Here is a 114,212-nt window from a genome sequence, read left to right as displayed (position 1 = left end):
TCGGCGCCCGCATGGACAAGGCGTACGCGCGCTTCGGCATCGCGCGCGGCGAGTTCGACGTCCTGGGGACCCTGCGGCGGTCGGGCGAGCCGTACACGCTGTCGCCGCGGGAGCTGTCCGCGACGCTGATGCTGACGACCGGCGGGATGACCGGCCGGCTGGACAAGCTGGAGCGGGCGGGGCTCCTCTCCCGCAGCCCCGATCCGCACGACCGGCGCGCCCTGCGGGTGACGCTCAGCGACCGCGGCCGCGAGCTGGTGGACGAGGCCGTGGCGGCCGGGCTCGCGGTCCAGCGGGAGGCCCTGGAGTCCGCCCTGGACGACGAGGAGGCGGAGCTGCTGAGCGGCCTGCTGCGCAAGCTGATGACGGCGACCGGCGCCTGACGGCGGGGCGGCCCCGGAGAACGCCGAAGGCCCGGACGGTACGGGGTACCACCCGGGCAGGGGCGTGAGCCGGCGGTGTCCTCCGGGGCGCCCCCGGAGGCGGACGGACCTCTCAGGAGGTCCCGCCCGCCGGCCCGCGGGTCAGACCTTCTTGGACTTGTCCAGCACCATCACGAGGCCCGCGATCACGGCGAAGAGCACGATCGGGGCGGCGACGTACAGACCGAGGGTCTCGGCCAGGCTCAGGCCGGAACCCGGGTCGTCACCGTCGTCGCGGGTGAGCGCGAGCGCGGGGGACGACATGAGCAGCATCATCAGCGTCGTACCGGCCGCGACGGCGCCGGCGCGCAGGGCGTTCTTCTTGTCCACGGTGCAAACGTAGCGAACGCCTAAAGACCCCGCGCGCCCGGGGGTGCCGTCGACGGCCGCAGCACCTCCATCAGGGCGTGCAGGCGCGGCGAGACGGCCAGCTCCTCCAGGGTGACGGGCCTGCCCTCGGCGTCGGCCACGGGCAGCCGCCAGTTCGGGTACTGGTCCCAGGTGCCGGGCAGGTTCTGCGGGCGGCGGTCGCCCACCGCGTCCGGCAGCCACACCCCGGCCATCCGGGCGGGGGTGCGGCGCAGGAACCGGTAGACCGCGCGGATCTCGGCCTCCTCGTCGCGCGGCCCCTCCTCCAGCAGTCCCAGCCCGCGCAGGTACGCCAGCCACTCGGCGACCTCCTCGGCGTCCTCCGCCCGCTCCTCCTCCAGGGGGCGGGCGAGCAGCCCGAGCCGGTGGCGCAGCTCGACGTGCTCGCCGGTGAGCCGGGCCGCGGTGGACGGCAGGTCGTGCGTCGTGGCGGTCGCCACGCAGTCCGCCCGCCACGTGCCGGGCGCCAGCGGCCGCCGCGTGCCCTCCCAGTCCCGCTCGAACCAGAGCACCGACGTGCCGAGGACACCGCGCCGCTGGAGCGACTCCCGTACGCCCGGTTCGACCGTGCCGAGGTCCTCGCCGATCACGACGGCGCCCGCGCGGTGGGCCTCCAGGACGAGGACGGCGAGCATGGCCTCGGCGTCGTAGCGGATGTACGTCCCCTCCGTGGGCCGGCGCCCCGCGGGCACCCACCACAGCCGGAACAGCCCCATGACGTGGTCGATGCGCAGCGCGCCCGCGTGCCGCAGCAGGCCGCGCAGCAGGTCCCGGTAGGGGGCGTAGCCGGAGGCGGCCAGCGCGTCGGGGCGCCAGGGCGGCAGGCCCCAGTCCTGGCCGTGGGCGTTGAACGCGTCCGGCGGGGCGCCCACCGACATGCCGGGGGCGAACGCGTCCGCCTGCGCCCACGCGTCGGCGCCGTCCGGGTGCACGCCGACCGCCAGGTCGTGGACGATCCCGACCGGCATTCCGGCCTCCCGGGCGGCCCGCGCGGCGGCGCCCAGCTGCTCGTCGGTGAGCCAGGCGAGGCGGCAGTGGAAGTCGACGCGGTCGGCCAGCTCGTCGCGCTCCCGCGCGGTGGCGGCCGAGCGCGGGTCGCGCAGGCCCTCGGGCCACTGCCGCCGGTCGGCGCCGTACCGCTCGGTGAACGCGCACCAGGTGGCGTGGTCCAGCAGGGCCTGGCCCTGTCCGGCGCGGAACTCCCGCAGGGCGGCCTGCCGGCCGGGCCCGAGCGGGACGCGCCGCAGCACCTCCAGGGCCTGTCGCTTCAGCACCCACACCGCGTCCCGGTCGATCAGCTCGCCCTTGCGCAGCACCCCTTCGCGCAGCTCCGCCGCGCGCCCGGTGAGCGCGTCCAGCTCGGCGCGGTCCTCCCCGGCCGCGTACGCGTACTCGGGGACGTCCTCGATCCGCAGGTGGACCGGGTCGGGGAAGCGCCGGGAGGAGGGGCGGTAGGGGGACGGGTCGGTGGGCGTGCCCGGCACGGCCGCGTGCAGCGGGTTGACCTGGACGAACCCGGCCCCCAGGTCGCGGCCCGCCCAGGCGGCCAGTTCCCGCAGGTCGCCCAGGTCGCCCATGCCCCAGGACCGGCCCGACAGCAGCGAGTACAGCTGGACCAGCACGCCGTACCCGCGCCCGGGAGGCTGCGGTACGCGCGCGGGGGCGACGATCAGCGTGCTCCGCCCGGTGCGCCCGTCACGGGCCCGGACGTCGAGCCGGTGGACGCCCACCGGGAGCCGCTCCCAGCGGGGCGTACCGGAGATCTCGTCGCCGTGCTCGGTCGTGATCCGCACGTCGGTGCCCGGCGGGAGCGAGGTCAGCGGGCGCGGCAGCCCCGGCGGGCGGCCGGGCGGCTGCGCCCCGTCGTCCGGGTCGTCCTGCCACAGGACCAGCGTCGGCGGGAGCAGCCGCGCGTCCCTGGCCGCCTCGGTGGCGGCGAGGGACGCGCGCAGCGCCTCCGGCGTGGCGGCGTCGACGTCCAGGGCGGCGAGGACCTCCACCACCGTGGCGTCGGAGACCGGGACGGTGACGCCCGCGGACGGGGAGTACGCGGTGGCGACACCGTGCAGCGCGGCGAGCCGGGCAAGGGTCATTCAGGCTCCTGGGGACTCCGGTCCGCCGGCCGTGCGGTGCGCGGTCGGCTCGCTGGTCAGGGGGGTGAAGTCGGTCAGCGCGGGTTCGCTGGTCAGGGGGGTGGCGTCGGCGAGCGGCGGCTCGCTGGTGAGCGGGGCGCCCGCGGCGGGCAGGCCGGTCAGGGGGCAGAAGCCGGGGCCGTGCCCGGTGGCCGGCGGGTCGGTGACGGGTGCGGGACCCGGGACCTGTTTGGAGAGGGCGGAGAGCAGGAGCTGGGCGGAAGCGGCCACGGTGGCCTCCCTGTGAAGGTGACAGTGGGACACAGCAGCCCTACCCAGCGGGCGGCGACACATCCGCGGAACGTGGCGCCGGTCACATCGCCTTCGTGTCACGGGAGTTGGACCGCCCCCCGTGACCCGGTAGGCAAATACGACACAACGGCCACGCACATTGACACCTTCGGCGAGTCGGTGGTGGGCTCGAAACCGACCGGTTCAGCCATTGCTCCGGCCACCGGCAAAGCTACTCGCAGAACAACGAAAGACGAGGGGAGACGCGCGTGCAGTTCGGGCGCTTCGGCCGCGGAAAGCGGACCGCGACGGCCGTCGCCGTCGCCGTGATCGGTGGCCTCCTGGGCGGCGCCCCCGGTGCGCTGGCCGCGCCCGGCGGCCCCGGCTCCCCCACCACGACCGCGCCCGGGCAGGGCGGGGCCGCCGTGCCGCCGGTGTGGCCGCGCCCGCAGTCCCTCCGGGCGGGCGGTGCCGCGGTGCCCCTCGGCGACGAGGTGACGATCCTCACGGAAGGGGGCGCCGACCCGTACGCCGTGGCGGCGCTGGAGGGCGTCCTGCGCGAGGCGGGCGTGCGCACGGTGTACACCGGGCCGGACGGGCGCGGGCCCGTCGTGCTGCTGGGCGGCGCCGGGGCGCAGCACGCCCTGCGGGCGCTGCGGGCGCCCGAGCGGGGCGACCTCCCGGCGGGCGGCTACCGGATCGCCACCGGCCGGTACGAGGGCCGGGACACGGTCGCCGTGGACGGCGTCGGCGGGGACGGCCTCTTCCACGCCGTGCAGACGCTGCGCCAGCTCATAGCCGCCGACCGGACGGTGCCCGGGGTCCTGGTGCGGGACTGGCCGGGGACGGCCGTGCGCGGCATGACGGAAGGTTTCTACGGCCGCCCCTGGAGCCACGCGCAGCGGCTGGCCCAGCTCGACTTCATGGGCCGCACCAAGCAGAACCGGTACCTCTACGCGCCCGGCGACGACCCCTACCGGCAGGCGCAGTGGCGCGAGCCCTACCCGGCCGCGCAGCGGGCCGAGTTCCGGGAGCTGGCCGACCGGGCGCGGCGCAACCACGTGACGCTGGCCTGGGCCGTGGCGCCCGCCCAGTCGATGTGCCTGGCCTCGCAGGACGACATGACGGCGCTCAGGCGCAAGGTCGACGCCATGTACGCGCTCGGGGTGCGGGCGTTCCAGGTGCAGTTCCAGGACGCCTCGTACGACGAGTGGCACTGCTCGCGGGACGCCGACACCTTCGGTTCCGGCCCCGCCTCGGCGGCGCGGGCCCACGCGCGCGTGGCCTCGGATCTGGCGCGGCACCTGGCGGACCGGTACCCGGACGCGCAGCCCCTGTCGCTGATGCCGACCGAGTACTACCAGGACGGCGCCACCGAGTACCGCACGGCGCTCGCCGCGGAGCTGGACGACCGCGTGCAGGTGGCGTGGACGGGGGTCGGCGTGGTGCCCCGGACGATCACCGGCCGCGAACTGGCGGGCGCCCGCGACGTGTTCGACCACCCGCTGGTCACCATGGACAACTACCCGGTCAACGACTACGCCCAGGACCGCGTCTTCCTGGGGCCGTACATGGGCCGCGAGCCGGCCGTCGCCGCCGGTTCCGCCGCGCTGCTGGCGAACGCGATGGAGCAGGCGACCGCGTCCCGCATCCCGGTCTTCACCGCCGCCGACTACGCCTGGAACCCGAAGGGCTACCGCCCCGGGGAGTCCTGGCACGCCGCGCTGGACGACCTGGCGGGCGGCGACCCGGCGGCCCGGGCGGCGCTGCACGCCCTGGCCGGGAACGACGCCTCCTCGATCCTGCTGCGCACCGAGTCGGCGTACCTGCGGCCGCTGCTGGCCGAGTTCTGGCGTGCCCGGGCGAGCACGACCGCCGACGCGGCGGCCCGGGACCGGGCGGCGGGCCGGCTGCGGGCGGCGTTCGGCGTGATGCGGGAGGCGCCCGAGCGGCTGGCCGGCACGGCCGGCGGCCTGCTGGACGACGAGGTGCGGCCCTGGCTGGAGCAGCTGGCGCGGTACGGCGGCGCGGGCGAGGCGGCGGTCGACATGCTGCAGGCGCAGGCGCGCGGTGACGGGGCGGGCGCCTGGCGTGCCTCGCTGGAGCTGGAGCGGCTGCGGGGAGAGCTCGCGGCGAGCCCGGTCACGGTCGGCGAGGGGGTGCTGGACCCGTTCCTGAAGCGGGCGGTCGAGGAGGGTGCACGGTGGACGGGCGCGTCGCGCGACGCGGGCACGGTGGGCCGGGAGAACGGGGCGTACACCGTGCGTCTGGACCGGGCCCGGCCGCTGGACACGGTCACGGCGATGACGGTGCCGGGCGGGGCGCACGCCGGGAGCGGCTCCGTGGAGGCCCATGTGCCCGGTCAGGGGTGGCGCCCGCTGGGCACCCTGTCGGGCAGCGGCTGGACGCAGGCGGCGGCGCGGGGGGTGACGGCGGACGCCGTCCGGATCAGCTGGACCGGCCGGTCCCCCGGCGTCCGGGCCCTGGTCCCCTGGTTCGCGGACGAGCCGCAGGCCCGCCTGGACCTGCCGCACGCGGAGACGGACGCGGTGATCGGCGGCGCCCCGCGCCGGGTGAACGCGGTGCTGGCGGCGCAGCGGCCCGGTGAGGTGCAGGGCGCGCTCACGGCGAAGGCGCCCAAGGGCCTGAAGGTCACCGTGCCGAAGCGGACCACCGTCCCGCGCGGCACGGCGGCCACGGTGCCGGTCGACATCACCGTTCCGGCGGGCACCCCGTCGGGCGACTACCGGGTGCCGCTGTCCTTCGCGGGCCAGGAGCGCACCTTGACGGTCCGCGCCTACCCGGCGACCGGCGGCCCCGACCTGGCCCGGACGGCGACGGCGTCCTCGTCGGGCGACGAGACCGCCGACTTCCCCGCCTCGGCGGCGGTCGACGGCGACCCGGAGACGCGCTGGTCCTCCCCGGCGGAGGACGGCGCCTGGTGGCAGCTGGAGCTGCCGCGGCCGGTCCGGCTGGGTCAGGTGGTGCTGCACTGGCAGGACGCCCACGCGGCGAAGTACCGGGTCCAGGTGTCGGCCGACGGCCGCGTGTGGCGCACGGCGGCGACCGTGCGGGACGGGAAGGGGGGCCGGGAGGCGATCCGCATGGACGCCCCGGACACCCGCTTCGTCCGCGTCCAGGGCGACGCGCGGGCGACCGAGTACGGCTACTCGCTGTTCTCGGTCGAGGCCTACGCGGTCACGGCCCCGCCCCCCGCCAGGACGCCCGGAGCCACCCCGGGGGCCACCCCCGGCGAGTGAGGCGGAGGGGCGCCGCGGGTGCCGGGAGGGAGAACGCGCGCAGGCCCCCGAGGCACGAGGGGGCCGAGCACGATCGACCGCCGGCACACGCCCCCCCGGCGCCCCGGAGCCGAACCTGACCGGCGTGGCGGAGGGGCGCCGCGGGTGCCGGGAGGGAGAACGCGCGCAGGCCCCCGAGGCACGAGGGGGCCGAACACGATCGACCGCCGGCACACGCCCCCCGGCGCCCCGGAGCCGAACCGGGTCCTAGGACACTCTGTCGATGCGGGCCATGGCGTCGTCGGCGCCGTACGGCTGGAGGTAGGGCAGCCAGCGCGGGTCGCGGTGGCCAGTGCCGATGATCCGCCAGGCCAGGCCGGTCGGCGGGGCGGGCTGCTGGTGGAGCCGCCAGCCCAGTTCCCGCAGGTGCCGGTCGGCCTTGACGTGGTTGCAGCGGCGGCAGGCCGCCACGACGTTCTCCCAGGCGTGCTGTCCGCCGCGGCTGCGCGGCACGACGTGGTCGACGCTGGTTGCGACGCCACCGCAGTACATGCAGCGCCCGCCGTCGCGGGCGAACAGGGCTTTGCGGGTCAGAGGAACGGGCCCCCGGTAGGGGACCCGTACGAACCGCTTGAGGCGGACCACACTGGGGGCCGCCATGGCACGGGTCGCGCTGTGCATGAAGGCGCCGGATTCCTCGAGGCAGATGGCCTTGTTCTCGAGGACGAGGACGAGCGCGCGGCGGAGCGGTACGACGCCGAGGGGCTCGTACGACGCGTTGAGGACCAGGACATGCGGCACGGATGCCTCCTATAACGCCGGCGGCGCGTGGCTCGCGCCGGGACGATCTGCTCTCAGTCTCTCCTCATGCCAGGTCGAAGCGCCACCACGTACCGGTAACGGGCCCGAAGTGTTTTCGACCACACCCCGATCATCCCCAGGTGAGACGCACCTCTCCCTCGAACATGGCAACGAACCACCCTCGATGAGCCGTTAAATGTAATTGGTCCGCTTGTCCATCCTGGAGGTTCCCGCCGTGCTCTGGTCCGCCGTTCCGGCTGCCGACCCCACACCCGCGCCGGTGACGCTCGACGAAGCCGCGAAGCAGGCCGGCGAGGCCGCCGGCTGGGTCGAGCAGAACTGGTCCACCTGGCTGAGCACCGGTCTGCGCATCCTGCTGATCCTGGTGGTGGCCGTGGTGCTGCGGCACCTGGTCCGCCGTGCCCTGACCAAGCTCATCGAACGCATGAACCGCAGTGCCCAGGCGGTCGAGGGGTCCGCCCTGGGCGGTCTGCTGGTCAACGCCGAGCGGCGCCGGCAGCGCTCCGAGGCCATCGGCTCGGTGCTGCGCTCGGTCGCCTCGTTCCTGATCATGGGCACCGCCGGCCTGATGATCCTCGGCGCGTTCAACGTGAATCTGGCGCCGCTGCTGGCGTCGGCCGGTGTCGCCGGTGTGGCGATCGGTTTCGGTGCCCGGAACCTCGTCACGGACTTCCTCTCCGGTGTCTTCATGATCCTGGAGGACCAGTACGGGGTCGGTGACTCGGTGGACGCGGGGGTCGCCTCGGGCGAGGTGATCGAGGTGGGGCTGCGCGTGACGAAGCTGCGCGGCGACAACGGTGAGATCTGGTACGTCCGCAACGGCGAGATCAAGCGGATAGGCAACCTGAGCCAGGGCTGGTCGACGGCGACGGTCGACGTGACGGTCCGCCCGACCGAGGACCTGGACCGGGTCAGCACGGTGATCAGCGAGGTGGGCGAGAACCTCGCCAAGGAGGAGCCCTGGAACGAGCGCCTCTGGGGGCCGGTCGAGGTGCTGGGTCTCACCGAGGTGCTGCTGGACTCCATGACGGTCCGGCTCGCCGCCAAGACGATGCCGGGCAAGTCCCTGGGGGTCGAGCGCGAGCTGCGCTGGCGCATCAAGCGGGCCTTCGACGAGGTCGGCATCCGCATCGTGGGCGGCCTTCCCGCGGTCCCGGCCGAGGACGGCCCCGCGGACCCGACGGCGTCCATGGCGCCCCCGTCGGCCTTCGCCTCGACCACGTCGCCGCAGTCGGTCGCGGCGACCCCGCTGAACCCGCCGCCGAACCTGACGAAGTAGCACCGGTGGCCGAAGGGCGCCCCCGCCGACACCGGCGGGGGCGCCCTTCGTCGTGGCCGGAGAAGGTCTTGACGGGTACCTGACGCCCGCCGTAGCGTCTGCCCACCGCGAAAGTAAGGTTTCCCAACAGTTGGCAGGTGCACCCTCTCGTGACCGCGACCTCCGGGAACACCCCCGGCACGCCCCGCGTCCTGCGGGCCATGAACGACCGGGCCGCGCTCGCCCTGCTGCTGGAGCACGGGCCGCTGTCGCGGACCCGGATCGGGAAGCTGACCGGCCTGTCCAAGCCGACCGCCTCGCAGCTGCTCGCCCGCCTGGAGGCCGCCGGGCTCGTCGTGGCGACCGGGGTCACCGAGGGGCGTCCGGGGCCGAACGCGCAGTTGTACGCCGTCAACCCGCGCGCCGCCCACGCCGCCGGGCTCGACGTGAACCCCCGGCGCATCCGCGCGGCTGTCGCCGACGTGACCGGGGCGGTGGCCGGCGAGTTCGAGCTGCCGACCCCGAAGAAGGCCGCGGGCGACGTCGTACGGCAGGTGACCGACGCGCTGGACGGGGCCGTGAAGGCGGCCGGGATCACCCGGGGCGAGGTGCACCGGCTGGTGATCGGCACCCCCGGGGCGTTCGACCCGTCGACCGGGCGGCTGCGGTACGCGTCCCACCTGCCGGGCTGGCACTCCCCCACGCTGCTGGACGAGCTGGCGGCGGCCCTGCCGATGCCGGTCGAGTACGAGAACGACGTGAACCTGGTGGCGGTGGCCGAGCAGCGGCTCGGGGCGGCCCGGGGGCACGACGACTTCGTCCTGCTGTGGAACGAGGAGGGGCTGGGCGCCGCGCTCGTGCTCGGCGGACGACTGCACCGCGGGTTCACCGGCGGCGCCGGCGAGGTCGGCTTCCTGCCCGTGCCGGGAGCGCCGCTGGTGCGCCGGGTCACCCGGGCCAACAGCGGCGGCTTCCAGGAGCTGGCGGGCGCCCAGGTGCTGGCCCGGCTGGCGCGCGAGCACGGCGTCGAGGACCTCCCGCGGGGGCAGCACGCCGAGGTCGCCGCCGCCCTCGTCCGGCGGGCGGCGCAGGAGGCGGGGGACGGCGGCACCGGCCCGTACGCCGGGCTCCTCGACTCCTACGCGACCGGCCTCGCCACCGGCCTCGCGTCGCTGGTCGCCGTCCTCGACCCCGAGCTGGTGGTGCTGTCCGGCGAGGTGATCGTCGCCGGCGGGGAGGCGCTGCGCGCACGCGTGGCGGCCGAGCTGGGCGAGCTGGCCGCGTCCCGGCCGAGGCTCGTCATCGGCGGCGTACAGCGGCACTCCGTGCTGCGCGGCGCGCTGGAGAGCGCGCTGGCCGCCACCCGCGACGAGGTCTTCGACACCTCGCGCTGACCCGCACCCGCCGCGGACCGCGCCCGGCGCCTCGGCACCGTCCCCGGGCCATCTCCCCGAGCCCGCCGGAGCACCCCGAACACCGCCGCTCCCTCCCGGAGCCCCGTCCATGAGCCGAGCACCCGAAGCACCCCGAACCCCCTCCCCGAGCACCGCCTCACAGCACCGCCCTCACAGCACCGCGCCGAGAACGAACCAGGGAGACACCGCCATGAACCGCACAGCCGCCGGGGCGCTCGCCTCGGCCGCCGTCATAGCCCTGCTCACCTCCGCCTGCACCGGATCGGCCGGATCGGCCGCGAGCGACGACCCGAACGCCCGGGTCACCCTGACCTTCTGGCACGGCTGGTCGGCGCCCGCCGAGGTGAAGGCGGTCGACGCCGGCATCGAGCGGTTCGAGGCCGCCCACCCCAACGTCACGGTGAAGGCCGTCCCGAACGTCACCGACGACAAGATCCAGCAGGCGCTCCGGGCCGGCGGCTCCCACGCTCCCGACGTGGTGTCGTCGTTCACCACCGACAACGTGGGCAAGTTCTGCTCCTCCGGGGCGTTCGCCGATCTCGCGCCGTTCATCGAGAAGTCGGGCATCGACCTGGAGAAGACCTTCGCGAAGCCGCGCCTGGACTACACCCGGTTCGAGGGCAGGCGCTGCGCACTGCCGCTGCTCGGCGACGCGTACGGGCTGTACTACAACAAGGACGCCTTCCGGAAGGCGGGCATCACGGCGCCGCCGAAGACCTGGAGCGAGTTCGACGAGGCCGCCGTGAAGCTGACGAAGCCGAAGGGCGACTCGTACGAGCAGCTCGGCTTCATGCCCACCTTCCACGGCTACGAAAGCACCCCGGGCCACCTCGTCGCCCAGTGGAGCCCGACGTACTTCGACAAGGACGGCAGGTCGGGCATCGCCACGGACCCGGCCTTCGCCGCCATGTTCACCTGGCAGAAGAACCTGGTCGACAAGCTGGGCGGCTTCGCGAAGCTGGAGAGGTACCGCAACACCTTCGGTGACGAGTGGGGTGCCAAGCACCCCTTCCACACCGGGCAGGTGGCCATGCAGCTCGACGGCGAGTGGCGGCTCGGCATGGCCACCGACGCCAAGGTGCCCTTCGAGGTCGGCGTCGCTCCGCTGCCCGTCCCCGACGAGCAGGCCGGCGACCACGGCAAGGGGTACCTCTCCGGCACCATCGTGGGCATCGCCTCCACCAGCCGGAAGCAGAACGCCGCCTGGGAACTGGTGAAGTACCTGACCACCGACACCGACGCGGTCGTCGGCCTCGCCAACGAGCTGCGCAACGTGCCCTCCACGCACGCCGCCCTCGCCTCTCCGAAGCTGAAGCTCGACCCCCGCTTCCGGACGTTCCTGGACATCGCCCGGCACCCGAAGTCCAACACCACCCCCGCGTCGGTCAACGGCGGCGCCTACCAGGTCACCCTCCAGGAGTTCGGCTACCTGCACGAGGCGGGGAAGGTGCCCGACCTGAAGGCCGGGCTGCGCAGGACGGCGGAGCAGATCGACACGGACATCGAGAAGGCGAAGTGACGGTCCGCACGCTCCGCGCGAAGCGCACCCGCGGCGCGCTCAGGACCGTCGCCTTTCTCTCCCCCTGGCTGGTCGGCTCCGGCGTCTTCTTCGCCTACCCGCTGGTGTCGGCCGTGTACTTCTCGTTCATGGACTACGACGGGTTCCGGGCGCCCGTCTTCAACGGTCTGGAGAACTGGCGTTACGTCCTCGCCGACTACCCGGCCTTCTGGCCGTCGATGGCGAACACCCTGTGGCTGGTGGCCGTCATGGTCACCTGCCGGGTCGTCTTCGGACTGGGCGTGGGGCTGCTGGTCACCAGGATCAAGACGGGGGCGGGGGTCTTCCGGACCCTGTTCTACCTGCCCTGTCTCGCCCCTCCGGTCGCGGCCACCCTCGGCTTCGTCTTCCTGCTCAACCCGGGTACGGGCCCGGTCAACGCGATCCTCGCCGACCTGGGCCTGCCGGCCCCCGGCTGGTTCAACGACCCGGCCTGGTCCAAGCCCGCGCTGACCGTGCTCGCGGTGTGGGGCGTCGGCGACCTGATGGTCATCTTCATGGCCGCCCTGCTCGACGTGCCGAAGGAGCAGTACGAGGCGGCCGAGCTGGACGGGGCGTCGGCCCGGCAGCGCTTCCGCCACGTGACCCTGCCCAACATCTCCCCGATCGTGCTCTTCGCCGTCGTCACCGGGGTCATCCAGACGATGCAGTACTACACGCAGCCCCTGGTCGCCGGGAAGGTCGCCTCGGGCGTCATCGGCAACAGCGGCCAGCAGTTCGAGCCGGGATACCCGGAGAAGTCGACGCTGACGCTGCCGCAGCTCGTGCACAACCTCGGCTTCCAGCGCTTCGACTACGGATCGGCCTGCGTCGTCGCGCTGGTGCTGTTCGCCCTCTCCATGGCGTTCACCGCACTGCTGATGCGGCGGCGCGGCGGCCTCCTCCAGGCGGGTGACTGACCACCATGACGTACGCTCCCCGGGCCCTCCCGAAGGCCACGCCCGCCGCGCGCACGGCCCGCCGCGGGGCGGTGCTGCACTGGATCGCCGTGCACGCGCTGGGCGTCGCGGCGGCGCTGTTCTTCGTGCTGCCGTTCGTCTTCCTCCTCCTCACCTCGCTCATGAGCGACCAGCAGGCCCTCACCCGCGACCTCACCCCCGACACCTGGGAGTGGGGCAACTACGCGCGGGTGTGGAACACCCCCGGTTTCCTGACCTGGTGGCGCAACACCCTCCTGTACGCCGGGCTCGGCACCCTGCTGACCGTCCTGTCGTCGGTCCCCGTCGCCTACGCGCTCGCGAAGTTCCGCTTCCGGGGCCGTCGCCTCGCGCTGATGCTGGTCGTCTCGATGATGATGCTGCCGCCGCAGGTGGTGATCATCCCGATGTACCTGTTCTGGGCGAAGCAGCTGGACCTGTCGGGCTCGCTGTGGCCGCTGATCGTCCCGATGGCGTTCGGCGACGCGTTCTCCGTCTTCCTGCTGCGGCAGTTCCTGCTCACCATCCCCGGCGAGTACCTGGACGCCGCGCGGGTCGACGGCTGCGGCGAGCTGCGCACGCTCCTGCGGGTGGTCCTGCCCATGGCCCGGCCGGGCATCGCCGCCGTGGCCCTGTTCCAGTTCTTCTACGCGTGGAACGACTACTTCGGGCCGCAGATCTACGCGTCGGAGAACCCGGCCGCCTGGACCCTCAGTTACGGCCTGGAGTCCTTCAAGGGGGCGCACCACACCGACTGGAACCTGACGATGGCCGCGACCGTGCTGGTCATGGCCCCCGTGATCCTCGTCTTCTTCCTCGCCCAGCGGGCGTTCGTCGAGGGCGTCACGCTGACCGGAGTGAAGGGTTAGAACGGTATGGGCATGAAACTTGCGGTGATCGGGGGCGGCTCCACGTACACCCCCGAGCTGATCGACGGGTTCGCGCGGCTGCGCGACACCCTCCCCGTCGCCGAACTGGTCCTCGTCGACCCGGCCGCCGACCGGCTGGAGCTGGTCGGCGGGCTGGCCCGGCGGATCCTCGCCAAGCAGGGCCATGACGGGCTCGTCACGACCACCTCCGACCTGGACGCGGGGGTCGACGGCGCCGACGCCGTCCTGCTCCAGCTGCGCGTCGGCGGGCAGGCCGCCCGGCAGCGCGACGAGACCTGGCCGCTGGAGTGCGGCTGCGTCGGGCAGGAGACCACCGGCGCGGGCGGGCTCGCCAAGGCGCTGCGCACGGTGCCGGTGGTGCTGGACATCGCCGAGCGGGTGCGGCGGTCCAACCCGCGCGCCTGGATCATCGACTTCACCAACCCGGTGGGGATCGTGACCCGCGCCCTGCTCCGGGCCGGCCACCGTGCCGTGGGGCTGTGCAACGTGGCCATCGGGTTCCAGCGGAGGTTCGCTCGGCTGCTGGACGCCGAACCGGGCGCGGTGCACCTGGACCACGTCGGGCTCAACCACCTGACGTGGGAGCGCGGGGTGCGGCTCGGCGGGCCGGAGGGGGCGGACGTCCTGCCGCGGCTGCTCGCCGAGCACGGCGACGCCCTCGCCGCCGACCTGCGGCTGCCGCGGGCCCTCCTCGACCGGCTGGGCGTCGTCCCCTCGTACTACCTGCGGTACTTCTACGCGCACGACGAGGTCGTCCGCGAGCTGGGCACGAAGCCCTCGCGGGCCGCCGAGGTGGCCGCGATGGAGCGGGAGCTGCTGGCGATGTACGGCGACCCGGCGCTGGACGAGAAGCCGGAGCTGCTCGCGAAGCGGGGCGGCGCCTTCTACTCGGAGGCGGCGGTGGACCTGGCGGCGGCCCTGCTGGGCGGTGGCGGGCCGGCGACGCAGGTGGTCAACACGTACAACGCCGGGACGCTGCCGTTCCTGCCGGACGACGCGGTGATCGAGGCGCAGGCCGCGGTGGACCCCTCCGGTGCCTCGCCGCTGGCCGTGCCGGAGCTCGATCCGCTGTTCGCGGGGCTCGTCGCGGCCGTCACGGCGTACGAGGACCTGGCGCTGGACGCGGCGCTGCGCGGCGGGCGGGACCGGGTGTTCAAGGCCCTGCTGGCGCATCCGCTGGTCGGCCAGTACGCGCTCGCCGAGGGGCTGACCGACCGGTTGATCGCCCACAACCGGGAGCACCTGCCGTGGGCGTGACGGCCGCCGTCCTCGCGATCGACGCGGGCAACAGCAAGTCGGACGTGGCGTTCGTCGGCGAGGACGGCGCGGTCCTCGCCGCGTCGCGCGGGCCGGGGTTCCAGCCCCCGCTGACGGGTGCCGATGCGGCGCTGGACGTGCTCGGGGACACCGTCCGGGCGGCGCTCGACTCGGCGCCGGTGCCGATCGGCCGGGTACGGCACGTGTCGGCGTGCCTGGCCAACGCCGACTTCCCCGCGGAGGAGGCGGAGTTGGCCGCCGCCCTGCACGCGCGCGCGTGGGGGCGGACCGCCGAGGTGCGCAACGACACGTTCGCGATCCTGCGGGCGGGTGTCGACGAGCCGCGCGGGGTCGCCGTCGTCTGCGGCGCGGGCATCAACTGCGTGGGCATGCTGCCCGACGGGCGGACCGCCCGCTTCCCGTCGATCGGCCGGATCTCCGGCGACTGGGGCGGGGGTTCGGGGCTCGCCGAGGAGGCCATGTGGTGGGCGGCGCGCGCGGAGGACGGCCGCGGCGAGCCGACGGCCCTGGCCCGGGCCCTGCCGGAGCACTTCGGCCTGGCCTCGGTGTACGCGCTCGTCGAGGCGCTGCACCTGGGGCGGATTCCGGCCGGGCGGCGGCACGAGCTGACGCCGGTGCTGTTCGCGGTGGGCGCCGCGGGCGACCCGGTCGCGCGGGCGCTGGTGGACCGGCAGGCCGACGAGGTGGTGGCGATGGCGACGGTCGCCCTGGACCGGCTGGGGCTGCTGGACGCGGAGGTCCCGGTGCTCCTCGGGGGCAGCGTCCTGGCGGCCCGGCACCCGCGGCTGAACGGGCGGATCACCGAACTGCTGGCCGTCAAGGCGCCGAGGGCCCGCGTCCACGTGGTGGCCGAGCCGCCGGTGCTGGGCGCGGCGCTGCTGGGGCTGGACCGCCTGGGGGCTCCGGCAAAGGCCCGGGACCGGCTGCGGGCGCACTACGCGCGGCGGCCCTGACGGGGAACCGACGGGGTCGGGGTGACGTATAGAGAGTGGGGAGAGCGAGGGGTGGTGCGGCGGGGCGGCGGGCACGATAGCAACAAGATCGAGTCAAGCCCGGTGTGAACGACGGCCCCTGACGCCATACTGCGGTGAGCGACCGAGGGGGAGGTCACGTGACTTACGCACCGGATGCGCCGGCCGTGCCGGGGGCACCGCCCGCGCCGGGCGCGCCCGCCGTGCCACCACCGCCACCGCCGCCTCCGGCCGGGCCGCCCGCCGGGCGGGGCGCGTGGGCCGAGGGGGCGGCCCGGCTGCGCGCGGCGACGACGACCGAGCCGGGGCGGCTGCGGATCCTCGGCGCCGTGCTGGCGGCGCTGGTGGTGGCGTTCGGGGCGGTCACCGCGTACGAGGTCGCCGACCGGGCGTCGGCCGCCGACGACGTGGTGAGCCGCAGCCAGCCGCTGAGCGCGGACGCGGCCGACATCTACCGCTCGCTCGCGGACGCCGACACGGCGGCGGCGGGCGGCTTCCTGGCCGGCGCGCGGGAACCCGCCGGGGTGCGCGACCGGTACGAGGAGGACATCACCACCGCGTCCCGGCTGATCGTCAAGGCGGCGGCGAACACGGACGGGTCCTCCCCGTCCGCACGGGACATCACCACCCTCAACGAGTACCTGCCGCGCTACACCGGCCTGGTGGAGCGCGCCCGCGCGGCCAACCGGCAGGGCCTGCCGCTGGGCGGCGCCTATCTGCGGTACGCCAACCAGCAGATGAGCACCCGGCTGCTGCCCGCCGCCGAGCGGCTGTACGAGGCGGAGACCGCGCGGCTCGGCCGGGACGACCGGGACGCCCGGAGGTGGCCGGTCCTGTCGCTCGCCGCCGGGGTGGTGGCGCTCGCCGCCCTGCTGTGGGCGCAGCGCCGTACGTACCTGCGCACGAACCGGGTGTTCAACCACGGCCTGCTGGCCGCCACGGCCGCGTCCGTGGTGGTGCTGCTGTGGCTGGCGGCCGGGCACACCCTGGCGCGGACGGAGCTGCACGAGGCGAGGTCGCACGGCCAGGACTCGCTGGAGGTGCTGAACGAGGCGCGGATCAACTCGCTGAAGGCCCGGGCCAACGAGAACCTGACGCTGGTCGCGCGCGGCGCGGTGCTGACCGCCGACGGCCGGAGCGACAAGTACGAGACCGACTACGGCACGGGCATGGGCCGGCTGGTCGGCGCGCTGGCCGAGGCGAGGAGGCTCGCCGACGACGGCGCGGGCAGCGCTCCGGTCGCGGACGCCGCACGGCGGGTGGCCGAGTGGCAGGAGCGGCACAAGGACGCCCGTGCGACGGACGACGGCGGCGACTACGAGGGCGCGCTGGCCAAGGTGATCGGTGCGAAGGGCTCCACCGGGGAGTCCTTCGACGAGGTCGACGCGGCGCTGGACAAGGCCCTCGCCCACGAGCAGGGCGAGTTCACCCGGGCCGCCGAGGACGGGCGCGGCGCGCTGTCGGGCCTCCCGGCCGGGGCCGCCGTCCTGGCCGTGCTGGGGGCCGCCGGGGCCATCATGGGCATCAACCGCAGGCTGTCGGAGTACCGGTGAGAGGGAGGGGAGGCACGATGAAGGACGACGACAACGGCACCGCGCCGGGGCCGGCCCACGACGGGTGCGGGACGCCCGGCGCGTCCCCCACCGGCCCGGCCCGCCGCCCCGCCGCCCCGGGACCGGCCGCGCCCCGCCCCGGCCGCCCCGCGGCTCACGCCCCCGCGGCTCACGCGGCTCCCGGCACGCGTGCGCGCACGCAGGGCGCGGATGCGGATGCGGATGCGTACGGACGTGGCGGCGCCGGCACGGCACTCGGCGCGGGCGCGGGCGGGCGTACGCGCGGGGGGCGCCGGGGTGCCGGGCGGCTGCGGGGCTGGGGCGGGGTCGCGGCGATGGCCGTGGCCTGCGGCCTGACCGCCGCGCTGACCCTGGTACCGCTGTCGCGCGGCGACATCGGGCCCGCCCGGGTCTCCGGCGCGGGCAGCGTGCTGCCCGCGAAGGCCGACACGTGCCGCGACCCGGAGGCGTCCCTCCCGCCGTCCACCGCCGACGGGCCGGCCGTCGCGGCCATCAAGGCGCGCGGCAAGCTGATCGTCGGCGTGGACCAGAACAGCTACCGGTGGGGTTACCGGGACCCGGCGACCGGCCGGCTGGAGGGGTTCGACATCGACCTCGCCCGGGCGATCGCCCAGGACCTCCTCGGCAGCCCGGACGCCGTCGTCTTCCGCGCCATCCCCACCAACCAGCGGATCGCCGCCCTGGAGAACGGCACGGTCGACCTGGTCGTGCGGACGATGACCATCAACTGCAAGCGCATCCGGCAGGTCGCCTTCTCCACCGCCTACTTCCAGGCCGGGCAGCAGGTCCTCGCGCCGGAGGACTCCCCGGTGACGGGGTACGACTCGTCGCTGAAGGGCAAGCGGGTCTGCTCGGCCGAGGGCTCCACCGCGTACGAGGCGCTGGAGAGGCAGTCGTTCGGCGCCGTCTTCCGCGACCGGCACGAGGACTCCCCGCAGGACGAGGACGTCCACACCGTGCCCAACCAGCTGGACTGCCTGGTGCGGCTCCAGATGGGCGAGGTCGACGCGGTGGTGACGGACAACGCGCTGGCCGCCGGCCAGGCGGCGCAGGACCCGGCCGTGACCCTGAAGGGCAGGCCGTTCACGACCGAGTACTACGGCGTCGCCGCGAAGCTCGGCAACGACGACCTGGTGCGGCGGGTCAACCAGGTGCTCGTCGACTACCGCAAGGGCCCCTGGACGAAGGCGTACGACCGGTGGCTGCGCACCGTCCTGCCCGGCATATCCGGGCCGCCCGCGCCGAAGTACCGCACCAACTGACCTGCTGTCCGCAGCTGCACGAGTGGAGAGGTGATCGATGGGCGTCACGGGACCCCCTGGGCCGGTGATGGACCGGGACGAGGTGGACCGTGCGCTGGCGCGGCTCGGGGCGGAGCACAAGGCGGTCGAGGACTCGCTGCTCGCCCTCCAGGACCACGCGGGCCGCCGGCTCCTCGAAGGGGCCGGTCTGACCGGCACGACCAAGGAGCGCTGGGCGGAGACCGAGCGGACGATCACCCTGCTGTGGACGTACTTCGACGCCTACTCGGCGGCGCTGCGCGAGGCGCGCGAGGTGCGCGCCCGGCGCCGGTGGCCCGGACGCGAGGAGCTGGCCGAGCTGACGGAGCGGCTGCGCGGCGAGAGCGTCACCGTGTCGGGCACGTCCGCCAAGCTGGCCGAGCGGTTCACCCTGGAGCGGCTGGTGGACCGGATGAACGAGCTGTACGCGCGTTCGCTCGACGTGGTGGTGACGGCGGACGCGGTGTGGTCCGCGCTGCCGGCTCGCATAGACCTGCTGGCGGCCGAGCTGCACCGCACCCGCTCGCTGGCGCACTCGGTGGGCGTACGGCCCGGGGAGCACCCGGCCGGGGACGACCTGGAGTCCATCACGCACGAGCTGGCGTCGCTGCGGGCGCAGGTGGTGACCGACCCGCTGGCGTTCTGGCGCCCCGCGGCGGGCAGTTCGGCGCCCGGCGGCGGGCGGCCCGACACCGACCGCTACGACCGGGCGGCCCGCGCGCTGGAGGACGTGCGCCGCGAGATCGAGGCCGTGCTCCAGGTACGGCAGGACTCGGAGGCGCGCCTGCTGCGGCTGCGGGACGTCCTCTCGCGCGCCGACCGGACGCTCGCCGAGGCGCGGGCGGCGCGGGGCGAGGTGCTGGCGAAGATCGCCGCGTCGGAGGTGCCGGTGGTGAGCGGCCCGCCGACCGCGCTCCAGGAGCGGCTGGCGACGGCCGCCGAGTACCGCCGCCACGCCCAGTGGCACCGGCTGTCGCCGCTGCTGGAGGCGCTGGAGCGGGAGGCCGAGGACGAGCTGCTGCGGGCGCGCGAGCAGTTGACGGCGGTCACCGCGCCGCTCGCGGTGCGGGCGGAGCTGCGCGGACGGCTCGACGCGTACAAGGCGAAGGTCGCCCGGCACGGCATGGCGGAGGACCCGCTGCTGATCGAGCGGTACGACGCGGCACGCCGGATGCTGTGGAGCGCCCCGTGCGACCTGCGGGTCGCCGAGCAGGCGGTGCTGCGCTATCAGCAGGCGGCCGCGGAAGTCCTGTCGGGGGCGGGGCCCGTGGACCGGAGGGGGAGCCAGTGAGAACGTGCCAGCGGCCCGGCTGTGAGGGCTCGTACGAGGACATGGGCGGCGGGGAGTTGTACTGCGGCACGTGCGGCCTGGCGCCGGTCGTCTCGCCGTCGGGGCTGGTGTCGTCGCCGCCGACCGGCATCGCGGGCGGCGGCAAGGGGTCGGCGGCGGGCTCGGGTTCGTCGTCCCGCTCGTCGCGGTCGTCGCGCTCCTCCCGTTCGTCGCGGCGCTCGGTGTCGGGCCGGCTGTCGCGTTCGCTGCCGGCGGGCACGGGGTCGTCCCGGTCGGTGTCGGTGCGCAGTTCGGGTGCGTCCTCCGGCCCGTCGGGGCGGGGCAGGCTCGGCGCGGGGCTCGTCGCGGTCCCGGCGGTGCCGCGCCCCGATCCGCGTGCGGTGGTGATGGCCGACCCGGAGGTGCCGGAGCGGAAGCGGTTCTGCTCGCGGTCCGACTGCGGGGCGCCGGTCGGCCGGGCGCGCGGGGACCGGCCGGGGCGTACGGAGGGCTTCTGCACCAAGTGCGGCCACCCGTACTCGTTCGTGCCGAAGCTGCGCGCGGGTGACGTCGTGCACGGCCAGTACGAGGTGGCCGGGTGCCTGGCGCACGGCGGCCTCGGCTGGGTCTACCTCGCGGTGGACCGGGCGGTCTCCGACCGGTGGGTCGTCCTGAAGGGCCTGCTGGACACCGGTGACCAGGACGCGATGGCGGCGGCGATCTCGGAGCGTCGGTTCCTCGCCGAGATCGAGCACTCCAACATCGTCCGCATCTACAACTTCGTGGAGCACCTGGACCAGCGGACGGGCTCCCTCGACGGCTACATCGTCATGGAGTACGTCGGCGGGAAGTCCCTGAAGGAGATCGCCAACGAGCGGCGGGGGCCGGACGGGCGGCGCGACCCGCTGCCGGTCGAGCAGGCGTGCGCGTACGGGATCGAGGCGCTGGAGGCGCTCGGGCACCTGCACAGCCGGAACCTGCTGTACTGCGACTTCAAGGTGGACAACGCGATCCAGACCGGGGACCAGCTGAAGCTGATCGACATGGGCGCGGTGCGCAGGATGGACGACGACGAGTCGGCCATCTACGGCACGGTCGGCTACCAGGCTCCGGAGGTGGCGGAGGCCGGCCCGTCGGTCGCGTCCGACCTGTACACGGTGGCGCGGACGCTGGCGGTCCTGACGTTCGACTTCCAGGGCTACACGAACGTGTTCGCGGACTCCCTGCCGGACCCGGACAACATCGAGGTGTTCCGGACCTACGAGTCGTTCTACCGGCTCCTGGTGCGGGCGACCGACCCGGATCCGGCGCGCCGGTTCGCCTCGGCCGAGGAGATGGCCGAGCAGCTGACGGGCGTGCTGCGGGAGGTGGTGGCCCTCCAGACGGGCCGTCCGCGCCCGGCGCTGTCGACGCTGTTCGGGCCGGAGGTGCGCGTGCCGGACACGGAGCTGTTCGCCGTCGACGACGGTGACGTGTCGGAGCTGGGGGCGCGGGCGGTGCGCGGGAGGCGGGCGGGTGCGCGCGGGCGGGTCGCCGTGACGGCGGCCGTGCCCGCCCCGCGTACGCCCCTCGCGGGCGCCGGGCCGGGCGGCGCCGGGCCGGTGGGCGGGGCCGTCGTCGCCGCGCCCGCACCGCTGCTCGCCCCGCTCGACGTGCGCGCCGTCGCGCTGGCGCTGCCCGTGCCGCACGTCGACGCCGCCGACCCGAACGCCGGTTTCCTGGCGGGGTTGATGGCCTCCGCACCCGCCGAACTGATGTCCGCCCTGCGCACCGCCCCGGCGGTCTCGCTCGAACTGCGGCTGCGGGAACTGCGCGCCCGGCTGGAGACGGGGGAGACGGGCTCGGCGGAGCGGGCGCTGGAGACCCTGGAGGAGCAGTACCCCGACGACTGGCGGGTGGTGTGGTACCGCGGCGTCGCGGCCCTGGCGACGGGTGACGACGAGAACGCCGCGCTCTCGTTCGACGCGGTCTACGACGCGTTCCCCGGGGAACCGGCGCCCAAGCTGGCGCTGGGCGTGTGCGCCGAGGTGCTGGGCCAGTTGGACAACGCGGCGGAGTACTACCGCCTGGTGTGGACGACGGACCCGAGCCACGTGAGCGCCGCGTTCGGCCTGGCGCGGGTGCGGCTGGCCGCCGGTGACCGCGCCGGTGCCGTCGAGGCGCTGGAGTCGGTGCCCGAGGCGTCGGTCCACTGCACCGCGGCGCGCGTGGCCGCCGTACGGGCCAGGCTGCGGCGCCGCAGCGCGCGGGAGCCGCTCGCCGGCGACCTGGCGGCGGCCGCCGCACAGGTGTCCGCGCTGCGGCAGTTCGGCCTGGACGCGGTGCGGCGCGAGCAGTTGTCCACGGAGGTGCTGGGCAAGGCGCTCGACTGGGTACTCTCCGGTAGTCCCGGGGCGGGCACCGCACGGACCCCGCTGCTGGGCAGCGAACCGGACGAGCGGGCCTTGCGTCTCGGACTGGAACGCTCCTACCGGGTGCTCGCCCGGCTCGCTCAGCGTGGCGAGGAGAGGATCGACATGGTGGAGCGGGCCAACCGTTTCCGCCCCAGGACATGGGTGTGAATGATGTCGCAGAGGCACCAGCCGTCCGCCTGCCCCAGCTGCGAGGAGCCGCTGGAGTCGGGTGACCTTTTCTGTGGTGCGTGCGGGTACGACCTGTCGGCCGTACCACCGTTGCCGGAGGACCGTCCGACCGTGGTCATGGGCTCCCCGGTGGGCGGGGCCGCGTGGCCGGCGGACCCGGCCGGGCCGGGCCGCGAGCAGCCGTTCGGCGACCGGCCGTCCCGCCCGCCCGCCACGGGCGCCCCGGGTACGGCGGGCCCGGCGGGGGTCGCGGCGGTCCGGTTCGACGCCCGTGCCGCGGAGGCGGGCGCCGGTGACTTCGAGCTGCCGGCCCCCGACCCCGCGGCGCGCCCGGCGCCCGCGCCCGGGACGGCCGGCGAGCCCTGGGGCCCCGGCACCCCGGTGCCCCCGCCCGCCGCCCGGCCGGCCCCGCACGCCCACGTGCCCGAGCCGCAGGCCGGGACGGGCACGCCGGCCGCCCCGGCCGCTCCCGTCGAGCCGCCGCCCGCTCCCGTCCAGCCGCCCGCTCCCGTCGAGCCGCCGCCCGGGGCGGGCGGGGTGCCCGACCCGCGCGCGGTGGAGCACACGGCGACCCCGCCGGCCGGGACCCGGCTGTGCGTGGCCTGCCGGGCCGGGCACGTGGACCCCGACGGGTACTGCGAGAACTGCGGGCACGCCCAGCCCCGCGAGCGCGACCACATGGAGGAGGAGCTCGGCGCCGTCGCGGCCGTCAGCGACCGCGGGCTGCGCCACCACCGCAACGAGGACGCGTTCGCCGTGTCCTCGACGGCCCTTCCGGACGGTTCGCCGGCCGTCGTCGCCATCGTCTGCGACGGCGTCTCGTCCGCGACCCGCCCCGACGAGGCGTCCGCGGCCGCCGCGGCCGCCGCCAACGAGTCGCTGCTGGCCGCCCTCCCGCGCGGCACGCATCCGCAGACGGCGATGCACGACGCGATCGTCGCGGCCTCCGAGGCGGTCAACGCCCTCGCGGGCGACGGCGACGACGGGGACGCCATGGAGCACGACCCGCACCACCACCGCAACGCCCCGGCCTGCACCCTCGTCGGGGCGGTCGTCGCCGGCGGGCTGCTGGTGGTCGGCTGGGTCGGCGACAGCCGCGCCTACTGGGTGCCGGACGACCGCAGCGGCCCGCCCGCCCGGCTCACCGAGGACGACTCGTGGGCCGCGCAGATGGTCGCGGCGGGTCTCATGAACGAGGCGGAGGCGTACGCGGACGAGCGCGCCCACGCCATCACCGGCTGGCTGGGGGCGGACGCGTACGAACTGGAGCCGCACACCGCCGCGTTCAAGCCGGACCGCCCCGGTGTCGTCGTGGTGTGCACGGACGGCCTGTGGAACTACGCGGAGGGGGCGACCGACATGGCGCGGGTCGTCCCGCCGGACGCCGCCCGACGCCCGCTGCACAGCGCCCAGGTCCTCGTCGGGCACGCGCTCGACGGGGGCGGGCACGACAACGTAACAGTGGCCGTCCTGCCGTTCGCCGTGGTGCCCGCAGGGGCAGGATCGGCCTGACCTTTCCCGCCCGACGACCAGCCCCCCGCACGTCAGTCAGCAGTCCGCCGTGCGGGCGCCAGCCCGCGTCCCGAGGAGCCGATCAGATGGCGAACTTCTCCAAGTCGAACGTGCCGCAGTTCTCGGTGGACGTGTACCAGAACGAGTACCTGCCGGAGGGCGGGCGCGAGGTCAACGCGATCGTCACGGTCACCTCCACGGGCGGCGGGACCAGCGGCGGTATCGCGCTGGGCCGGGTGGCCGCCTCCCCCTCCTCGATACCCGGCCGGACGCCCGGCGCCGCCGTGGTGATCATGGTGGACTGCTCCGGCTCCATGGAGTACCCGCCGACGAAGATGCGCAACGCGCGCGACGCCACGGCCGCCGCGGTCGACACCCTGCGCGACGGCGTGGAGTTCGCGGTGGTGGCCGGCACCCACGTCGCGCAGGAGGTCTATCCGGGCGGCGGCCGGCTCGCCACCGCCGGCCCCGCCACCCGGGCCGCGGCGAAGGAGGCGCTGCGCCGGCTCGCCGCGGGCGGCGGCACCGCGATCGGTACGTGGCTGACGCTCGCCGACCGGCTCCTGGCGACCGCCGACGTACCGATCCGGCACGGCATCCTGCTCACCGACGGCCGCAACGAGCACGAGTCGCCGGACGACCTGCGGGCCGCCCTGGAGGCCTGCGCCCGCCGCTTCACCTGCGACGCCCGCGGGGTGGGCACGGACTGGGAGGTGAAGGAGGTCACCGGGATCGCCTCGGCGCTGCTCGGCACGGCCGACATCGTCGCCGATCCGGCGGGCCTCGCCGCGGACTTCACGCGGATGATGGAGGACGCGATGGGCAAGGAGGTCGCCGACGTCGTCCTGCGCCTGTGGACACCGGTGGGCGTGGAGATCGTCTTCGTGAAGCAGGTGGCGCCCTCGGTGGAGGACCTGACGGACCGGCGTACGGAGGCGGGGCCGCGCTCGGGCGACTACCCGACCGGGTCGTGGGGCGACGAGTCCCGCGACTACCACGTGTGCGTCCGGGTCCCGGAGGCCGGGATCGGCCAGGAGATGCTGGCGGCGCGCGTCTCCCTGGTCCTGCCCGACCCGGCGGGCGGCACGCCGCAAACCCTGTCGCAGGGCCTGGTGCGGGCGGTGTGGACCGACGACATGGCTGCCTCCACCTCCATCAACCCCCAGGTCGCGCACTACACGGGTCAGGCGGAACTGGCACAAGTCATCCAGCAGGGACTCGATGCCCGCAAGTCCGGCGATTTCGACGGTGCGACGGCGAAACTCGGCCGCGCCGTGCAGCTGGCGGCCGCCTCCGGCAACGCGGACACTGCGAAACTCCTTTCGAAGGTGGTGGACGTGGTCGACGCGGCGACCGGTACTGTGCGACTGAAGGCGAAGGTCGCGGAAGCGGACGAGATGACACTCGAGACGCGCTCCACCAAGACCGTTCGTGTCAAGAAATAGGTCACTATCTGCTCGGCCCGCGGGGGCCGGACGAGGAGAGGGGGAAGCGCCGACATGCCGACCTGCCCGAACGGACACCAGTCGGGTTCCGACGACTGGTGCGAGGTCTGCGGCCACCGCATGGCCGGGGCGGGCGCGCCTGCGGGTGCCGTTCCGCCGCCGCCTCCCCCGCCGCCGCCGCCCGCCTACGGCTACCCCGGACCGGGCGGACCCGGTGGACCGGGCGGACCCGGTGGACCGGGCGGACCGGGCGCGGCGCCCGGTGGGCACGGCGCCCCCGGCGGGTTCGCCGGCGGCGACCCGAACGCCACCGCCCAGGCCGAGCTGTGCCCGCAGTGCCGCACCCCGCGTGAGGCCATGGCGCCGTTCTGCGAGGAGTGCCGGTGGAACTTCCTCACCAACACGGCGACCTCCTACACCCCCGTCGCGCCGCCCCCGCCGCCGAACCACCAGGGCCGTCCCGGCGTTCCCGGAGGTCCGCCGCCCGGGATGAACCTGCCGCCCGGCTTCCGGTCGGAGCCGCAGGCGCCGTCCGCGCCCCAGGCCCCGCGCCCGCCGGACCCGTTCGACTACCAGGGCTCGCGCCCGTCGCAGATGAACCGCCCGGCGGAGCCGCTGCCGCCCGAGCCGCCGGCCCCCCGGGGACAGGCGCCCCAGGGCCCCGTGCAGGGCGCCCACCAGGGCCCGCCGCCGGTTCCCCAGGCGTTCCAGCAGCCCCCCGGCCCGCCGCGGCCGCCCCAGGCGTTCCAGCAGCCGGGTCCGCCGCCCCCGCCGCAGCCCCAGTCCCCCTCCCAGCCGCAGGCCCAGCCGCCCGGCGGTGGCGGCGGGGACGACTGGATGCTGCCGCCGCCCTCGCAGCAGCGCCCCCCGGCGCCGCAGCCGCCGGCACCCCAGCGGCCGGGTCCGTCCCAGCAGCAGGCGCCGCACGGCTCGCAGCCGCCGCACGGCTCCCCGGCTGAGGCGCCCCGGACCCCGCAGTACCAGGCGGCGCCCGCCGGCTGGACCGCTGTCGTGGCGCCCGACCGCGAGTACTTCATGGCGATGATGCAGCGCAGCGGTCCCGAGGCCGCGGGCCTGAACCTGCCCGCGTACTCCCCGGAGCAGCGGCTGCCGCTGTCGGGCAACCAGATCAGCATCGGCCGCCGGCGCCACTCCACGGGCGAGTCCCCGGACATCGACCTGTCCGTGCCGCCGGAGGACCCGGGCGTCTCGCACCACCACGCCGTGCTGGTGCAGCAGCCGGACGGCTCCTGGGCGGTCGTCGACCAGAACTCCACCAACGGCACCACGCTCAACGGCGGCGAGGACCCGATCCAGCCCTACGTCCCCGTCCCGCTGAAGGACGGCGACCGGGTCCACGTGGGCGCCTGGACGACCATCACCATCCAGCGCGGATAGCCGGGACCGTTCCCGAGGGGCGGCCCCGCGCCGCCCCTCGGGCCGTCCCCGGCGGCGGGCCCGTGCCTCCACGCACGGTGTTCCGGCCACCGGGCCGGCGGGTCGGTGCGTTCCGGCCACCGGGCCGGCGGGCCGGGGCGTCCCGGCCACCGGGCCGGCGGGCCGGGGCGTTCCGGCCACCGGGCCGGCGGGTCGGTGCGTTCCGGCCACCGGGCCGGCGGGCCGGGGCGTCCCGGCCCGCCGCCTCCTCGTGCCTTCCCGGGGAGGGGTCCCGGGCGGGACGTCGCGGGGACGACCTAGGGCCCGGGTCCTCGGCCGGTCCGTCTGAGACGATGGACTCGTGAATGAGATCCCGCGCGGCACGCTTCAGGAGCAGACCTTCTACGAGCAGGTCGGCGGCGAGCCCACCTTCCGGCGCCTCGTCCACCGTTTCTACCGGGGTGTCGCCGAGGACCCGCTGCTGCGGCCGATGTACCCCGAGGAGGACCTCGGCCCGGCCGAGGAGCGGCTGGTGCTGTTCCTGATGCAGTACTGGGGCGGCCCCCGCACCTACAGCGACAACCGCGGCCACCCGCGCCTGCGGATGCGCCACGCCCCCTTCACCGTCGACCGGGCGGCGCACGACGCCTGGCTGAAGCACATGCGGGCGGCGGTCGACGAGCTCGGCCTGTCCGAGGAGCACGAGCGGACGCTGTGGAATTACCTGACGTACGCGGCCGCGTCGATGGTCAACACCCCGGACTGAGCCGCGCGTACGCTCCGTGACCGGGAAGTGACAGAAAAGGTTCCGGCCAACTCTTCCGCACCCGGTCCCCTCGGGCACCTCCGACCACCTAGGTTCACAGCCGCAACACTTCGAACGGGCACCCGCAGTCGGCGGGTGCCCCTCGTCTTGTGGAGGTGCGAGGTGCGACGGAGGACCATGCGGCTCGGCGCCGTGGCGATCGCGACGGCCGCGGCACTGCTCGGGGCCGGGACGGCTCTCGGTGACACGTTCTACGTCTACGAGGGCCAGGACTTCGGCTACATCGGCCACGACCACAGGTACGCCGGGGTCTGCGACCGCGAGTACGACGGGTTCAACGTCTACGTCAACTTCAAGCGCACCACGCCCAACACGGTCGTGCGCATGGAGGAGGCGAACGGCTACTGCAAGACCTCCACCACCGGCACGTACGCGATCCACACCCTGCAGACGTGCGAGAACCGCCCCCTCATGACGGACGCGTGCTCCGCCTGGCAGCGGCACCCCTGACCGCGGTGGCACCGACCGTCACGGCCGCCCCGACCGTCGTGGTCTCCGGGCTGACCTGCGAACTCGGCGGCCGCACCCTGCTGCGCGAGGCCCGGATGACCGTCCGGGCCGGCGAGTCCGTCGCCGTCACCGGGCCGAGCGGCAGCGGCAAGTCCACCCTGCTGGCCTGCCTCGCCGGGCTGCACCGCCCCCGCGCCGGCACCGTCCGGGTGTGCGGCACCGACACCGCCGCGCTGCGGCCCGCCAAGGCCGCGGCCTGGCGGCTGAACACCCTGGGCTTCGTCTACCAGTTCGGGGAGCTGCTGCCCGAGCTGAGCGCCGCCGAGAACACCGCGCTGCCGCTGCTGATCGCCGGGAAGGGCCGCCGGGAGGCGTACGGGACGGCCCAGCGGCTGCTGCGCGAACTGGGCGTCGGCGCGGTGGCGGACGCGCCGGCGAACGTGCTGTCCGGCGGGGAGCGGCAACGGGTGGCGGTCGCCCGCGCGCTGTCGACCCGGCCCCCGCTGATCCTCGCCGACGAGCCGACCGGGGCGCTCGACGAGCACGCCACCGACGACGTCTGCGCCCTGCTGTTCGGGCTGCCCGCCCAGTACGGCTGCACGCTGGTCGTGGTCACGCACAATCCGGTGGTCGCCTTCCACGCCGACCGGCGGCTCGCCCTCCGGGACGGTGCCCTGCACGAGGTCGGCGACCACTCCGGGACCACCGACCCCACAGGTACCGCCGACCACCCCGGCACCATCGACCCCACCGCGGCCGGCACGTGAGCCGGGCCCGGCGCCGCGGCGCGACCGCGCAACTGCTCGCCGTCGGCCGGCGCGCCTCGGCCGGCCCGGCCCGCCGGCGCGATCCGCGGCGCACCGTCCAGGTGCTGTGCCTGGCGCTCACCGGGGTGGCGGCGGCACTGCTGGTGTGGAGCGTTCAGACGGTGCACGCCGTGCACGAGGGGCGGGACGCCCGGATCGCGTCGAGGATCCCCGTGGCCGCCGCACCGGGCGCCCGGCCGGCCGCCTGGTGGAGCGAGAGCGACGACAGCTGGCGGGAGCGGGACTTCTCGGTGGTGTACGTCGAGCCCGCCGGGCCGTCCGCCCCCCTGCCGCCGGGCCTGCCCCGCTGGCCCGCGCCGGGCGAGGCGTTCGTGTCGCCCGCGCTGCTCGACGCCATGCCGTCGGCCGCGACCCGCTACGGCAGGCTGGCGGGCACCGTGTCGGCGGAGGGGCTGGCCGACGCGGGCGAGCTCTTCGTCTACGTCCGCCCGCCGTCCGGCGTACGCATCCAGGGGTACGGCACGACGCTGGGCGTCACCGGCTTCGGCGCCGCCCGGCCGGTCCCCGGCCCGTACTTCCTCAGCCAGTCGTTCGACCGGCCGGCCGGCGACCTGTACTGGCTGCTGGCTCCCCAACTCGGGCTGCCGGTCGCCGTGCTGCTGATCGTCGCCTCCCGGCTCGGGGCCCGGCAGCGGGACGAGCGGCTGGCGGTGCTGTACGCCATCGGCGCCGGACGCTCCGTCCGGGCGAGGATCGCGGCCGGTGAGTGCGTACGCCCCCTGGGGGCGGGCGTCCTGCTCGGCGGCCTACCGCTGGTGGCGGTCACGCTGACCGGCGTACGGCTGCCGCTGACGGGCTACGAGGTGTCGGCCGCCGACCTGGCGCCGCTGCGGTGGCAGTTCCCGCTCGCGCTGGCCCTGGTGTGGGCGGCGCTGTGCCTGCTGTTCGCCGCGCTGCACCTGCGGGTGCGCCCCGCCGGGGCCGGGCGGCCCCGGCCCGCGCGGCGCCGCCCGTCGGGCTGGCCGGCGGTGCTGTGCGGGATCGGCGGCCTCGGCGTGGTCTCCGGGGCGGCGGCGGGCCAGGCGGCGGGCACCCGGCTCTTCGTGCTGGGCACCACCCTGACGCTCGTCGGCCTGCCGCCGCTGCTGGGGCGGGCGGCCGCGCGGGTGGCGGTGCGGCTGACCGGGTACGGCACCGGCGACCCGGCGCGGCTGGTGGGCGGGCGCTGGGCGGCGGCCCATCCGGCGGTCGTCGCCCGGGCGGGCGCGGCCCTCGTGGTGATGCTGGGGCTGGCCGCGCAGGCCCTGGTGCTGGTGACCGACCTGACGGACGAGGCCCGCAACGCCACCGTGCTCGCCGAACGGCTGGACGAGCGGCTGCTGGAGGTCCGCAGCGCGCCCGCCGACGCACGGGCGCGGGCCCGGTTCGTGGCCGCCCTGGGCCCCGGCGACCGGGTGCTGCGCGTGGTGCCGGGCGGCGACCCGTCCGGCACCGGCCCGCCGGTGCTCGTCGGCGACTGCGACGACCTGGCGGCCCTGGGGGCCATGCGCTCCTGCCCGCGCGGACGTGCCGTACCGGCGCAGGAGGTCTACCGGGAGCGCACTCCGCGCACGGAGGCGCTGCGGTGGATGGGTTTCGGCCCCGTCCACGTGCGGGCGACCGGCCCCGCGGTGCGGTCGGCGGCGGTGCGGTCGCCGTCGGTGTGGTCGCCGTCGGTGCGCGAACAGGGGCGGGAGCACGGGCCGTTCGTCGTCCTGACCAGCGGCCCGGAGGGGCGCGAGCGGGCGGAGCGGGCCGCCCGGGCGACCCTGCCGCTCCCCCATGTCGGCGTCCCGGGCGACGAGAACGTCATCGGTGGCCACGCGCGGGCGCGGCAGGCGGACTGGGTGCTGCTCGTGGCGACCGCCGGGTTCCTGCTCCTGGCGTTCACCGGGACGGCCGGGCTGCTGCACGCCTTCCTCGACCGGGCCGACGAGTTGCGGCCCCTGGCCGGGTACACCTCGGGCGTCGGGTTCCACCTGCGGGTCGCGTGGTGGGGCATGGGCGTTCCGATGGCGTGCGCGCTGGGCCCGGCCGCGCTGGTCGCGGGGCTGTTGGCCGGGGTGAACCTCGGTTTCCTCTCCCCGTCGGGGAGTTCGCCGCTCGGGCTGCTCGGCGGCGGGCTGGCGGTGGCGCTCGCGGTGTGCGCGGCGGCGACCGTGGGGGGCGGCGTGCTCTCGGCCGGGTTCACCCACCGCTGGGTGCCGCGCGGGGACTGAACCTCGCGGACGCGCCGGAGCCGGACCACATCGCGGTACGGCCCGACGACGAAGGCTCCTGAACCCCGGCGGCCGCCCGGGTCAGAGCGCGGTGACGGTCAGTCCGGTGCCCGCGCCGGGCCTGCGGACGGCGACCGACCCGTAGGGGCTGCGCAGCCGCAGCCACGAGCCGGCGGTGAGCAGGGCGACCGGCACGTCGTGCGGGGGCAGGAAGCCCAGCGACTGGGCGGCGTGCACGGCGCGCAGCGGCAGCCCCGTGGCGCCGATGGTGCGGGACCAGATCTCGCGGCCGATCCGGTCGCGTTCCGCGCGAGTACGCCGCTCGGCCGGCAACGCGCCGTCCCGTTCCCGGAACTCGGTCACCGCGGCGGCGACCGCCCCGCGCAGCCCGGCCGCGTCGGGGAGGCCGGGGACCTCGCGCCAGCCGGCGCGCGGCGGCAGGAGGCCCGCCCACGGCGGGCCGGTGACGGGTGCGGGCACGGTGGCCTTGCCGGCCGACTCCTCGATGCCGTCGAGGAGTTGGCCCGCGGAGACGGTGACGTCCAGCGGCGTGTCGTCCAGGAGCGCCGCCGTCCGGATGGCCAGGACCTCGAAGGACGGCGGCCGCCCGAACACGGCCAGGGCACCGCCGCCGGCCTGGAGGCGGACGGCGGCGGCCCGGTCGTAGTGGATGAGCCGGGCCAGGAAGGCGGCCAGCCCGGCCGCCTCCCTGGCGTCGGCGAAGTGCAGCGGCGGAGTCATGCCGCGGCGGCCTCCCCCGGGGAGCGCATGCCGTCGTCGACGTACTCCTCCAGGAAGGAGCGCTCCTCCGCGGTGATGCGGCGGGGGCGCTGGGCCTCCAGGTCGAACGGCACGACGACCGTCGAGGCCCGTACGTACACCTGGTCCGGGTCCTTGATCTCGTACGCGATCGTCAGCGACGCGGCGCCGATCTTGGTGACCCACGACTCGATGGTCACCGGCTCGTGCCGGTGGACCAGCGGCCGTACGTAGTCGATCTCGTGCCGGGCCACGACGGACCCGCCGGAGAACGACGGCGAGCCGTTCCCCGGCGCGAGCCGGAACATGAAGTCGATCCGCGCCTCCTCCAGGTAGCGGAGAAAGACGACGTTGTTGACGTGCCCGAAGGCGTCCATGTCCGACCAGCGCAGGGGACAGCTGTAGATGTGACGAGCCACTGCCGCTGCCTCAGCCCCGGGTCAGCTTCTTGTAGGTGGCGCGGTGCGGGCGTGCCGCGTCCGGGCCGAGACGCTCGATCTTGTTCTTCTCGTAGGACTCGAAGTTGCCCTCGAACCAGAACCACTTGGAGTCGCCCTCGTACGCCAGGATGTGGGTGGCGACGCGGTCGAGGAACCAGCGGTCGTGGGAGACGACCACGGCCGCGCCCGGGAACTCCAGCAGCGCGTTCTCCAGCGACGACAGGGTCTCGACGTCGAGGTCGTTGGTCGGCTCGTCGAGGAGCAGCAGGTTGCCGCCCTGCTTGAGGGTCAGCGCCAGGTTCAGGCGGTTGCGCTCACCGCCGGAGAGGACACCGGCCGGCTTCTGCTGGTCCGGGCCCTTGAAGCCGAACGCGGACACGTAGGCGCGGGACGGCATCTCGACCTGGCCGACGTTGATGTAGTCCAGCTCGTCGGAGACGACGGCCCACAGCGTCTTCTTGGGGTCGATGTTGGCGCGGCTCTGGTCGACGTAGGAGATCTTGACGGTCTCGCCGACGCGGATCGAGCCGGAGTCCGGCTCCTCCAGGCCCTGGATCATCTTGAACAGCGTGGTCTTGCCGGCGCCGTTGGGGCCGATGACGCCGACGATGCCGTTGCGCGGGAGGCTGAAGCTGAGGCCGTCGATGAGGACCTTGTCGCCGAAGGCCTTGTTGAGGTTCTCGACCTCGACGACGACGCTGCCCAGACGCGGGCCCGGCGGGATCTGGATCTCCTCGAAGTCCAGCTTCCGCATCTTGTCGGCCTCGGCGGCCATCTCCTCGTAGCGGGCGAGGCGCGCCTTCGACTTGGCCTGCCGGCCCTTGGCGTTGGAGCGGACCCACTCCAGCTCTTCCTTGAGCCGCTTCTGACGCTTGGCGTCCTTCTGGCCCTCGACCTTCAGACGCGAGGCCTTGTTCTCCAGGTAGGTGGAGTAGTTGCCCTCGTAGGGGTGGGCGCGGCCGCGGTCGAGCTCGAGGATCCATTCGGCGACGTTGTCGAGGAAGTACCGGTCGTGGGTGATGGCCACGACGGTGCCCTCGTACTTGGCGAGGTGCTGCTCCAGCCACTGCACGGACTCGGCGTCCAGGTGGTTGGTGGGCTCGTCGAGGAGGAGCAGGTCGGGGGCCTCCAGCAGCAGCTTGCAGAGCGCCACGCGGCGCTTCTCGCCACCGGAGAGGTTGGTCACGGGCCAGTCGCCGGGCGGGCAGCCCAGGGCGTCCATGGCCTGCTCGAGCTGGGCGTCGAGGTCCCACGCGTTGGCGTGGTCCAGCTCCTCCTGGAGCTTGCCCATCTCCTCCATCAGCGCGTCGGTGTAGTTCGTGGCCATCTCCTCGGCGATGGCGTTGAACCGGTCGAGCTTGCCCTTGACCTCGCCGACGCCGTCCTGGACGTTCTCCAGGACCGTCTTGGACTCGTCCAGCGGCGGCTCCTGGAGCAGGATGCCGACGGTGTAGCCGGGCGACAGGAACGCGTCACCGTTGGAGGGCTGCTCCAGACCGGCCATGATCTTGAGCACGGTCGACTTACCGGCGCCGTTCGGGCCGACCACACCGATCTTCGCACCGGGCAGGAAGCTCAGCGTCACGTCATCGAGGATGACCTTGTCGCCGTGCGCCTTGCGCGTCTTGCGCATCGTGTAGATGTACTCAGCCAAGAGAAACCGTCCGGCAGTCCGAGAGTGGGCAGATACACCCCATCTTGCCTGACGTCCACCCCGCGAAGGAAACCAGTAAGGCGCCGGGCCCGCTCCGTGGACGCCGGGCCTCCCGGCTCGGTGTCCGGCCGGTCACGCACGGTCCCCGGGCCCGCCCCGCCCGCTCACCGTCCGCCACGACCGGCCGGCCGCTCCGGCCGGTGCGGGGCCACGCGTGCGGGCTCCGGCCGTCCCCGGCGCGGCGGGCGCGGTCACGGCGCGGCGGGCTCCGGAGGGCGCGCGCCGGGCGGCGGTCGCCGTGCTCCGGGCGCCGGGCTCGGACGGCGGTCGCCGTGCCCCGGGCGGCGGGCGGTGTGCGCCGCCGCCCGGTTCGCGGGCGGGTGGGTCAGTCCTCGGCGCCGGTGTCCTTCTTCCTGCGGAGGAGGAAGACGGCGGCTCCGCCGATCACCATCATCGCCAGCGCTATGCCGGCGATCATCGGCGTGGCGCCCGAGGCGCCCGTTTCGGCGAGGTCGGGGCCGTCGTCCGCCGAGACGGGACCGGACGAGGTGCCGCCAGCCGACAGCGGGCCGGGTCCGCCGCTCTGCGGGCCGGCCAGGGCGACGGCCGTGCTGCCGGTGGTCCGGCAGTCGAGGATGCCCGTGAACGTCTTGCGCAGGCCGCCGGGGCCGTTGATGGTGAACTCGTACGCCTGGTCCTCGGCCACCGGCACGGTCACCGTCCGGGACTCGCCGGCGAGGACGGTGTGCGTGAGGCCCATGAGCTCGAAGGCGAACGGGGCGTCGCCCTTGTTGGTGGCGGTGACGTCCACGGCGCCCTCGACGCAGTCCTTGCGGGCCGAGAGCGCCGGTATGGCGCCCGCGGTGGCCCAGGTGGCCGTGGCGGTGGCGGAGACGGTCGACTGGCTGGACCCGGCCAGGATCTGCGTCTGGCTCTTGGTGGTGCCCGCGAGGACCCGGCCGACCGGCACGGAGGTGCTGGCCTGCACGGTCAGCGCGGCGGAACCCTCCGCGGCCTTGGCCGGCACGTCGAAGTAGAGCCGGCTGCCGTCGGTGGCCGAGACGACCGGCCTGCCCTTGGCGTCGGTGATGCGGATACCGCTGGCGGCCGCGTCGGCGGGCGGGGCCACGCTGACCCGGTCGGCGCCGGTCCGCACGGTGACCGGACCGATCCGCGTCCCGGCCGGTCCGGACACGGCGCCCGGAAGCAGGCTGAGCGACGCGCCCGGCTCGGCGACGGTCCCGGCCTTCTTCTCCAGCCAGTCGGCGAGCTTCTCGGCCGCCGGGTCGAGGGCCTGGACCTGGGCGTCGTCCGAGTAGCGCCAGATGGCGACCTGGGTGCCCGCGGCGGCGGTGCCGGCGGTCAGCGGGCCGGTGCCGGCGGCCTTGGCCAGCCCCACCAGGTCGTCGACCTGCGGGTAGGAATGCTGGAGGATCCACCCGATCCGGCCCGCGTCCTTGTTCCCGCCGAGCGAGGTCTGGTCCCAGGACGTCTCCAGGTACCGGGAGCCGTCCTGGGTGGGGTTGTGCAGGTCCACGCAGTAGGTCTTGAGGGTCCCGCCGCCGTCGACGGTCATCTCGAACAGACCGGCCGGGACTTCCTGCCGCTCACCGTCGACCTGGAGCACTGCCTGGTCGAAGGTGGTCAGCCCGTTGAGGGTGGCGGCGGCACCGCCCTGGTGCTGACGCGCCTCGTCGGCCGCGGCGGCGGACGCCCCGGCTATGAAACCCCCGGCCACCAGCGCGGAGGTCACGACCGTGGCGAGGAGGCGGACGGAACCCCTCCTCCGCCTCCGTACAGCAAACCCAGCAAACACAGACTTCCCCTCCGGGCGAGACCTTGGCGCCTGTGGCGCGTGGGGGGAGTGCCTCGCCAGCCGACTCAAGTGCCCCGTGAGTACCCGGGAATCCTAGAGAGGCGACCAAGCACAGTCCCCTGTCATACCGTCAGACAACCATTCCGACTCGGAATCGTTATCGCGAACGCCGCTTCACGTGGTGCGCGCTCGCCGAATCTCCACATCACGGCACCGCTCGGTGGCGTCGCCCTGACGCACCGTCACGACACCAGCTCGACGGCCCGCTCCGCACCGGCACCACCTCCCTCACCGTCGCCGGCCGCCTCCCGCACCGCGTCCGGGCTCTCCGCCGCGCGCGGCTCCCCCTTGAGCACCCTGCGGAACGCCGACGTCCCGCGCGTCAGGTCGTGGCCCACCGCCGAGGCGTCGATGTCGACGAACGTCCGGCGCTGGCCGTCCCGCTCCTCCTCCCGCACCCTCAACCGCCCGTGCACCACCAGCGGGTCGCCGACCGCGACCGACGCGGCCAGGTTGGCGCCGAGCGACCGCCATGCGCTCACCGTGTAGAAGCTCGTGTGCCCGTCGACCCAGTTCGCCCGCTCGCGGTCCCACCGGCGCGCCGTCACCGCGAACCGGAACTTCGCCACGCCTCCGGTCACCGTGTCGCGGTAGTCGACGCTCGTCGCCACGTTGCCCACCACCGTCACCATCGTGTCGTTCATGACACCCGCCCCTCACAGTCGTCCTGCTGACGCGGCTCATGCTGTACCGCCCGCCGGAATCCCGCTCGGCCCTGTGGACAAGCCCCCGACCGTGGACAACGGCACCACCCGCAAGGGGGACACCCGACCGGCCGCACCCGGACCGCCACCCGGCCTCACGCCCGGTCACGCCCGGCGCGGCGCCGCCTGCCCCGCCCGCCCGTCGCCCGCGCCCACGACCGCCGCGCCTCCCCTGCCTCCCACGCCACCCATGCCTCCCATCCCGCCGACGCCGTCCGCACCGCCCAGGCCCGCGCCGCCCAGACCCGCGCCCCCGCCCTCGCCGCGCCCGCGCGCGACATGGGCGTACCGCTCACGCACCTCCCGGTACCGCATCAGCTCCGCGGCGATCGGGTCGAGGACCATGGCCCGCCCGCATCCGGCCGCCGCCTCCCGGAGCCGGCGCTCGGTCTCCTGCCCGTACCGGCGGGCCGGCCCCCGGGCCGCGGCCGCGCAGGCCCACTCCACCAGGGGCCCGCCGACGATGCCCGCCAGCATGATCAGCACCGGCGGGACCAGCCCCGGTTCCAGCACGCCGACGATCTGGCCGACCAGCCACAGGGCGCCGTAGAACTGGAGCAGCGTCATGGCCGCCTGCGCGAGGACCGCCGCCGGCCACCACGCGGGCCGGGGCGGACGCGCCCCCGCCGGCGGGACGGCCACGGACACCGCCAGCTCGTCCAGCGCCTCCGGCAGCCCGTGCGCCCCGCGCACCGCCGCCTCCCGCACCGCCTGCGCCCACGGCCCGGGCAGCCCGCGCGACGCCTCCTCCGCGACCACCCGCACGGCCTGCTCGACCCGCTGGCGGGCCGTCAGCTCGTCCTCCTCCGCGGCGCCGGCCGACGGCTCGGCGCCGTCCTCCGCACCCGCCGCGCCGCCCTGCGTGCGCAGCCGCTCGTACCAGCGCCACAGCCGCAGCCACGGCGTCCCGCACGCCCGTCCCGCACCCCGCCGCCACTCCCGTTCCGCCGCCTCCCCGGCCGCCCGCGCCCCGACGGCGACCGCGAGCCGCGCGCCGAAGTCCTCGCGGGACCGCTCCCCCAGGCCGGGGTGCCCGTCCGCGACGTACACCGGGCGCAGCCGGCCCGCGGCCGCGTCCACGTCCGCCGACAAGCGCCGTTCGGCCGCGCCGCGGCCCTGCACGAACGCACCGAGCAGTTCGCGCAGTTCCGCCACGCCCTCCCCGGTGAGCGCGGACACCGCGAGCACCGTGGCCCCCGGTTCGCCGTGTTCGCCGAGTGCCATCCCGTCCTCGTCGAGCAGCCGCCGCAGGTCGTCGAGGACCTGGTGGGCGGCGTCGCCCGGCAGCCGGTCGACCTGGTTGAGGACGACGAACGTCACCTCGGCGTGCCCCGCGAGCGGCCGCAGGTACCGCTCGTGCAGGGCGGCGTCCGCGTACTTCTCCGGGTCGACGACCCAGATCACCGCGTCGACCAGGGCGAGCACCCGGTCGACCTGCCTGCGGTGGGCGGTGACCGCCGAGTCGTGGTCGGGCAGGTCGACCAGGACGAGACCCTGGAGCGCCTCGTCGCCGATCCCGCCCGCCAGCGGTCGGCGCCGCAGCCGCCCGGGGATGGCGAGCCGGTCCAGCAGCCCGGCGGCGCCCTCGGACCAGGTGCAGGCGATGGGGTTGGCCGTGGTGGGCCGGCGCAGCCCGGTCTCCGACACCGGTACCCCGGCCAGCGCGTTGATCAGCGCCGACTTGCCGCTCCCGGTGGGTCCCGCGATCGCGACGACGGTGTGCCGGGACGAGAGCCGCTGCCGTGCGGCCGCCTCCTCCAGCACCCGTCCGGCCTCGGCGAGGGTGTCGCCGTCCAGGCGGGTACGGGACAGGCCCACGAGTTCGCGCAGGGCGTCCAGCCGGGTCCGCAGCGTCCCGGCGTACGGCTCGCCGATCGGCAGGTGCGGCTCGTCCCCCGGCGGCCCGCCGTCGTCGGCGGCCTGTTCCTGCGCCCTTCGGGCGATCAGCCCGTCGTCCCAGCGTTCGTCCACGGCGCTCACCGCCGTCACCTCTCCTTCTGCAGTCGGGACAGCGCGGCGATGAGTTCGGCCTGCGGTTCGGGGGTCACGTCGAGGGCCCTGAGCGGTTCGAGCCGGCGGGCCCGCTCCTCGTGGAGCACGCGGTCGAGGTACGTGGTCACCAGCTCGCCGCCCCGGTCGCGCAGCAGCAGGGCGCCTTGCGCGCCGAGCAGTTCGGCGAGCCGGTCGCCCGCGCCGCGCGCCCGGCGCCCGCCGAGCAGTGCGGCGGCCAGCAGGGCCGCGACCGTCTCGGGGTCCGGGGCGGCGGCCCGGTCCATGCGCCGCACCTCGTCCTCGGCCAGCTCCTCCAGGACGCGCCGCCAGCGCCGTACGGCCATGCCGATCCGCTCGCCGGTCTCCCGGTCGGGTCCGGTACGGGCGCCGTCCTCCGCCAGCCCCCGGGCGGCCGGTTCACGGCGCCAGGACTCCCGTACGTGCTCGTCGGCGGCGGCGACGGCGCACTGGAGCAGGGCGGTGAGGGACTCGGCGAGGGAGTCGAGCAGTTCGGTGGCCGAGCAGTCCCGGGGCCAGCCGCGCCAGCGGGTGCGGGCGTCCCCGGCGAGCACGGCGCCGCGCCGCAGTTCGCGGCGGACCCGTTCGCCCTCCTGCTCGTACGCCGCCTGGACGGCCCCGGTGAGGCGCACGGCGGCGGCGTACTGCGCGGCGACGGCGCCGGCCAGCTCCGGCATCCGCACCTTCAGCGAGTCGATCACCCCGCCGGCGGTGCGCCCCACGGTCTGCTGCCGGGCGGCGGGGTCCTGGGCGCGGTGGGCGAGCCAGGCGCGGAGCGGGGCGACGGCGGTGTCGGGCAGCAGGCCGCTGCCGCCGCCCGCCGATTCGGGCAGCTCGGGGATGGTGAACCGCGGTACGTCGCCGAGTCCGGCGCGGACGAGGAGCGCCTCGTACTGCCGGGACACCTCGTTGATCACCTGGTGCGGGACCCGGTCGAGGACGGTGACGAGCGTGGCGTCGTACTCCTTGGCGGTACGCAGCAGGTGCCAGGGCACGGCGTCGGCGTACCGGGAGGCGGTGGTGACCATCACCCAGACGTCGGCGGCGCAGATCAGTTCGGCGGCGAGTTCCCGGCTGTGCACGACGAGCGAGTCGATGTCGGGGGCGTCCAGCAGGGCGAGCCCGGGCGGGACGGTGTCGGCGGTCTCGACCCGCAGGGCCCGCTCCTCGGTCCCGTCCTCCCCCTCCGCCTCCTGGTCGTCGGGCGCCCGTACGCGGGTGAGCTGCGGCAGCACCCGCATCCCGGCGAACCAGTGGTGGTCGTCGGGGTGGCAGACGAGGACGGGCGTGCGCGTGGTGGGCCGGAGGACGCCGGCCTCGCTGACGCGCCGTCCGACGAGGGAGTTGACGAGCGTCGACTTGCCCGCCCCGGTGGACCCGCCGATGACGGCGAGCAGCGGTGCCTCGGGTTCCTTGAGCCGGGGCACCAGGTAGTCGTCCAGCTGCGCGAGCAGTTCGGCGCGCGTCTGCCGCGCCCGTGGCGCGCCCGGAAGGGGCAGAGGAAGACGCACGGCGGCGACACGGTCGCGCAGGGCGGAGAGTGCGTCGATGAGCTGAGGCCGTACGTCCAAGGTCACCACATGCGAAGAATGCCCAATTTCATGACCTTTTTGAAGCGTATGGCGATCTCTGCGCGCCGATCAGACACATGGGACAGACGGGACGAGTGGGACGCAGGCATAACGAGTAGACAACACCCGGGGCGCAAGACGCCAAAAGCGCTGCGGGAATCGCACCTGCCTGCGATTATCGGTCTGCTTCACCGAACCTCCACATCGTGCCACGCAGGCGAAGCGACCGGGTCAAGGCGATCGGAGCCCTATCCTTGTCCCCGGCAAGGTCACGGAACCACCCAGCAGGGGCTCCAGGCCACATGGCCACCACCGGCCCCCGTAGCTCAGTGGATAGAGCAGGCGCCTTCTAAGCGCTTGGCCGCAGGTTCGAGTCCTGCCGGGGGCGCACTGCCGGGCCCTCCCTCGTGGAGGGCCTTTTTTGCTGGTCACGCCTGATGCCGGGGGCCGCGGGATCGATACCCTCCCCGTCATGGGGCTCGACATCACCGTGCTGGTCGCCGACCGTTCGTGGCTGGCGCGGGTGCCGGCGCGGGGGCGGATTCCGCGGTTGAGGGACGCCTGGTACGACGACGGGACGGGGCTGTGGGACCCCGGGGCGCCGGTGGCCGAGGAGGGCTGGGTGCGGCCGGGAGGGCCGGACGGAGCCCGTTTCGCCGTGTACGAGTTCGCGCACACCCTCGGCTCCTTCAAGGCGCACTTCTGGGCCGGGCAGCGGTGGGAGAGCGTCCGCGACCATGTGGATCCCCTGCTGCGGGACGCCGTCGACGAGGTACTCGGCGGACTCGTCTGGGACGGTCCGGACGGCGAGGCGCACCACACCGACACGGCGTTCTTCGGTCCGGACGCCCGCGGCGTGCTGCTCGCGCTGGCGCCGGAAGGCGTGCGGCGGCTGGCCGCGGCCTGGGGGCGGGCCCTGCCCCACCTCGACCGGATGCGCGGGCCGTTCGCCGCGCACGCGGCGGCCCCCGGGGGCTGGGTCGGTGACTTCGACGCGTTCGCGGACCTCCTGGGGCAGTGGGGACACGTCCTGACCGAAGCGGCGCGGCGCGGGTGGTGCGTCGTGGGGTTGAGCGAGTAGGCCGTCCGCCGCGGGGGCCCGCCGGACCGCCGGGCGGCGTGGGGGCCGCCCCGGCGGTCCGGCGGGGATCAGGGGGTGGGGGCGGTGGCGGCCCATTCGCGGAGGGCCGCCGTCAGGCGGGGTTCGTCGGCGAGCGGGACGATGAGGTCGATCACGCCGTCCGGGCGGACGAGCACCGCCGTGGGTTCGCGCAGGCCGAGCTTCGGACCGCCGGTGACCACGCGGGTGTGGACTCCGCCGGTGGGCGCCGCGGCGAGGAAGCGGCGGGCCTGCTCGGCGGCGGCCGGGGCGCCCGCGCCGACCAGGACCAGGAGGGCGGGGCCGCCGCTGCGGAGCGTGTCGTGCAGGGTCGAGCCGTCCGGCAGGGGCCCGTCGGGCAGCCGGGCCCCGGTGCGGAGGTCGCCGGCGCGGTCGGGTGCGCCGGGCAGCACCAGGTCCAACTGCGCCTGCCGCGCCGGGACCACGCGGTCCGTGACGCCGGTGAGCCGCCCCACGGCGAACCCGAGGTCCCGGGCGGTGCGGCGCCACCCGGACAGGGTCCACATCCGGGTCTGCCGGTCGGTGTCGGCGACGACCCGCTCGGCGACGTACAGCCGTTCCCGTTCCCACCGTTCCAGCGAGGCCGCCGCCGGGCCCCGGCCGCCGCGGGCGATCCGCCAGGCCAGTGCGGACGCGTCCTCGATGCCGGTGTTGAGGCCCTGCGCGCCGGCCGGGCTGTGGATGTGCGCGGCGTCCCCGACGAGCAGCACCCTGCCCTGGCGCAGCCGGCCCGCGAGCCGGCGCTGGACCTGGAACAGCCCGGTGCGCTGGTCGCCCACCAACCGGACCGGAACCGGGGAGCGTTCGGTCGCGGCCGCCTGGATGACGGCGAGCGGGTCGCTGGTGTCCACGTTCGGCGCGACGCTGACGAAGACCCGGTAGAGGCCGCCGGGCAGCCCGACCACCACGAGCACGCCCTTCGGTGTCATGAAGTAGTGGGCCTCGTCATGGGCGAGGGGCGTGTCGCACTCGCCGTCGGCGAGCAGGAACTGCTGCGGGTAGGTGGCGCCCTCGAAGGGCACCCCCAGGTGCTCGCGCACGGTGGAGCGGGAACCGTCCGCGCCGATCAGCCAGTCGGTGTCGTGGGTGAAGGCCGCGTGGGAGTCGGCGAGTTCGGCCCGTACGCCGTGCTCGTCCTGCGCGAAGCCGGTCAGCCGGACACCGAACTCGATCTTGCCGCCCAGCCGGCCGAGCGCCCCGCGCAGCACCTCCTCGGTCTCCTGCTGCGGCAGCGAGACGGCGAACGGGTACGACGTGCCGGTGACCTTGCCGAAGCCGAGGCGGAGCGTCCGGCGGCCGCCCGAGTAGTAGTTCTGGGCGCTCATCCGCACGCCGCGCTCCACGATCTCGTCGGCCACGCCCAGGCGCGCGAACGCCTCCAGGGCGCGCGGCCACAGCACGATCGACTTGGAGTGCGGGTGCGGCCGGTCGACCCGGTCGACGATCCGTACGGGGACGTCCCTGCGCAGCAGTTCGATCGCGGCCGTCAGGCCGACCGGGCCCGCTCCGACGACCAGGGCGCTCATCGTGCCTCCCCGCCGGCGGCGGTGATGCCGGCCAGGAAGGCGGGCAGGGTGCGCAGCAGCACGTTCCGCTCGGGCGTGGCGAGCAGCAGGTCCTGGTGGGAGAGGGACTCGTCGGTGTGCAGTTCGAAGGTGCCGATCCGCGACTCGGCGACGACCTTGGCGGCGGCCTGGCCGACCGTGCCGCGGGAGAAGCCGGACTGCGCCGCGTAGAGGGGCAGGGCGACGTCCTTGCTGTGCAGGACGCGCAGGCCCAGCAGCTGGGCGAGGTCGCCGTCCGAGGTGTAGTCGATCGAGGCCACCAGGTCGATCATCAGGCGGTTGAGGGTGTACCAGACCCAGGCGCCGGGGCGGGTGCCCGCGAAGGCCTCGGCGGCCCGGTCCAGGGGGGTGGGGCCGTCGTCGGTCCAGCCGCCGTCGCCGTCGGGGCGGCCGGTGGTGAGCGTGAAGCCCGGGTGGTGCATCGCGGCGTCGACCAGGTGGCCGAAGAAGCCGCGGTTGGTGAGCGCCTCGGCCGTGCGGTACGGCTCCGGCGCGACGGCGGCCAGCTCGGACGCCCCGTCCGGGTCCTTCACCGCGTGCAGGGCCGCGAGCTGGAACCAGAGCGCGGCCAGCTCGGGCAGTTCGCCGAAGCCGGCGCCCGTGCTGGACGCGTTCTCGAAGTAGCCGCCGGACTTGGTCTGCTGGAGCCAGCCCTTGGCCTGTTCCAGGGAGAGCTCGAAGGAGAAGCCGGCACCGCTGAACGCGTGGTGCACCCCGCCGTCGACGGCGACCAGGCCCACCAGGTCGCGGTGGCCGGGGTGGCCGTCGAAGTCCCAGGCGGCGTACAGCAGGGCCTCGGCGGCACCGAGCGAGTGCCCGCCGAGGACGACGTTCCGGCGACCGCCGTCCGAGGCCGCGCGGACCGTGTCACGGATGTCGTCCAGCAGCACCGCCAGGCCCCACTCGCCCGCGTCGGGAGCCGTCTCGGCGGTCTGGGCCCGGTACTCGCCGTCCAGGTAGTAGCGGCGGGCCTCGTCCGGTTCGAGGTCGAAGCCGGACAGGTCGGACAGGGTCTGCTCGCGGCGGTCCACGGCCCACACCTGGAGGCCGGGGACCTCGGCCGCGAGGTGGCGGGCGGCGGGCCGGAAGACCCCGGCCGACCCCTCGCGGCCGCCCAGCAGGACGAGGACGGTCGACGCGTCGGCCGGTCCGACGCGCAGGACGTGCGGCCGGTGCGCCTCACCGGGGACGCCGCCCGGGACCGGGCCGTACTCCTCCCGTATGAGGGCGGGGGTCGAGTCGTTGGGCATGCCTGTGGATCCCTTCGGAAGTCGGAAGAGGGTGCGCGGGGTGGGTGGTCGCGTCTCACGGGGGTGCGAGGGGTGAGGGGGGTGAGGCGTGGGGGGGTGGGGGTGCGAAGGGGATGGGGGGTGCGCGGGGGATGCGGGTGGCGGTGGGGGGCGGGGGGCATGGGGGTGAAGTGCTCGGGGTGAGGGGGGAGGCGGCCGGGCTCGGGGTCAGCGGGTCGCCGCGACCGGTTCCGGGCGGTCGCCGGCGGGGTGCCGGTCCGCCTCCCCCGCCGTTGCGGGGGCCGGGGCGGTGCGCGCCGGGGGCCGGGGGTGCCTGATGAACAGCGCGCCGACCGCGCCCGCGAGGACCACCGCGACGCCGATCCACACCGCGGGGCGCATGCCGTCGACGAACGCCTGCGCGGAGGCCGTTCCGCCCGGGTCGGCGGCGGGGCCGGCCGCGTACAGGAAGACGGTGGTCAGGACGGCGACGCCGAGCGCTCCGCTGAACTCGCGCACGGTGTTGTTGATGCCGGACGCCTTGCCGTGCTCGTCCTCGGTGACCGAGGCGAGGACCACCACCGGGTTGGACGCGAAGACCAGGCCCATGCCGATGCCGGCGGCGACCATCGCGGGGGCCAGCGGCGCGTAGGAGAGGCCGGGTTCGGCGACGTACGCGATCCAGCCGAGGGCGGCGCCCTGGAGCAGCGAGCCGGCGGCCATCAGGCGCCCGCCGCCGATCCGGTCGACGAAGGCACTGGCCAGCGGGACGACGATCATCGGGGCGGCGGTCCAGGGCAGCGTGGCCAGGCCCGCCTCCAGCGGCGAGTAGCCCATGGGGCCCTGGATGAACTGCACCAGGTAGTAGATCGAGCCGAACACGCCGAAGTACATGGTCAGCGAGACCAGGTTGGACAGCGCGAACGCCCGGTTGCGGAAGAAGCGCAGCGGGACGAGCGGGTGCGCGGCGCGTGCCTCCCAGCCGAGGAAGGCGGCCATGGTGACCAGCGTGAAGGCGAGGGCGCCCAGGACGGCGGGGCGGCCCCAGCCGGCCTCGCCCGCCTCGACGATGGCCCAGACGGCGGCGACCACGGACGCCGACACGAGGGCCGCGCCGACCACGTCGACCTTGCCGTCCCGGCCGCGGCTCTCCTTGACCGCCCAGAGCAGCGCGGGCAGCGCGAGCACACCGATCGGCAGGTTGAGCCAGAAGATCCAGTGCCAGTCGATGCCCTCGGTGACCAGGCCGCCGACCAGCGGGCCGACCGCGATGCCGAGGCCGTTGACGCCGCCCCAGATGCCGATGGCCATGGAGCGCCGCTCCTCGGGCACGGCGGCCGCCGAGAGGGTGAGGGACAGCGGGAGGATGGCGGCGGCGCCGGCGCCCTGCACCACCCGGGCGGCGACCAGGAGTTCGGCCGAGTCGGCCAGGGCGCAGGCAGCGGAGGACACGGTGAACAGGACCACGCCCCAGGCGAAGACGCGCCGCCTGCCGAACCGGTCGCCGAGGGCCGAGGCCGCGAGGAGCAGGCCGGCGAAGGCCAGGACGTAGCCGTTGACGACCCACTGCAGTTCGGCCTGGCCGACGTCGAACGTCTCGCTGATGTCGGGCAGTGCGTTGGTCACCACCAGGTTGTCGAGCGACACCATGAACATCGGTACCGCGGTGACCACGACGGCCCACATGGGGCTTAAGCGTCGGGACATTCCGTTCCGCCTCCAAGAGCGTTTGCCTGCCGGGATTCGCTGGGGTTCTCTGGGATTCGCTGGGATTCACTGGAATCCGTCGGGATTCACTGTGATCACACCGGGATTCACCGGGATCCACAGAAGTCGAAGCCGCTCAACCGTAGCGAATTTCCTGTGCGCAACGGCCGCCGGACGGGTGTCACTTCAGAGGTACGGGATGTTCCGTTCGAGGTGTTCCCTGTGCGGAAAGTACCCCCTTGTCCTGCACCTTTGAAGGGTCTTAAGTGGACTGGCGAGGGTACGCGGAAATGGTCTGGTGGCTCAATCCCGCACTCTGCGAGGGTCATTGCCATGACGACATCGAAGGACAATTCGAAAAGCGGGGAGGAACTCCGCTCCGTCATCGTCGGATATGGACGGGCGGGCCGTGACCTGCATCATCGCGCCCTGCGCGAGGCGGTCGGCGCACACCGGCCGGTGACCGTTGTCGATCCCCGCCCGGCCGATGTCCCCGGTGGCCGCTGGGTGCCGGACGTACGCGGCGCGGTGGACGCGCTGCGCGCCGGGGGGCACGCGGTCGCCGACGCCGTCTTCCACGTGACGGTGCCGCCGGACGCCCATCTGGAGTGTCTGGAGCGGCTGCTGGGCGCGGGGGCGCGCCGTTTCATCCTGGAGAAGCCCCTGGCCCCCACCGCGCAGGACGCCGCGCACCTGGTGGACCTCGTGGAGGTCACCGGGGCGGTGGTGCTGCCGATGAGCGTGTGGCCGGCGAGCCGGGTCACGGAGGTCGCGGAGGGGATGGTGTCCGCCGGCACGATCGGTGAGCCGGTCGCGTACCACATGGAGCAGAGCAAGCCGCGGTTCCGCCGCTCCCTGGAGACCCGGGGCCACGGCAGCGCCTTCGAGGTGGAGCTGCCGCACCAGCTGCTGCTGGCGCTCCACCTCGCCGGTCCGGTGGCCGGGCTGACCGGGGCACGGGCCTGGGACCTGCCGGTGCCGTCCGGTCCCCTGCCGTGGCTGGGCGGTGCCGAGGTGGGGCTGCGCCACGCGTCGGGGGTCGTCACCACCCTGCTCACCGACCTGGCGTCGCCGGTGCGCCGCCGCCGGCTGCACGTCCACGGCACGGAGGGCACCCTCGTCGCGGACTACCCGGTCAGCGGCGACGACGACTTCGGCCAGGTCCGCATCGCCGGGCGCCCGGTCCGCAAGGTCGTCGCGGACGCCCCGCTGACCCGCTTCATCGGCCAGGCGTACGCGCACTTCGCAGGGGAGGGCCCCGCTCCGCGCAGTGATCTCGCCCTGCACCTGGAGTCCATGAGGCTGCTCGACGCCGCCCGTGCCGCCGCGACCGCCGGGTCCCCGCTGACGACGAAGGAGGCGGCATGAGCGCCGTCCTGATCCTGGAACCCCGCTCGTCCGGCGCGGAGCTGGTGGTCCGGGCGTGCGAACTCGGCCACCGTGTGACCGTGCTGACCTCCGGCACCGATCCGCGCGGCGCCTCCGCCGACGTCCTGGCGCGGGCCGACCGGGTGGTGCGGGCCGACACCTCCGACCAGGAGGCGGTCCTCGACGCGGTGCGCGCGCTGCACCGGGAGACCCCGTTCGACGCCGTCCTGCCGGGCTTCGAGCACTACGTGCCGCAGGCCGCCCGGACCGCCGCCGCGCTCGGCCTGCCCGGCATCGCGCCGGAGGGCGTGGAGTCGCTGCGCTACAAGCACCGGATGCGCCGGGCCGTGGAGGCCGCGGGGCTGGACCAGCCGGCCTTCCGGATCGTCTCCAGCGAGCGGGCCGTGTCGACGGCGTACGCGCGGCTCGGGCCGTCGGCGGTGGTCAAGCCCGTGGACCAGTCGGGCAGCCTGGGCGTGCGCAAGGTCGCCTCGCCCCGGGAGGCGTCGGCCGCGTTCCGGCAGGCGCTGTCCTGCGGCGGGCCGTCGGGGCCGCGCGGTCCGCGCCTGGTGCTCCTGGAGGAGTACGTCGAGGGCCCCGAGTACAGCGTGGAGGGGTACGTCGAGGACGGCAGGGTCCACATCCTCGGCATCACCGAGAAGGTGCTGGGCCCGGAGCCGTACTTCGTGGAGGTCGGCCACATCGTGCCGGCGCGCCTGGAGCCCTCGCCGACCCGGGAGATCGAGGAGTACGTCACCCGTGTCGTGCACGCCGTGGCCCTGCGGATGGGCCCCTTCCACGCGGAGCTGCGGATGTCCGGGCGCGGCCCGCTGCTGATGGAGATCGCGGCCCGGCTGCCCGGTGACCGCATCCCGGACCTGCTGCGGCTCGCGCGGGGCGCCGACCTGTACGAGATCATGCTCCGCTGCTACCTGGGGCTGTCCAACCCGGAGCCGGACACGGCCGGTGGTGACACCCGGGCGGGCATCCGCTACTTCCTGCGGCCCGGGCTCAGCGGCTACCAGGAGTTCCGGGTGGATCCGCTGATCGAGGCCGACCCGCGGATCCGGGAGATCGGCGTACTGCTGCCGCCCGGCAGCGACCTGCCCGACCCCGGGAGTTCGGCCGGGCGCCTCGGGTACGTCCTGGCGTCGGGCGACTCCTACGTCGAGACGGCGGGGGTGCTGCGGCTGGCCGACCTGTCCGTGACCTTCAGCTGACGCCCGGCCCCGCACGCCCCCGGCCGCGGCCCCTCTCCCCCGTACGCCACCGCCACGACCCCTCAGGAGACCTTGGTGGACCGCCACATCCTCGTCGTCAACCGCTGGACCAACTCGTTCGCCGAGTACCACCGCTACCTCGACCACACCTCCGACCGCGTCGCCTACCTGACCACCCCGGAGGGCCGCGCGCCGCTGGACGCCGCGCTCGCGGAGGACATCCGGGTGCTGCCCGACCTGTCCGACACCGCCGAGGCCGTCCGGCACACCGCCGGACTCGTCGCCGAGCACGGCCCGTTCACCCACGTCCTCGCGCTCTCCGAGTTCGACCTGGAGCTCGCGGCCGAGCTGCGGCAGCGCTTCGGCGTCCCCGGGCGGGGGCCCCGGGAGGTCGCCGCCGTGCGCGACAAGGTGGTGATGAAGGGCCTCGTCGAGGCGGCGGGGCTGCGCGTGCCGGCGTTCCGGGCCACCCCCACGGCCGCCGAGGTGCGGGACTTCGCCGCGCGGCACGGCTACCCGTTCGTCCTCAAGCCGCGCGCCGGAGCCGACAGCCAGGGCGTCCACGTGGTGCCCGACGCGGACCGGCTGGAGGAGCTGCTGGACGGCGCGGAGCTGGGCGACGCGCAGTGCGAGGAGTACGTCGACGGGGTGCTGTACCAGGTCGACGGCGTCATGGCCGGCGGTGAGCTGCTGACCCTGCGCAGCTGGCGGTGCGGGGGCAGCTGCCTGGACTTCGCGACGGGCACCGCGTTCAGTTCCGTGGCCAACGACGACCGCGATTTCGAGCGGCGGGTCACCGCCTTCACCGAGCGGGTGTGCGCGGCGCTCGGCATCACCGACGACGTGTTCCACCTGGAGGTGTTCCGCGTCGAGGGGCGGGGGGACGGCGCCGGGGACGAGATCGTGTTCCTGGAGGTCGGCGCGCGGGCGGGCGGCGGGCAGGTGCGGGTCGTGTGGGACGAGGTGTACGGGGTCGACCTGGTGGCGGCCTCGGCGCTGGTGCAGATCGGCGACGTACCGAAGACCGGGGTGATGGACCTGGACGGGCCGGTCGCCGGCTACCTGATGATGCCCGAGCCCCCGGTGCGTCCCTGCGTCGTCGACGAGGTGCCGTCGCTGGTGGACCGGGTGCCGGCGATGTACGGCGAGACGCTGCCGCCGCCCGGCGCGGTGCTCAGCGGCACCGGCGGGGCCGTCCACACGGCGGGCACCTTCCGGTTCAGCGCGCCGAGCGCACAGCTGGTCGAGGCCGCGATCCGGCGGACGCTGGAGCTGTACCGCATCACCTGGCACCCGCTCGCCGGGCAGCCGGCCGACGACGGACCCGGCGTGGGGCGGGACGTGCGTGATGTCCTCGTCTGAGCTGCTCACCGGCCCGGCCCGGCCCGGCGCCCCGGAGCGGGGCCTGTGGCACCACCGGGACTTCCGCCTGCTGTGGGGCGGCCAGACCGTGTCGCTGCTCGGCTCGCGGGTCACCGAACTCGCGCTGCCGCTGACCGCGATCGTCCTGCTGGACGCCACCCCCGCCCAGCTGGGGCTGCTCAACGCCGCCCAGTACCTGCCGGTGCTGTGCGTCACCCTGTTCGCCGGGGTGCTCGCCGACCGGGTGCGCCGCCGGCCGCTGCTCATCGGGGCCAACCTGGGCCGGGCGGCCGTGCTGACCGTGGTGCCGCTGCTCGCCTGGTCCCAGGGGCTCGGCGTCTGGGCGCTGTGCGCCGTCGCGTTCGCCACCGGGGTGCTCACCGCCCAGTTCGACGTGGCGTACCAGGCGTACCTGCCGACCCTGGTGTCCCGGGAGCGGCTGGTCGAGGGCAACAGCAAGCTGCAGGGCAGCCGGTCGGTGGCCGAGACCGCGGGGCAGGGCCTCGGCGGGGCGCTGATCCAGCTGCTCACGGCGCCGGTGGCCATCCTCGTGGACTGCCTGGCGTACCTGTTCGCGGCGGGCACGCTGCTGCGCATCCGCGCCCGTGAGGAGCGCCCCGCCCGGCGCGCCGGGCGGACGTCGGTGCGGGCGGACATCGCGGAGGGGCTGCGGGTGACGCTGCGCAGCCGGCTGCTGCGGGTGATCATGCTGCACGCGTCCTGGTACAACCTGCTGTGGGACGTGGTCCTGGTGGTCTTCCCGCTGTACGGGATCAGGGTGCTGGGCCTCGGGCCCGCCGGGCTGGGGATGGTCGTCGCCGCGGGCAGCGTCGGCGCGCTGGGCGGTTCGCTGGCGGCGGCGCGCCTGGGGGCCCGGCTGGGGACGGGCCGGGCGATGGTGCTCGGCATGGCGCTGGCGTCGGTGGCGACGCTGCTGCTGCCGCTCGCCCCGCGCTCGGACGCCGGCCTCGCGGTCCTGGTGTGCGGGTACGTCCTGAACGGCTGCGGCATCGCGGTCTTCAACATCCACTCGATTACGCTGCGCCAGGCGACCGTGCCCGACGAGCTGATCGGCCGGGTCAGTGCCACCTTCCGGTTCGTGACGTGGGCGGTGATCCCGGCGGGCGGTCTGCTGGGCGGGCTGCTCGCGACCGTGCTCGGGCCGCGGGCGGCACTCTTCGCGACGGCCGTCGGCCTGAGCGCGGGCGCCGTGGTCTTCCTGTTCTCGCGCACCGCGAACCGGCCGTGAACGCCGGTCCCGCGTCCCGCGCGTCCCACCCATCCGGAGGAGTGAACGTGTACGTCAAGGTCTGCGGCCTGAGCCGGCCCGCCGATGTGGAGGCGGCCGTGGCCGCCGGTGCCGACGCCGTCGGCTTCGTCCTGACGCCCAGCCCGAGGCAGGTCCCGCCGGCCACCGCCCGCGCCCTGGCCGCCCTGGTCCCGGCGGGCGTCGCGACCGTGGCCGTGTTCCGCGGCGAGCCGCTGGACGAGGTGCGCCGCGCCGCCGCCGAGGCGGGCGTCGGGACCGTCCAGTTGCACGGCGGGGAGCCGCCGGAGGCGTTCGCGGCGCTGCGCGGCGACGGCCTGCGGCTGATCCGCGCCACCTCGCCGGCCGCGCGGTCGCCCCTGACGACCGGGGCGTACGGGGAGGACCTGCTGATCGTCGACTCGCCGCGGCCGGGGTCGGGCGAGCGCTGGGACCCGGCGGCGCTGGGCAGCCGGCCGTCCGGGCAGTGGATGCTCGCCGGCGGTCTGGCCCCGGACAACGTGGCGGAGGCGGTGGCGTCGCTGCGGCCGTGGGGCGTGGACGTGTCCAGCGGTGTGGAGCGCGCCCGGGGCGTGAAGGACCCGGCGCTGATCGAGCGGTTCGTCACCGCCGCGAAGGCTGTCACCAACGGCCTGCCGCCTGCCTCTTAAGTCGGATTGAGCACGCCGCGGGGCGGGTCGCAGTATCGGATGGCCGCTTCCCGGACGCGTACGGGGCACTTCGTGCACGGCATCTCGTCCACCGCACCCGACTCGCCCTGGGGGATCCATGTGGCTGCCCACATCCGAGAAGTACCGCTCGTTCCTGGACCGTTATCTGCCCCTGCACAGCCGTTACGTGGCCGGTGAGCTGACCGAGGAGGAGTGGCGGGAGTGGGCCGGGCAGCAGCTGCGCCGGGTCGTCGCGCTCGCCGCGCAGGGCTCGCCGTTCTACGCGCGGCGGCTCGCCGGGGTGGACGCCGCGGCGCTGACCCCCGAGGACCTGCCGCGGTTGCCCTTCACCACGAAGGACGACCTGCGCGCGGCCATGCACGACATCCTCAGCCGGGACCTCGACGAGGCGTGCTTCTTCTACGAGACGACCGGCACCACCGGACCGGCCACCCCCTGCCCCCGCGACCAGCGGGAGGTGATCGCCTCCAACGCCCATGTGACGGAGGGGTGGCGGAACATCTTCGCCGACGTCTTCGGCGACCGGGCGCCGCGCGTCGGCGTGATGGGCCCGACCGAGGTCCACTCGCTCGGCGACACGCTCGGCGACGTGGCCCGCAACGTGGGCTCGGCCGTCGCGAAGATCTGGCCGTACTCCCCGGTGATCGGTTTCCCCAAGGCGCTCCAGCTGATGCGGGACCTCGCCCTCGACGTGGTGTTCTGCACCCCGAACGTGGCGCTGTCGCTGGCGAAGGCGGCGCGCGCCCAGGGGCTCGACCCGCGGCGGGACTTCGCCGTGAAGGTCTTCCTCGTCACCGGGGAGATGTGCACCCCGGACCTGGCCCGCCAGATCGACCAGGCGTGGGGCGCCCGCACCTACAACGCGCTGTACGGCGCGCAGGAGTCGCTGGTCATCGCCTCCGCCTGCGCGCGCGGCCGGCTGCACCTGGCCAGGCCGAACTACCTCACCGAGCTGGTCGACCCGGACACGGGCGCGGACCTCGGCCCGTACGGCACGGGCGAGCTGGTGATCACGATGCTGATCGACGGCATCAAGCCGCTGATCCGCTACCGCACCGGCGACCTGGTGGAGCTGGCGCCCAACGACTGCGGCTGCGGCATCCGGGGCCCGGTGGTGCGGGTCGTCGGCCGCACCCGTGACCGGCTGGTGCTCGGCGGCCGCAGCTTCCAGGCCTGGCAGGTGGAGCGGGCCGTCCTCGACCGGATCGACCACAGCTTCGGCTACCAGGTGGTCATCGACCGCGACGAGGACGGCGACGACGTGCTGACCGTACGCCTGGACCTGCCCGGCGGGCCGGATCCCGTGCGGCAGGCCGCGCACGCGGACCGGGTGGCCGGCGCGCTCGGGGTGCGCTGCCGCGTGGAGTTCCTCGACGAGCTGGACGCGGTGACCACCACCGGCGCGTTCGTCAGCTGGAAGGCGGCCCGCATCCACGACCGCCGCACCGCCGTCGACCACGAGACGGCTGCCGCCCGCCGGCTGGCCGGGGCACGGGGGCACCGCGCATGACCGAGCACCTGCTGCACGCCGGACCGGCCGCCCCGGGCGGGGCCGACCGCGACCCGACCCCGTTCCCCGTCCTGTGGGAACCGGCCCGCATCCCCGGCTCGCCGCTGCTGCGGCCCGGCCGGATGCGCGTGGGGACCCTCGGTCCGGAGGGCACCACGTCGATGGTCGCCCTGGAACGCCTCGGTCACCGGCTGGCGCACCTGGGCGGGCCGGACATCGTGCCGGTGCCGTACGACTCCTTCGAGGAGCTGCTCGCCGCCACCGGCGCGCGCGGCGGGCCGGCGTACGCGCTGGTGCCGGGTGCCGCGGAGTGCGCGACCCGGTTCTTCTGGTCGCCGCAGCTGCGGCTGGACGCCACGTTCTCCACGCCGACGCCCGAGTACGGCATCGCCACCCGCAGGCCGTCCCTGCACGAGGGGGTGCTGCGGCTGGCCACGCTGCACGAGACGCGCCGCCTGGTGGAGCTGCTCGACGGCGCCGAGGGCGGGCGCGGCCGGTACGAGATCGTCTGGGTGCCGGCCGAGTCCACCATGCACGCCGCGCGGCTCGTCGCCGCGGGCCGGGCGGACGCCGCCATCACCAACGAGCCGGGGCGCTCCGCGCACCGGTTGCGGTTCCAGGTGTCCCGGCCGGGCGTCCCCATGGTGTGGATGGTCTTCGGCCCGGCCGTGCTGTCCCGTTCCGCCCGCCCCGTCCCGTCCGCCGAGCACACGTCAGGAGCCCCGTACCGTGACCGCTGACCGACGACTGCTGCTGCACGACGTCACCGTCCAGGAGGGGCTGGGCCGCGCCTCGCTGCCCGCCCGGTCCGTGCTGGTCGCCGGCGACCGCGTCGAGGCCCTCCTGCCGGCCGCCGAGGCGCCGTCGGACGGCGACTTCGTCCGCTGGGACCTGGGCGGCGCCACCGTGATGCCGGGCATGACGCTCGGCCACACGCACATCGCGTACGCCGACGTCACCACGGGCCGCGAGACGCTGTTCAAGTACCGGGTGCCGGAGGCGGCCCTGCACGCGGCGCGGCACTGCGCCGGGCTGCTGGAGTGCGGCTACACCGCGTTCGTCGGCGCCGGCTCGGTGGCCGGGATCGACATGGCGCTGAAGAACGCCGTCGAGGCGGGGGTGATCCGCGGGCCGCGCATCACCCCGTGCAGCCGGGACCTGATGGTCTCCGGGCCGCCCGGGCGGCGCAGCCCCGAGCTGAAGCAGCGGATGCCGCGCGAGCTGATGCCGGTCGTCGACGTGCTCGGCGACCTGGTGACGTACACGGAGGAGGAGATCGACCAGGGCGCGGAGATCATCAAGGTGTTCTCGTCGGGCGACGACACCTTCCCCAACGCCCGTTCCGACGAGCTGCTGTTCACCCGTGAGGAGCTGACGACGGTCGTGGAGGTGGCGCACCGGCGCGGCGCCCGGGTGCGGGCCCACTCGCGGGGCCTGGAGGGCATCCGCAACGCGCTGGCCGCCGGGGTCGATGTCATCGACCACGCCACGTACGCCGACGACGCGGCCCTCGACCTGATCGCCGAGCGCGGGGTGTTCGTGGTGCCGAGCCTGTTCCAGCCGGACCGGCTGCTGGCCCTGGGCGAGAGGTTCGGCAAGGCGCCCGACTACCTGGAGGCGCTGGACTTCAAGGACGAGATCGCCAACACGCTGCGCTTCCTGCCCAAGGCGGAGCGGCTGGGGCTGAAGATCGTGCCGGGTGACGACTTCGGCTTCGCCTGGACGCCGCACGGCACGTACGCCGACGAGCTGGTGATGTACGTGGAGCGGGCCGGGATCGCCCCCGAGACGGTGATCAAGTGGGCGTGCGCCAACGGTGCGGAGCTGGCGGGCCGGGGCGGCGACGCCGGTGTGGTCGCGCCGGGGCGGCTGGCCGATCTGGTGGTGTGGGACCGGGACCCGGCGGCCGACCTCACGGTGCTCCAGGACCGCGGGGCCCTGCGGTCGGTGCTGATCGGCGGGCGTCATGTGGCGGGTCCGGTGGCGCCTCCGTCGCCGTCACCGTCGTCGTCCGCCGTCCCGGCGGCCGTGCGCGACGGGCACCTGACGCCCGCCTGAGCCGGTCGCCGCGTCCCGCGCCGTGCCGGGCCGCTCATCCCACCGGGGTGAGCAGCCCGGCGCGTTCGTTGCGGGGCAGGGACAGCAGGCGGGCGGTGTCCTCGCGGCCGCCGTGCGGGAGGAGCAGGACGCGCAGCATGTCGACCATGCGGTCGATCAGGGCGCGGGCGGCCGTCAGGCCCTCGTGGTCCTCGCCGGGCGCGAACTGGTCGTGGATGAAGGCGGGGAAGCCCGCGCCCGCCAGGATCATGCGGTTGAGCAGGACGTTGTCGACGAGCTGTCCGTACACCCGGTCGTGGCTGTAGCGGCGGCCGGTGACGACGACGCCGGCCACCTTGTTGGCGAGGGGCCGCTCGAAGCGGAGGTGGCCGACGCCGGCCCGCTCGATGAAGTTCTGCATCACCCCGGCCAGTCCGAAGCCGTGCACCGGTGCCGCGTAGAGCACTCCGTCCGCGCGGATGAGCCGGTCCACCAGGGCCGGGGTGTCGTCGTCCAGGGCGCACGGCAGGGGGCGGAGGTTGCAGTCCCCGCAGGGCCCGCAGGGGGTGATGTCGTACTCCGCGAGCGGTATCACGTCGAGGTGCACACCGTGTTCGGCGGCGGCGCCGGCGAGGACGCGCAGCACGCGCCCGGTCAGTCCGTCGGGGCGTTCGGAGCCGTTGAGGGCGGCTATCGTCGCCCAGGGGCCGTGACCGTGGCTGTGGCTGTCGTGCGGCTGGATGCCCATCTCTGTGTCCCTCCGAGGAAGTTGTCGATGAACCGGAGCCCGGTGTCGGTGGTGATGCTCTCCGGGTGGAACTGCACGCCCTCCACCGGCAGCTCCCGGTGGCGCAGTCCCATCACGCAGCCGTCCTCCCGGGCGCGCGCGGTGACGACGAGTTCGCCGGGCAGCGGGTCGGCGACGGCCAGGGAGTGGTAGCGGGTGACGGCGGTGTGCTCGGGCAGCCCGGCGAAGACGCCGGTGCCGTCGTGGTCGACGCGGCTGGTCTTGCCGTGCACGGTGCGGGCGGCCCGCTCCACGCGCCCGCCGTGGGCGAGGCCGATGGCCTGGTGCCCGAGGCACACCCCGAGCAGCGGTACGCGGCCGGCGAACCGGCGCACCAGTTCGACGTGTCCGGAGTCGGCGGGGTGGCCGGGTCCGGGCCCCAGCACGACCGCGTCGGGCCGGGTGGCGGCGAGCTCGTCGGGGGTACGGGTGCGGGACCGGACGACCTCGGTCGTGGCGCCGCGCTCGCGCAGGTAGTGGTCGATGATGTGGACGAAGCTGTCGTGGGCGTCCACGAGGAGGACTCTCATGCCGTCAGCGCCTCACCGGTCAGGGCGGTGCAGACCGTGCCCATCTTGACCAGGGTCTCCCGCCACTCGCCGTCCGCCGTCGAGTCGGCGACCACACCGGCCGATGCCTGCAGCGCGTACGTCCCGGTGGCGGCGTCGTGGACGGCGGTGCGGATGCACAGGGCGAGGGTCGCGGCGTGGCCGCGTACGTCGAGCAGGCCGATCGCCCCCGCGTAGGCGCCCCGGGGGCGCCGCTCGATCTCGTGGATGAGCTGCATGGCGCGTACCTTCGGCGCTCCGGTCATGGTGCCGGCCGGGAAGGTGGCCCGCAGCGCGGACCACACGTCCTCGCCGTCCGCCAGTTCGCCGCTCACCGTCGACACCAGGTGGTGGACGCGGGCGAACCGCTCGACGGTCATCATGGCGTCGACGGCGAGCGTGCCGGGCCTGGTCACCCGGGCCACGTCGTTGCGGCACAGGTCGACCAGCATGATGTGCTCGGCGCGTTCCTTCTCGTCGGCGCGCAGGGCGGCGACGCGGCGGGCGTCCTCCGCCGGGTCGGCGGCGCGGGCGGAGGTGCCCGCGATGGGGCGCATGGTCAGCCGCCGGCCCTCGATGCGGAAGAGCAGCTCGGGGCTGGCGCCGACGAGGGTGCGGCCCGCCCAGGGCGCCAGGTACATGTACGGCGACGGGTTGACCTCCCGCAGGCGGCGGTAGGCGTCCAGCACCGGCAGCGGTGTGGTGACGTCGACGCGGTGGCCGATCTGGATCTGGTACACGTCACCGGCCCGGATGTGCTCCAGGCAGCGCTCCACGCGCTCGGTGAACTCCTGACGGCGGACGGTGGGGCGGACGGAGACCGGGCGGGGCGCGGGCGGCGGCGGTCCGCCGTCGTCCTCCCCGGCGGGCAGGGCGCGCACCAGGTCCGTCAGGTCGTCGCCGAGCGGCCCGGTGCCGCCGAACGCGGCGGACTCGGCCCGCACGTGGCGGGCGCCGCCGTCCGCGAGGTCGTACCAGACCGTGTGCCGGAAGGCCGTCAGGGTGATCTCCGGCGCCCCGCCGGGGGCGCGCGGCGGCAGTTCCTCCATGTACCAGGCCGCCTCGTAGCCGAGCACGGCGAGGAACCCGAAGGAGTACGCGTCCAGCGGCAGTCCGGTCCGTACGGCGAAGGAGCCGTTCAGGGCCCTCAGCAGTTCCCAGGGGCCGCCGGGGCAGCGGGCGGCGAGGGACTCGACGTGCGCGACCAGGCCGGGCAGGCCGTCGACGGACACCTGTCCGTCCCGCACCGTGATCCTGACGAGCACGTCCGCCCCGACGACCGCGCAGCGGCAGTCCTGGCCGGGTCCGGCGAGGCTCTCGAAGAGGAAGACCTGCTCCTCGCCCAGCAGGTCGCGCAGCCGGGTGCAGAGCGCGAGCGGTGCGTGCGGCGGCAGTTCGGCCCCCGTCACGCTCACCGGCAGGGGCTCGGTGCCCGCCAGGGGCGGCGCGGCACCGGGTGCGGCAGCGGTCACGGTCATCGTGGGTGATCCTTCGGTACTGGGTCGGTGTCCCACCGCCCGTCCCGGCGGCGGAGCGCCTCGTCGGCGGCGTACCGCAAGCCAACCAACGGGCCCCTCACCCGGCCCAGACCACCGGCCCCGCACGGGGGCAGACCACTTGCCGGACTAGGGCGTCCCGCCCAGCAGCGCCGCCGCCTCCAGCAGCGCGTCACGGCAGGCGTCCTGGTCGACGCCGGGCACCGAGCAGGCCAGGAGCAGCACCCGGCGGGTGCCGGCGGTGACCGCCTGGTGGACGCCGTCGCGGTGGGCGAACAGCGACAGGACCCGCTCGTCGTCGGCGAGCACCGGCCGGCCGGGTCCGAGGGTGGCGGGGCCGTCGGCGCCGAGCGCGGTGAACTCCTCGGTGCCGTCGGTCAGCCGCAGCGTGACGTCGCCGGCGAGCCTGTCGCGGTCGAAGACGCCGAGCGCGACGAGGGTGCGCACCGCGACGGCGTTCACCGCGTCGACGGCCGGGTTGATGCGCGGCCAGGAGCCGAGCGGTTTGCCGCGCAGGCCGCGGTCGACGAGGGCCTGCACCGACGGCGGCTGCTTGTCGGGGTGGGTGCCGAGGAGCCGGCTCAGCTCGCGGTAGGCGGCGACGCGGGGAGCGGCGCGGACCTCGGCGCGGCTGGCACCGTGCCACTGTGCGTGCGCGGCGCCCCACGCGTCGTCGGTGGCGGCGGCGAGGGCGGCCGGGTCGGCGGTGACGTCGGCCTCCAGGGTGAGGACGTGGACGCCGGGCATCACGGCGCGGGCGTCGGGCGAGACGTCGATGCGGTGGAAGGTGGCGGTGCGGTACGGGCCCGTGGCGGTCACTGGGTGCCTCCGGAGAAGGTGAGGGTGTCCGTGGTGTGCAGGTCGAGGTCCTCGGCGGTCAGGACCCGGTCGGTGTCGATGAGGATGTTGTAGTGGTTGGGGGCGTGGCATTCGTCGAATCCGGCCACGGTGCCGATCGGTCCCCGGGGTCCCAGCACCGTGTCGCCCCTCTCGACGACGGCGCCGGCGGGGAACTCGGCGAAGCCGAGGAAGCCGACGTGGTCGACCCGGTCGCCGGGCGCGGCCGGGCGGTCGGTGGTGGTGACGAGTTCGTGCACGTCGCCGGCGCGGACGCACCGCGACTCCCAGGGCGACAGGACCATGCCGCGGTCGGTGCGCCGGTGGAACAGGAGCTTGACCAGGCGGGCCGTCACCGGCTCCTTGGCGGCCATCCGCAGCCGGGTCTCCTTGACGCGGCCGATGGCGTAGGCCTCCTCGACGAGGTCCACGATGTGCGGGCCGCGGTCGGGTTCCGCCCGGCCGTCGCGGACGACGTGGTGGAACTCGGCCATGATGCCCGCGTACTCGTGGTCGAGCGACGACTTGAACGCCTCGAAGCCCTCCAGCATGTCGGCGTGCAGCACCCGGCCGTCCTTGAGGTGCACGGTGATGTCCTTGCGCTCCCCGGTCTCCAGCGCCCAGTCGAGGTCGACGGCAACCGGGATGCCGTCGGGGGTGACCAGGTCGAGCGCCGCGCAGAACTCGACCCCGGCGCGGACGTCCCCGATGGTCGCGTCGCGCAGGGCGAGCGGGCCGAGGACGGTCTCCAGGGCGTCCAGGGCGTTGGGGCCGTTGTCGATGACGCAGCCGCCGCCGCACCGGTCGATGTCCTGGTACCAGCGGTCCTCGCCGGTGTGCTCCTCGATGCGCTCCTGGTAGCGGCTGGTGACGTGGGAGATGTCGGCGCGGTCGGGCAGTTCGCCGGCGAGGCGCAGCACATGGGTGTTGTAGCGGCGGTGGAAGGCGGTGAAGAGGGTGGTGCCGGACGCCTCGGCCAGTGCCATCAGCCCGTACGCGTCCTCGGAGGTGACCGTGAGCGGCTTCTCGCAGCACACGTGGATCCCGGCGCGCAGGGCGTCGGCCACGACGGGCGCGTGGGCGTGGTTGGGGAGGGTGATGACCACGCCGTCCACCAGGCCGGACGAGAGGAGTGCGCGGTGGTCGGTGAAGGTGGTCACCGACGGGGCGAATCCGGTGAGCTTGGCGGTGTCGAGGTCGCAGACGGCGGTGAGGCTGAGGGCCGGGTCGTCCTCGACGGCCGAGAGGAAGAATGGCGCGATCACGCCCAGTCCGATGACTCCGATGCGCATGGTGCCGAGGTCCTTGTCCGTCGTCGTGGTGGTGGTCGGGCGGGGGGCGCCGTGGCCGGCGGGGCGGGTGCTCATGCCGTCACCTCCAGGACGTGGCGGGTCAGCGCGGCCGGGGCGTCGGTGGACAGCTGCTCGGCGAGCCGGACCAGGCCCTCGGCGACCGGGCCGGGCAGTTCGACGCCGTCGCGGACGGACCGCTCGTAGCGGGCGGCCTCGGGGGCGCCGGGGTAGGTGACGCCGTTCGCGTGGGCGGCGACGGGCGAGCCCGCCACGGTGTCCAGCAGGGTGCGGTTCTCGGCGGCGATGTGCCGGGCGGAGCCGAACGCCGCGGGGTCGATCACGATCGCGGTGTGGCCCACGTTGTCGTCGGTGGCCGGTTCGCCGGTGAGCACACCGGGCCTCGGGCCGTACGCGGCTCCCGCCAGCGGGCCGCACAGCAGGTCGACCAGGAGGGCGAGGCCGAAGCCCTTGGCCCCGCCGGTGGCGGCCGGGCCGCCGAGCCAGGCGACGTCCGCCTCCTCGTCCATGAACGCGGCCGGGTCGGTCGTCGGCGTGCCGTCGTGGCGCACCAGCCACTCCGCCGGGACCTGGCGGCCCTCCTTGTACGCCGCCTTGATCTTGCCGGTGGCGACGACCGTGGTGCTCATGTCGAGGACGAACGGCGCGCCGTCGGTCACCGGCACCGCCGCGCTGAGCGGGTTGGTGCCGAGCATCCGCACGGTGCCGCCGAGTGGGGGTGCGACGCCCTGTGCGCCGCAGTTCGTCATCGCCAGGCCGATCAGGCCGGCCGTGGCGGCGCGCTGGGTGTAGTAGCCGGCGCTGCCGAAGTGGGTGCTGTTGCGCACCGCGACCATGCCGATGCCGGTCTGCCGCGCCTTGTCCATGGCGATGTCCATGGCCAGGTCCATGGTGACCAGGCCGAGTCCCCGGTCGCCGTCGAGCAGGGCGGTGGCGCTGGTCTCCTGGACGACGCGGGGGGCGGCGTCGGCGGCGATCCGCCCGTCGAGCAGGCGTGGTGCGTAGATGTTCACCAGCCCGTTCGTGCCGTGCGTGGTGAAGCCGTGCGCGTCGGCGTACGTGATGACGTCGGCGGCGGTGCGGGCCGCGTCGGCGTCGAGGCCGCAGGCGCGCAGGGTGCGGTGGACGAAGGCGGTCAGCTCGGTGAGGGGGACGGTGACGGTCATGGCGGGTCCTGTTCCGTGAGGGGGAGGGGTGGCCGTGCGGTGGTGCCGGGTCATGGGGCCGTACGGTCCGCGAAGGCGCGGACCAGGTCCTTCACGCGCCGCGCGTAGTCGTCGAGGTCGTCCAGGTGGACGTGCTCGGCGGGGGTGTGCGCCCCGTTGGCGTCCAGGCGGCCGGGGCCGCACACGGCGACGTACCGTCCGGGGCCGGGCGCCCAGATCGCGTCGCAGGTGAACGCCGTGCCGTCGGCGAGGCCGTCGTGCCGGGCGAACCCGGCGCCGGTGAGCATCGGTTCGGCTTCCCGGTCGCGGTTGTCGAGCGTCGGCAGGCCGCGCTTGAGCCAGTCGAGGCGGACGATGCGCCGCCAGTCGCGCACGGTGCGGCGGCTGAACGGGTCGTGGGCGTGCAGGTGGGCGAACTCGGTGCGGGCCTCCTCGATCAGCACCTCCAGCGACGCGGCGAGCAGCTCGGCCTGTTCGGTGGCGGGGTAGGCGATGTTCAGCAGCAGCTGCCCGCCTCCGTACACCCGGTTGTGGGCGTGGCCGGTGTGCAGGCCGGACACGCAGAGCTTGGCCCCCATGCCGTGGGCGAGCGGGCCGAGCTTGCGGGCGAGGAAGTCCGCGATGAAGCCGAGCAGGACGGTCGCGTTGTGCCCGTCGCCGGGGTGGTCGTCGGTGGAGTCCTCGCCGCGCACCGTGATGCGCGGGGTCATCGCGGCCGTGCAGCCGTCCATGAAGGTGCCGCCGGTCGGTTCGGCGAAGACCATCAGGCGGCCGGTCAGTCCGGCGTCGACGAGGGCGCGGGTGCCGTAGGTGCCCATCGCGCCGCCCTCCTCGCCCGGTACGGAGGCGATCTGCACCTCGACGCGGTCGGCGAGCGAGGGGTCCTCGGCGAACGCGGCGGCCACCCCGGCGGCGGCGGCGATCCCGGGGCCCTTGTCGTCCACCGCGCCGCGCCCGTGGAGCATCCGGCCGTCGAGCCGGGGGGCCACGTGCGGGCCGACGGTGTCGATGTGGAAGTTGATGACCAGGCGGCGTTCCTCGGGCTGCGGGGAGCCCAGCGCGACCACGGCGGACGGCTGTCCGGCGAGGAACCCGGCGAGGTCGCGGCGGGCGGCGTCGCGCACCGGGGCCGGCACCTCGGGGCGCTCCAGGAGCCCGGGGGCGGGGGCCTGGTGCAGCACGGTGCGGAAGCCGCGCTCGTGGGCGCCCCGGAGGAACACCCGCTGGGCGCGGGCCGCGCCGTCCAGCGGGCCGCCCTCCAGGGGGGAGACGGTGTCGACGGCCATCAGCTCGGTGAGCCACTCCACGTCGGCCGCCGTGAGGCCGCCGGCTCCGGTGGCGCCGCCCGATCCGGCGGGGCCGGGGGCGGTCCGGCCCTCGCCGGTCCGTCCGGTGCCGGTCCGGTCGGTGGCGGCCCGGTCGGTTCCCGTGTCCGGTGTCCGTGTCCGCTCAGGCACGGTGGGTCTCCTTCTCGGTGGTGGGGGCGGTGGTGTCCATGCCGACCAGGGCGGCGAAGCGGCGGGCGTAGTCCCGGTATCCGGCGGCCAGTTCCGCCGGGTCGCCGGCCAGGCCGAGGTGCGGGATGTGCGCAAGGTGCGGCTCCAGGCTGTAGTCGCCGCGGTAGCCGTGCTCCTCCAGCAGGCGCACGCACTCGGTGAGGCGGGCCGTGCCCTCGCCGGGCATCGTGAACTCGGCGGTGCCGTCGGCGCGTACGACGCCGTCCTTGATGTGGACGTGGTCCACCCACGGCAGGACGCGGCCCAGGAACTCCACCGGGTCGTAGCCGTACGCCAGTCCGTTGCCGGTGTCGAACAGCAGCCGCAGCCGGGGGCTGTCGACCTCCTCCAGCATCCGGAGGGTCTCCTCGGCGCCCTGCCCGGCCCAGCCCTGGCAGTTCTCGTGCAGCAGGGTCACGCCCAGCCGCTCCGCCTCCCGGGTGAGGACCCGCATCCGGCGCAGCGCCTCCTCGCGCCACGCGCCCTCGGGCCGGCCGTCGTTGGGGTACGACATCACGCGCAGCCGGTCGCAGCCGAACAGCGCGGCGACCTCGGCGGACCGCTCCAGGACGGCCAGTTCGCCGTCGAGGCCGGTGGCGACGGTGGTGGACCAGCTGCCCACCGGGGTGTCCAGGACCGGGACCCGCATCCCGGCGACGATGGTGCGGCGCGCCAGGTCGGCGGCGTCGCCGGTGGCCAGCTCGTGCAGTCCCCGGCCGTCGAGTGTGCGCAGTTCCAGTGCGGTCATGCCCAGTTCGTGGTGGACGGCGAGCTGGGTGGTGAGGTCGGGGGCGGCCTCGTCGCCGATGCCGCAGAGGCGGCCGATCGGCAGGGGCGCCAGGCCGGTGGCGCTCTCGGGGGTCGCGGTGGTCATCGCCGGTCACCGCCCGGCCGTGCAGAAGCGCCGGACGGCCGCGACGACGCGCTCGGGGGCGCCGGGTGCCATGTCCGGGTGGAGCGGCAGGGCGAGGGCCTCCCGGCACAGCCGCTCGGCGACCGGGAAGTCGCCGGGCCGGTGGCCGAGGTGGGCGAAGGCGGGCTGGAGGTGCAGGGGGCGGGGGTAGTAGACGGTGGTCCCGATGCCCTCGGCCGCCAGGTGGGCGCGGAGCGCGTCGCGCTCCTGGGCGCGGATGACGTACGTGTAGACGGAGCGGCCGGTGAATCCGGCGGGCGGCGGCAGCACCACCGGGGCGAGCGGGCGCAGCCCCTCCTCGTACACCTCGGCGATCTCGCGGCGCCGGGCGTGCAGCCGGTCCAGGTGGGGCAGCTTGCGCAGCAGGAACCCGGCGGTCAGCTCGTCCATCCGGCAGTTGAAGCCGAGCAGTTCGTGGTGGAAGCGCTTGCCGGCCGGCTGGCCGTGGTTGCGCAGCATGCGCGCCACCCGGGCCAGTTCGGCGTCGTCGGTGACGATCATGCCGGCGTCGCCGATGCCGCCGGCGGGCTTGGCGGGGAAGAAGGAGTACACCCCGGCGGTGCCGTGCCGCCCGGCGGGCAGGCCGTCGACCTCGGCGCCGAGCGCGACGGCGCTGTCCTCGACGAGGTGCAGGCCGCGCCGTGCGGCGAGTGCGGCGAAGGCGCCCATCCTCGGGGACTCGGTGAAGAGGTACGCCGGCAGCAGGGCCCTGGTGCGGTCGGTGACGGCGGCCTCGGTGGCGGCCACGTCGAGCATCGCGGTGTCGTACTCGACGTCGGCGAAGACCGGGGTCGCGCCGCGCAGGGCGACGGTGGAGGCCGTGGAGACGAACGAGAACGCGGGGGTGACGACCTCGTCGCCGGGGCCGATGCCCAGCGCGGCGAGCGTCACGGTCAGGGCGCCGGTCCCGCCGGCCACGGCGACGGCGTGCGCCGCGCCGGTGCGCCGGGCCACCTCCGCCTCCAGGCGCTCCACCCGGGACTTGAGGATGAACTCGTCGCTCTCGGCGACCTCGCGGAAGACCTCGACGAGGTCCTCGGTCCAGTCCTCGAAGCGGGCGGACCAGTCGGCGTAGGGGACGGGGGCCGGGGTCGCGGGCGCGGCGGGCGGGGTGGCGGGGCTGGCGGTCACGACGTGGCTCCGTAGAAGGCGTGGACGAGGGCGGCGACGCGGTCGGCCTCCCGGTCGGTGAGGTCGGGGTAGAGCGGCAGCGCCAGGGCGCGCCGGGCGGCGGCCGCGGCGACCGGCACCGGGTGGCGGGAGCCGGCCAGCGGGGCGAGGAGCGGCTGCTCGGTCAGCGGGCGCGGGTAGTAGGCCTCGGTGCCCACCCCGTGCGCGTCCAGGTGCGCGACGAGCTCGTCACGGCGGTCGCACTCGATGAGGTAGACGTAGTACACCTGGTTGCTCGGCGACTTGGCGGGCGCCATCCAGGGCGTGGTGACGTGCGGGGCGAGCGGGGCGAGGAGGCGGTCGTAGCGGGCGGCGAGTTCGGCGCGCCGCTCGATCTCCTCGCTCAGCCGGTCCAGCCGGTGGAGCAGGAACGCCGCCTGGAGCTCGTCGCAGCGGCTGTTGTAGCCGATCTCGTGGTAGACGTACGCGCCGTCGGTGTCCTGCCCGTGGCAGCGCAGGCGGCGTGCCCGCGCGGCGACGGTGTCGTCGTCGGTGAGCAGCATGCCGGCGTCGCCGAGGGAGCCGAGGGTCTTGGTGGGGAAGAAGGAGAGCACCCCGCCGCTGCCCCACAGGCCGGCGTGGGTCCCGGCGGCCCGCATGTCGATGCCTTCGGCGCTGTCCTCCAGGAGCAGCAGCCCGTGCCGGTCGGCCAGGTCCTTGAGGACCTCCATGTCGGCCATCTGGGAGAACAGGTGCACCGGCATGATCGCTCTGGTGCGCTCGGTGATCGCCGCCTCGGCCCGCTCGGGGTCCATGGCGTACGAGCCGGGCAGCACGTCCACGAGCACCGGGTCGGCGCCCACGTGCAGGACCGCCGACGCGGTCGCGAAGAAGGTGTAGGCGGGGACGATGACCTCGTCGCCCGGGCCGATGCCGGCCGCGCGGAGCAGGATGACCAGCGCGTCGGTGCCGTTGGCGACGGCCACCGCGTGCCGGGCGCCGGTGCGTTCGGCGATGGCGGCCTCCAGCTCGGCGGTGACCGGCCCGGAGGTGAACCGTCCGGAGGCTGCGACCCGGCGGATCCTGGCCTCCAGCCGGGGCCAGTCGCGGCGGACGGACCGAGCGCCGCTGAAGAAGGGGATCGGGCCGTCGTCGGTGGGGCGCCCGGTGGTGGTCTCGGTCATCGGGTGGCCGCCTTCAGGGACGAGATCAGCTCGGTGGTGGCGCGGCGGCGGCCGGCCGCGTCGCGGGCGGCGCCGATGCGCTGGAGCAGCGCGCTGCCCACGATCACGCCGTCGGCCCTGCCGTGCAGCGCGGCGACGTGCTCCGGCCGGGAGATGCCGAACCCGACGGCGAGCGGGGTGTCGCCGCTGACCGAGCGGACCCGCTCCAGGTAGGAGTCGATCCCGTCGGCGAGTTCGGAGCGCACTCCGGTGACGCCGTTGGCGGCGAGGACGTACAGGAAGCCGCGGGAGGCGGCCGCGGACTCGGCGATGCGCTCGGTGGAGCTGCCGGGGGCGGCGAAGAACACCTGGCCGAGTTCGGAGGCCTCGGCGTTGGCCAGCCACTCGGCGCCCTCGCGGGTGGGCAGGTCGGGGACGACGAAGCCGTCGGCGCCCGCGGACCGGGCGTCGTCGTAGAGCTGGGTGAGGCCGTAGCGGAGGAAGGGGTTGCAGTAGCCCATGAGGACGATGGGGGCCTCGACGCCGGCGGCACGGGCCTCGGCGACCACGTCGAGCGTGGCGGCGGTGGTGGTGCCGGTGTCCAGCGCCGCCTGTCCGGTGGCCTGGATGACCGGGCCGTCGCCCAGGGGGTCGGAGAAGGGGACGCCCAGTTCGATGACGTCGGCCCCGGCCTGCTCGGCGGCGGCGATCAGTCCGACGGTCTCGCCGAGGCTCGGGTAGCCGGAGGTGATGTAGGCGACCAGGGTGGTCTCGCCCTTGATGCGGTTGTCCGCGAAGGTCTGCTCGAGCCGCTTCATCGGGTGGTCTCCTCACGCTGCTGGAGGGCGGCCATGGCGGAGGTCAGGTCCTTGTCGCCGCGGCCGGAGAGGTTGACGAGGATGGTGGCGCCGGACTCGTACTCCCGGGCGACCTTCAGGGCGCCGGCGACGGCGTGGGCGGACTCCAGGGCGGGGACGATGCCCTCCTGGGAGCTGAGGGCGGCGAAGGCGTCCAGCGCCTCGTCGTCGGAGGCGGAGATGTACTCGACCTTGCCGGTGTCCTTGTAGTGGCTGTGCTCGGGGCCGACGCCGGCGTAGTCCAGGCCGGGCGCGATGGAGTGGGTGAGCTGGATCTGGCCGTCGTCGTCCTGGAGGAGGTAGGTGCGGGTGCCCTGCAGGACGCCCGGGTCGCCGTAGAGGAGCGGGGCCGCGTGGCCGCCCTCGCCGCCCCTGCCCTCGCCGGCCGCCTGGACGCCGACCAGGCGGACCGGGTCGTCCAGGAAGGCGCTGAACATGCCCGCCGCGTTGGAGCCGCCGCCGACGCAGGCGACGACGGCGTCCGGCAGCCGGTCGTTCTCCTCCAGGAACTGGGCGCGCGCCTCGCGGCCGATGACCGACTGGAAGCCGCGCACGATGGTCGGGAAGGGGTGCGGTCCGACGACCGAGCCGAGCAGGTAGTGGGTGGTGTCGGGGTGGGCGATCCACTCGCGGATCGCGGCGTTGATGGCGTCCTTGAGGGTGGCGGTGCCGAGGTCGACCAGCTCGACCCTGGCGCCCAGCAGCTTCATGCGCTGGAGGTTGGGGGCCTGCCGCTCGGCGTCGACGCGGCCCATGTAGACCGTGGCGTCGAGGCCGAGGTAGGCGCAGGCGGCGGCGACGGCCACGCCGTGCTGGCCGGCGCCGGTCTCGGCGATGATGCGCTTCTTGCCGAGGCGGTGGGCGAGGAGCGCCTGCCCGATCGAGTTGTTGATCTTGTGGGCGCCGGTGTGGGTGAGGTCCTCCCGCTTCAGCCAGAGCTTGACCCCGTGCTCGGTGGTGCCGAGCCGGTGCAGCTCGGTGATCGGGGTGGGCCGGCCGACGAACATCCTGAACAGCCGGTCCAGCTCCGCGGTGAACTCGGGGTCCACCAGGGCCTTCTGGTACTCGGCCTCCAGCTCCTCCAGCGGGCCCACCAGGGTCTCCGCGACGAACTGACCGCCGTACTCGCCGAATCGGCCGTTCACGATGCCACCTCCAGGATGGGGACCCCGGCGCAGGACCGCACCTGGGCCCCGGGGTCGGGACTGCTGAGCAGGGACTCGCCGATCAGCGCGGCGTCGAAGCCGTGCGCGGCGATGCGTTCGATGTCGGCGCGGCCGGACAGGCCGCTCTCGCTGACCGTGAGGACACCGCGCGGGATGTCGCGGCGCAGCCGGGCCGAGGTGTCCAGGTCGACGGCGAAGGTCTGAAGGTCGCGGTTGTTGATGCCGACGATGCGGGCGCCGGCCGTCAGGGCCCGGTCGACCTCCTCCTGCGAGAAGGTCTCGACGAGCGCGCCGATGCCCAGTCCGTGGGCCGTCTGGACCAGGTCCTTCAGCAGCGCGTCGTCGACGGCCCGGACGATGACGAGGACGGCGTCGGCGCCGCAGTCGTGGGCGAGCCGGACCTGCCGGGTGTCGACGAGGAAGTCCTTGAACAGGACGGGGACCGTGACGTCGGGGTGTTCCGCGACCGTGCGGACCAGCTCGGGCGAGCCCCCGAAGTAGGGGGTGTCGCCGAGCACGGACACGGCACGGGCGCCGCCGGCGACGTAGGCACGTGCGGTGGGCACGGCCCGCTCGGGGTCCAGCAGGCGCCCCTTCGAGGGCGACTTGGGCTTGATCTCGGCGATCACGGAGACGTCGGGGCCGCCGAGGGCGGCGGCGAACCGGCCCGGCTCGGCGGGGTGCAGCCGGCCGCGGGCCGCGGCGTCGGCGGCGCGGGGGCCGCTCCAGGCGGCGCGCTTGGCGGCGATGATGTCGTCGAGGTGCATGGCGCGTGGCTCCTTCCTGCGGTGGTGGGGCGATGGGTCGGGGGTGGGGGCGGGCGGTGGCGGGGGCGGGGGCCGCCGGGCGGACCGCGGTACGGGTGCGTCGCTCAGAGCGCCGCCGTCCGTTTCCGGGCCGCGTCCTTCTCGTGGGCCAGCCGCTCGGCGAGCCGCGCCGGTGCGCCGTGCTCCACGGCGCGGCGGGCGAGGCGCAGCCCCTCCTCCAGGCCGTCGGCGTGGCCCGCGAGGTGGAGCACGGCCGCCGCGTTCAGCAGCACGGTGTCCAGCAGCGGCCCCGGCGCGGTGCCGGCGAGGACCTCGCGGGACAGGGCCGCGTTGCGGTGCGCGTCGCCGCCCGCGAGGGCGCCGCGGCCGGCCGGGCGCAGCGGCAGCAGGGCGGGGTCGACCAGGGCGGAGGTGATCCGCCCGCCGTCCACCGCCAGCACCCGGCTGGTCCCCGCGGTGGTCAGCTCGTCCATGCCGTCGGCGCCCTGGATGATCCAGGTGCGGCGGTGGCCGAGCAGTGCGGCGGCCTCGGCCAGCACCTCCTGGTCCTGCCGGGTGGCGGTGCCGATGAGCCGGCCGGTGAGCGGGACCGGGTTGGCGAGCGGCCCGGAGAGGTTGAACAGGGTGCGGAAGCCGAGGCGGCGGCGGATCGGGGCGAGCCGGCGCAGTGCCGGGTGGAGCGCGGGGGCGAACAGGAACGCGAACCGGTGCTCGGCCAGGTGCCGGGGGATGTCCTCGCCGGGGTCGATGTCGATGCCCAGCGCCTCCAGCACGTCGGCGCTGCCGCACTGCGAGGTCGCGGCCCGGTTGCCCGCCTTGGCGACGGTCGCCCCGGCCGAGGCGGCGATCAGCCCGGCGAGGGTGGAGATGTTGACCGAGTCGCTGCCGTCACCACCGGTGCCGACGACATCGACCGCCGGGCCCGTCCAGGCGACCGGCCTGGCCACCGCGAGCACGGCACGCACCGCGGCCGCCACCAGCCGGGGCGTCGCCCCGCCGACGGCCACCGCCGTCAGGAAGGCCGCCGCGTCCACCGGGTCCGTCGCCTCGTCGAGCAGCTCCGCGACGGCGTCCCGGGCCGCCTCCTCCGTCACCTCGCGCCCGGCCACCGCGTCCCGGGTGACGGCACCCAGCGTGCGGGTGGCGAGCAGGGCCGCCGCCATCAGAGCACCGCCACATTGCGGGCCGCCGCGAGCCGGTTGTGGGTGTCGAGGACGACCGGGGGCACGCCCCACAGCAGGTCGTCCTCCAGGCCGCGTACGGGGGTGACGAGGACCGCGGCGTCCTGCTGGGCCAGCTCGGTGACCGACCAGTCGGCCTCGGTGACCGGTTCGCCGTCGACGACCAGGTCCCGCACGAGCGGGTCGTGGTACGAGACCTGGGCGCCGGCGGCGCGCAGGCCGCGCACGATGTCCAGGGCGGGGGCGTTGCGCAGGTCGGCGACGCCCGTCTTGTAACTGACGCCGACGATGAGGATCTTGGCGCCGCGCAGCGAGCCGCCGCGCGCGTCCAGGAGGTCCGCGAGCCGCTCGACGACCTGGCGCGGGCGCCGCTCTATCCGCTCGTGGGCGGCGGCGACCAGCGCCATGTCGGTGCCGGCGCGGGCGGCGGCCTCCCGCAGGAACAGGGGGTCGACGGGGATGCACTCGCCGCCGACGCCCGGGCCCGGGTAGTGGGCGAGGAATCCGTAGGGCTTGGTGGAGGCCGCGTCGATGACCTCGCGGACCGGGATGTCCAGCTCCTGGCACAGGTCGGACAGTTCGAGCGTCAGGCCGATGTTGACCAGGCGGAAGGTGTTCTCGAAGACCTTGGCCAGCTCGGCGACCTCCAGGCTGGAGACCGGTACGACCGTCTCGCAGACCTGGCCGAACAGCAGCGCCGCGCGGCGGGTGCACTCGGGCGTGAGGCCGCCGACGACCTTCGGGGTGTTGGAGAGGTTCCAGCCGTTGGTGTTGGCGGGGTCGACCCGCTCGGGCGCCATCGCCACGTGGAAGTCCTGGCCCGGCTCCAGGCCGGTGCCCTCCGCCATGCGGGCGACGGCGGCGGCCGTGGTGCCCGGTGGCACCGTGGACTGCACGACCAGCAGTATCCCGCGGCGCAGCAGCGGCGCCACCGACTCCATGGCGGACTCGACGTAGTCGAGGTTGGCCTGCTGGTCGCCGGTGACGGGGGTGGGCACGCAGATGATCAGGGCGTCGCAGCCGGCGAGTTCGCCGGGCTCCGTGGTGGCGCTCAACCGGTCGCCGGCGGCGGCCAGTTCGGCGTCGCGGACGTCCGGCAGGTAGGACTCGCCGCGGGCCACCTGTGCGGTGCGCGCGGCGTCGGTGTCGAGGCCGCGGACGTGGAAGCCGGCGGTGGCGAATCCGAGGCCGAGCGGCAGGCCGGTGTAGCCGAGTCCGACGATCCCCACCCGCAGGGTCCGGTTCTCGACCGCGAGGTCGAAGCGGCCCGTGGTGGCCTTCTGGACCAGCGCCGGAGCAAGTACGTCAGCCATTCGAGGTCTCCCCTCAAGTTTGCTATGAATAAGGACCGTTGGCGTGTGATCCAGTAGGCCAGTGGACGAGGGGGACCACCCAGACCACTGTGCGAGGGACGGAGCAGACCAGATGGCTTGGCACTTGTCGGTGCAAGTGGACCGGGACTCCGTCGTACCGCTCACCGCACAGCTCCAGAACGCGATCAAGGACATGGTCGAGGACCGCGTCCTGCACCCCGGGGCACGCCTGCCGTCGAGCCGCCAACTCGCCCAGGACCTGGGGCTTTCGCGCAGCGTGGTGGTCGAGGCGTACGAGCAGCTGATAGCCGAGGGGTACCTCGACGCGGTGCGCGGCTCCGGTACGCACGTCACCCGCCAGCTGCCCGCGGGGGCCGGGGAGGCCTCGCTGCTGGACCCGCGGCCGGCTCCGGAGGCGCGGTGGGACCTGCGCGTGGGCATCGCCAACCTGTCGAACTTCCCCCGCCAGGAGTGGCTCACCTCCTACACGAAGGTGCTCCAGAACGTCGGCCGGGACGGTGTGGACTACCCGCCGGTGGCCGGGATCGCGGAGCTGCGCAACGAACTCGCCGGATATCTGGGCCGGGTGCGCTCGGTGCGCACCGAGCCGGGCCACATCATGGTGACGGCCGGCTTCGCGCAGGGCCTGGCCCTGTTGTGTTCCTCCTTCCAGCACCAGGGCATCCACGAGCTGGCCATCGAGGAGCCGGGCCACAACGGCCAGCGCCGGTTCATCCTGGACACGGGGATGCGCCCGGTGCCGGTGCCGGTCGACGAGGAGGGCCTGATCGTCGAGGCGCTGGCCCGTACCGGGGCGCGGGCGGTCCTGGTCACGCCGGCGCACCAGTTCCCCACCGGTGTCACCCTCTCCCCGGCCCGCCGGCAGGAGCTGCTGCGCTGGGCGCGGGAGACCGACGGGTGGGTGATCGAGGACGACTACGACGGCGAGTTCTGGTTCGACCACCAGGCGAGGCCCGCCGCGCTCCAGGAGGGCGATCCGGAGCGGGTGGTGTACGCGGGCACCACGAGCAAGGTCCTGGTGCCGGGGCTCCGGCTCGGCTGGCTGGCGATACCGCCGCGGATGTTCCCGCTGATGGAGCGGGTCCGTTCCCGCCAGGACCAGGGCTCCGACACGCTGACCCAGCTGGCGTTCGCCGACCTGATGCGCGGCGGGCTGCTCGACCGGCACCTGCGCCGGGTCCGCTCCCGCTACCGCTCCCGCAGCGAGGCGCTGGCCGCGGCCGTGCGCGAGCACCTGCCGGACGCCCGCCTCAACGGCTCGGCCGCCGGGCTGCACAGCTACGCCCTGTTGCCCCCGGGGACGGACGAGGCCGCCCTGGTCCAGGGGGCGCTGCGGCGCTCGGTCCTGGTCCGCGGCGGCCAGCAGTTCCGCTTCGGCGGCCCGCCCGGCCGGCCGGGGCTGCTCCTCGGGTACGGCTCACTGCCGCTGACGGGCATATCGGAGGCGGTCGCGGCGATCGGGGCGGCGTACGAGGAGCTGAAGAGGGGCTGACCGCCGCCGGGGACCGGCCGCCGGGCGGCCGGGTCCGCCCGGCGCGGTGCCGGGCCCGTGCGGGGCCGGGGCGCCGCGGGCCCAGGACGCCGCGGGGCCGGGTCAGTGGAGGGAGCGGCCGCGGGGCGCGGGGATGAGGTTCTTGGCCATCGCCTTGTTGACGGCGTCGATGCGCGAGACCGCGTCCAGCTTGTCGAAGATGTTGCGCAGGTGGCGCTTGACCGTGCCCTCGGTGATGCCGAGCCGCACCGCGATCTGCCGGTTGCTCATCGCCTCGGCGACGCACGCCAGCACTTCCCGCTCGCGCGGCGACACCGGGCCGGGGCTCTGGTCGCGCCCCATGTCGCCGCCCGCGGTGAAGGTGCCCCGGGGCACCGAGATGGTGACCTGGTCCTCGTCCGTGGCGGCGTTGCGGATGGCGGTGAGCAGGGCTCCGCGCGGGACGCTCTTGTGCAGGTAGCCGCGCGCGCCCAGCTGGAGCAACTCCTGCACCAGCGGCGGGTCGTCGAACATGGTGAGGATGATGATCCGCAGGTCCGGCGAGTGCTCCAGGAGCTTGCGGACCGTGGTCTTGGGGTGGTTGTGCGGCATCTCCACGTCGAGGAGGACGACGTGGGGCCGGTGCCGTTCGACGAGTTCGGTCAGTCCGCGACCGCTGCTCGCCTCGGCGACGACCTCCAGGTCCCGTTCCGCGTTCAGCAGCTCGCACAGCGCGGTCCGCAGGAGGGTGTGGTCGTCGGCCGCGAGGATGCGGATCGGGTCAGGTCGCGGAGTCAGCGGGCTCACCCGGGGGATCCAGCAGGGGGATGGTGATGGTGACCCGGGTGCCGCCGGCCACCGGGTCGCTGGCGAACAGGATCGTTCCGCCGAGCAGTTCGACCCGTTCGGTGGCCGAGGCGACCCCGTTGGCGCGGCCCGCGGTGGCCACGGCCGAGGCGTCGAACCCCCGGCCGTCGTCCTCGATCAGCGCGTGCACGCCGTACGGGGCGATGTCCACGACCGCGAGGACGTGATCGGCGTCCGCGTGCGCGAGGGAGTTGCGCAGGCACTCCCGTACGACGAGGAAGACCTCGTCGAGCACGGGCTGGGTGGCCCACTCCTCGCTGCCGTTGACCTGGACCCGCACCTCGGGCTCGGTGATCTCCATGGACTCCAGGAACGCGGTGAACGCCGACTGGAGGGTGCCCTCGTGCTCGGCGCGGCGCAGCTGGGTGACCAGGTCGCGGATGATGCCGAGCGACTCGGTCAGGGTGTTCTTCACCGCGGCGAGCCGTGCCGCCGCGTCCTCGGGCCGCAGGTCCAGGTCCAGTTCGTGCAGTTCCAGCTGGCGCAGGGCGAGGTTCACATGGTTGCCGAGGTGGTCGTGGATCTCACGGGCGAGCTGGCGCTGCCCCGCCGCGTTCACTTCCCGGACCGTGTTGAGCAGGTAGGTGTCGTGGCCGAGCGCGCCCGCCTCCAGGCGGTCGCCGATGCCCTTCTGGAGGGCGCGGACCCCGGCCCGGAACCGGCCGACCTCGGAGGGCACGGCCGCCACCGTCTCGGCGAGCGCGTCGAAGACGAGGTCGAAGAGGATGACTCCCGCGCGGATGGAGTGCACGCCGTAGATGCCCTGCGTGGCGCGTTGCATGCCCAGGCTCTCCACCTGCTGGATCAGCGAACCGCGGACCTCCACCCGATCGCGGTGGAGGCTGTCGGCGCAGTCGCGGATGATCCGCCTCGCCTGGAGCGCGCAGCTCTCCCAGGCGGCGTCCTCCGCGACGAGCGGGCTCTTGATCCCTTCGAGGCGTTCCCGGTACTCCTTCAGCAGTTCGGGTGTACGACCCAAGAATTCTTCGGCGACCGAAACGTGTGGCCCGGACTCCGTTGAGATCGGATATGCCACTGGAGCTCACCCCCACTCCCCCTGAGCTCTATCCCAGGGATCATCACCAAGGGGTTATGGGGGTGTCAACACGGCGACCGGGGCGTCCCACATCCTGAACTACCGCGTGCGGTGGCGCATTTACGATCCCGATGGTTGAAGAATCACCGATGGGTCCGGCAGCGGTACGCCGGGCGGAGGCCACCGGAAGGAGCGCACAGCAGCGTCCGGCATGCGGGTGGCGACGGATCCGGCGTACCCGTCGGGGCAGCCGGCCTCGTGCACGTACCAGTCGGAGCCGTCACCCGGTCTTCGGGCGCGGCGCACTCCCCCGGCGCCCGGGGGGCCCACCGTCACCGGGTCGCGCAGCCCGGTCCCGGCCGCCTTGCCGACCGCCTCGATCGCGGTCCAGGTGCGGAAGCCGGCGAGCCGGCCGAGCGGCCCGACGTCGGGCAGCCGGCTCCAGTCGAAGGCCGGCCGGATCCGTTCGACGTCCACGCCGACCGCGACCGGCGCCCGGCACAGGCCCACCAGGGCCGCCGTGCCGGAGTGGGAGAGGCTGAACTCCAGGTGCGGCCAGGGGCCGGGCAGCAGGACCGGCCGCCCGGCCCCGCAGTCGCCGCACACCTCCGGTTCGGGGCAGCGGCGGGTGAAGCGGGGCCGCTCGGGGGCGACGCCCAGGTATCCGGCGAGCAGGGTGCGCAGCGCGAGGTGCGCGGTCAGGTAGCGCCACCGGCCGGTCCGGTGGCGTATCCGCGCCGCACGGGCGCGTTCTTGGGGGTCGAGGACGTCGCCGGCGGCCTCGACGGGGACGTGGCGGAGCGCGACCGACCAGACGTGGATCTCTCGGGATCCGAGGACGAGGGCGCGCGGGGCCGGGGAAAGGGATGTACGCACGGAGGCTTCCCGGGGTCGGTGGGGACCAGGGCTGCCAACGGCCCTTCACGGGAAGCGGGGTACCGGGGACCGGCACCCGCCTGTCCGGAAGTCAACCTCCCGCGGCGGGCGGGCGACCGGGCCACTTCCGCTCCGGTCCGGCGTACCGGCCCGGACCACTCGCGCCACCGCCCGGCGTACCACTGCCCCCACCCCACCCGCGTCCGTGCGCCACGCGCCGCCCGCCGGACGGCACCGCGCGCCACCCCGCCGGACGGCACCGCGCGCCGGCCGACGCGGTGCGCGGCACATGCCGTTGGCACGACCGGACGGCACGGTCAGGAGGCAAGCCTGGAATCGCATACGCGAACGGCATGCGCGCGGGCACGACGAAGGGCCGTTCCCCCGCCGCGCACGGCGGGGGAACGGCCCTTCAGGGGTCCGGGAGGCGCACCACTTCACTGGCGCGTGGTCCATACCTCCTTGGAGGCATCAGTGGCACATTCGCCCAGCAGCGAGGACCGCTCGAGCCTGCCTAGACTCCGGAGCATGCCGAATGTGACGACGCGATTCCCGACCGTGACGACGACGTCCACTGGATCCCTCTCCAGCATTCCCGAAATGCTCAGGCTAAGTCTCAAGGAATCGCGCCCAGCGGTTCTGATGGCGTTCCAGCTCCGTTATTCGGCCGGTGTCGCGCTCGCCGTCCCGGCGGCCCCGATCAGCACCTCGCTACCGGTTCTCCCGGTATTGCTCGGCGCGTTCTCCTGGTTCTGCGCCATCTTCTACACGTACCTCTACAACGGCTGCACGGACGTGCGGGAGGACCGGGTCAACGGGTCCCGAAGACCCATAGCCGGCGGCCGGCTCCCGCTGGACACGGCACTCGCCGTCGCCCGCGGCGCCCTGTGCGCCGCGCTCGTGTCGGCGGCGCTCGCCGGCCTCGGCACCCTGCTGCTGTGCGCCGTGCTGCTGCTGCTCGGGCACGCCTACTCGGCGCCGGGCACCGCCTGGAAGAACCGCACCTCCCGTGCGATGGGCACCGTCCTGTTCTCCGGTCTGCTGACCTACTGCGCGGGGCCCGTCGCGCTCGGCGTACCGCCGCACGTGCCCACCCTGCTCGTGGTGAGCGTCGCCATGTCGCTGTGGATGGCGCTGGTCGGCGCGGTCGCCAAGGACCTCTCCGACATCGCCGGCGACACCGCCGTCGGCCGCCGCACCTGGGCCGTCACCCTCGGCGAGCGCCGCACCCGGGCCCTCGTCGCCGCGGGGGCGCTCACCGTCGGCCTCGGCTTCACCGGCGCGGCCCTGCTGTGGGCGCCCGCCCTGCTGGCGACGGCTCTGGTCGTCCTGGCGGGCGGCGCCGCGGTGGCCGCGGTGACCCTGCGGGGCGGCTCCGGCTCGCCGGGGGCGCGCCGCCGGCCGTACCGGCTGTTCATGCTGACGCAGCACCTCGCCCACGCGGCGCTCCTCGGCCAGGCCGTCGTCTGACGCACGGGGCGGTACGGAGGGCCGGCCGGTCAGGGGGAGGTGACCGGCCGGCCCTCGGGTGCCGCCGCGCGCGGGGGACGGACGCGGCGGCACGTCGTGGCGGGGCTCAGCCCCGGGGGACGTCCCGGAGCACCAGGGCCCCGGCGTTCCCGTCCTGTCCCACGGAGGTGACCAGCGCGACGCGCGGCACCGTGCCCGCGGCGGCCGGATCGCGCCGCCACCCGGCCAGGACGGCGGCGACCTGGAAGGCGCCGGCCGCGCTGTACGTCTCGCCGAGCGCGTCGGCGATCCGCACGGCGCCGGGCACCGCGCCGAGCACCGCGCGCACCGCCCGTTCCTCGATGCGCTCCAGGCCCACGTGGTGCGTCGCGCCCAGCGCCACGGTGCCGATGTGGGCGGCCGTGACGCCGCTGCGCACCAGCGCGCGCTCCACGCACGCGGCGAGGCCCGACGCCAGTGAGTGCCGTCCGGCTCCCGCGCCGTAGAACCCGACCTCGCAGGCGAGCAGTTCCGCGAGCGGGGTGTGCCCGCGGGCGGCCGCCCGCTCGGCGTCCTCGACCATGAACAGGGCGCTGCCCTCGCCGATGGCACCCCGCTCGGACAGGGCCCCGGTGCGGTGCCACGCCCAGGCGGCGGGAGCGCTCAGCTCCTCCGTACCGCCCACGAGGAGCCGTTCGGCGCGGCCCTGGTCCAGCGCGATCCTGGCGTGCCGGAAGGCGAACAGCCCCGACAGCCGGCCGCCCGCGACCGTGGCGTTGAGGCCGCGCAGCCCGTACCGGATGGCCATCTGGCCGGCGAGGCAGTTCATCACCGTGTTCGGGAAGCGGCCGGGGTTGACCATGTACGGGGCGTCCTGCACCAGCGTGTCCCGGGCGAGGTCGCTCAGGCTCTGCACCGAGCCGGTGTTGGTCGCCATGACCACGCCGGTGCGCCCGCTCTCCTCCTCGGAGACCGCGGCCCCGGCGTCCGCCAGGCCCAGCAGCGCCTCCTTGCAGGCCACCAGGCCGAGCCCGGTGAGCCGGTCCAGGTTGCGGGTGCCCTTGCGCCCGAGGTGGTCCGCGAGCCGGAACCCGGGCACCGAACGCACCGCGATCGGCGGGTAGTCCGCGGCGTCCGGGCCCTGCGGACCGGTGTGCCCGGGGCCGCCGCCGGCCAGCAGGTCGCCGAGCGGCGCCAGCCCGTACCCGGCGGCGGAGACCACGCCGTGGCCGGTGACGACCAGGGGGCGTACGGCCGGGAGGTCCGGCCGTACCGTCGCGGGAAGCGTGTCCGGCCGGGCGGTACCGGCCGCCGTGCCCGCCTCCGGAGCCAGCGTGGTCACGAGACCCTCCCCAGGATGGTGATGACGTTGTTGCCGCCGAAGGCGAAGCCGTGGTTCTGCACGATGTCCACCCGGGCCTCGCGCGCCGTGCCCGGCACCGGGTCGAGGCCGGGCCCGAGGGCCGGGTCGACCTCCACCACGTTGGCGGTCGGCGGCAGGAAGCCCTCTTCGATGGCCTTGCAGCAGATGACCGCGCCGAAGCCGCTGGCCGCGCCCATGGTGTGGCCGATCATCGACTTGATGGAGCTGACCGGCGGCAGCCGGTCCCCGAACACCTCGCGGACCGCCTGGACCTCGGTGGCGTCGTTGGTCGGCGTGCCGGTGCCGTGGGCGCAGACGTAGTCGATCTGGTCCGGCGTCACCCCGGCCGCCGCGTGGGCGTCCCTGATGCACTGGGCGATGGACGCCGAGTCCGGGTGGACCATGTGGTGGGCGTCGCAGTTCGCCCAGGAGCCCAGCACCTCGGCGTAGATCCGGGCGCCGCGCGCCAGGGCGTGGTCCAGCGGTTCGAGGAGCAGCGCGGCGCCGCCCTCGCCCGCGAGGATGCCCTCGCGGTGGGTGTCGAAGGGGCGCGGGACCTCCTCGGCCATGGCGCCCAGCTGGTAGAAGCCCGCGTGGGTGAGCCGGTTCACCGCGTCGGCGCCGCCCGCCAGCATGAGGTCGGCCTCGCCGCTGCGGACCAGGTCGAAGGCGTGTCCCAGGGCGTAGTTGCTGGCCGAACAGGCGGTGGGGATGGTCAGCGCGTCACCGGTGAGTCCGAGTTCGCTGTTGACGGCGGCCGCGATGCGGCCGGCGGGGAGCTGGGTGACGAGGCCGGGGTCGATGCTCTTCAGCCCGTCGCCGACCCACTGCTCGCTGAGGTCCTGGAGCACCGCGGACTCGCCGCTGGTGGTGCCCATGACGGAGCCGGCGCGGGAACGGGACAGCAGGCCGGGGTCGAGCGCCGCGTCCTCCACGGCGAGCCGCGAGGCGGCGGCCGCGAGCAGTCCGCTGCGGCCCCACTGCTCGGGCCGGATGGCGCGCAGGATGTCGCGCGGCTCGAAGTCGTGCACCTCGCCGCCGCGCACGTAGGGGAACCCGGTGGTGTCGAAGGACCGGATGGGGCTGATGCCGCTGGCACCGGCCCGGATGGCGGCGGTGAAGTCCGCCACCCCGATCCCGACGCTGCTCACAGCGCCGAGACCGGTGATGACGACCCGGCGCCCAGGTCGGCGCTCAGGCATACTGCAGCGCCTCCGTCAGCTTGGCGTACACCGCGTCCAGGAGGTGGCCGAGGGTCTTGAGCTCCTCCAGGCCCTCCTTGGGCAGCGCCACGCCCAGCTCCTTCTCGATCCGGGAGACCACCGTGATGAGGGCGAGCGAGTCACCGTCGTAGTCCTCGATGAAGTCGCCCGACACGGTGAGCTCACCGGGCTCCAGTTCCAGTTCCTCGGTGACGATCTCGGAGATCTTTTCCTGGTAGTACGAAGCGTCGAAGCCGGCGTTCTGCTGCTGCGTCATTTCTCGTTTCCCTCCGTTGGGCCGCCTTGAGCGACGACGGCAAAACTAGGAGGCCGCGACGGAGCGCAACAAGAGGTAATGACCAAAGGAGTACGCCCCCTTTCCAAAGGCGTATCGGCACACCACTGACGTGCAATGTCCGCCCCTGATCCGGCTGTTGTGGGGTTTCATCGACCGGGAAGAAACACGGCCGGGTTCGGGAAAGGGAGAATTGCTTATGCGGGCAGCCACAGAAGAAGTCGCCCGGGTGGGGGCCGGAGCCGTCCACGGCTTCACGGGGGCCGCGCCCGGCGCCGCCGCGGAGGCGGGACGGGGCGGCACGGAGACGGGACGGGACGGCACGGAGGCCGCGCCCGGCCTCGAGGAGGCGGAACTCGGCTTCGCGCGGACGGTGGACCGGGCTCTGGTGCACCGGGCGGCGGTCTCCGAGGTGTTCCTCACCGACGTACGGGCGATCGGCGAGCGGCGCGTCCTCGCGGCGGCCCAACTGCCGCTGTCGCACGCCTACTACAACGACCACGTCCAGCTGCCCGCCCGGCACGACCCGCTGCTCCTGCTCGAAGCGGCCCGGCAGGCCGCCATCCACGGTTCGCACACGCACCTGGGCATGGCCGCGGGCACGGCCATGATCGTGGACAACTTCCGGCTGGAACTGACCGACTCGGCGGCGCTGCTGATCGGCGACCGCCCCGGCGAACTGCTCATCGACAGCCGCTTCGAGGGCCGCCCCACCCGGAACGGCACCTGGCGGCGCGGCAGCGTCGTGCAGGACTTCCACCTGGACGGCGAGCCGGTCGGCAGGCACACCATGCACGCCGCGTTCCTGCGGCACGACTCCCACGAGGCGCTCCGGCACGCCCAGCGGGGCACCCCCGCGCCGTCGAGCGCCGACTGCACCGACAGCCCGGACACGTTCCGGATCGACCCCGAAGAGGTAGGCCGCGTGCACCCGCTGAACGTACTGCTGTCCCATCCCATACGTGTGGGGAACACCGTCTCCGCGCAGGTCACCCCCCGTTTCGGCAACCGGTCGCTGTTCGACCACGCCTACGACCACCTGCCGGCGATGGTGCTGACCGAGGCCGCCCACCAGCTGGCGCTGGTCTCGCTCGGCGAGCGGGCGCGGCGCGCGTCCCGGCTGGTCGGCATCGAGGCGGTCTTCGCCCGGTACGCAGAGCTGGACGAGCCGCTCACGGCCACCGCCACACCGGCCGGGGACGGCGAGACCTTCTCGGTCGCCTTCGCGCACGGCGACTCGCCGGTCGCGGAGATCACCACCACGCTGCGGACGGCGCCGGCCGGCGCGGCCCGGACGCTCGGGGACGCCGCATGACGCCCCTCGCTCCCCCTGCGCCGGGCGCCGTCGCCGTCCGGGCCGTGTGGACCGACTTCGGCGGCGTCCTCACCCCGCCGATCAGCCACACCCTCGCCACGTTCTGCGCCCGCAAGAACATCTCCGTGGAGCGGCTCGGCCACGCGATCGGCGTGGTCACCGCCTCCTTCGGCACCGAGGACGTGATGGAGCCGATCGACACCCCGCTGGTCACCGAGCGGGAGTGGCTCGGCATGGTCGACGCGGTGCTCACCGAGGAGTACGGCACCGCCCTCGGCCTGACCACGCTCGCCGACGACTGGTTCGACGGCCGGGAGACCAACCACACCTGGGTACGGGCCCTGCGCGAGGCGCGGCGGGCCGGGGCGTTCGTCGGGCTGATCTCCAACATGGTGCCGACCTGGGACGCCCACTGGCGCCGCATGGTCGACCCCGCCGAGCTGTTCGACGACGTCCTGCTCTCCTTCGAGGTGGGCCACCGCAAGCCCTCGGCGCCCATGTTCGCGCTCGCCGCCGAGCGGGCCGGGGTCGAGCCCCGGCACTGCCTGCTCGTGGACGACCTGGCCGCGAACTGCGAGGGGGCCGCGGCCGCCGGCTGGCAGACCCTGCACTTCACCGGCGCGGCCGAGGCGGCGGACCGCCTGAAGGCCCTGCTCCACCCGACCACCACCGCACACACCCGCACCGAGGAGATGGCATGAGTCGTTCCGTACTGGTCACCGGAGGCAACCGGGGCATAGGCCTCGCCGTGGCGCGGGCCCTCGCCGACGCGGGCGACAAGGTGGCCGTCACCTACCGTTCGGGCGAGCCGCCGGCCGGTCTGTTCGGCGTGCGGTGCGACGTCACCGACAGCGAGGCCGTCGCCCGCGCCGTCGAGGAGGTCACCATCCAGCAGGGTCCGGTGGAGGTGCTGGTGTCCAACGCCGGCATCACCCGCGACGGGCTGCTGCTGTCCATGTCGGAGGAGACGTTCGGCTCCGTCGTCGACACCAACCTGATGGGTGCCGTCCGGGTGACGCAGCAGGTCGTGCCGGGGATGCTCAAGGCCCGCTGGGGCCGGCTGATCTACGTCTCCTCCACCACCGGCACCGCGGGCGCCCCCGGGCAGGCCAACTACGCGGCGTCCAAGGCGGCCCTGATCGGCCTGGCGCGCTCGCTGGCCAAGGAGCTCGGGCCGCGCAACATCACCGCCAACACCGTCTCCCCCGGCATCATCGCCACCGACATGGCCGAGGGCGTCACCGGTGCCCGGATGAAGCAGCTGCTGAGCGAGACCGCCCTGAACCGGACGGGCACCCCGCAGGAGGTGGCCGAGGTGGTCCGCTTCCTGGCGGGCGACGGCTCCTCCTACGTGACGGGGGCGAACATCCCGGTCACCGGAGGCGGTGGTGTCGGTTGCTGAACCCGCGACGGGGCGGGGCGCCGGCCGGCGCTCCCGCCGGTCCCCCACGGCTGGAAGGAGTACGCATCCGATGGCGACGCCCCGACTGGCGCTGACGTTCCCCGGCCAGGGTGTCCAGCGCCCGGGCATGGGCCTGCCCTGGACCCGCCGGCCCGCCTGGGCGGTGGTGGAGGAGGTGTCCGACGCGGCGGGCCGGGACGTCGCCGCCCTCCTCCTGGACGCCGACACCGAGACGCTGCGGCGCACCGACAACGCCCAGCTCGCCACGTTCGCCCTGGCCCTGGTGGCCTGGACCGAACTGCGGCGCGAGCACCCGCTGGTGACCCTGCCGGGCGCGTGCGCCGGGCACAGCCTGGGCGAGTACACGGCGCTCGTGGCGGCCGGGGTCCTGGACCCGCAGGACGCGGTGCGGCTGATCCTGGCGCGCGGGCTGGCGATGCGGGAGGCCTGCGAGCGCGTGCCGGGCTCGATGGCGGCCGTCCTGGGCCTCGACGCCGCCCGGGCGGAGGGCCTGGCGGCCGCGCTCAGGGAGCGGGGCGGGCAGGTGTGGGTGGCCAACCACAACTCGCCGCGGCAGACGGTGCTCGCGGGCCGGTCGGCGGACGTCGAGCGGTGCGCGCGGGCGGCCGAGCGGGCGGGCGCGGTGAAGGTCGTGCCGCTCGCCGTCGGCGGGGCGTTCCACACCCCGCTGATGGCCGGGGCGGCCGAGCGCTTCGCGGAGGCCCTCGCCACGGTCCGGTTCATGCCGGGGCACACCCCGGTGGTGGCCAACGTCGACGCCCGGGCCCACCGCGGCGGGCCCGAGTGGGCCGACCTGCTGCGCCGCCAGCTCACGGCGCCGGTCCGCTGGTCGGACACCCTGCGCACGCTGACCCTGGAACTGGCCTGCGACCGGCTCCTGGAGATCGGTCCGGGCCGGACCCTCGCCGCCCTGGCCAAGGCCACCGTCCCGGCGGTGTCCCGGGACACGTTCGCCGACCCCCTGACCGATCTGGCCCCGGCCGCCTGACGGGCGCCCGGTGGTCAGCGGCGGGGCGGTCCGTCCGGCTCGCCGTAGAGGACCAGGTTCTCCGCGTACGCGTGCGCGTCGGGGTCGAAGTCGCCGGTGCAGGTGACGAGGACCAGGCGCGGGGTGCCGCCGGTGGTGAACAGGTCCGTCGGCAGCGCCTTCTTGGGGTGCGTGCGCCGGGCCACGATGCGGTAGGTGTGCCGCGTCCCGTCGGCCGCGGTGACCTGCGCGCGGGTGCCGAGCGGCACGTCGTGGAGGGCCTCGAAGGGGCCCGCGCCCTCGCCGGCCGAGTCGAGGTGGCCCGCCAGCAGCACGGTGCCGCGGACGGCGCCGGGCGGCGCGCCGAGGGCCCACCACCCGAGGCGCTCGGGCGACTCGGGGACGGCCATCGCCCCGGTCGCGTCGGCGGTGACCGGGTCGACCGGCGTGCCGCGCAGATGGCCCGGGACGGCCAGGGAGACGGGCGGGGAGTACGCCGGTGTCCTCGGCGCCGTGCCCGTGACGGCGGCCGGCGGTGCGGCGGCCGACCCCGGCAGGGTGCCCGCGTCGGGGGCCCGCCCGGGGGCCGGGAAGAACGGGAAGAGGCACGCCACGACGGCCGTGGCGGCCGCCGCGAGCCCGGTCCGGACCAGCGTGCGGCCCGGACCGGGCTCGTGACGCGGCCAAGCGTCCACCGGTGTTCAGCGGTTGTCGTGGCGGCGCATGCGGGAGGCGGCCCAGAACGCTCCGCCGGCCACCAGGACGCCGCCGAGCGCCACGGCGGGCACGGCGAGCGCGACCGGGACGTCGGCCGCGAGGGACGTGGCGACCTGTCCGCCGTTGCCGGCGTGGATGGCCCTGGGTGCGGCCGCGGCGTGGCACTTCCCGCCGCGCACCATGTCCAGGTGCATGGCGACGACCGGGCGCGCGGCCTTGGCGGCGGCGGTGACCTCGGCGTTCTTGCCGTGGGCGACCTGGTGGTCGATACGGGCGAGGGTCTTCTCGTGGGCGGCGGCCTGGGCGGTGAGCCATGCCGCGTCGTAGGCCTTGGTGCCCGCCTTGGACATGATGTCCGCGAGCGTTTCCTGCTGTTCCTTGGAGGGCGCGACGGGCAGGTCGACGCCCTGCTTGTCGGCGAGGGCCCGGGTGGCCGCGTCCAGCTTGGTGTGGTCGCGGACGAGCACCTTGCCCACGTGCTTCACACAGTCGGTGGTGGCGTTCTTCTGGGCGTCCTTGCCTGCCGCGATCTCGGTCAGGTTGCCTTGGTGGGAGGCGCGCAGGAACGCCGCGTCGGTGGCGGGGGCGGAGCCGTCGGCGGGCGCCGAGGCGAGGGCGGGACCGGCGGCTATGCCGGTCAGGGCCAGGCAGGTGAAGGCCGTGGCGGCCCAACGGTGGGTGCGGGTCACGTGTCGTCGTCCGTTTCTCGTCGGTCGGTGGGTGACCCCCGCCGCGAGGGTCACGTGACCATCCGGACACGGCGCGGTGCCGGGCGCCACTTCCCGTACTGCAAACGGCGCACGGCCGGTCAGCCGAGCGAGGCGGTGACCAGGAGGGCGAACGACGCGGTGACCAGCAGCGTGCGGAGCAGGTGGAGGGCGTTCCAGCGGGATTCGAAGGCCGCTCGCGCGGGGCCGGGTTCCCCGTCCCCCGCGGCGGCGAGGGCGTTGTTGAGCGGCACGTTCCCGGCGACGGTGACCAGGTGGTTGAGCGCCGCGCACACCAGCCCGGCGAGGACGAGCCACCGCCGGCCGCCGGGCCCGCCCTCGGCCGGCACGGCGAGCGCCAGGGCGGGGAACACCACGGCGCCCGCGAAGACGGTGAGGAAGACCGCGCGGGGCACGTACTCGTTGACGCGCCGCATGACCGTCACGAACTCCTCGTCCGTCAGCCGGGCCAGCGCGGGCATGATGCCGGTCAGGAAGATCAGCATGAACCCGGCGTACAGGCCGGTGGATACGACCGCGAGGGCGAGCAGCAGCGTCGGCATGCGGTCATGATGGCAGGCGCTCGAACACGTGTCAGGGGCTGTGGACGACCGGCCGGACGGCGGTCCGGCGGCGGGCCGGGGGGCGGGGCGGCCGGCCGGCCGGGCGAGCTGCCGGTGAGGCCCGGCGCAGCACTTGGCTTGGACTCGCCAACCCGTGAACACGCCCTTGTCACCGTACGCAGTCGCATGCGTACATGGAGTTGCGTACGTTCCCAGGGGATGGCGGGGGTGGTCAGCCGTGACGAACGTTCCGGGCTCCGTGCTCGGCCGAGCGGCCTTAAGAGAGGCGACACCGGTGCGTGCCGTGCCGCAGCAGGCACCTCGCCCGGCCGGGCAGCCGGTGCGAGGGGTGAGACAGATCTGCGCGACGCTCGCCGCGCTCACCGAGTCCGCCCGCCATGAGGTGCTGACCTTCGACGATCCGGCCGCCTGCCTGGGCCTGCCGATCCCCGAGCCGTTCCTGGAACTGGCCGGCACCTGTGTGCGCACGGCGGCGCAGCGGGTGGCGACGGTGCGTCAGATCGTGCCCCGGCACGCGCTGTCCAGGGTCACCGCCGCGGACACGGCCGGGGCGGCGCACCTGCCGGGGCGGGCCCGGCTGACGCAGTCCATCCCCTTCAAGATGATCGTGGTGGACCGCACGGTCGCGGTCATACCCCTCGACCTCGAACTGCTCTACAACGGGCTGCTGCTGATCCGGGACCCGGTCGTGGTGCAGGCCCTGGTGCGGGCCCATCACGCCTGGTGGGAGACGGGCGACGAGGTTCCGGCGCGGCCGCTGCCGCCCGGCGCGCTCCCCCCGCACCTGCGGCCGGTGCTGGAGGCCCTGCTGGCGGGGCTCACCGACGAGACCGCCGCCGCGCGACTGGGCATATCGGGGCGCACGTACAGCCGTCGTGTGGGCGAACTGCTCGCGGCCCTCGGCACGACGAGCCGCTTCCGGGCGGGAGCGGAAGCGGCTCGTCGCGGCTGGCTCTGACCAGGTCGTGCCTAGGAGACGATGTCCTTGCGGGCGAAGCCCCGGAAGGCGAGCGCGAACAGGATCAGGGCGTAGGTCACCGACACCGCCGACCCCTTGAGCATGCCGCTCCACTCCAGTTGCGGCTGGAGCGCGTCCGCCCAGGCGAACTGCCAGTGCGCGGGCAGGAACTCGCGCCAGGAGCCGAGCGCCGTCACCGCGTCCAGCACGTTCCCGATGATCGTCAGTCCGACCGCGCCGCCGACCGCGCCGAGCGGGGCGTCCGTCCGGGTCGACAACCAGAAGGCGAGGCCCGCCGTGACCAGTTGCGAGACGAAGACGAACGCGACGACCAGCGCGAGGCGCGGCACGCTGTCCGCCGCGGCCAGGGAGCCGCCGGTGGGCAGTTGCAGCGGGCCCCAGCCGTAGGCGACGGACCCGGCGGCGAGGGCCACCAGCGGCAGCAGCAGCATCGCCGCCGCGCTGAAGCCGAGGCCCACGGCCAGCTTGGACCACAGCAGCCGGGACCGCGGCACGGGTGCGGCCAGCAGGTAGCGCAGCGAGGACCAACTGGCCTCGGACGCCACGGTGTCGCCGCAGAACAGCGCCACCGGCACCACCAGCAGGAAGCCGGCCGACACGAACAGGCATGTCGCGGCGAAGTTCGCGCCGGACGCCGTCGCCGTGTCCATCAGGGTGATCCGGTCGTTGCCGCGCCCGTCCGGGGTGCCGCCGATGGCGAAGGCGGCGATCAGCACGAAGGGCAGGGCGGCCAGGATCGCCCCCATGACGAGGGTGCGGCGCCGCTTCAACTGGCGTACGGCCTCGACGCGCAGCGGCAGGGTGTGCCGGGCCCGGTAACCGGGCGCGGACTGGACCAGGGCGCTCATGCGGATGCTCCTCCGATCAGGGTGAGGAACGCGTCCTCCAGGCGGCGGTGCGGGCCGACGCCGGTCACCGGCACGTCCAGCCGGACGAGTTCCGCGATCAGACCGGTCGCGGTGGCGCCGTCCAGCCGCACCAACAGCCCGCCGTCCGTGCGCACCACCGAGCCGATGCCCGGCAGGGCGCCCACCTTGTCGATCAGCGGTTCGGGCACGTCACCGGCCGTGGTGACGAGCAGGGTGTCGCCCGCGCCGGTGATCTCGGCGACCGGGCCCGCCTGCACGAGCCGGCCGCGGTCCATGACGACCAGGTGCGTGCAGGTCTGCTCGACCTCGGACAGCAGGTGGCTGGAGACGATGACGGTCCGGCCCCCGGCCGCGTACCGGATCATCACGTCCCGCATCTCGCGGATCTGCGGCGGGTCGAGGCCGTTGGTCGGCTCGTCGAGGATGAGGAGGTCGGGGAGCCCCAGCATGGCCTGGGCGATGGCGAGCCGCTGCCGCATGCCCTGCGAGTAGGTGCGCACCGCGCGGGCGAGGGCGTCGCCGAGACCGGCGATCTCCAGGGCCTCGTCGAGGTGGGCGTCGGCGGCGGGGCGGCCGGTGGCGCGCCAGTACAGCTCCAGGTTCTCCCGCCCGGAGAGGTGCGGCAGGAAGCCGGCGCCCTCGACGAAGGCCCCGACCCGGGACAGGACCGGCGCACCCGGCCGGATGGCGTGCCCGAAGACGCGGATCTCACCGTCGTCGGGGGTGATCAGGCCCATCAGCATGCGCAGGGTGGTGGTCTTGCCGGCGCCGTTCGGGCCGAGGAGGCCGAGGACCTGGCCCTTCTCGACCCGGAAGGACAGGTCCCGCACGGCGTACCGGTCGGCGGACTTGGCGTACTTCTTGGTCAGTCCGGTGATCTGGAGCGGTACGTCGGCGAGGTCGGGGTCGGGGGCGGGCGCGGTGGTGCGGCGGCGGGCGGTGAGCAGCAGGGCCGCGGCGATCAGGACGCCGGCGGCCGGCATGCCCCACACCCACCAGGGCAGGCCGGAGCCCTCGGTGCGCACACCGGGCGCGGTCGGTACGGAGAGGGGGCCGGCCACGGCGACGGTGTAGGTCGCCGGGGCGGCGGGGGAGGCATGGCCCAGGTCGGTGGCGGCGAGGACGAGACGCAGCCGGTGCCCGGCCTCCACCTCGTGGTCGATGGCCGGCAGCGTCAGCTCGACCGTCCTGCCCTTCCCGGCGCCCCCGACCCGGACCGGGGCGACCAGCTGGGCGGGCAGCACCTGCCGGCGGCCGTCGGGGCCGACGTCGTACACCTTGGCGAAGAGGACCGCCTCGCCGGTGTCGGAGGTGACGGTGACGCGGACGGTCGGCGAACCGGTGATGCGCAGCGGTGCGGTGAGGGGCCGGGACTCGAAGCGGGCGTGCTGGCCGGGGAAGTCGAGGGAGAGGCCGACGCCGAGCGACGACAGCTGGGCGAGGCCTCCGCCGAGGCCCGGGACGGCGGAGATGGCGGGCGGGGTGGCCCCGGCCGGGTTGCGGAAGCTCTGCGGGCGGCCGGTGAGGGCGATGGCGCGGTCCCCGGCGCGCAGACCGGGGTAGCTGTCGCCGGTGGCGCCGCGCAGCCGGGCTCGGCCGTCGGTGGTGTCGACCCCGCCGGAGCGGCTGACCCGGAAGGCGGGTCCGGTGTCGGCGCCCTTGTCGTCCTTGAGGTACCGGTCGAACCAGGAGCCGATGCGTGCCTGGACGCGCTCGGTCTCCCGGTCGCCGCCGTCGTGGCCGCCGGCGATCCAGTCGACGGCGACGGGGGCGCCGTTGGCACGGACGGCTCCGGCGATGCGGTCGGCGTGGGAGAGCGGGAAGAGGGAGTCGGACTGACCCTGGACGACGAGCGTGGGCACCTTGATGCGGTCGCCGACGGCGGAGGGGCTGCGCGCCTCCAGCAGTGCCCGGGCGGCGGCGTCCGGCTCGCCGGTGACAGCGACCCGTTCGTACATGGCGCACAGTGCGTCCTGGAACCGTCCGCAGGCGGCGGTGGGCTCGGCCTGCCGGCCGGCGGCCGCGGCGGCCCCGCCCCGGGCCGGTGCCGCCCCGCCGCCGCCCCCGGCCGGCGCCTCGTCCTGGCCGGGCGCGCGGCCCGGGGGCTGGTCGCCCTCGCCGGGCGCACGGCCCGGGGGCTGGTCCGACGACGCCACCGTGCCGGTGGTGAAGAAGATGCCGGCCCACAGCTTCTTGAAGACGCCGTCCGGGAAGAAGGCGTCCGCCAGGTTCCAGTACGTGATCTGGGGGGCGATGGCGTCCACCCGCGCGTCGTACCCGGCCGCGAGCAGCGAGACCGCCCCGCCGTACGACACGCCCGAGACGCCGACCCGGGGGTCGCCCGCCCCGTCCAGCCGGACCTCGGGGCGCTTCGCGAGCCAGTCGATCAGCCGGGAGACGTCCTTGACCTCGAAGTCCGGGTCGTTGAGCCCGATGCGCCCCGTCGAGGCCCCGAAGCCGCGCGCGGACCAGGTCAGCACCGCGTACCCGTCCCGTGCCAGTTTCTCGGCCTGGGCGCGCACGTCCTCCTTGGTGCCGCCGAAGCCGTGCCCGAGGAGCACGGCGGGGCGGCGGGCGTCGTCGGGGCCGGAGGTGAAGAAGGAGGTGTCGATCCTCGCTCCCGGCATCTCCAGCACTCTGTCCTCGCGGCGGGGGGCGGCGTCGTCGTCCGAGGCCACGGCCGTCCACGTGCCGGCGCCCGCGAGCAGCACGGCGGCCGCGGCCGTGGCGGCCGCCCAGCGGCGGGGGATTCGGATCTGCATGCCTGAAACCCTAAGCGCCGCGCCGGGGCCCCTCGGCTGCCGCACGGCGGAACTCGGAGGCCTTCCTGAGGTGTACGCACTACCGTCGCCGTACAGCAACCGCGGTACACGGGAGGACCAGGCATGGAGATCCGCCGCGCGACGACCGTCGACGAACTCCTGGGGGCGGAGCACCTGTACGACGGCCCGGCGCGCCCCGAGTGGGCCGCGCGTTTCCTGGCGGCACCCGGCCACCTGATGCTGATCGCCCACGTCGACGGCGTGGCGGCCGGGATGGTGTCGGGCGTGGAGATGCTGCACCCGGACAAGGGCGCGGAGATGTGCCTGTACGAGCTGTCCGTGGACGAGCCGTACCGCCGTCGGGGCATCGGGCGGGAGCTGACGCGGGCGCTGGCCGCCGTCGCCCGGGAGCGCGGCTGTTACGGCATGTGGGTCGGGGTGGACACGGACAACGATCCGGCGCTGGCGACGTACCGCTCGGCCGGTGCCGGGGACGATGGAGAATTCGCCATGCTCACGTGGGGGTTCGGCGACGAAGCGGGGTAGGCCCGCCGACCACTCTTGTGCGGTACATGACCAGTCGGGACGCTGTGGGGCCGTCCGGACGAAGAAAGGTCAGGTGCCGCCGAGATGAGCGCACCCTCCCGCAGGCTCCGCGCCGTGTTCCCGCGCCCCGTACCCCCGCGCCGCGCCGCCGCGCTGGTCTCCGCCGTCGCCCTCGCGGCCGGTCTGCAGACCGCCGCCTCCCCCGCCGCGCACGCCGGGCCGATCGGCGACCTCCGCCTCGCACCCGCCGCAACCGCCGTGGCCGGCAGCTGGATCGTCGTCCTCAAGGACGGCTCCACCCGCGCCGCGGACCTCGGCGTCACCCCCCGCCACGAGTACCGCAGCGCGCTCGACGGCTTCTCCGCCGGCATGTCGAGGGCGCGGGCGGCCGCCCTCGCCGCCGACCCCCGGGTCGCGTACGTCGAGCAGGACCGCACCGTCCGCGTCAGCACCGTCCAGCCGGGCGCCACCTGGGGCCTGGACCGGGTCGACCAGCGCGACCTGCCGCTGTCCGGGACGTACGCCTACGACGGCACGGCGTCCGGCGTGCACGCGTACATCATCGACACCGGGATCCGCACCTCGCACCGCGAGTTCGGGGGCCGGGCCGTGGTCGGCACCGACACCGTCGGCGGCGGGCAGAACGGGCAGGACTGCCAGGGCCACGGCACGCATGTCGCCGGGACGGTCGGCGGCACGACCCACGGGGTGGCGAAGGCCGCCCGACTCGTCGCCGTGCGCGTCCTGGACTGCGACGGCTCGGGCACGACGGCCGGGGTCATCGCGGGCGTGGACTGGGTGACGGCGAACGCCGTGAAGCCGGCGGTCGCCAACATGAGCCTGGGCGGCGGTGTGAACACCTCCCTCGACGACGCCGTCGAGCGGTCGATCGCCTCGGGCGTCTCGTACACCGTCGCGGCGGGCAACGGCAACGTCCTCGGGCTGCCCGAGAACGCCTGCAACACCTCCCCCGCCCGTGTCCCGGGGGCCGTCACCGTCGGCGCCACGGACGACACGGACCGCCGGGCCTCCTTCTCCAACTACGGCACCTGCGTGGACCTCTTCGCGCCGGGAGTGAAGGTCACCTCGGCCTGGCGCACCGGCGACACGGCGACGAGCACCCTCTCCGGTACGTCGATGGCGGCGCCCCACGCGGCCGGCGTGGCCGCCCTGTACCTGGCGGAACACCCCACGGCCTCCCCGGCGCAGGTACGCGACGCCCTGGTGGACGACGCCACGAGCGGCAAGGTGCGCAACGCGCTCCCGGGCTCCCCGGACAGGCTGCTCCACTCGCGGTTCTAGGTCGTGTCCGACCCTTCGGGGACCAGATGCCCGAGGAGTTCCGCACCCGCCGGGTAGGGGCGCTCCTCGGGCATCAGCCGCTCCGCACCCTCCACGTCCCCGGCCCGGACGAGCCCGTGGATCTCGCGGGCGAGCGGTGTCACGTCCCGTATGGACACCGTCCACTCGTCGGCGTACCGGGCGGACGCCTCGCCCGCGAGGCCCAGCTGGAGCGAGCGGTACGGCAGCGGCGCCAGGTGCCGGTCCCGCTCCGGGTCCCATTGCACGCGGGCCGGGGAGCGGCGCAGCTGCCGCTTCCAGGCGTCCTGGTCGGGGTGGAAGCCGCGCACGTAGTGCGAGAGGCAGGCGTGGCGCAGCGCCCATTCGAAGCCCTCGCGGGTGATCTCGACGGCCAGGACGGTCTCCTGGTCCTGCTTGGTGGCCCAGCCGCAGCGGTACATCATCCACAGGAAGCTCGGCTTGATCCACGTCATCCGCTCGCGCTTCCACGAGGCCGGGAAGCGGCCCGTGCGGGCGGCGGGGCCGCCGATCGCGGGCGCGTACGCCTGGTAGACGGTGATCGTGTCGTCGGTGTGGAGGGCGCGGATGCGGTACTTCGGTTCGTCGTCGTTCATCCCGGCAAGGATCGACGGCCGGCCCCGGTCGGGGCCAGCCGTTTTCTCCGGGACCGGGGGTGTCAGTGGTTGCGGGGGAAGCCCAGGTCCACGCCCGCCGGGGCCTCGGACGGGTCGGGCCAGCGGGTGGTGACGACCTTGCCGCGGGTGTAGAAGTGCACGCCGTCGTTGCCGTAGATGTGGTGGTCGCCGAAGAGCGAGTCCTTCCAGCCGCCGAAGGAGTGGTAGCCGACGGGCACCGGGATCGGGACGTTCACGCCGACCATGCCCGCCTGGATCTCCAGCTGGAAGCGGCGGGCGGCGCCGCCGTCGCGGGTGAAGATGGCGGTGCCGTTGCCGAACGGCGAGTCGTTGATGAGGCGCACGCCCTCCTCGTAGGTGTCGGCGCGCAGCACGCACAGCACCGGGCCGAAGATCTCGTCGCGGTAGGCGTCGGAGTCGGTCGACACCTTGTCGAGCAGCGACAGGCCGATCCAGTGGCCGTTCTCGTACCCGTCGACCGTGTACCCGGTGCCGTCGAGGACGACCTCGGCGCCCTGGGCGGCGGCGCCGGTGACGTAGGAGGCGACCTTGTCGCGGTGGGCGGCGGTGATCAGCGGACCCATCTCGGACGCCGGGTCGTCGCCCGGACCGATCTTGATCTTCTCGGCGCGCTCACGGATCTTCTCCACCAGCTCGTCGCCGACGGCGCCGACCGCGACGACCGCCGAGATCGCCATGCAGCGCTCGCCGGCCGAGCCGTACGCCGCCGAGACCGCCGCGTCGGCGGCCGCGTCCAGGTCGGCGTCGGGCAGGACGAGCATGTGGTTCTTGGCGCCGCCGAGGGCCTGGACGCGCTTGCCGTTGGCCGAGGCGGTGGTGTGGATGTACCGGGCGATCGGCGTGGAGCCGACGAAGGAGACGGCCGCGACGTCCGGGTGCTCCAGCAGGGCGTCGACCGCGACCTTGTCGCCGTGCACGACGTTGAGCACGCCGTCGGGCAGACCGGCCTGGGAGGCCAGCTCGGCCAGCAGGTTGGCGGCGGACGGGTCCTTCTCGCTGGGCTTGAGGACGAAGGTGTTGCCGCAGGCGATGGCCAGCGGGAACATCCACATCGGCACCATCGCCGGGAAGTTGAACGGCGTGATGCCGGCGACCACGCCGAGCGGCTGGCGGATGGCGGCGACGTCGACCCGGCTGGAGACCTGGGTGGACAGCTCGCCCTTGAGCTGGACGGTGATCCCGCAGGCCAGCTCCACGATCTCCAGGCCGCGCGCGACCTCGCCGAGCGCGTCGGAGTGGACCTTGCCGTGCTCAGCGGTGATCAGGGCGGCGATCTCGTCGCGGTGGGCGTCGAGCAGCGCGCGGTACGCGAACAGGACGGCGGTGCGCTGGGCCAGCGAGGACGTGCCCCACGTGGCGTACGCGGCCTTGGCGGCGGCGACGGCGGCGCCGACCTCCTCGGCGGAGGCGAGGGCGACCCGGGTGGTGACCGCGCCGGTCGCCGGATCGGTGACCGGGCCCCAGTTCCCCGACGCGCCCTCGACGGTCTTGCCACCGATCCAGTGGTTGACGGTCTTCGTCATGACGAAAGCTCCTTCAGATGCTTCACAGATGGCGGCGTCGGGCTGCGACTTGCCGGTCGTACTCCTCGCGGGCCTCCACCGCCGCCGTGCGGGTCGCGGTCTCGGCCACGGGCACATCCCACCATGCCTCCGCGGCGGGCGCGCCCGACACTGTGTCTGCCGTTGCGGTCTCCACGTAGACACATGTGGGGACGGTCGCGGCGCGCGCGTCGGCGAGGGCTTCTCGCAGGTCACGGATGGTGTGGGCGCGCAGGACGCGCATTCCGAGGCTGGCCGCGTTGGCGGCGAGGTCCACCGGCAGCGGGTCGCCCGTGTACGTCCCGTCGGGGGCCCGGTGGCGGTAGGCGGTGCCGTACCGCTCGGCGCCCACGGTCTCGGAGAGGCCGCCGATCGAGGCGTACCCGTGGTTCTGGAGGACGACGAGCTTGACGGGGACGCCCTCCTGGACGGCCGTGACGATCTCGGTGGGGTTCATGAGGTACGTACCGTCGCCGACCAGCGCCCAGACGGGGCGGCCGGGGGCGGCGAGGGCGGTCCCGATGGCCGCGGGGATCTCGTAGCCCATGCAGGAGTACCCGTATTCGACGTGGTACTGGTCCCGGGAGCGGGTGCGCCAGAGCTTGTGGAGGTCGCCGGGGAGCGAGCCGGCGGCGTTGATCAGGATGTCGTCGCCGGTGACCAGGGTGTCGAGGACCCCGAGGACCTGCGGCTGGGTGGGCCGCGCGCCGTCCCCCCGCGGGGTGTACGCGGCGGTGACGCGGGCGTCCCAGTCCGCCCTGAGCGCCGCGTACTCCTGCGCGTACGGCGCCGGGACGGTGTGCCCGCCGAGGGCCGCTGCGAGCTGCTCCAGCCCCTCCCGCGCGTCCGCGACCAGCGGCAGCGCGGCCATCTTGTGGGCGTCGAAGCCCGTGATGTTGAGGTTGACGAAGCGGACCCCGGGGCGGGCGAACAGGGTCGAGGAGGCGGTGGTGAAGTCGGTGTACCGGGTGCCGACCCCGATCACCAGGTCGGCGGTGCGGGCGAGGCCGTCGGCGGCCGCGGTGCCGGTGTGGCCGATGCCGCCCACGTCGGCGGGGTGGTCGTGGAGCAGGGAGCCCTTGCCGGCCTGGGTGGACGCGACGGGGATGCCGGTGGCGCCGGCGAACCGCGCCAGGGCGTCCTCGGCGCGGCTGTGGTGGACACCGCCGCCGGCCACGATCAGGGGGCGTTCGGCCGCCCGGACCGCGCGGGCGGCGGCCTCCAGTTCGGCCGCGTCGGGGCGCGGGCGGCGCACCCGCCAGACGCGTTCGGCGAAGAACTCCTCCGGCCAGTCGTACGCCTCGGCCTGGACGTCCTGCGGCAGCGCCAGCGTCACCGCGCCGGTGGCGGCCGGGTCGGTGAGGACCCGCACGGCGGCGAGGGCCGCGGGGACCAGCGCCTCGGGGCGGGTCACCCGGTCGAAGTACGCCGACACCGGCCGCAGCGCGTCGTTGACGGACACGTCGCCCGCGCCGGGCACTTCGAGCTGCTGGAGGACCGGGTCGGCGGGGCGGGTGGCGAAGGTGTCGCCCGGCAGCAGCAGCACGGGCAGCCGGTTGACGGTGGCCAGGGCCGCGCCGGTGACCAGGTTGGTGGCGCCCGGCCCGATGGAGGTGGTGACGGCGTGCACGGAGAGGCGGTTCGACTGGCGGGCGTACCCGACGGCGGCGTGGACCATCGCCTGCTCGTTGCGGCCCTGGAGGAAGGGCATGTCCTCGCGGTGCTCGACCAGGGCCTGGCCGATGCCCGCCACGTTGCCGTGGCCGAAGATGCCCCACATGGCGCCGACGAGCCGGTGGCGCCGCCCGTCGCGTTCGGTGTACTGGCGGGCGAGGAAGGCGACGAGCGCCTGGGCGGTGGTGAGGCGTCGGGTGCTCATCGGTATCCCTCCGTGCGGTGACCCGGGTGGAAGCGGATCTTCCATTCCCTCTTCTCCCCCGGCCCCGCCATGACGTTGAGGTAGTACATGGGGTGGCCGGGCTGGGCGACGGACGGCCCGTGCCAGCCGTCCGGCACGAGCACGGCGTCACCGCTGCGGACCTCCGCGAGGACGTCGGCGCCGCCGGGCCGGGAGGGCGACACGCGCTGGTAGCCCAGCCCGCCGCCCTCGATCTCGAAGTAGTAGATCTCCTCCAGCTCGGCCTCCTCGCCGGGGACGTGCTCGTCGTGCTTGTGCGGCGGGTAGGAGGACCAGTTCCCGCCGGGCGTGATGACCTCGACGGCGATGAGCCGGTCGCAGGCGAAGGCGTCGGCGGCGGCGAAGTTGCGCACCTCGCGGGCGCAGTTCCCGCTGCCGCGCGCCTCGACCGGTACCTCCGGCGCGGGGCCGTAGCGAGCGGGGAGTCGTCGCTCGCACTTCGCTCCTGCCAGGGCGAAGCGGCCTCCCGCGCCGGAGGCGATCTGGGTGTGGGCGTCACGCGGTAGGTAGGCGAAGTCGGTGACGCCGCTGAACACGCTGTCCCGGCCCAGCAGTTCGATGATCTCGCCGTCGACCTGCACCGTACAGCCGCCGGTGAGGGGAAGCAGGATCCACTCGCCGTCGCCGCTCGCGAAGAGGTGGGACCCGCCGGGTTCCAGGTCGAGGACGCGCAGGGAGCAGTGGGCCCAGCCGGCCCGCCCCGGGTCGATGTCGACGGCGTAGGGGCCGCGGGCCGCGCCGCCCCTCGGTACGTACAGCTGCTGGTCGGTCATGATCCCTCCGTACCCTCCTGGACCGGTCGTCAGAGCAGGCCCACGGCCGTGTCGACGGCGGCGGCGACGTCGCCGTCCGCCGGGTAGAGCAGCGACCGGCCCACCACGAGCCCCTGGACGGTCGGCAGCCGCAGGGCCCCCCGCCACTTCTCGTACGCCGCGTCCTGGTCGGCCCCCACGTCGCCCCCGAGGAGGACGGCGGGGAGGGTGGTGGTCTCCATCACCCGGGCCATGTCGTCGGGGTCGTCGGTGACGGGCACCTTGAGCCAGGTGTACGCGGAGGTGCCGGCGAGCCCGGAGGCGATGGCGAGCGACGTGGTCACCGCCTCGGCGCTCAGGTCGTTGCGGACGCGGCCGCCGCCGTCCGGGTCGCGCCGGCAGAGGAACGGCTCGACGAAGACCGGGAGCCGGCGCTCGGCCATGGCGTCGATGGTGCGGGCCGCGGTGACCAGGGTGGTGAGGGAACCGGGGTCGGCGCGGTCGATGCGCAGCAGCAGCTTTCCGGCGTCGAAGCCGAGGCGGGCGAGGTCCTCGGGGCGGTGGCCGGTGAACCGGTCGTCGAGCTCGAACGCGGCCCCGGCGAGGCCGCCGCGGTTCATCGACCCCATGACGACCTTGCCCTCCAGGGCCCCGAGGAGCAGCAGGTCGTCGAGGATGTCGGCGGTGGCGAGGACGCCGTCGACGCCGGGGCGGGAGAGCGCGAGGCAGAGCCGTTCCAGCAGGTCGAGGCGGTTGGCCATGGCGAGCGGCCGGTCGCCCACGGCCAGCGCGCCGCGGGCCGGGTGGTCGGCCGCGACGATCATCAGCCGGCCGGAGTCTCCGAGGAGCGGCCGCCGCACGCGGCGGGCGGCGGCCTCCGCGACGGCCTCCGGGTGGCGGGCGCGCACCCTGACGAGCCGCGCGAGGTCGACGGTCACGGCCGCCCACCCTCCGCGCGGGCGGCGGCGGGGGTGCCGTCCAGCAGGGCCGCCACCTCGTCGGGGAACGGCATGGCGGACGAACAGGCGAGGCGGGAGGCGACGATCGCACCGGCCGCGTTGGCGTACCGCACGGCGGTCGCCGGGTCCCACCCGGCGAGCAGCCCGTGGCACAGGGCTCCCCCGAAGGCGTCACCCGCGCCCAGGCCGTTGACCACCTCGACCGGGACGGGCGGCACGTCGGCGGTGCGGCCGTCCGCCGTCATGGCGAGGACGCCCCCGGGGCCCCGCTTGACGACGGCGAGCCGGACGCCCGCGTCGAGGAGGGCGCGGGCGGCGGCGTACGGCTCGCGCTCCCCGGTGGCGATCTCGCACTCGTCGACGTTGCCGACGGCGACCGTGGCGTGCCGCAGCGCGGCGGCGTAGTGGGGCCGGGCCTCGTCGGCGCCGGACCAGAACATCGGCCGCCAGTCGAGGTCGAACACGGTGATCCGACCGTCCGGCGCGGCGGCGTACCCGGCGGGACCCGCCCCCCGGGCCCCGTCCGGGGACGCGCCGCCCCGCGACGCGCCGCCCGAGCGTGCGGCGAGGGCCGCGAGCGTGGAGGAACGGCTCGGCTCGGCGGACAGGCCCGTGCCGGTCATCCAGAACACGCGCGCGTCCGCGACGGCCGCCAGGTCCAGCTCGTGCCGGTGGATCTCCAGGTCGGGGGCCTTCGGCTGCCGGTAGAAGTAGAGCGGGAAGTCGTCGGGCGGGAAGATCTCGCAGAAGGTGAGCGGGGTCGGGTACGCCTCCACCGGCGTCACCCACCGGTCGTCCACGCCGAACGCCCGCAGCTCCTGGTGGAGATACGCGCCGAACGGGTCCGCGCCCGTGCGGGTGATCAGCGCGGTGCGCCGGCCGAGCCGGGCCGCCGCGACCGCCACGTTGGCGGGCGAGCCGCCGAGGAACTTGCCGAACGTCTCGACCCGGGCGAGCGGGACGCCGGTCTGGAGGGGGTAGAGGTCCACCCCGATGCGCCCCATGGTGATGAGGTCGTACGGATCGGTCGCCATCCATGTCCCCTTCGTGTCGGCGCCGTGACCAGGTCTAGCCGTCACCGTAAAGCCTGTCAACATTTTGTCCGGACATTCGGACCAAGCCTTGACGGCCCGCTCCGGCCGCCACCAAGCTGGCCCCCATGACGCCGCAGTCACCACCGCCGCTGTCCCGCATCCGGATCGGCTCCGCCCCCGACTCGTGGGGCGTCTGGTTCCCCGACGACCCGGGCCAGGTCCCCTGGGAGCGCTTCCTCGACGAGGTCGCCGAGGCCGGGTACGAGTGGATCGAGCTCGGCCCGTACGGCTACCTGCCCACCGACCCCGCCCGGCTCACCGAGGAGACCGCCCGGCGCGGGCTGAAGGTCTCGGCGGGGACGGTCTTCACCGGGCTGCACCACGGCGAGGCCGTCTGGGAGAAGACCTGGGCGCACGTGGCGGACAACGCCGCCCTCGCCCGCGCCGCGGGCGCCGGCCACCTCGTGGTCATCCCGTCCTTCTGGCGCGACGACAGGACCGGCGAGGTGCTGGAGGACCGGAACCTGACCGCGGACCAGTGGCGCGACCTGACCCGGCTGACCGAACGCCTTGGCCGGGAGGTGCGCGACCGCTTCGGTCTGCGCGTCGTCGTCCACCCGCACGCCGACACCCACATCGACACCGAGGAGAACGTCGGCCGGTTCCTCGACGCCACCGACCCCGAGCTGGTCGCGCTCTGCCTGGACACCGGGCACTACGCGTACTGCGGCGGCGACAGCGTCGCGCTGATCGAGACGTACGGCGAACGCATCGGCTACCTGCACCTGAAGCAGGTCGACCCGCGGATCCTGGCCGAGGTGGTCGCGGAGGGCACCCCGTTCGGGCCCGCGGTGGCCCGGGGCGTGATGTGCGAGCCGCCCGGCGGCGTCCCGGCGCTGGAGCCCGTCCTGGCCGCCGCCCAGGCGCTAGGCGTCGACCTGTTCGCCATCGTCGAGCAGGACATGTACCCCTGCCCGCCGGACCGGCCCTTCCCCATCGCCGAGCGGACCCGCCGCTTCCTGCGGTCGTGCGGCGCCTGAGCGCGCCGCTTTCGTCACGGTCGTCCCTTCCGTGTCACGTATGTCTCCATGACGCGGGTCTTCCGTCACAAGCGCTCGACAGGCCCTTCCCGGCCGTCACTGTGCGTCGTTCATCGGGCACAGGCTGAGTGATCGCCAGCGTCCGCGCCCCGGCTCCCCACGACGGTCCTCCCGGACCGCGCCGCGGCGCGCGCAGGGAGGTGCACAGATGACGGACAGAAAGCTCTGGTCCTACAAGGAGATCGCCGCGCACATCCGCGTCCAGCCGGACACGGTCCGCTCGTACCGGAAGCACGGCCTGCTGCCGAAGCCCGACCACATGGAGGACGGAAAGCCCTACTGGCACCCGGACACGATCCGCGTCTGGGTGGCGAACCGCCCCGGCAACCGGGCCCGCGGGAGCTGACACCCGCGCCCCTGAGCCGCGCCCGCCGGGCCCCGCCGTCGCGGGGCCCGGCACCCGGCCCCGCACCCCCCCGGTGCGGGGCCGGCCGCACAACCGGCTTGCCCGGCACCGGCGCGGGCCCGGAGGATCACCGAATGATCGACTTCTCCGTCAAACCGACCCTCACCGGCGACCACGTCGTCCTGCGGCCCACCACCGAGCAGGACGCGGAGGCGATCGCCGAGATCCTCACGGATCCGGAGGTCCTGACCTTCACCGGGACGCCCGCCGGCGATCCCGCGCCCTCGCTCGACTTCCTCCGCTCCTGGTACGGCTCCCGCGCCGACCGGACCGACCGCCTCGACCTCGCGCTGGTCGACCGGGCGTCCGGCGAGACGGTGGGGGAACTGGTCTTCAACGAGTGGGACGAACCCAACCGCAGCTGCAACTTCCGCACCCTCGTCGGCCCGCGCGGGCGCGACCGGGGCCTGGGGACGGAGGCGATCAGGCTCTTCCTCGCCCACGGCTTCGAGCGGGTCGGACTGAACCGGATTTCCCTGGGCGTCTACGCCTTCAACCCGCGCGCGATCCGGGTGTACGAGAAGGTCGGCTTCGTCCGGGAGGGCGTGGAGCGGGAGGCCCTGCTGCACGAGGGCCGGTGGATCGACTCGGTGACCATGTCCGTACTGGCCCGGGAGTGGGCCGTCCACCGGGGGCACCCCTCCTGAGCCCGCGGGATCACCGGCCGCCCGGCCCGCGACGGGACCCGCCGGCCCCGGCGCGGCCCAGGGCCGGGCGACGCGCCGCGGCGGGCGACCCCACTGGCCTTCATACCCCCTAGGGGTATAAAGTGACGACACCAGGACGCCACGCGGTTCCCGCGTACCCCGCGAGTCCCGTGAGCCCCTGCCGCACCGCGACCGCGATCGAAGAGGAGAACACCATGACCGCCGAGACGAGGACCGAACTCCCCCAGGCGACCGGCTCCTGCTGCTCGCCCGCCGGCTCCTGCCACGACGGCGCGACCGAGGACCGGACCGGCGGCGTCACCACCGTGTACGAGGTGCGGGGCATGACCTGCGGCCACTGCGAGGGCGCGGTGGGCGAGGAGATCTCCGCGATCGCCGGCGTCACCTCGGTCAAGGCGGTCGCCGCCACCGGACTGGTCACCGTCACCTCGCAGGCCGCCCTCGACGAGGACGCGGTGCGCGCGGCGGTCGACGAGGCGGGTTACGAGCTCGTCGGCCGGGCCTGACCCGTCCGGGCCGGTCGCCCGCGGCCCCGCCCGTCGACCCCGCCCGACCACCTCCGGCCGGACCGGACCGCACCGCGACCGCGGGCGGCCGGCCCGGCCGTGGTCGTTTCCTCCACCTTTGGTGGTGACTGCCTGTCCCCGACTCCGTATCTCCACGTGATTTCACCTTCACGTGACTCACAGGACCTTCACAAAGAGATCTAGATCACAGATATTTGGGGGTAACCATTTGGACGGCTCGCGAGTCTAAATGGGCGATGCCAAGAACGTCTTGGGGGACGTTCATGGGATGTCTTGGGGGACGTCCCAGGCAAGCGTTGGCCGGGGCACGTGCACCGGGGAGCTTTGAGCGGCCCTCCCGTACGTACCCCGGCAGATCGCATCGCGAGCTTCTGCTGGAACCCGGCAGACGCCCGGACCCGGATCCCGTGGGGGGAATCCGTTCCGGGGATATGGGGAGCGCCCCGCTCGCCGACCCGTGGGGGGATCGGCGGCGGGGCGCTCCTGTACGACATCGGCGCGGCGGGGCGCCCGGCGGGCGCCCCTCGCGGCGTCGGGTCAGCGGCCCTCGACCGGGACGAAGTCCCGCAGGACCTCGCCCGTGTAGATCTGGCGCGGGCGGCCGATGCGGGAACCCGGCTCCTTGATCATCTCGTGCCACTGGGCGATCCAGCCCGGCAGCCGGCCGAGCGCGAAGAGCACCGTGAACATCTCGGTCGGGAAGCCCATGGCCCGGTAGATCAGACCGGTGTAGAAGTCTACGTTCGGGTAGAGGTTGCGCGAGACGAAGTAGTCGTCGGCGAGCGCGTGCTCCTCCAGCTTGAGCGCGATGTCCAGCAGCTCGTCGGACTTGCCGAGCGCCGAGAGGACGTCGTGCGCCGCCGCCTTGATGATCTTCGCCCGGGGGTCGAAGTTCTTGTAGACGCGGTGGCCGAAGCCCATCAGGCGGACGCCGTCCTCCTTGTTCTTCACCTTGCGGATGAAGGAGTCGACGTCACCGCCGGTGGCCTGGATGCCCTGGAGCATCTCCAGCACCGACTGGTTGGCGCCACCGTGCAGCGGGCCCCACAGGGCCGAGATGCCGGCGGAGATCGAGGCGAACATGTTCGCCTGCGACGAGCCGACCAGGCGCACGGTCGAGGTCGAGCAGTTCTGCTCGTGGTCGGCGTGCAGGATCAGCAGCTTGTCGAGGGCCGAGACCACGACCGGGTCGAGCTCGTACTCCTGCGCCGGGACCGAGAAGGTCATGCGGAGGAAGTTCTCGACGTACGACAGGTCGTTGCGCGGGTAGACGAACGGGTGACCGATCGACTTCTTGTACGCGTACGCGGCGATCGTGGGCAGCTTGGCGAGCAGCCGGATCGTCGAGAGGTGACGCTGCTTCTCGTCGAACGGGTTGTGGCTGTCCTGGTAGAACGTCGACAGCGCGCTGACGACCGAGGACAGCATCGCCATCGGGTGGGCGTCGCGCGGGAAGCCGTCGAAGAACCGCTTGACGTCCTCGTGCAGCAGGGTGTGCTGCGTGATCTCGTTCCGGAAGGCCGCCAGCTCGTCGACCTTGGGCAGCTCACCGTTGATCAGCAGGTACGCCACCTCGAGGAAGGTGGAGCGCTCGGCCAGCTGCTCGATGGGGTAGCCGCGGTACCGCAGGATGCCCTGCTCGCCGTCCAGGTAGGTGATCGCGGATTTGTAGGCGGCGGTGTTGCCGTATCCACTGTCCAGGGTCACCAGACCGGTCTGGGCTCGGAGCTTCCCGATGTCGAAGCCCTTGTCACCGACGGTGCTCTCGACCACCGGGTAGGTGTATTCACCGTCCGCGTACCGCAGTACTACAGAGTTGTCGCTCACGTCATCCCTCACCGACGTAGTGCCTCTTCTTCGAGGTGCCCTGACTGTCTCTACCATCCCCCACTTGGCCCAGCAGAGTGCACTCGGGGTCGACCATTCGGCCGCTTGGCGGCACTCAGTGCCGTCAACCTGCTCATCCTGCCCCCTTCGCCCCGCTTGCGAAAGTCCGGATGATCCTCAGGTGATGTTTCCCACCCGCACCTCACCTTTCAGCCGATGCCGCAGTGAGGTAAAGCGCCGTCCGGCGGACACGGTCCGCACCGCCTGCCCGATCGCCTTGCGGGACCCCACCAGGACGACGAGCTTCTTCGCCCGGGTGACGGCCGTGTAGAGCAGGTTCCGCTGGAGCATCATCCAGGCCCCCGTGGTGACCGGGATCACCACCGCCGGGTACTCGCTGCCCTGGGAGCGGTGGATGGTGACGGCGTACGCGTGGGCCAGCTCGTCCAGCTCGTCGAAGTCGTACGGAACCTCCTCGTCCTCGTCGGTCAGCACCGTCAGCCGCTGCTCCTCCACGTTCAGTGACGTGACCACGCCGACCGTGCCGTTGAAGACCCCGTTCGCGCCCTTCTCGTAATTGTTGCGAATCTGCGTGACCTTGTCGCCGACGCGGAACACCCGGCCGCCGAACCTCTTCTCCGGGACGTCCGGCCGCGACGGGGTGACCGCCTGCTGGAGGAGGCCGTTGAGGGTGCCCGCCCCGGCCGGACCCCGGTGCATCGGCGCCAGCACCTGCACGTCCCGGCGCGGATCGAGCCCGAACCGCGCCGGCAAACGGCGGGCCGCGACGTCGACGGTGAGCCGGCCGGCGTCCTCGGTCTCCTCCGCCACGAACAGGAAGAAGTCCGGCAGCCCCGAAGTGATCGGCTGTTGACCAGAGTTGATCCGGTGGGCGTTGGTCACCACACCGGACTGCCGGGCCTGCCGGAAGATCCGGGTGAGCCGCACCGAGGGAACCGGCCCGCCCGGGACCAGCAGGTCGCTCAGCACCTCGCCCGCCCCGACGCTGGGCAGCTGGTCGACGTCCCCCACCAGCAGCAGGTGCGCACCCGGCGCCACCGCCTTGACCAGCTTGTTGGCGAGCAGCAGGTCCAGCATGGACGCCTCGTCGACCACCACCAGGTCCGCGTCGAGCGGCCGGTCCCGGTCGTACGCCGCGTCCCCGCCCGGCTTCAGCTCCAGCAGCCGGTGCACGGTGGACGCCTCCGCGCCGGTCAGCTCCGCCAGCCGCTTGGCGGCCCGGCCGGTGGGGGCCGCGAGCAGCACCTTGGCCTTCTTGGCACGGGCCAGCTCCACGATCGACCGGACCGTGAAGGACTTGCCGCACCCGGGGCCGCCCGTCAGCACCGCCACCTTCTCGGTGAGGGCCAGCCGCACCGCCTCCTCCTGCTCGGGCGCCAGTTCCGCCCCCGTACGGTCCGCGAGCCACGCCAGCGCCTTGTCCCAGGCCACGTCCCGGAAGGCCGGCATCCGGTCCTCCTCGGTGCGCAGGAGCCGCCGGAGCTGGGCGGCCAGCGAGACCTCCGCCCGGTGGAACGGGATCAGGTAGACGGCCGTCAGCGGCTGCCCCTCCGGGCCCGGCACCTGCTCGCGGACGACCCCCTCCTCGTCGTCCGCCAGAGCGGCCAGGCAGTCGATCACCAGGCCCGTGTCGACCCCGAGGAGCTTCACCGCGTCGGAGATCAGCTGCTCCTCGGGCAGGAAGCAGTGCCCCTGGTCGGTGGACTGCGACAGGGCGTACTGCAACCCGGCCTTCACCCGCTCCGGGCTGTCGTGCGGGATGCCCACGGCCTGCGCGATCCGGTCGGCGGTGAGGAACCCGATGCCCCACACGTCGGCGGCGAGCCGGTAGGGCTGGTTGCGCACCACGGAGATCGAGGCGTCCCCGTACTTCTTGTAGATGCGCACCGCGATGGAGGTGGAGACGCCGACGCCCTGGAGGAAGACCATCACCTCCTTGATCGCCTTCTGCTCCTCCCACGCGGCGCCGATCATCCGCGTCCGCTTCGGGCCGAGCCCCGGCACCTCGACGAGCCGCTCCGGCTGCTTCTCGATCACGTCCAGCGTCTCCACGCCGAAGTGCTCGGTGATCCGGTCGGCGATGCGCGGCCCGATGCCCTTGATCAGTCCGGAGCCCAGATAGCGGCGGATCCCCTGCACGGTGGCGGGCAGCACGGTCGTGTAGTTCTCCACCGTGAACTGCCTGCCGTACTGCGGGTGCGACCCCCAGCGCCCCTCCATGCGCAGCGACTCCCCCGGCTGCGCGCCGAGCAGCGAACCGACCACCGTGAGCAGCTCCCCGCCCCCGCGCCCGGTGTCGACCCGGGCCACTGTGTAGCCGTTCTCCTCGTTGGCGTACGTGATCCGCTCGAGGACCCCTTCGACCACTGCCAGACTGGACATGCCCCCGACGCTACCGGTGGGCTCCGACAGCGCGTACGGCCTGTGGACGACCCACGGGAACCGGCGCCACCACCCGGTCCCCGGCGGGCCGGTGGCGGCGGCGCACGGCGAAGGGGCCCGGTCGTCGGACCGGGCCCCGAGCGCTCCCCCCAGCAGGGCTTTCCGAATCCCCCCGGATCCCCCCGGAAGCCCTGACACCACGTATGACACGCGTGGGCACGGAAGGTTGTACGCGCCTGGGGGAGAAGTTTCAGAGCACGTGCGCGACGTACCGGCGTGCCGTGTCCTCCAGGACGTCGAGGCCGTCGCGGGCCCACAGGGTGTCGTTGAAGAGCTCCACCTCGATGGGGCCCGTGTAGCCGGCCGCGTCGACGCGTTCGCGCCAGGCGCGCAGGTCGACGGTGCCGTCGCCGAGCTGCCCGCGGCCGGTGAGGACACCGGCGGGGAGCGGGGTGGTCCAGTCGGCGAGCTGGAAGGAGTGGATGCGGCCCTCGGCACCGGCGCGGGCGACGGCGGCGGGGGCGCGGTCGTCCCACCAGACGTGGTACGTGTCGACCACGACACCCACCTGCGCGGCGGGGAACGGCTGGGCCAGTGCGAGGGCCTGGTCGAGGGTGGAGACCGCGCACCGGTCCGCCGCGTACATCGGGTGGAGGGGTTCGATCGCGAGGCGGACCCCCCGGGACGCGGCGTACGGGGCCAGTTCGGCGAGCGCGCCGGCGATGAGGGCGCGCGCGGCGGGCAGGTCCTTGCCGCCGGGCGGCAGGCCGCCGGAGACCAGGACCAGGGTGTCGGTGCCGAGCGCCGCCGCCTCGTCGACGGCCGCGCGGTTGTCGTCCGGGCCGGCGGTGGTGGTGAAGAAGCCGCCCCGGCACAGGGTGGTGACGGCGAGCCCCGCGTCGCGGACGAGCTTCGCGGTGGCCTCCAGGCCGTACTCCGCGACCGGTTCGCGCCACAGGCCGACGCCGGGGATGCCGAGGCGCACGCAGGCGTCGACGAGGTCGGGGAGGGGCAGCTGTCTGACGGTCATCTGGTTGATGCTGAAGCGGGCCAGATCGCTCATCGCTCGGCTCCGTACACCGACAGCAGGGACTTCATGCGGGCCTCGGCCAGCTCCGGGTCCGGGAACAGGCCCAGTCCGTCGGCCATTTCGTACGCCTTCGCCAGGTGCGGCAGCGAGCGGGCCGACTGGAGGCCGCCGACCATGGTGAAGTGGTCCTGGTGGCCCGCCAGCCAGGCCAGGAACACCACGCCCGTCTTGTAGAAGCGGGTCGGTGCGGAGAAGAGGTGCCGGGAGAGGGCGACGGTCGGGTCGAGGAGCGCGCGGAAGCCCTCCTTGTCGCCGGTGTCCAGCACCCGTACCGCTTCCGCCGCCAGCGGGCCGAGCGGGTCGAAGACGCCGAGCAGGGCGTGGCTGAAGCCGTGCTCGTCGCCCTCGATCAGTTCGGGGTAGTGGAAGTCGTCGCCGGTGTAGCAGCGCACGCCCTCGGGGAGTCGGCGGCGCAGCTCGACCTCCCGCCCGGCGTCCAGCAGGGACACCTTGACGCCGTCGACCTTGTCCGGGTGCTCGGCGACGACCTTCAGGAAGACGTCGGTGGCGGTGTCCGGGTCGGCCGAGCCCCAGTAGCCCTCCAGGGCCGGGTCGAACATCGGGCCGAGCCAGTGGAGGACGACGGGTTCGGCGGACTGGCGCAGCAGGTGGCCGTAGACCGCCAGGTAGTCCTCGGCACCCACGGCGGTCGCCGCGAGGGCGCGGGAGGCCATGAGGACGGGCTGCGCGCCGGTGGACTCGACGAACGACAGCTGTTCCTCGTAGGCGTCGCGTACGCCCGCCAGGTCCGTGGGGCCGGTCAGCTGGTCGGTGCCGACGCCCGCCGCGATCCGGCCGCCGGCCGCCTTCGCCTCGGCGGCCGAGCGGCGGACGAGTTCGGCCGCGGCCGGCCAGTCGAGGCCCATGCCCCGCTGGGCGGTGTCCATCGCCTCGGCGACGCCCAGTCCGTGGGCCCACAGGTGGCGGCGGAAGGCGAGGGTGGCGTCCCAGTCGATCGCGGCCGGGGAGTCCGGGGACACGTCCGCGGAGGGGTCGGCGACGACGTGGGCGGCGGAGAAGACCGTACGGGAGGCCAGGGGCGCTCCACCGGCGGTGAAGGACGCCGGTTCCGTGCGCGGTTCGTAGGTGCCGTGCGGGAGCCGGATGGTCACAGCGTCAGCTCCGGCACGTCGTGGCGGCGGCCCTCCGCGGAGGACTTCAGGCCCAGTTCGGCGAGTTGCACGCCGCGCGCGCCGGCCAGCAGGTCCCAGTGGTACGGCTCGTCGAGCACCACGTGCCGCAGGAACAGCTCCCACTGGGCCTTGAAACCGTTGTCGAACACGGTGTTGTCGGGGACCTCCTGCCACTGGTCGCGGAACGCCTCCGTGGCGGGGATGTCGGGGTTCCACACCGGCTTGGGGGTGGTGGAGCGGTGCTGGACGCGGCAGCCGCGCAGCCCGGCGACGGCCGATCCGTGGGTGCCGTCGACCTGGAACTCGACCAGCTCGTCGCGGTGGACGCGTACCGCCCAGGAGGAGTTGATCTGGGCCACGGCGCCGCTCGCCAGCTGGAAGATGCCGTACGCGGCGTCGTCGGCGGTGGCGGCGTAGGGCTTGCCGTCCTCGTCCCAGCGCTGCGGCACGTGGGTGGTGACGTGGGCGGTGACGGCGGTGACGCGGCCGAACAGCTCGTGGAGGACGTACTCCCAGTGCGGGAACATGTCGACGACGATGCCGCCGCCGTCCTCGGCGCGGTAGTTCCAGGACGGGCGCTGGGCCTCCTGCCAGTCGCCCTCGAAGACCCAGTAGCCGAACTCGCCGCGCACGGAGAGGATCTCGCCGAAGAAGCCGCCGTCGATGAGGCGCTTCAGCTTCACCAGGCCCGGCAGGAAGAGCTTGTCCTGGACGACGCCGTGCTTGACGCCGGCGTCGCGGGCGAGGCGGGCGAGTCCGAGGGCCGCGGCGGTGTCGGTGGCGGTGGGCTTCTCGGTGTAGACGTGCTTGCCGGCGGCGATCGCCCGGGTGAGGGCGTCGGCGCGGGCGGAGGTGACCTGGGCGTCGAAGTAGATCTCGGTGGTCTCGTCGGCGAGGACGGCGTCGAGGTCGGTCGACCACTCGGTCAGGCCGTGGCGGTCGGCGAGTTCGCGCAGGGCGTGCTCGCGGCGGCCGACGAGGACGGGCTCGGGCCACAGGACCTGGCCGTCGCCGAGGTCCAGGCCGCCCTGCTCGCGGAGGGCGAGGATCGAGCGGACCAGGTGCTGCCGGTACCCCATCCGCCCCGTGACGCCGTTCATGGCGATCCGCACGGTTCTGCTTGTCACGAAGGTCCTCCAAGTGTCGTCGGCGCCGTGGGTCGCGGCCGGTCCGCGAGGCGGCTCGCCCGGGTGAGTCATGCCCGGACGACGTCGTAGCAAGCGCTTTCTACCGGTGATGACGCTAGCCTGCCGACAGCGGCCCGGACAAGGGCCTCGTCCGACTCTCCTCGGAGGAACGCGATGACAGTCACCCTGGCCGATGTGGCGGCGCGCGCCCGGGTGTCCCCGGCCACCGTCTCCCGCGTCCTGAACGGCAACTACCCCGTCGCGGCCGCCACCCGGGAGCGGGTGCTGCGGGCGGTCGACGAACTCGACTACGTGCTGAACGGCCCCGCCAGCGCGCTCGCCGCCGCCACCTCCGACCTGGTCGGCATCCTGGTGAACGACATCGCCGACCCGTTCTTCGGGATCATGGCCGGGGCCGCGCAGCACGCCATGGGCGAGGGGTCGGGGCGGGCGGGCGGGGAGAAGCTCGCCGTCGTCTGCAACACCGGGGGCTCCCCCGAGCGGGAGCTGACCTATCTGACCCTCCTCCAGCGCCAGCGCGCGGCCGCCGTCGTCCTGACCGGCGGGGCGGTCGAGGACGCGGTCCACACCGCGGCGACGGCCGCCAAGCTGGCCAGGCTCGCGGACGCCGGGACCCGCGTGGTGCTGTGCGGCCGGCCGCCGGTGCCCGGGGCGGGCGAGGCGATCACGGCGGCGCTGACCTTCGACAACCGGGGCGGCGGGCGGCGGCTGACGGAGCACCTGCTGACGCTGGGGCACCGGCGGATCGGGTACGTCGCCGGCCCCGCCGAGCGCACCACCACCCGCCACCGCCTGGAGGGTCACCGCGCCGCGATGGAGGCCGCCGGGCTGGGCGGCGCGGGCCTGGACCGGCTCACCGTGCACGGCCGCTACGACCGGCGCTCCGGGTACGACGCGACGCTGGAGCTGCTGCGGCGCGCACCGGACCTCACCGCCGTGGTGGCCGCCAACGACACGGTGGCGCTGGGCGCCTGCGCCGCGCTGCGCGACCGGGGGCTGCGCATCCCGGACGACATCTCCGTGGCGGGCTTCGACGACCTGCCGTTCTCGGTGGACGCGGTGCCCGCGCTCACCACCGTACGGCTGCCGCTGCACGAGGCGGGGGCGCGGGCCGGGCGGCTGGCGACCGGCACGGAGGCCCCTCCGCCGGGCGGCGTCGCCACGATCGGCGGGGACCTCGTGGTCCGCGCGTCCACGGGCCGGCCGGCGGCCTGACCGGACGGGCCCGCCGTACGGAAGCGCCCGGCCGCGCGGCCCGTGCCGGGGCGGCGGCGGGTGCGGGAGCACGCCGTGGCGCGCCCGTGTGCGCGGCACCCCGCGCGCGGAGGCGGGCCGGGCTCGTGCGGCACCCGGCGCTGGCCTTGGGCGGCCGGGGGCCGTGCCGGGCGTACGGATGTACGGGTGTATGGGGCGGGCTTGGGCCGGGCGGCGGGCGGGCGCCGTTGCGCGGGCCATGACGGCGCGGCCGCGGGGTACGTTCCCCCGGGAACGCACCGGGCCCGGAGCGGCGCCCGTACCGCACGAAGGAGCTCCAGACCGTGAAGTACGCCTTCTCCACCCTCGGCGTCCCCGGGATGCCGGTCCCCGACGTCGTCCGCCTCGCCGCGGAGAGCGGCTACCAGGGCGTGGAGCTGCGCGCCCACCCCGAGGAGCCGGTGCACCCGGGGCTCGTGGGACACGAGCGGCGTGCCGTGGCGGAGGAGTTCGCACGGGCGGGCGTCGAGATCCTGACGGTCGCGGGGTACGCGCGGGTCGCCGAGGCCGGGGACGACGAGCCCGTGTACGAGGAGCTGCACCGGCTGCTGTACCTCGCGGCCGACCTGGGCGCGCCGTACGTCCGGGTGTTCCCGGGCGGGGGCGATCAGGACCCGGCGGAGGCGGACGCCACGGCGGCCCGGCGGCTGGGCGCGGCGGCGGAGGTCGCGGCCGACCTGGGCGTACGGATCCTGGTGGAGACCCACGACTCGCATCCCACGGGCGCGGACCTGGCGAGGATCGTGGGGGCGGTCGGCCACAAGCACGTGGGCGCGCTGTGGGACGTGCTGCACCCCTGGGCGGCCGGCGAGGCACCGGCGGCGACGCACGCCGTGCTGGCGCCCTACCTGGGGTACGTGCAGGTGAAGGACGTCGCCTCGGCGCAGGACGGCACCCCGCTGCCCCTGGGGGCCGGGGCGGTGCCGCTCGCGGAGTGCCTGGCGCCGGTGGGCGACGGGGACGGCGAGCAGTGGGTGTGCTGGGAGTACGAGAAGCGGTGGTACCCGGCCGCGGCCGACCTGCCGCCGCTGCTGGCGGCCGGGCGGGAGCATCTCGCCCGACTCGCCTGAACGGACCGCCCGGCGCTCCCGCCCGGCCCGGACGGACCGCCAGCACCCCCGCCCCGCCCGGACGGAGCCGTCGCGGCGGTCGCAGGCACGGCCCCCGGCCCCCGGCCCGACCCCCGGCTGTGCACTGTTCGGGCGGGCTCCGGGCGACACGGCGTCACATGGGCACGGTGAGCGGGCGTACGGGTGTGAACCTGGCGTGATCCCCGGGACCGGCCGGGGCATTCCCCGACCTCGCCCGAAGGAGTTCCTCATGGTGTCCAGACGCAGCTTCGTGCGGGCCGGCGGTCTCGCCGCCGCCTGGTCACTGGCCGGTGCGCAGCGGCCCGCCGGCGCCGCGGTGACGAAGGAGCCGCCGCCCGTCGGGGACCACGTCCCGGCCACGGAGCTGGGGAGCGGCTCGGCCTGCGTGGTGCCTCCGGAGCACGACCCGGAGGTGATCAGGATCGTCTACCGGGTGGGCAGCGAACTGGGCGTCAACGACAAGGTGATGCTCGCCGGCTTCGAGGCCGGGTGGGTCGAGTCCCACATGCACAACCTGGACTGCGGGCACCTCGACTCGGTCGGCGTCTTCCAGCAGCGCCCGAGCCAGGGGTGGGGCACCCGCGAGCAGTGCATGGACGTGACGTACGCGTCCGACGCGTTCTTCACCCGGGCCGTCAAGACCGAGCGCGCCCACCCGGAGTGGACCGCCGGCCAGGTCGCGCAGGGCGTGCAGCGGTCGGCCTACCCCGAGCGGTACGACCAGGCGGAGGCGAAGGCGCGGGCGCTCCTCGACGAGGCGCGGGCGGGTGCGGGCGCGCCGGTGGCCGCGGCACCGGGCCCGTGGACCGGTGCGGCGCGGGGGCCCGGGGGCGGCCTCCCGGCACCGGCTGCCGTTCCCGGCGCGGCGTGCGAGGGTCCTTGACCTGGCAGTTACTTTCCGGCTATGCGTGACTCCTTGGAAGTTTCCTTCATCCGCATGGCCGGAAGGAGCACCGATGCACCACCGCGCCACCGCCACCACCCCCTCCAGACGCACCCTCCTGACCGTCACCGCCGCGGCGGCGGCCGCCGCCGTCACCGGGGCCGCCACCCCCGCGGGGGCGGCATCCGACGAGCGCCGCCTCGAACGGCTCATCTCCCGGATGAGCCTGGAGGAGAAGGTCGGCCAGCTCTTCGTCATGCGGGTGTACGGGCACTCCGCCACGGACCCCGACCAGGCCGACGTCGACGCCAACCTCAAGGAGATCGGCGTGCGCACCGCCGCCGAGCTGATCGCGCGGTACCACGTCGGCGGCATCATCTACTTCTCCTGGGCCCACAACACCCGCGACCCGCACCAGATCGCCGACCTGTCCAACGGCGTCCAGCGCGCCGCGCTCGACCGGGCCGTCCCCGTGCCGCTCCTGATCTCCATCGACCAGGAGCACGGCATCGTCGCCCGGATAGGGGAACCGGCCACGCTCATGCCCGGCGCCATGGCGCTCGGCGCGGGCGGCTCGCGCTCCGACGCCCGGCGCGCCGCCCACCTGGCGGGCACCGAACTGGCCGCGATGGGCATCCGGCAGAACTACGCGCCCGTCGCGGACGTCAACGTCAACCCGGCCAACCCCGTCATCGGCGTGCGCTCCTTCGGCGCCGACCCGAGGGCCGTCGCCGGCATGGTCGCCGCCCAGGTCAGCGGCTACCAGCGGGCGGGCGTCGCCGCCACGTCCAAGCACTTCCCCGGCCACGGCGACACGTCCGTCGACAGCCACTACGGCCTGCCGACCATCACCCACACCCGGGAGCAGTGGCGGACGCTCGACGCCCCGCCGTTCCGCGCCGCGATCGCCGCCGGCATCGACTCGATCATGACGGCGCACATCGTGGTCCCCGCCCTCGACCCGGCCGAGGACCCCGCCACCCTCTCCCGTCCCATCCTCACCGGGATCCTCAGGGAGCAGCTGGGCTACGACGGGGTGGTCGTGACCGACTCGCTCGGCATGGAGGGCGTGCGGACCAAGTACGGCGACGACCGGGTGCCGGTCCTCGCCCTGAAGGCGGGCTGCGACCAGCTCCTCAACCCGCCGAAGCTGGCGGTGGCGTGGAACGCCGTGCTGGCGGCGGTGCGGAGCGGGGAGATCAGCGAGGCCAGGATCGACGAATCGATTCGCCGCATCCTGCGCCTGAAGGCGAAGCTGGGTCTCTTCCACGAGCCCTACGTCACCCACGACGCCGTCGACCGCACGGTGGGCACCCGGCCGCACCTGGCCACCGCCGACCGGATCGCCGAGCGGACCACCACCCTGCTGCTCAACGAGGGCGGGCTGCTCCCGCTCGACAGCGCCCGCCTGCCGAACCTCCTGGTCGTCGGCGCCGACGCCGCCTCCCCCTCGGGGACGACCGGCCCGCCGACCGCCACCCTGGCCGGCGCCCTCGCCGAACTCGGCTTCACCACCACGGTGCTGCCGACCGGCACGGCCCCGACCACCGCGAAGATCGACGAGGCGGTGGCGGCGGCGGCCGGCAAGGACGCGGTGGTCGTCGGGACGTACAACGTGACGGCGACCAGCAGCCAGCGCACCCTGGTGTCCCGGCTGGCCGCCACGGGCGTCCCGGTCGTCACGGTCGCCATCCGCAACCCGTACGACATCGCCCGTCTCACCGGCCAGCGCGCCACGCTGGCGACCTACTCCTGGACGGACGTCGAACTGCGGGCCGCCGCCCGGGTCATCGCGGGCCGGGCGCGGCCGGAAGGGCGGCTGCCCGTCCCCGTGCAGCGCGCGGACGACCCGACCCAGGTGCTCCATCCGGTGGGCTACGGCCTGACGTACGACTAGGGAGTGTCCGCAAAGTATCGGCGTCCGCCCGGAGGGCGGGGGTCGCGGTGTCCGGTGCGTGCGATCGCAAGGCGGAGGAGGGAGCCATGGCGGTGGGGGCACCTCCCGTGCCCGAAGGGCCACGGGGGACATGGTGACCGACGACAACGCC

General features: G+C 74.5%; 97 protein-coding genes and 1 tRNA gene (1 of these 98 cut by a window edge). 47 read left to right on the top strand and 51 right to left on the bottom strand.

Annotation, left to right across the window (positions count from 1 at the left end):
- Positions 1–383 carry the 3' portion of a MarR family winged helix-turn-helix transcriptional regulator gene (locus A4V12_RS13175; protein WP_064069486.1) on the top strand. Its footprint begins 130 nt before the window's first position, so only the last 383 of its 513 coding nucleotides appear in the window; the start codon falls outside the window, past its left edge; it ends in the stop codon at positions 381–383.
- Between the two features lie 141 nt (positions 384–524).
- Here the strand turns inward: A4V12_RS13175 and A4V12_RS13170 are convergent, their stop codons facing one another.
- Genes A4V12_RS13170 through A4V12_RS13160 form a run of 3 tightly spaced genes read right to left on the bottom strand, consistent with a single transcriptional unit; the run spans position 525 to position 3,154 of the window.
- Complete coding sequence (locus A4V12_RS13170; protein ID WP_064069485.1) at positions 525–752, bottom strand: hypothetical protein; 228 nt, start codon at positions 750–752, stop codon at positions 525–527.
- A 20-nt stretch (positions 753–772) separates the two neighbouring features.
- Positions 773–2,884, bottom strand: a complete 2,112-nt coding sequence (gene malQ, locus A4V12_RS13165) for a 4-alpha-glucanotransferase (protein ID WP_064069484.1) — start codon at positions 2,882–2,884, stop codon at positions 773–775.
- Positions 2,885–3,154 (bottom strand): hypothetical protein, encoded by a 270-nt coding sequence (locus A4V12_RS13160; RefSeq protein ID WP_064069483.1) that lies wholly within the window; start codon positions 3,152–3,154, stop codon positions 2,885–2,887.
- A gap of 269 nt (positions 3,155–3,423) precedes the next feature.
- On the opposite strand from A4V12_RS13160, the gene A4V12_RS13155 reads away from it, so the two are divergent.
- Positions 3,424–6,414 carry a beta-N-acetylglucosaminidase domain-containing protein gene (locus A4V12_RS13155; protein WP_064069482.1) on the top strand — a complete coding sequence of 997 codons (2,991 nt, stop codon included), beginning with the start codon at positions 3,424–3,426 and terminating at the stop codon, positions 6,412–6,414.
- 246 nt (positions 6,415–6,660) lie between these two features.
- Here the strand turns inward: A4V12_RS13155 and A4V12_RS13150 are convergent, their stop codons facing one another.
- A complete protein-coding gene (locus A4V12_RS13150; protein ID WP_064069481.1) occupies positions 6,661–7,194 on the bottom strand; it encodes an HNH endonuclease in 534 nt (177 codons plus the stop codon).
- A 211-nt stretch (positions 7,195–7,405) separates the two neighbouring features.
- On the opposite strand from A4V12_RS13150, the gene A4V12_RS13145 reads away from it, so the two are divergent.
- From A4V12_RS13145 to A4V12_RS13060, 18 genes are all read left to right on the top strand, one after another.
- Complete coding sequence (locus A4V12_RS13145; protein ID WP_423550903.1) at positions 7,406–8,494, top strand: mechanosensitive ion channel family protein; 1,089 nt, start codon at positions 7,406–7,408, stop codon at positions 8,492–8,494.
- A 200-nt stretch (positions 8,495–8,694) separates the two neighbouring features.
- Entirely contained in the window at positions 8,695–9,867 is a 1,173-nt protein-coding gene (locus A4V12_RS13140) for an ROK family transcriptional regulator (RefSeq protein WP_064069595.1), read from the top strand.
- A gap of 211 nt (positions 9,868–10,078) precedes the next feature.
- Positions 10,079–11,407, top strand: coding sequence for an ABC transporter substrate-binding protein (locus A4V12_RS13135; protein WP_064069480.1), 1,329 nt, complete (start codon positions 10,079–10,081; stop codon positions 11,405–11,407).
- Positions 11,404–12,345 carry a carbohydrate ABC transporter permease gene (locus A4V12_RS13130; RefSeq protein ID WP_064069479.1) on the top strand — a complete coding sequence of 314 codons (942 nt, stop codon included), beginning with the start codon at positions 11,404–11,406 and terminating at the stop codon, positions 12,343–12,345. The genes A4V12_RS13135 and A4V12_RS13130 overlap by 4 nt, the downstream gene beginning before the upstream one ends.
- 5 nt (positions 12,346–12,350) lie before the next feature.
- On the top strand, positions 12,351–13,232 hold the full coding sequence (locus tag A4V12_RS13125; RefSeq protein ID WP_064069478.1) for a carbohydrate ABC transporter permease: 882 nt from the start codon (positions 12,351–12,353) through the stop codon (positions 13,230–13,232).
- 12 nt (positions 13,233–13,244) lie between these two features.
- Positions 13,245–14,510 carry a 6-phospho-beta-glucosidase gene (locus A4V12_RS13120; protein WP_064069594.1) on the top strand — a complete coding sequence of 422 codons (1,266 nt, stop codon included), beginning with the start codon at positions 13,245–13,247 and terminating at the stop codon, positions 14,508–14,510.
- Positions 14,501–15,484, top strand: a complete 984-nt coding sequence (locus tag A4V12_RS13115; RefSeq protein ID WP_064069477.1) for an N-acetylglucosamine kinase — start codon at positions 14,501–14,503, stop codon at positions 15,482–15,484. The genes A4V12_RS13120 and A4V12_RS13115 overlap by 10 nt, the downstream gene beginning before the upstream one ends.
- Positions 15,485–15,642: 158 nt before the next feature.
- The gene (locus tag A4V12_RS13110) at positions 15,643–17,055 is read left to right on the top strand and encodes a hypothetical protein (RefSeq protein ID WP_423563093.1); all 1,413 of its coding nucleotides are present in this window, start codon (positions 15,643–15,645) and stop codon (positions 17,053–17,055) included.
- Positions 17,056–17,390: 335 nt separating this feature from the next.
- Positions 17,391–18,338 (top strand): glutamate ABC transporter substrate-binding protein, encoded by a 948-nt coding sequence (locus tag A4V12_RS13105; RefSeq protein ID WP_107415396.1) that lies wholly within the window; start codon positions 17,391–17,393, stop codon positions 18,336–18,338.
- 37 nt (positions 18,339–18,375) lie between these two features.
- Positions 18,376–19,647, top strand: a complete 1,272-nt coding sequence (locus A4V12_RS13100; protein ID WP_064069476.1) for a hypothetical protein — start codon at positions 18,376–18,378, stop codon at positions 19,645–19,647.
- Between the two features lie 41 nt (positions 19,648–19,688).
- Positions 19,689–22,187: a serine/threonine-protein kinase gene (locus tag A4V12_RS13095; RefSeq protein ID WP_064069475.1), complete on the top strand. Its 2,499-nt coding sequence runs from the start codon at positions 19,689–19,691 to the stop codon at positions 22,185–22,187.
- Between the two features lie 3 nt (positions 22,188–22,190).
- Positions 22,191–23,720 (top strand): PP2C family serine/threonine-protein phosphatase, encoded by a 1,530-nt coding sequence (locus A4V12_RS13090; RefSeq protein WP_423563173.1) that lies wholly within the window; start codon positions 22,191–22,193, stop codon positions 23,718–23,720.
- Between the two features lie 86 nt (positions 23,721–23,806).
- Positions 23,807–25,165: a vWA domain-containing protein gene (locus tag A4V12_RS13085; RefSeq protein WP_064069473.1), complete on the top strand. Its 1,359-nt coding sequence runs from the start codon at positions 23,807–23,809 to the stop codon at positions 25,163–25,165.
- Between the two features lie 54 nt (positions 25,166–25,219).
- On the top strand, positions 25,220–26,563 hold the full coding sequence (locus tag A4V12_RS13080; RefSeq protein ID WP_064069472.1) for an FHA domain-containing protein: 1,344 nt from the start codon (positions 25,220–25,222) through the stop codon (positions 26,561–26,563).
- Between the two features lie 340 nt (positions 26,564–26,903).
- On the top strand, positions 26,904–27,308 hold the full coding sequence (locus A4V12_RS13075) for a globin (protein ID WP_064069471.1): 405 nt from the start codon (positions 26,904–26,906) through the stop codon (positions 27,306–27,308).
- A 162-nt stretch (positions 27,309–27,470) separates the two neighbouring features.
- On the top strand, positions 27,471–27,818 hold the full coding sequence (locus A4V12_RS13070) for a hypothetical protein (protein WP_159028868.1): 348 nt from the start codon (positions 27,471–27,473) through the stop codon (positions 27,816–27,818).
- Positions 27,791–28,585, top strand: a complete 795-nt coding sequence (locus A4V12_RS13065; protein WP_064069469.1) for an ABC transporter ATP-binding protein — start codon at positions 27,791–27,793, stop codon at positions 28,583–28,585. Before A4V12_RS13070 ends, A4V12_RS13065 begins: the two co-directional genes overlap by 28 nt.
- Positions 28,582–30,843, top strand: coding sequence for a hypothetical protein (locus A4V12_RS13060; RefSeq protein WP_064069468.1), 2,262 nt, complete (start codon positions 28,582–28,584; stop codon positions 30,841–30,843). Before A4V12_RS13065 ends, A4V12_RS13060 begins: the two co-directional genes overlap by 4 nt.
- Before the next feature lie 81 nt (positions 30,844–30,924).
- Here A4V12_RS13060 and A4V12_RS13055 read toward each other — a convergent pair whose 3' ends face one another.
- From A4V12_RS13055 to A4V12_RS13025, 7 genes are all read right to left on the bottom strand, one after another.
- A complete protein-coding gene (locus A4V12_RS13055; RefSeq protein ID WP_064069467.1) occupies positions 30,925–31,584 on the bottom strand; it encodes a hypothetical protein in 660 nt (219 codons plus the stop codon).
- On the bottom strand, positions 31,581–32,021 hold the full coding sequence (locus tag A4V12_RS13050; protein ID WP_079137014.1) for a thioesterase family protein: 441 nt from the start codon (positions 32,019–32,021) through the stop codon (positions 31,581–31,583). The genes A4V12_RS13055 and A4V12_RS13050 overlap by 4 nt, the downstream gene beginning before the upstream one ends.
- 10 nt (positions 32,022–32,031) lie before the next feature.
- The gene (gene ettA, locus A4V12_RS13045; protein WP_064069465.1) at positions 32,032–33,696 is read right to left on the bottom strand and encodes an energy-dependent translational throttle protein EttA; all 1,665 of its coding nucleotides are present in this window, start codon (positions 33,694–33,696) and stop codon (positions 32,032–32,034) included.
- Between the two features lie 385 nt (positions 33,697–34,081).
- Complete coding sequence (locus A4V12_RS13040; RefSeq protein WP_064069464.1) at positions 34,082–35,512, bottom strand: Cys-Gln thioester bond-forming surface protein; 1,431 nt, start codon at positions 35,510–35,512, stop codon at positions 34,082–34,084.
- A gap of 242 nt (positions 35,513–35,754) precedes the next feature.
- A complete protein-coding gene (locus A4V12_RS13035; protein ID WP_064069463.1) occupies positions 35,755–36,216 on the bottom strand; it encodes a single-stranded DNA-binding protein in 462 nt (153 codons plus the stop codon).
- 165 nt (positions 36,217–36,381) lie between these two features.
- Entirely contained in the window at positions 36,382–38,265 is a 1,884-nt protein-coding gene (locus A4V12_RS13030) for a GTPase (RefSeq protein WP_079137013.1), read from the bottom strand.
- Positions 38,262–39,857, bottom strand: a complete 1,596-nt coding sequence (locus tag A4V12_RS13025; RefSeq protein ID WP_064069591.1) for a dynamin family protein — start codon at positions 39,855–39,857, stop codon at positions 38,262–38,264. The genes A4V12_RS13030 and A4V12_RS13025 overlap by 4 nt, the downstream gene beginning before the upstream one ends.
- A 315-nt stretch (positions 39,858–40,172) precedes the next feature.
- Here A4V12_RS13025 and A4V12_RS13020 point away from each other — a divergent pair.
- Together A4V12_RS13020 and A4V12_RS13015 are read left to right on the top strand one after the other, a co-directional pair.
- A tRNA-Arg gene (locus A4V12_RS13020) sits at positions 40,173–40,245 on the top strand.
- Between the two features lie 84 nt (positions 40,246–40,329).
- Positions 40,330–40,938, top strand: a complete 609-nt coding sequence (locus A4V12_RS13015; RefSeq protein ID WP_064069462.1) for a hypothetical protein — start codon at positions 40,330–40,332, stop codon at positions 40,936–40,938.
- A gap of 68 nt (positions 40,939–41,006) precedes the next feature.
- On the opposite strand, the gene A4V12_RS13010 is transcribed toward A4V12_RS13015, so the two are convergent.
- From A4V12_RS13010 to A4V12_RS13000, 3 genes are all read right to left on the bottom strand, one after another.
- Positions 41,007–42,503, bottom strand: a complete 1,497-nt coding sequence (locus A4V12_RS13010; protein WP_064069461.1) for an FAD-dependent monooxygenase — start codon at positions 42,501–42,503, stop codon at positions 41,007–41,009.
- Entirely contained in the window at positions 42,500–43,792 is a 1,293-nt protein-coding gene (locus A4V12_RS13005; protein ID WP_064069460.1) for an alpha/beta hydrolase, read from the bottom strand. The genes A4V12_RS13010 and A4V12_RS13005 overlap by 4 nt, the downstream gene beginning before the upstream one ends.
- A gap of 207 nt (positions 43,793–43,999) precedes the next feature.
- Positions 44,000–45,478, bottom strand: coding sequence for an MFS transporter (locus A4V12_RS13000; protein WP_064069459.1), 1,479 nt, complete (start codon positions 45,476–45,478; stop codon positions 44,000–44,002).
- A 333-nt stretch (positions 45,479–45,811) separates the two neighbouring features.
- On the opposite strand from A4V12_RS13000, the gene A4V12_RS12995 reads away from it, so the two are divergent.
- From A4V12_RS12995 to A4V12_RS12960, 8 genes are all read left to right on the top strand, one after another.
- Positions 45,812–46,846 (top strand): Gfo/Idh/MocA family oxidoreductase, encoded by a 1,035-nt coding sequence (locus tag A4V12_RS12995; RefSeq protein ID WP_079137012.1) that lies wholly within the window; start codon positions 45,812–45,814, stop codon positions 46,844–46,846.
- Positions 46,843–48,066 carry an ATP-grasp domain-containing protein gene (locus A4V12_RS12990; protein ID WP_064069457.1) on the top strand — a complete coding sequence of 408 codons (1,224 nt, stop codon included), beginning with the start codon at positions 46,843–46,845 and terminating at the stop codon, positions 48,064–48,066. The genes A4V12_RS12995 and A4V12_RS12990 overlap by 4 nt, the downstream gene beginning before the upstream one ends.
- A gap of 75 nt (positions 48,067–48,141) precedes the next feature.
- The gene (locus A4V12_RS12985) at positions 48,142–49,428 is read left to right on the top strand and encodes an ATP-grasp domain-containing protein (RefSeq protein WP_064069456.1); all 1,287 of its coding nucleotides are present in this window, start codon (positions 48,142–48,144) and stop codon (positions 49,426–49,428) included.
- Positions 49,415–50,677 carry an MFS transporter gene (locus A4V12_RS12980; protein WP_064069455.1) on the top strand — a complete coding sequence of 421 codons (1,263 nt, stop codon included), beginning with the start codon at positions 49,415–49,417 and terminating at the stop codon, positions 50,675–50,677. Before A4V12_RS12985 ends, A4V12_RS12980 begins: the two co-directional genes overlap by 14 nt.
- Before the next feature lie 47 nt (positions 50,678–50,724).
- Positions 50,725–51,345, top strand: a complete 621-nt coding sequence (locus tag A4V12_RS12975) for a phosphoribosylanthranilate isomerase (RefSeq protein WP_064069454.1) — start codon at positions 50,725–50,727, stop codon at positions 51,343–51,345.
- A gap of 118 nt (positions 51,346–51,463) precedes the next feature.
- A complete protein-coding gene (locus tag A4V12_RS12970) occupies positions 51,464–52,876 on the top strand; it encodes a phenylacetate--CoA ligase family protein (protein WP_064069453.1) in 1,413 nt (470 codons plus the stop codon).
- Positions 52,873–53,616, top strand: a complete 744-nt coding sequence (locus A4V12_RS12965) for a hypothetical protein (protein ID WP_064069452.1) — start codon at positions 52,873–52,875, stop codon at positions 53,614–53,616. The genes A4V12_RS12970 and A4V12_RS12965 overlap by 4 nt, the downstream gene beginning before the upstream one ends.
- Complete coding sequence (locus tag A4V12_RS12960; protein ID WP_079137011.1) at positions 53,606–54,934, top strand: amidohydrolase family protein; 1,329 nt, start codon at positions 53,606–53,608, stop codon at positions 54,932–54,934. The genes A4V12_RS12965 and A4V12_RS12960 overlap by 11 nt, the downstream gene beginning before the upstream one ends.
- 34 nt (positions 54,935–54,968) lie before the next feature.
- On the opposite strand, the gene A4V12_RS12955 is transcribed toward A4V12_RS12960, so the two are convergent.
- The 15 genes from A4V12_RS12955 to A4V12_RS12885 all read right to left on the bottom strand — a co-directional run bounded on the left by A4V12_RS12955 (position 54,969) and on the right by A4V12_RS12885 (position 71,023).
- Entirely contained in the window at positions 54,969–55,661 is a 693-nt protein-coding gene (locus A4V12_RS12955) for a flavodoxin family protein (protein WP_064069451.1), read from the bottom strand.
- Entirely contained in the window at positions 55,604–56,230 is a 627-nt protein-coding gene (locus A4V12_RS12950) for an anthranilate synthase component II (protein ID WP_064069450.1), read from the bottom strand. Before A4V12_RS12950 ends, A4V12_RS12955 begins: the two co-directional genes overlap by 58 nt.
- Complete coding sequence (locus A4V12_RS12945) at positions 56,227–57,726, bottom strand: anthranilate synthase component I family protein (RefSeq protein WP_064069449.1); 1,500 nt, start codon at positions 57,724–57,726, stop codon at positions 56,227–56,229. The genes A4V12_RS12950 and A4V12_RS12945 overlap by 4 nt, the downstream gene beginning before the upstream one ends.
- A gap of 147 nt (positions 57,727–57,873) precedes the next feature.
- Positions 57,874–58,563 (bottom strand): phenylalanine--tRNA ligase beta subunit-related protein, encoded by a 690-nt coding sequence (locus tag A4V12_RS12940; RefSeq protein WP_064069448.1) that lies wholly within the window; start codon positions 58,561–58,563, stop codon positions 57,874–57,876.
- On the bottom strand, positions 58,560–59,948 hold the full coding sequence (locus tag A4V12_RS12935; RefSeq protein WP_199831269.1) for a Gfo/Idh/MocA family protein: 1,389 nt from the start codon (positions 59,946–59,948) through the stop codon (positions 58,560–58,562). Before A4V12_RS12935 ends, A4V12_RS12940 begins: the two co-directional genes overlap by 4 nt.
- Complete coding sequence (locus A4V12_RS12930) at positions 59,945–61,057, bottom strand: Ldh family oxidoreductase (RefSeq protein ID WP_064069447.1); 1,113 nt, start codon at positions 61,055–61,057, stop codon at positions 59,945–59,947. Before A4V12_RS12930 ends, A4V12_RS12935 begins: the two co-directional genes overlap by 4 nt.
- A 50-nt stretch (positions 61,058–61,107) precedes the next feature.
- A complete protein-coding gene (locus A4V12_RS12925) occupies positions 61,108–62,514 on the bottom strand; it encodes a M20/M25/M40 family metallo-hydrolase (protein ID WP_234372166.1) in 1,407 nt (468 codons plus the stop codon).
- Positions 62,507–63,427 (bottom strand): sugar phosphate isomerase/epimerase family protein, encoded by a 921-nt coding sequence (locus tag A4V12_RS12920; protein ID WP_064069446.1) that lies wholly within the window; start codon positions 63,425–63,427, stop codon positions 62,507–62,509. Before A4V12_RS12920 ends, A4V12_RS12925 begins: the two co-directional genes overlap by 8 nt.
- A 6-nt stretch (positions 63,428–63,433) precedes the next feature.
- Positions 63,434–64,597 carry a DegT/DnrJ/EryC1/StrS family aminotransferase gene (locus A4V12_RS12915; protein WP_064069445.1) on the bottom strand — a complete coding sequence of 388 codons (1,164 nt, stop codon included), beginning with the start codon at positions 64,595–64,597 and terminating at the stop codon, positions 63,434–63,436.
- Complete coding sequence (locus A4V12_RS12910; protein WP_064069444.1) at positions 64,594–65,760, bottom strand: DegT/DnrJ/EryC1/StrS family aminotransferase; 1,167 nt, start codon at positions 65,758–65,760, stop codon at positions 64,594–64,596. The genes A4V12_RS12915 and A4V12_RS12910 overlap by 4 nt, the downstream gene beginning before the upstream one ends.
- On the bottom strand, positions 65,757–66,557 hold the full coding sequence (gene trpA / locus A4V12_RS12905) for a tryptophan synthase subunit alpha (RefSeq protein WP_064069443.1): 801 nt from the start codon (positions 66,555–66,557) through the stop codon (positions 65,757–65,759). Before trpA ends, A4V12_RS12910 begins: the two co-directional genes overlap by 4 nt.
- Positions 66,554–67,741: a tryptophan synthase subunit beta gene (gene trpB, locus A4V12_RS12900; RefSeq protein WP_064069442.1), complete on the bottom strand. Its 1,188-nt coding sequence runs from the start codon at positions 67,739–67,741 to the stop codon at positions 66,554–66,556. Before trpB ends, trpA begins: the two co-directional genes overlap by 4 nt.
- Positions 67,738–68,529, bottom strand: coding sequence for an indole-3-glycerol phosphate synthase TrpC (locus tag A4V12_RS12895; RefSeq protein ID WP_064069441.1), 792 nt, complete (start codon positions 68,527–68,529; stop codon positions 67,738–67,740). Before A4V12_RS12895 ends, trpB begins: the two co-directional genes overlap by 4 nt.
- A 104-nt stretch (positions 68,530–68,633) precedes the next feature.
- Complete coding sequence (gene trpD, locus A4V12_RS12890; protein ID WP_064069440.1) at positions 68,634–69,692, bottom strand: anthranilate phosphoribosyltransferase; 1,059 nt, start codon at positions 69,690–69,692, stop codon at positions 68,634–68,636.
- Positions 69,692–71,023, bottom strand: a complete 1,332-nt coding sequence (locus A4V12_RS12885) for a nucleotide sugar dehydrogenase (protein ID WP_159028867.1) — start codon at positions 71,021–71,023, stop codon at positions 69,692–69,694. The genes trpD and A4V12_RS12885 overlap by 1 nt, the downstream gene beginning before the upstream one ends.
- 112 nt (positions 71,024–71,135) lie before the next feature.
- On the opposite strand from A4V12_RS12885, the gene A4V12_RS12880 reads away from it, so the two are divergent.
- On the top strand, positions 71,136–72,536 hold the full coding sequence (locus A4V12_RS12880) for a PLP-dependent aminotransferase family protein (protein WP_064069439.1): 1,401 nt from the start codon (positions 71,136–71,138) through the stop codon (positions 72,534–72,536).
- A 102-nt stretch (positions 72,537–72,638) separates the two neighbouring features.
- On the opposite strand, the gene A4V12_RS12875 is transcribed toward A4V12_RS12880, so the two are convergent.
- The 3 genes from A4V12_RS12875 to A4V12_RS12865 form a co-directional block, all read right to left on the bottom strand.
- Entirely contained in the window at positions 72,639–73,322 is a 684-nt protein-coding gene (locus tag A4V12_RS12875) for a response regulator (RefSeq protein WP_234372165.1), read from the bottom strand.
- Positions 73,297–74,361 (bottom strand): sensor histidine kinase, encoded by a 1,065-nt coding sequence (locus A4V12_RS12870; protein ID WP_079137009.1) that lies wholly within the window; start codon positions 74,359–74,361, stop codon positions 73,297–73,299. The genes A4V12_RS12875 and A4V12_RS12870 overlap by 26 nt, the downstream gene beginning before the upstream one ends.
- Positions 74,362–74,538: 177 nt before the next feature.
- Positions 74,539–75,294 (bottom strand): 4'-phosphopantetheinyl transferase family protein, encoded by a 756-nt coding sequence (locus tag A4V12_RS12865; protein ID WP_064069438.1) that lies wholly within the window; start codon positions 75,292–75,294, stop codon positions 74,539–74,541.
- Positions 75,295–75,894: 600 nt separating this feature from the next.
- Here A4V12_RS12865 and A4V12_RS12860 point away from each other — a divergent pair.
- Positions 75,895–76,764 carry a UbiA family prenyltransferase gene (locus tag A4V12_RS12860; protein ID WP_159028866.1) on the top strand — a complete coding sequence of 290 codons (870 nt, stop codon included), beginning with the start codon at positions 75,895–75,897 and terminating at the stop codon, positions 76,762–76,764.
- A gap of 106 nt (positions 76,765–76,870) precedes the next feature.
- Here the strand turns inward: A4V12_RS12860 and A4V12_RS12855 are convergent, their stop codons facing one another.
- From A4V12_RS12855 to A4V12_RS12845, 3 genes are read right to left on the bottom strand one after another with little or no spacing between them, the layout of a single operon-like run.
- On the bottom strand, positions 76,871–78,085 hold the full coding sequence (locus A4V12_RS12855; RefSeq protein ID WP_234372164.1) for a beta-ketoacyl synthase N-terminal-like domain-containing protein: 1,215 nt from the start codon (positions 78,083–78,085) through the stop codon (positions 76,871–76,873).
- Positions 78,082–79,308: a beta-ketoacyl-[acyl-carrier-protein] synthase family protein gene (locus A4V12_RS12850; RefSeq protein WP_064069437.1), complete on the bottom strand. Its 1,227-nt coding sequence runs from the start codon at positions 79,306–79,308 to the stop codon at positions 78,082–78,084. The genes A4V12_RS12855 and A4V12_RS12850 overlap by 4 nt, the downstream gene beginning before the upstream one ends.
- Complete coding sequence (locus A4V12_RS12845; RefSeq protein ID WP_064069436.1) at positions 79,301–79,585, bottom strand: acyl carrier protein; 285 nt, start codon at positions 79,583–79,585, stop codon at positions 79,301–79,303. The genes A4V12_RS12850 and A4V12_RS12845 overlap by 8 nt, the downstream gene beginning before the upstream one ends.
- A gap of 217 nt (positions 79,586–79,802) precedes the next feature.
- On the opposite strand from A4V12_RS12845, the gene A4V12_RS12840 reads away from it, so the two are divergent.
- The 4 genes from A4V12_RS12840 to A4V12_RS12825 all read left to right on the top strand — a co-directional run bounded on the left by A4V12_RS12840 (position 79,803) and on the right by A4V12_RS12825 (position 83,329).
- Positions 79,803–80,918 (top strand): AfsA-related hotdog domain-containing protein, encoded by a 1,116-nt coding sequence (locus A4V12_RS12840; protein WP_159028865.1) that lies wholly within the window; start codon positions 79,803–79,805, stop codon positions 80,916–80,918.
- Positions 80,915–81,619: an HAD-IA family hydrolase gene (locus A4V12_RS12835; protein ID WP_064069434.1), complete on the top strand. Its 705-nt coding sequence runs from the start codon at positions 80,915–80,917 to the stop codon at positions 81,617–81,619. Before A4V12_RS12840 ends, A4V12_RS12835 begins: the two co-directional genes overlap by 4 nt.
- Positions 81,616–82,320, top strand: coding sequence for an SDR family oxidoreductase (locus A4V12_RS12830; RefSeq protein ID WP_064069433.1), 705 nt, complete (start codon positions 81,616–81,618; stop codon positions 82,318–82,320). The genes A4V12_RS12835 and A4V12_RS12830 overlap by 4 nt, the downstream gene beginning before the upstream one ends.
- A 70-nt stretch (positions 82,321–82,390) precedes the next feature.
- Positions 82,391–83,329, top strand: a complete 939-nt coding sequence (locus A4V12_RS12825; RefSeq protein WP_064069432.1) for an ACP S-malonyltransferase — start codon at positions 82,391–82,393, stop codon at positions 83,327–83,329.
- A 14-nt stretch (positions 83,330–83,343) separates the two neighbouring features.
- Here A4V12_RS12825 and A4V12_RS12820 read toward each other — a convergent pair whose 3' ends face one another.
- The 3 genes from A4V12_RS12820 to A4V12_RS12810 all read right to left on the bottom strand — a co-directional run bounded on the left by A4V12_RS12820 (position 83,344) and on the right by A4V12_RS12810 (position 85,295).
- The gene (locus tag A4V12_RS12820; protein WP_064069431.1) at positions 83,344–84,003 is read right to left on the bottom strand and encodes a class F sortase; all 660 of its coding nucleotides are present in this window, start codon (positions 84,001–84,003) and stop codon (positions 83,344–83,346) included.
- A gap of 6 nt (positions 84,004–84,009) precedes the next feature.
- Positions 84,010–84,714: a DUF4142 domain-containing protein gene (locus A4V12_RS12815; protein ID WP_234372163.1), complete on the bottom strand. Its 705-nt coding sequence runs from the start codon at positions 84,712–84,714 to the stop codon at positions 84,010–84,012.
- Between the two features lie 119 nt (positions 84,715–84,833).
- Positions 84,834–85,295: a DUF1772 domain-containing protein gene (locus A4V12_RS12810; protein WP_064069430.1), complete on the bottom strand. Its 462-nt coding sequence runs from the start codon at positions 85,293–85,295 to the stop codon at positions 84,834–84,836.
- A gap of 349 nt (positions 85,296–85,644) precedes the next feature.
- Between A4V12_RS12810 and A4V12_RS12805 the strand changes: the two genes are divergently transcribed.
- Complete coding sequence (locus tag A4V12_RS12805; RefSeq protein ID WP_234372162.1) at positions 85,645–86,274, top strand: helix-turn-helix transcriptional regulator; 630 nt, start codon at positions 85,645–85,647, stop codon at positions 86,272–86,274.
- 11 nt (positions 86,275–86,285) lie between these two features.
- Here A4V12_RS12805 and A4V12_RS12800 read toward each other — a convergent pair whose 3' ends face one another.
- Positions 86,286–87,143 (bottom strand): ABC transporter permease, encoded by an 858-nt coding sequence (locus A4V12_RS12800; RefSeq protein ID WP_064069428.1) that lies wholly within the window; start codon positions 87,141–87,143, stop codon positions 86,286–86,288.
- Positions 87,140–89,926 carry an alpha/beta fold hydrolase gene (locus A4V12_RS12795; RefSeq protein ID WP_064069427.1) on the bottom strand — a complete coding sequence of 929 codons (2,787 nt, stop codon included), beginning with the start codon at positions 89,924–89,926 and terminating at the stop codon, positions 87,140–87,142. The genes A4V12_RS12800 and A4V12_RS12795 overlap by 4 nt, the downstream gene beginning before the upstream one ends.
- A 123-nt stretch (positions 89,927–90,049) precedes the next feature.
- Between A4V12_RS12795 and A4V12_RS12790 the strand changes: the two genes are divergently transcribed.
- Together A4V12_RS12790 and A4V12_RS39745 are read left to right on the top strand one after the other, a co-directional pair.
- Positions 90,050–90,472, top strand: coding sequence for a GNAT family N-acetyltransferase (locus tag A4V12_RS12790; RefSeq protein ID WP_064069426.1), 423 nt, complete (start codon positions 90,050–90,052; stop codon positions 90,470–90,472).
- A gap of 84 nt (positions 90,473–90,556) precedes the next feature.
- Positions 90,557–91,774 carry a S8 family peptidase gene (locus A4V12_RS39745; protein ID WP_064069425.1) on the top strand — a complete coding sequence of 406 codons (1,218 nt, stop codon included), beginning with the start codon at positions 90,557–90,559 and terminating at the stop codon, positions 91,772–91,774.
- Here A4V12_RS39745 and A4V12_RS12780 read toward each other — a convergent pair.
- The 6 genes from A4V12_RS12780 to A4V12_RS12755 form a co-directional block, all read right to left on the bottom strand.
- On the bottom strand, positions 91,771–92,388 hold the full coding sequence (locus tag A4V12_RS12780; RefSeq protein ID WP_064069424.1) for a DUF4291 domain-containing protein: 618 nt from the start codon (positions 92,386–92,388) through the stop codon (positions 91,771–91,773). The genes A4V12_RS39745 and A4V12_RS12780 overlap by 4 nt on opposite strands.
- Positions 92,389–92,450: 62 nt before the next feature.
- Entirely contained in the window at positions 92,451–93,953 is a 1,503-nt protein-coding gene (gene mmsA / locus A4V12_RS12775) for a CoA-acylating methylmalonate-semialdehyde dehydrogenase (RefSeq protein WP_064069423.1), read from the bottom strand.
- Positions 93,954–93,975: 22 nt separating this feature from the next.
- Positions 93,976–95,850 (bottom strand): 3D-(3,5/4)-trihydroxycyclohexane-1,2-dione acylhydrolase (decyclizing), encoded by a 1,875-nt coding sequence (gene iolD / locus A4V12_RS12770; protein WP_064069422.1) that lies wholly within the window; start codon positions 95,848–95,850, stop codon positions 93,976–93,978.
- A complete protein-coding gene (iolB, locus tag A4V12_RS12765) occupies positions 95,847–96,662 on the bottom strand; it encodes a 5-deoxy-glucuronate isomerase (protein WP_064069421.1) in 816 nt (271 codons plus the stop codon). Before iolB ends, iolD begins: the two co-directional genes overlap by 4 nt.
- 29 nt (positions 96,663–96,691) lie before the next feature.
- Complete coding sequence (locus A4V12_RS12760) at positions 96,692–97,579, bottom strand: Cgl0159 family (beta/alpha)8-fold protein (protein ID WP_064069420.1); 888 nt, start codon at positions 97,577–97,579, stop codon at positions 96,692–96,694.
- Positions 97,576–98,634 (bottom strand): 5-dehydro-2-deoxygluconokinase, encoded by a 1,059-nt coding sequence (locus A4V12_RS12755; protein ID WP_064069419.1) that lies wholly within the window; start codon positions 98,632–98,634, stop codon positions 97,576–97,578. The genes A4V12_RS12760 and A4V12_RS12755 overlap by 4 nt, the downstream gene beginning before the upstream one ends.
- Positions 98,635–98,759: 125 nt before the next feature.
- Between A4V12_RS12755 and A4V12_RS12750 the strand changes: the two genes are divergently transcribed.
- The 4 genes from A4V12_RS12750 to A4V12_RS12735 all read left to right on the top strand — a co-directional run bounded on the left by A4V12_RS12750 (position 98,760) and on the right by A4V12_RS12735 (position 101,314).
- Positions 98,760–99,674 (top strand): sugar phosphate isomerase/epimerase family protein, encoded by a 915-nt coding sequence (locus A4V12_RS12750; RefSeq protein WP_064069418.1) that lies wholly within the window; start codon positions 98,760–98,762, stop codon positions 99,672–99,674.
- A gap of 208 nt (positions 99,675–99,882) precedes the next feature.
- Positions 99,883–100,080, top strand: coding sequence for a helix-turn-helix transcriptional regulator (locus A4V12_RS12745; protein ID WP_064069417.1), 198 nt, complete (start codon positions 99,883–99,885; stop codon positions 100,078–100,080).
- Between the two features lie 134 nt (positions 100,081–100,214).
- Complete coding sequence (locus tag A4V12_RS12740) at positions 100,215–100,787, top strand: GNAT family N-acetyltransferase (RefSeq protein ID WP_064069416.1); 573 nt, start codon at positions 100,215–100,217, stop codon at positions 100,785–100,787.
- A 215-nt stretch (positions 100,788–101,002) separates the two neighbouring features.
- Positions 101,003–101,314 (top strand): heavy-metal-associated domain-containing protein, encoded by a 312-nt coding sequence (locus A4V12_RS12735; RefSeq protein WP_064069582.1) that lies wholly within the window; start codon positions 101,003–101,005, stop codon positions 101,312–101,314.
- Positions 101,315–101,872: 558 nt separating this feature from the next.
- On the opposite strand, the gene A4V12_RS12730 is transcribed toward A4V12_RS12735, so the two are convergent.
- The 5 genes from A4V12_RS12730 to A4V12_RS12710 form a co-directional block, all read right to left on the bottom strand.
- On the bottom strand, positions 101,873–103,162 hold the full coding sequence (locus A4V12_RS12730) for a citrate synthase (RefSeq protein WP_064069415.1): 1,290 nt from the start codon (positions 103,160–103,162) through the stop codon (positions 101,873–101,875).
- A gap of 177 nt (positions 103,163–103,339) precedes the next feature.
- The gene (gene recD2 / locus A4V12_RS12725; RefSeq protein ID WP_064069414.1) at positions 103,340–105,565 is read right to left on the bottom strand and encodes an SF1B family DNA helicase RecD2; all 2,226 of its coding nucleotides are present in this window, start codon (positions 105,563–105,565) and stop codon (positions 103,340–103,342) included.
- Between the two features lie 250 nt (positions 105,566–105,815).
- A complete protein-coding gene (locus A4V12_RS12720; protein ID WP_064069413.1) occupies positions 105,816–106,628 on the bottom strand; it encodes a sugar phosphate isomerase/epimerase family protein in 813 nt (270 codons plus the stop codon).
- Positions 106,625–107,767: a dihydrodipicolinate synthase family protein gene (locus A4V12_RS12715; protein WP_064069412.1), complete on the bottom strand. Its 1,143-nt coding sequence runs from the start codon at positions 107,765–107,767 to the stop codon at positions 106,625–106,627. Before A4V12_RS12715 ends, A4V12_RS12720 begins: the two co-directional genes overlap by 4 nt.
- A complete protein-coding gene (locus A4V12_RS12710) occupies positions 107,764–108,915 on the bottom strand; it encodes a Gfo/Idh/MocA family protein (RefSeq protein ID WP_064069411.1) in 1,152 nt (383 codons plus the stop codon). The genes A4V12_RS12715 and A4V12_RS12710 overlap by 4 nt, the downstream gene beginning before the upstream one ends.
- A 174-nt stretch (positions 108,916–109,089) precedes the next feature.
- On the opposite strand from A4V12_RS12710, the gene A4V12_RS12705 reads away from it, so the two are divergent.
- From A4V12_RS12705 to A4V12_RS12690, 4 genes are all read left to right on the top strand, one after another.
- A complete protein-coding gene (locus tag A4V12_RS12705; protein WP_064069410.1) occupies positions 109,090–110,151 on the top strand; it encodes a LacI family DNA-binding transcriptional regulator in 1,062 nt (353 codons plus the stop codon).
- Positions 110,152–110,474: 323 nt separating this feature from the next.
- Positions 110,475–111,260 carry a sugar phosphate isomerase/epimerase family protein gene (locus A4V12_RS12700; RefSeq protein WP_064069409.1) on the top strand — a complete coding sequence of 262 codons (786 nt, stop codon included), beginning with the start codon at positions 110,475–110,477 and terminating at the stop codon, positions 111,258–111,260.
- Positions 111,261–111,510: 250 nt separating this feature from the next.
- Positions 111,511–112,164, top strand: a complete 654-nt coding sequence (locus A4V12_RS12695; RefSeq protein WP_064069408.1) for a hypothetical protein — start codon at positions 111,511–111,513, stop codon at positions 112,162–112,164.
- Positions 112,165–112,237: 73 nt separating this feature from the next.
- Complete coding sequence (locus A4V12_RS12690; protein WP_064069407.1) at positions 112,238–114,061, top strand: glycoside hydrolase family 3 protein; 1,824 nt, start codon at positions 112,238–112,240, stop codon at positions 114,059–114,061.
- Positions 114,062–114,212: the final 151 nt, after the last annotated feature.

It is taken from the genome of Streptomyces noursei (genome assembly GCF_001646665.1).
GTDB classification, from domain to species: Bacteria; Actinomycetota; Actinomycetes; order Streptomycetales; family Streptomycetaceae; genus Streptomyces; species Streptomyces lavendulocolor.
The sequence above is the reverse complement of the archived record's forward strand: the minus strand, read 5'-3'. Positions and strand labels throughout refer to the sequence as shown.

Excerpts from the sequence above, each read along its gene's own strand:
- A4V12_RS13105 (WP_107415396.1), top strand. The coding sequence starts at position 17,391 with ATGGCCGTGGCCTGCGGCCTGACCGCCGCGCTGACCCTGGTACCGCTG.
- A4V12_RS12825 (WP_064069432.1), top strand. The coding sequence starts at position 82,391 with ATGGCGACGCCCCGACTGGCGCTGACGTTCCCCGGCCAGGGTGTCCAG.
- A4V12_RS13055 (WP_064069467.1), bottom strand. The coding sequence starts at position 31,584 with ATGACTCCGCCGCTGCACTTCGCCGACGCCAGGGAGGCGGCCGGGCTG.
- A4V12_RS12755 (WP_064069419.1), bottom strand. The coding sequence starts at position 98,634 with ATGGCGACCGATCCGTACGACCTCATCACCATGGGGCGCATCGGGGTG.
- A4V12_RS13100 (WP_064069476.1), top strand. The coding sequence starts at position 18,376 with ATGGGCGTCACGGGACCCCCTGGGCCGGTGATGGACCGGGACGAGGTG.
- A4V12_RS13090 (WP_423563173.1), top strand. The coding sequence starts at position 22,191 with ATGTCGCAGAGGCACCAGCCGTCCGCCTGCCCCAGCTGCGAGGAGCCG.
- A4V12_RS12990 (WP_064069457.1), top strand. The coding sequence starts at position 46,843 with ATGAGCGCCGTCCTGATCCTGGAACCCCGCTCGTCCGGCGCGGAGCTG.
- A4V12_RS39745 (WP_064069425.1), top strand. The coding sequence starts at position 90,557 with ATGAGCGCACCCTCCCGCAGGCTCCGCGCCGTGTTCCCGCGCCCCGTA.
- A4V12_RS12920 (WP_064069446.1), bottom strand. The coding sequence starts at position 63,427 with ATGACCACCGCGACCCCCGAGAGCGCCACCGGCCTGGCGCCCCTGCCG.
- iolD (WP_064069422.1), bottom strand. The coding sequence starts at position 95,850 with ATGAGCACCCGACGCCTCACCACCGCCCAGGCGCTCGTCGCCTTCCTC.
- A4V12_RS12795 (WP_064069427.1), bottom strand. The coding sequence starts at position 89,926 with ATGCAGATCCGAATCCCCCGCCGCTGGGCGGCCGCCACGGCCGCGGCC.
- A4V12_RS12950 (WP_064069450.1), bottom strand. The coding sequence starts at position 56,230 with ATGAGAGTCCTCCTCGTGGACGCCCACGACAGCTTCGTCCACATCATC.
- A4V12_RS12860 (WP_159028866.1), top strand. The coding sequence starts at position 75,895 with ATGCTCAGGCTAAGTCTCAAGGAATCGCGCCCAGCGGTTCTGATGGCG.
- A4V12_RS12835 (WP_064069434.1), top strand. The coding sequence starts at position 80,915 with ATGACGCCCCTCGCTCCCCCTGCGCCGGGCGCCGTCGCCGTCCGGGCC.
- A4V12_RS12880 (WP_064069439.1), top strand. The coding sequence starts at position 71,136 with ATGGCTTGGCACTTGTCGGTGCAAGTGGACCGGGACTCCGTCGTACCG.
- A4V12_RS12740 (WP_064069416.1), top strand. The coding sequence starts at position 100,215 with ATGATCGACTTCTCCGTCAAACCGACCCTCACCGGCGACCACGTCGTC.
- A4V12_RS13095 (WP_064069475.1), top strand. The coding sequence starts at position 19,689 with ATGGGCGGCGGGGAGTTGTACTGCGGCACGTGCGGCCTGGCGCCGGTC.
- A4V12_RS13015 (WP_064069462.1), top strand. The coding sequence starts at position 40,330 with ATGGGGCTCGACATCACCGTGCTGGTCGCCGACCGTTCGTGGCTGGCG.
- A4V12_RS12830 (WP_064069433.1), top strand. The coding sequence starts at position 81,616 with ATGAGTCGTTCCGTACTGGTCACCGGAGGCAACCGGGGCATAGGCCTC.
- A4V12_RS12935 (WP_199831269.1), bottom strand. The coding sequence starts at position 59,948 with ATGAGCACCCGCCCCGCCGGCCACGGCGCCCCCCGCCCGACCACCACC.
- A4V12_RS12955 (WP_064069451.1), bottom strand. The coding sequence starts at position 55,661 with ATGGGCATCCAGCCGCACGACAGCCACAGCCACGGTCACGGCCCCTGG.
- A4V12_RS12895 (WP_064069441.1), bottom strand. The coding sequence starts at position 68,529 with ATGCACCTCGACGACATCATCGCCGCCAAGCGCGCCGCCTGGAGCGGC.
- trpA (WP_064069443.1), bottom strand. The coding sequence starts at position 66,557 with ATGAAGCGGCTCGAGCAGACCTTCGCGGACAACCGCATCAAGGGCGAG.
- A4V12_RS12840 (WP_159028865.1), top strand. The coding sequence starts at position 79,803 with ATGCGGGCAGCCACAGAAGAAGTCGCCCGGGTGGGGGCCGGAGCCGTC.
- mmsA (WP_064069423.1), bottom strand. The coding sequence starts at position 93,953 with ATGACGAAGACCGTCAACCACTGGATCGGTGGCAAGACCGTCGAGGGC.
- A4V12_RS13120 (WP_064069594.1), top strand. The coding sequence starts at position 13,245 with ATGAAACTTGCGGTGATCGGGGGCGGCTCCACGTACACCCCCGAGCTG.
- A4V12_RS12930 (WP_064069447.1), bottom strand. The coding sequence starts at position 61,057 with ATGACCGTCACCGTCCCCCTCACCGAGCTGACCGCCTTCGTCCACCGC.
- A4V12_RS13035 (WP_064069463.1), bottom strand. The coding sequence starts at position 36,216 with ATGAACGACACGATGGTGACGGTGGTGGGCAACGTGGCGACGAGCGTC.
- A4V12_RS12800 (WP_064069428.1), bottom strand. The coding sequence starts at position 87,143 with ATGAGCGCCCTGGTCCAGTCCGCGCCCGGTTACCGGGCCCGGCACACC.
- A4V12_RS12810 (WP_064069430.1), bottom strand. The coding sequence starts at position 85,295 with ATGCCGACGCTGCTGCTCGCCCTCGCGGTCGTATCCACCGGCCTGTAC.
- A4V12_RS13005 (WP_064069460.1), bottom strand. The coding sequence starts at position 43,792 with ATGCCCAACGACTCGACCCCCGCCCTCATACGGGAGGAGTACGGCCCG.
- A4V12_RS12745 (WP_064069417.1), top strand. The coding sequence starts at position 99,883 with ATGACGGACAGAAAGCTCTGGTCCTACAAGGAGATCGCCGCGCACATC.
- iolB (WP_064069421.1), bottom strand. The coding sequence starts at position 96,662 with ATGACCGACCAGCAGCTGTACGTACCGAGGGGCGGCGCGGCCCGCGGC.
- A4V12_RS12790 (WP_064069426.1), top strand. The coding sequence starts at position 90,050 with ATGGAGATCCGCCGCGCGACGACCGTCGACGAACTCCTGGGGGCGGAG.
- A4V12_RS13085 (WP_064069473.1), top strand. The coding sequence starts at position 23,807 with ATGGCGAACTTCTCCAAGTCGAACGTGCCGCAGTTCTCGGTGGACGTG.
- A4V12_RS13010 (WP_064069461.1), bottom strand. The coding sequence starts at position 42,503 with ATGAGCGCCCTGGTCGTCGGAGCGGGCCCGGTCGGCCTGACGGCCGCG.
- A4V12_RS13080 (WP_064069472.1), top strand. The coding sequence starts at position 25,220 with ATGCCGACCTGCCCGAACGGACACCAGTCGGGTTCCGACGACTGGTGC.
- trpD (WP_064069440.1), bottom strand. The coding sequence starts at position 69,692 with ATGGCGGCGGCCCTGCTCGCCACCCGCACGCTGGGTGCCGTCACCCGG.
- A4V12_RS12980 (WP_064069455.1), top strand. The coding sequence starts at position 49,415 with ATGTCCTCGTCTGAGCTGCTCACCGGCCCGGCCCGGCCCGGCGCCCCG.
- A4V12_RS13125 (WP_064069478.1), top strand. The coding sequence starts at position 12,351 with ATGACGTACGCTCCCCGGGCCCTCCCGAAGGCCACGCCCGCCGCGCGC.
- A4V12_RS12720 (WP_064069413.1), bottom strand. The coding sequence starts at position 106,628 with ATGAGCGATCTGGCCCGCTTCAGCATCAACCAGATGACCGTCAGACAG.
- A4V12_RS12970 (WP_064069453.1), top strand. The coding sequence starts at position 51,464 with ATGTGGCTGCCCACATCCGAGAAGTACCGCTCGTTCCTGGACCGTTAT.
- A4V12_RS12705 (WP_064069410.1), top strand. The coding sequence starts at position 109,090 with ATGACAGTCACCCTGGCCGATGTGGCGGCGCGCGCCCGGGTGTCCCCG.
- malQ (WP_064069484.1), bottom strand. The coding sequence starts at position 2,884 with ATGACCCTTGCCCGGCTCGCCGCGCTGCACGGTGTCGCCACCGCGTAC.
- A4V12_RS12850 (WP_064069437.1), bottom strand. The coding sequence starts at position 79,308 with ATGCCTGAGCGCCGACCTGGGCGCCGGGTCGTCATCACCGGTCTCGGC.
- A4V12_RS12965 (WP_064069452.1), top strand. The coding sequence starts at position 52,873 with ATGACCGAGCACCTGCTGCACGCCGGACCGGCCGCCCCGGGCGGGGCC.
- A4V12_RS12995 (WP_079137012.1), top strand. The coding sequence starts at position 45,812 with ATGACGACATCGAAGGACAATTCGAAAAGCGGGGAGGAACTCCGCTCC.
- A4V12_RS12750 (WP_064069418.1), top strand. The coding sequence starts at position 98,760 with ATGACGCCGCAGTCACCACCGCCGCTGTCCCGCATCCGGATCGGCTCC.
- A4V12_RS13000 (WP_064069459.1), bottom strand. The coding sequence starts at position 45,478 with ATGTCCCGACGCTTAAGCCCCATGTGGGCCGTCGTGGTCACCGCGGTA.
- A4V12_RS12845 (WP_064069436.1), bottom strand. The coding sequence starts at position 79,585 with ATGACGCAGCAGCAGAACGCCGGCTTCGACGCTTCGTACTACCAGGAA.
- recD2 (WP_064069414.1), bottom strand. The coding sequence starts at position 105,565 with ATGTCCAGTCTGGCAGTGGTCGAAGGGGTCCTCGAGCGGATCACGTAC.
- A4V12_RS12945 (WP_064069449.1), bottom strand. The coding sequence starts at position 57,726 with ATGACCGTGACCGCTGCCGCACCCGGTGCCGCGCCGCCCCTGGCGGGC.
- A4V12_RS12690 (WP_064069407.1), top strand. The coding sequence starts at position 112,238 with ATGCACCACCGCGCCACCGCCACCACCCCCTCCAGACGCACCCTCCTG.
- A4V12_RS13135 (WP_064069480.1), top strand. The coding sequence starts at position 10,079 with ATGAACCGCACAGCCGCCGGGGCGCTCGCCTCGGCCGCCGTCATAGCC.
- A4V12_RS12885 (WP_159028867.1), bottom strand. The coding sequence starts at position 71,023 with ATGGCTGACGTACTTGCTCCGGCGCTGGTCCAGAAGGCCACCACGGGC.
- A4V12_RS12780 (WP_064069424.1), bottom strand. The coding sequence starts at position 92,388 with ATGAACGACGACGAACCGAAGTACCGCATCCGCGCCCTCCACACCGAC.
- A4V12_RS13140 (WP_064069595.1), top strand. The coding sequence starts at position 8,695 with ATGAACGACCGGGCCGCGCTCGCCCTGCTGCTGGAGCACGGGCCGCTG.
- A4V12_RS12735 (WP_064069582.1), top strand. The coding sequence starts at position 101,003 with ATGACCGCCGAGACGAGGACCGAACTCCCCCAGGCGACCGGCTCCTGC.
- A4V12_RS12910 (WP_064069444.1), bottom strand. The coding sequence starts at position 65,760 with ATGACCGAGACCACCACCGGGCGCCCCACCGACGACGGCCCGATCCCC.
- A4V12_RS12695 (WP_064069408.1), top strand. The coding sequence starts at position 111,511 with ATGGTGTCCAGACGCAGCTTCGTGCGGGCCGGCGGTCTCGCCGCCGCC.